The 115,343-nt window shown below is 66.1% G+C and carries 92 protein-coding genes, 2 tRNA genes and 12 pseudogenes (2 of these 106 running past the window's edge); 57 read left to right on the top strand and 49 right to left on the bottom strand.

Translation table 11 applies throughout. From position 1 onward, the window contains the following. Both SHTP_RS04675 and SHTP_RS04680 read left to right on the top strand, forming a co-directional pair. Positions 1–690 carry the 3' portion of a hypothetical protein gene (locus SHTP_RS04675; protein WP_096369921.1) on the top strand. It extends 1,272 nt beyond the left edge of the window, so the window shows 690 of its 1,962 coding nt (coding positions 1,273–1,962); its start codon lies beyond the left edge, outside the window; the stop codon is at positions 688–690. 133 nt (positions 691–823) lie between these two features. Beyond that, positions 824–1,693 carry a class I SAM-dependent methyltransferase gene (locus SHTP_RS04680; protein ID WP_231991708.1) on the top strand — a complete coding sequence of 290 codons (870 nt, stop codon included), beginning with the start codon at positions 824–826 and terminating at the stop codon, positions 1,691–1,693. Positions 1,694–1,713: 20 nt separating this feature from the next. Here the strand turns inward: SHTP_RS04680 and SHTP_RS04685 are convergent. The 7 genes and pseudogenes from SHTP_RS04685 to SHTP_RS04715 form a co-directional block, all read right to left on the bottom strand. After that, positions 1,714–2,762, bottom strand: a pseudogene (locus SHTP_RS04685) (glycosyltransferase family 4 protein); the annotation flags it as partial. Continuing rightward, positions 2,759–4,751: pseudogene (locus SHTP_RS04690) on the bottom strand (glycosyltransferase). The pseudogenes SHTP_RS04690 and SHTP_RS04685, both read right to left, overlap by 4 nt. Further along, positions 4,748–6,223, bottom strand: coding sequence for an oligosaccharide flippase family protein (locus SHTP_RS04695; RefSeq protein WP_096369923.1), 1,476 nt, complete (start codon positions 6,221–6,223; stop codon positions 4,748–4,750). Before SHTP_RS04695 ends, SHTP_RS04690 begins: the two are co-directional and overlap by 4 nt. Positions 6,224–6,237: 14 nt before the next feature. Further along, positions 6,238–7,743, bottom strand: a complete 1,506-nt coding sequence (locus tag SHTP_RS04700; protein WP_096369924.1) for a sugar transferase — start codon at positions 7,741–7,743, stop codon at positions 6,238–6,240. Positions 7,744–7,759: 16 nt separating this feature from the next. Next, positions 7,760–8,626: a WecB/TagA/CpsF family glycosyltransferase gene (locus SHTP_RS04705; protein WP_096369925.1), complete on the bottom strand. Its 867-nt coding sequence runs from the start codon at positions 8,624–8,626 to the stop codon at positions 7,760–7,762. Between the two features lie 188 nt (positions 8,627–8,814). Then, positions 8,815–9,987 (bottom strand): PPE family protein, encoded by a 1,173-nt coding sequence (locus tag SHTP_RS04710; RefSeq protein WP_096369926.1) that lies wholly within the window; start codon positions 9,985–9,987, stop codon positions 8,815–8,817. 316 nt (positions 9,988–10,303) lie between these two features. After that, positions 10,304–10,840 (bottom strand): hypothetical protein, encoded by a 537-nt coding sequence (locus SHTP_RS04715; protein WP_015356994.1) that lies wholly within the window; start codon positions 10,838–10,840, stop codon positions 10,304–10,306. Positions 10,841–10,965: 125 nt separating this feature from the next. Between SHTP_RS04715 and SHTP_RS04720 the strand changes: the two genes are divergently transcribed. After that, positions 10,966–11,745, top strand: a complete 780-nt coding sequence (locus tag SHTP_RS04720) for a bestrophin-like domain (RefSeq protein WP_096369927.1) — start codon at positions 10,966–10,968, stop codon at positions 11,743–11,745. A gap of 114 nt (positions 11,746–11,859) precedes the next feature. Beyond that, complete coding sequence (locus SHTP_RS04725) at positions 11,860–12,111, top strand: hypothetical protein (protein WP_012396050.1); 252 nt, start codon at positions 11,860–11,862, stop codon at positions 12,109–12,111. Positions 12,112–12,146: 35 nt separating this feature from the next. On the opposite strand, the gene SHTP_RS04730 is transcribed toward SHTP_RS04725, so the two are convergent. Further along, a complete protein-coding gene (locus tag SHTP_RS04730) occupies positions 12,147–12,893 on the bottom strand; it encodes a class I SAM-dependent methyltransferase (protein ID WP_096369928.1) in 747 nt (248 codons plus the stop codon). Positions 12,894–13,057: 164 nt separating this feature from the next. On the opposite strand from SHTP_RS04730, the gene SHTP_RS04735 reads away from it, so the two are divergent. The 3 genes from SHTP_RS04735 to SHTP_RS04745 all read left to right on the top strand — a co-directional run bounded on the left by SHTP_RS04735 (position 13,058) and on the right by SHTP_RS04745 (position 15,489). Next, positions 13,058–14,059 (top strand): acetyltransferase Pat, encoded by a 1,002-nt coding sequence (locus SHTP_RS04735; RefSeq protein ID WP_085981874.1) that lies wholly within the window; start codon positions 13,058–13,060, stop codon positions 14,057–14,059. A 71-nt stretch (positions 14,060–14,130) separates the two neighbouring features. Next, on the top strand, positions 14,131–14,808 hold the full coding sequence (locus SHTP_RS04740; protein ID WP_096369929.1) for a DUF5642 family protein: 678 nt from the start codon (positions 14,131–14,133) through the stop codon (positions 14,806–14,808). 27 nt (positions 14,809–14,835) lie between these two features. Further along, a complete protein-coding gene (locus SHTP_RS04745; RefSeq protein ID WP_096369930.1) occupies positions 14,836–15,489 on the top strand; it encodes a DUF5642 family protein in 654 nt (217 codons plus the stop codon). A gap of 25 nt (positions 15,490–15,514) precedes the next feature. Here SHTP_RS04745 and SHTP_RS04750 read toward each other — a convergent pair whose 3' ends face one another. Next, complete coding sequence (locus SHTP_RS04750) at positions 15,515–16,111, bottom strand: alpha-ketoglutarate-dependent dioxygenase AlkB (protein ID WP_197706217.1); 597 nt, start codon at positions 16,109–16,111, stop codon at positions 15,515–15,517. Positions 16,112–16,190: 79 nt separating this feature from the next. On the opposite strand from SHTP_RS04750, the gene arcA reads away from it, so the two are divergent. Beyond that, complete coding sequence (gene arcA, locus SHTP_RS04755; RefSeq protein ID WP_096369931.1) at positions 16,191–17,399, top strand: arginine deiminase; 1,209 nt, start codon at positions 16,191–16,193, stop codon at positions 17,397–17,399. On the opposite strand, the gene SHTP_RS04760 is transcribed toward arcA, so the two are convergent. Further along, the gene (locus tag SHTP_RS04760) at positions 17,396–18,952 is read right to left on the bottom strand and encodes a dolichyl-phosphate-mannose--protein mannosyltransferase (RefSeq protein ID WP_096372322.1); all 1,557 of its coding nucleotides are present in this window, start codon (positions 18,950–18,952) and stop codon (positions 17,396–17,398) included. The genes arcA and SHTP_RS04760 overlap by 4 nt on opposite strands. Before the next feature lie 25 nt (positions 18,953–18,977). On the opposite strand from SHTP_RS04760, the gene rsmI reads away from it, so the two are divergent. Next, the gene (gene rsmI / locus SHTP_RS04765; RefSeq protein WP_020726419.1) at positions 18,978–19,832 is read left to right on the top strand and encodes a 16S rRNA (cytidine(1402)-2'-O)-methyltransferase; all 855 of its coding nucleotides are present in this window, start codon (positions 18,978–18,980) and stop codon (positions 19,830–19,832) included. 7 nt (positions 19,833–19,839) lie between these two features. Here rsmI and SHTP_RS04770 read toward each other — a convergent pair. From SHTP_RS04770 to SHTP_RS04785, 4 genes and pseudogenes are all read right to left on the bottom strand, one after another. Then, positions 19,840–21,210, bottom strand: a pseudogene (locus tag SHTP_RS04770) (hypothetical protein). 106 nt (positions 21,211–21,316) lie between these two features. Beyond that, positions 21,317–22,591: an aminodeoxychorismate synthase component I gene (locus SHTP_RS04775; protein WP_197706218.1), complete on the bottom strand. Its 1,275-nt coding sequence runs from the start codon at positions 22,589–22,591 to the stop codon at positions 21,317–21,319. Between the two features lie 100 nt (positions 22,592–22,691). After that, positions 22,692–23,597, bottom strand: a complete 906-nt coding sequence (locus tag SHTP_RS04780; protein ID WP_096369933.1) for an RNA polymerase sigma-70 factor — start codon at positions 23,595–23,597, stop codon at positions 22,692–22,694. Continuing rightward, positions 23,594–24,778: an NAD(P)/FAD-dependent oxidoreductase gene (locus SHTP_RS04785; RefSeq protein WP_011742189.1), complete on the bottom strand. Its 1,185-nt coding sequence runs from the start codon at positions 24,776–24,778 to the stop codon at positions 23,594–23,596. The genes SHTP_RS04780 and SHTP_RS04785 overlap by 4 nt, the downstream gene beginning before the upstream one ends. A gap of 498 nt (positions 24,779–25,276) precedes the next feature. Here SHTP_RS04785 and SHTP_RS04790 point away from each other — a divergent pair, with 498 nt between their 5' ends. Then, positions 25,277–26,980: a hypothetical protein gene (locus SHTP_RS04790; protein WP_096369934.1), complete on the top strand. Its 1,704-nt coding sequence runs from the start codon at positions 25,277–25,279 to the stop codon at positions 26,978–26,980. 67 nt (positions 26,981–27,047) lie between these two features. On the opposite strand, the gene SHTP_RS04795 is transcribed toward SHTP_RS04790, so the two are convergent. Both SHTP_RS04795 and metG read right to left on the bottom strand, forming a co-directional pair. Further along, the gene (locus tag SHTP_RS04795; protein ID WP_096369935.1) at positions 27,048–27,614 is read right to left on the bottom strand and encodes a serine acetyltransferase; all 567 of its coding nucleotides are present in this window, start codon (positions 27,612–27,614) and stop codon (positions 27,048–27,050) included. Positions 27,615–27,897: 283 nt separating this feature from the next. Next, the gene (metG, locus tag SHTP_RS04800) at positions 27,898–29,454 is read right to left on the bottom strand and encodes a methionine--tRNA ligase (RefSeq protein WP_096369936.1); all 1,557 of its coding nucleotides are present in this window, start codon (positions 29,452–29,454) and stop codon (positions 27,898–27,900) included. 33 nt (positions 29,455–29,487) lie between these two features. Between metG and SHTP_RS04805 the strand changes: the two genes are divergently transcribed. The 5 genes from SHTP_RS04805 to SHTP_RS04835 all read left to right on the top strand — a co-directional run bounded on the left by SHTP_RS04805 (position 29,488) and on the right by SHTP_RS04835 (position 35,584). Further along, the gene (locus SHTP_RS04805; protein WP_096369937.1) at positions 29,488–30,336 is read left to right on the top strand and encodes a TatD family hydrolase; all 849 of its coding nucleotides are present in this window, start codon (positions 29,488–29,490) and stop codon (positions 30,334–30,336) included. 170 nt (positions 30,337–30,506) lie between these two features. After that, positions 30,507–31,634: a resuscitation-promoting factor gene (locus tag SHTP_RS04815; protein ID WP_197706219.1), complete on the top strand. Its 1,128-nt coding sequence runs from the start codon at positions 30,507–30,509 to the stop codon at positions 31,632–31,634. Continuing rightward, a complete protein-coding gene (gene rsmA, locus SHTP_RS04820; RefSeq protein WP_096369940.1) occupies positions 31,631–32,563 on the top strand; it encodes a 16S rRNA (adenine(1518)-N(6)/adenine(1519)-N(6))-dimethyltransferase RsmA in 933 nt (310 codons plus the stop codon). Before SHTP_RS04815 ends, rsmA begins: the two co-directional genes overlap by 4 nt. Before the next feature lie 58 nt (positions 32,564–32,621). Further along, positions 32,622–33,584, top strand: a complete 963-nt coding sequence (locus SHTP_RS04825) for a 4-(cytidine 5'-diphospho)-2-C-methyl-D-erythritol kinase (RefSeq protein ID WP_197706220.1) — start codon at positions 32,622–32,624, stop codon at positions 33,582–33,584. A gap of 365 nt (positions 33,585–33,949) precedes the next feature. Further along, positions 33,950–35,584, top strand: a complete 1,635-nt coding sequence (locus SHTP_RS04835; RefSeq protein WP_096372324.1) for a fatty acyl-AMP ligase — start codon at positions 33,950–33,952, stop codon at positions 35,582–35,584. 87 nt (positions 35,585–35,671) lie between these two features. Here SHTP_RS04835 and SHTP_RS04840 read toward each other — a convergent pair whose 3' ends face one another. Next, positions 35,672–37,183: a PE family protein gene (locus SHTP_RS04840; RefSeq protein WP_157756269.1), complete on the bottom strand. Its 1,512-nt coding sequence runs from the start codon at positions 37,181–37,183 to the stop codon at positions 35,672–35,674. Between SHTP_RS04840 and SHTP_RS04845 the strand changes: the two genes are divergently transcribed. After that, positions 37,137–38,435, top strand: a complete 1,299-nt coding sequence (locus SHTP_RS04845; protein WP_231991709.1) for a DUF302 domain-containing protein — start codon at positions 37,137–37,139, stop codon at positions 38,433–38,435. The genes SHTP_RS04840 and SHTP_RS04845 overlap by 47 nt on opposite strands. Positions 38,436–38,448: 13 nt before the next feature. Here SHTP_RS04845 and pth read toward each other — a convergent pair whose 3' ends face one another. The 8 genes from pth to SHTP_RS04885 form a co-directional block, all read right to left on the bottom strand. Next, positions 38,449–39,024 (bottom strand): aminoacyl-tRNA hydrolase, encoded by a 576-nt coding sequence (pth, locus tag SHTP_RS04850; RefSeq protein WP_096369942.1) that lies wholly within the window; start codon positions 39,022–39,024, stop codon positions 38,449–38,451. A 12-nt stretch (positions 39,025–39,036) separates the two neighbouring features. Further along, the gene (locus tag SHTP_RS04855; RefSeq protein ID WP_096369943.1) at positions 39,037–39,681 is read right to left on the bottom strand and encodes a 50S ribosomal protein L25/general stress protein Ctc; all 645 of its coding nucleotides are present in this window, start codon (positions 39,679–39,681) and stop codon (positions 39,037–39,039) included. Positions 39,682–39,910: 229 nt separating this feature from the next. Continuing rightward, positions 39,911–40,792 carry an oxidoreductase gene (locus tag SHTP_RS04860; protein ID WP_096369944.1) on the bottom strand — a complete coding sequence of 294 codons (882 nt, stop codon included), beginning with the start codon at positions 40,790–40,792 and terminating at the stop codon, positions 39,911–39,913. After that, positions 40,792–41,400 carry an LpqN/LpqT family lipoprotein gene (locus tag SHTP_RS04865; protein WP_181005692.1) on the bottom strand — a complete coding sequence of 203 codons (609 nt, stop codon included), beginning with the start codon at positions 41,398–41,400 and terminating at the stop codon, positions 40,792–40,794. The genes SHTP_RS04860 and SHTP_RS04865 overlap by 1 nt, the downstream gene beginning before the upstream one ends. Before the next feature lie 44 nt (positions 41,401–41,444). Beyond that, positions 41,445–41,813 carry an arsenate reductase (glutaredoxin) gene (arsC, locus tag SHTP_RS04870; protein ID WP_020729728.1) on the bottom strand — a complete coding sequence of 123 codons (369 nt, stop codon included), beginning with the start codon at positions 41,811–41,813 and terminating at the stop codon, positions 41,445–41,447. Further along, a complete protein-coding gene (locus SHTP_RS04875) occupies positions 41,814–42,794 on the bottom strand; it encodes a ribose-phosphate diphosphokinase (RefSeq protein ID WP_096369945.1) in 981 nt (326 codons plus the stop codon). A 112-nt stretch (positions 42,795–42,906) separates the two neighbouring features. Then, complete coding sequence (gene glmU, locus SHTP_RS04880) at positions 42,907–44,385, bottom strand: bifunctional UDP-N-acetylglucosamine diphosphorylase/glucosamine-1-phosphate N-acetyltransferase GlmU (RefSeq protein WP_020786173.1); 1,479 nt, start codon at positions 44,383–44,385, stop codon at positions 42,907–42,909. A gap of 111 nt (positions 44,386–44,496) precedes the next feature. Then, a tRNA-Gln gene (locus SHTP_RS04885) sits at positions 44,497–44,568 on the bottom strand. A 293-nt stretch (positions 44,569–44,861) separates the two neighbouring features. Between SHTP_RS04885 and SHTP_RS04890 the strand changes: the two genes are divergently transcribed. From SHTP_RS04890 to SHTP_RS04930, 9 genes are all read left to right on the top strand, one after another. After that, positions 44,862–45,455 carry a TetR/AcrR family transcriptional regulator gene (locus tag SHTP_RS04890; protein ID WP_011742173.1) on the top strand — a complete coding sequence of 198 codons (594 nt, stop codon included), beginning with the start codon at positions 44,862–44,864 and terminating at the stop codon, positions 45,453–45,455. Between the two features lie 66 nt (positions 45,456–45,521). Continuing rightward, positions 45,522–49,190, top strand: a complete 3,669-nt coding sequence (mfd, locus tag SHTP_RS04895) for a transcription-repair coupling factor (protein ID WP_096369946.1) — start codon at positions 45,522–45,524, stop codon at positions 49,188–49,190. Further along, entirely contained in the window at positions 49,187–50,287 is a 1,101-nt protein-coding gene (locus tag SHTP_RS04900; protein WP_096369947.1) for a nucleoside triphosphate pyrophosphohydrolase, read from the top strand. Before mfd ends, SHTP_RS04900 begins: the two co-directional genes overlap by 4 nt. A 354-nt stretch (positions 50,288–50,641) precedes the next feature. Continuing rightward, positions 50,642–51,373 (top strand): lytic transglycosylase domain-containing protein, encoded by a 732-nt coding sequence (locus SHTP_RS04905; RefSeq protein WP_096369948.1) that lies wholly within the window; start codon positions 50,642–50,644, stop codon positions 51,371–51,373. Between the two features lie 80 nt (positions 51,374–51,453). Further along, entirely contained in the window at positions 51,454–52,740 is a 1,287-nt protein-coding gene (gene eno / locus SHTP_RS04910) for a phosphopyruvate hydratase (RefSeq protein ID WP_011742169.1), read from the top strand. Positions 52,741–52,773: 33 nt separating this feature from the next. Then, a complete protein-coding gene (locus SHTP_RS04915; protein WP_096369950.1) occupies positions 52,774–53,475 on the top strand; it encodes an FtsB family cell division protein in 702 nt (233 codons plus the stop codon). After that, positions 53,468–53,959, top strand: coding sequence for a DUF501 domain-containing protein (locus SHTP_RS04920; protein WP_011742167.1), 492 nt, complete (start codon positions 53,468–53,470; stop codon positions 53,957–53,959). The genes SHTP_RS04915 and SHTP_RS04920 overlap by 8 nt, the downstream gene beginning before the upstream one ends. 19 nt (positions 53,960–53,978) lie before the next feature. After that, positions 53,979–54,926 (top strand): Ppx/GppA phosphatase family protein, encoded by a 948-nt coding sequence (locus tag SHTP_RS04925; RefSeq protein ID WP_096369951.1) that lies wholly within the window; start codon positions 53,979–53,981, stop codon positions 54,924–54,926. Positions 54,927–55,028: 102 nt separating this feature from the next. Then, on the top strand, positions 55,029–55,322 hold the full coding sequence (locus SHTP_RS04930) for a hypothetical protein (protein WP_011742165.1): 294 nt from the start codon (positions 55,029–55,031) through the stop codon (positions 55,320–55,322). A gap of 86 nt (positions 55,323–55,408) precedes the next feature. Here the strand turns inward: SHTP_RS04930 and SHTP_RS04935 are convergent, their stop codons facing one another. The 7 genes from SHTP_RS04935 to SHTP_RS04965 form a co-directional block, all read right to left on the bottom strand. Further along, positions 55,409–56,107, bottom strand: a complete 699-nt coding sequence (locus SHTP_RS04935; RefSeq protein ID WP_041299584.1) for an aspartate/glutamate racemase family protein — start codon at positions 56,105–56,107, stop codon at positions 55,409–55,411. 79 nt (positions 56,108–56,186) lie between these two features. Further along, positions 56,187–57,731, bottom strand: a complete 1,545-nt coding sequence (locus SHTP_RS04940) for a sensor histidine kinase (protein ID WP_036426315.1) — start codon at positions 57,729–57,731, stop codon at positions 56,187–56,189. 7 nt (positions 57,732–57,738) lie between these two features. Beyond that, positions 57,739–58,503, bottom strand: coding sequence for a response regulator transcription factor (locus SHTP_RS04945; protein WP_420866647.1), 765 nt, complete (start codon positions 58,501–58,503; stop codon positions 57,739–57,741). 269 nt (positions 58,504–58,772) lie between these two features. Further along, positions 58,773–59,057 carry a WXG100 family type VII secretion target gene (locus SHTP_RS04950; RefSeq protein WP_011740938.1) on the bottom strand — a complete coding sequence of 95 codons (285 nt, stop codon included), beginning with the start codon at positions 59,055–59,057 and terminating at the stop codon, positions 58,773–58,775. A gap of 38 nt (positions 59,058–59,095) precedes the next feature. After that, positions 59,096–59,392 carry a type VII secretion system effector EsxM gene (gene esxM, locus SHTP_RS04955; protein ID WP_011742160.1) on the bottom strand — a complete coding sequence of 99 codons (297 nt, stop codon included), beginning with the start codon at positions 59,390–59,392 and terminating at the stop codon, positions 59,096–59,098. 147 nt (positions 59,393–59,539) lie between these two features. Beyond that, a complete protein-coding gene (locus SHTP_RS04960; RefSeq protein WP_020726391.1) occupies positions 59,540–60,712 on the bottom strand; it encodes a PPE family protein in 1,173 nt (390 codons plus the stop codon). Between the two features lie 69 nt (positions 60,713–60,781). Next, the gene (locus tag SHTP_RS04965; RefSeq protein WP_096369953.1) at positions 60,782–61,606 is read right to left on the bottom strand and encodes a PPE family protein, SVP subgroup; all 825 of its coding nucleotides are present in this window, start codon (positions 61,604–61,606) and stop codon (positions 60,782–60,784) included. Between the two features lie 357 nt (positions 61,607–61,963). Between SHTP_RS04965 and SHTP_RS04970 the strand changes: the two genes are divergently transcribed. Together SHTP_RS04970 and SHTP_RS04975 are read left to right on the top strand one after the other, a co-directional pair. After that, positions 61,964–62,037, top strand: a tRNA-Leu gene (locus SHTP_RS04970). Between the two features lie 160 nt (positions 62,038–62,197). Then, on the top strand, positions 62,198–63,730 hold the full coding sequence (locus SHTP_RS04975; RefSeq protein WP_096369954.1) for an adenylate/guanylate cyclase domain-containing protein: 1,533 nt from the start codon (positions 62,198–62,200) through the stop codon (positions 63,728–63,730). A 138-nt stretch (positions 63,731–63,868) separates the two neighbouring features. Here SHTP_RS04975 and SHTP_RS04980 read toward each other — a convergent pair whose 3' ends face one another. Further along, positions 63,869–64,573 carry a hypothetical protein gene (locus SHTP_RS04980; protein WP_096369955.1) on the bottom strand — a complete coding sequence of 235 codons (705 nt, stop codon included), beginning with the start codon at positions 64,571–64,573 and terminating at the stop codon, positions 63,869–63,871. A 165-nt stretch (positions 64,574–64,738) separates the two neighbouring features. After that, complete coding sequence (locus SHTP_RS04985; RefSeq protein ID WP_096369956.1) at positions 64,739–65,377, bottom strand: hypothetical protein; 639 nt, start codon at positions 65,375–65,377, stop codon at positions 64,739–64,741. 84 nt (positions 65,378–65,461) lie between these two features. Between SHTP_RS04985 and SHTP_RS28475 the strand changes: the two genes are divergently transcribed. After that, entirely contained in the window at positions 65,462–65,842 is a 381-nt protein-coding gene (locus SHTP_RS28475) for a hypothetical protein (protein ID WP_015356953.1), read from the top strand. Between the two features lie 174 nt (positions 65,843–66,016). Here SHTP_RS28475 and SHTP_RS04995 read toward each other — a convergent pair. The 3 genes and pseudogenes from SHTP_RS04995 to SHTP_RS05005 all read right to left on the bottom strand — a co-directional run. After that, positions 66,017–66,247, bottom strand: a pseudogene (locus SHTP_RS04995) (IS1380 family transposase); the annotation flags it as partial. 249 nt (positions 66,248–66,496) lie between these two features. After that, positions 66,497–66,904, bottom strand: a complete 408-nt coding sequence (locus SHTP_RS28480; protein WP_231395655.1) for a hypothetical protein — start codon at positions 66,902–66,904, stop codon at positions 66,497–66,499. Positions 66,905–67,004: 100 nt separating this feature from the next. Further along, positions 67,005–68,207, bottom strand: a complete 1,203-nt coding sequence (locus SHTP_RS05005) for an ISAs1-like element IS2404/ISMul1 family transposase (RefSeq protein WP_420872937.1) — start codon at positions 68,205–68,207, stop codon at positions 67,005–67,007. Between the two features lie 493 nt (positions 68,208–68,700). Here SHTP_RS05005 and SHTP_RS05010 point away from each other — a divergent pair, with 493 nt between their 5' ends. From SHTP_RS05010 to SHTP_RS05045, 10 genes and pseudogenes are all read left to right on the top strand, one after another. After that, a complete protein-coding gene (locus SHTP_RS05010; protein ID WP_231991284.1) occupies positions 68,701–69,804 on the top strand; it encodes a DUF3419 family protein in 1,104 nt (367 codons plus the stop codon). Between the two features lie 48 nt (positions 69,805–69,852). After that, the gene (locus tag SHTP_RS05015; RefSeq protein ID WP_086085663.1) at positions 69,853–70,551 is read left to right on the top strand and encodes an iron-containing redox enzyme family protein; all 699 of its coding nucleotides are present in this window, start codon (positions 69,853–69,855) and stop codon (positions 70,549–70,551) included. Between the two features lie 7 nt (positions 70,552–70,558). Then, on the top strand, positions 70,559–70,876 hold the full coding sequence (locus SHTP_RS28485; protein WP_231991285.1) for a GNAT family N-acetyltransferase: 318 nt from the start codon (positions 70,559–70,561) through the stop codon (positions 70,874–70,876). A 68-nt stretch (positions 70,877–70,944) separates the two neighbouring features. Next, positions 70,945–71,523, top strand: coding sequence for a hypothetical protein (locus SHTP_RS28490; protein WP_231991286.1), 579 nt, complete (start codon positions 70,945–70,947; stop codon positions 71,521–71,523). A 33-nt stretch (positions 71,524–71,556) separates the two neighbouring features. Beyond that, on the top strand, positions 71,557–72,927 hold the full coding sequence (locus tag SHTP_RS05025) for a cytochrome P450 (protein ID WP_096369959.1): 1,371 nt from the start codon (positions 71,557–71,559) through the stop codon (positions 72,925–72,927). A gap of 286 nt (positions 72,928–73,213) precedes the next feature. After that, a pseudogene (locus SHTP_RS28495) lies at positions 73,214–73,381 on the top strand (hypothetical protein); the annotation flags it as partial. Positions 73,382–73,483: 102 nt separating this feature from the next. Next, a pseudogene (locus tag SHTP_RS05030) lies at positions 73,484–74,335 on the top strand (MMPL family transporter); the annotation flags it as partial. A gap of 142 nt (positions 74,336–74,477) precedes the next feature. Then, positions 74,478–75,680, top strand: coding sequence for an ISAs1-like element IS2404/ISMul1 family transposase (locus tag SHTP_RS05035; protein ID WP_420872938.1), 1,203 nt, complete (start codon positions 74,478–74,480; stop codon positions 75,678–75,680). Between the two features lie 20 nt (positions 75,681–75,700). Next, positions 75,701–77,611: pseudogene (locus tag SHTP_RS05040) on the top strand (MMPL/RND family transporter); the annotation flags it as partial. A gap of 431 nt (positions 77,612–78,042) precedes the next feature. Then, positions 78,043–78,921, top strand: coding sequence for an alpha/beta fold hydrolase (locus SHTP_RS05045; RefSeq protein WP_096369961.1), 879 nt, complete (start codon positions 78,043–78,045; stop codon positions 78,919–78,921). A 1-nt stretch (position 78,922) separates the two neighbouring features. On the opposite strand, the gene SHTP_RS05050 is transcribed toward SHTP_RS05045, so the two are convergent. Further along, entirely contained in the window at positions 78,923–80,479 is a 1,557-nt protein-coding gene (locus tag SHTP_RS05050) for a GMC family oxidoreductase (protein ID WP_096369962.1), read from the bottom strand. A gap of 337 nt (positions 80,480–80,816) precedes the next feature. Here SHTP_RS05050 and SHTP_RS05060 point away from each other — a divergent pair, with 337 nt between their 5' ends. Then, positions 80,817–81,824 (top strand): AraC-like ligand-binding domain-containing protein, encoded by a 1,008-nt coding sequence (locus SHTP_RS05060; protein WP_420866648.1) that lies wholly within the window; start codon positions 80,817–80,819, stop codon positions 81,822–81,824. 61 nt (positions 81,825–81,885) lie between these two features. Continuing rightward, complete coding sequence (locus SHTP_RS05065) at positions 81,886–82,629, top strand: class I SAM-dependent methyltransferase (RefSeq protein WP_096369965.1); 744 nt, start codon at positions 81,886–81,888, stop codon at positions 82,627–82,629. Positions 82,630–82,707: 78 nt separating this feature from the next. On the opposite strand, the gene SHTP_RS05070 is transcribed toward SHTP_RS05065, so the two are convergent. The 6 genes and pseudogenes from SHTP_RS05070 to SHTP_RS05095 form a co-directional block, all read right to left on the bottom strand. Further along, entirely contained in the window at positions 82,708–83,424 is a 717-nt protein-coding gene (locus SHTP_RS05070) for a C39 family peptidase (protein ID WP_096369966.1), read from the bottom strand. Between the two features lie 165 nt (positions 83,425–83,589). Further along, positions 83,590–84,399, bottom strand: a complete 810-nt coding sequence (locus SHTP_RS05075; RefSeq protein ID WP_231991786.1) for an IclR family transcriptional regulator — start codon at positions 84,397–84,399, stop codon at positions 83,590–83,592. A gap of 32 nt (positions 84,400–84,431) precedes the next feature. Then, positions 84,432–85,580 carry an aromatic ring-hydroxylating oxygenase subunit alpha gene (locus SHTP_RS05080; protein WP_096369967.1) on the bottom strand — a complete coding sequence of 383 codons (1,149 nt, stop codon included), beginning with the start codon at positions 85,578–85,580 and terminating at the stop codon, positions 84,432–84,434. Further along, positions 85,577–86,719: an N-methyl-L-tryptophan oxidase gene (solA, locus tag SHTP_RS05085; protein WP_096369968.1), complete on the bottom strand. Its 1,143-nt coding sequence runs from the start codon at positions 86,717–86,719 to the stop codon at positions 85,577–85,579. The genes SHTP_RS05080 and solA overlap by 4 nt, the downstream gene beginning before the upstream one ends. Before the next feature lie 6 nt (positions 86,720–86,725). Further along, a pseudogene (locus SHTP_RS05090) lies at positions 86,726–89,171 on the bottom strand (GcvT family protein). A 236-nt stretch (positions 89,172–89,407) separates the two neighbouring features. Beyond that, complete coding sequence (locus tag SHTP_RS05095) at positions 89,408–90,211, bottom strand: ubiquinone biosynthesis protein COQ4 (RefSeq protein WP_231991287.1); 804 nt, start codon at positions 90,209–90,211, stop codon at positions 89,408–89,410. A 28-nt stretch (positions 90,212–90,239) separates the two neighbouring features. Between SHTP_RS05095 and SHTP_RS05100 the strand changes: the two genes are divergently transcribed. The 3 genes and pseudogenes from SHTP_RS05100 (at position 90,240) to SHTP_RS05110 (ending at position 93,402) form a co-directional block, all read left to right on the top strand. Next, on the top strand, positions 90,240–90,896 hold the full coding sequence (locus SHTP_RS05100; RefSeq protein ID WP_231991288.1) for a TetR/AcrR family transcriptional regulator: 657 nt from the start codon (positions 90,240–90,242) through the stop codon (positions 90,894–90,896). 77 nt (positions 90,897–90,973) lie between these two features. Continuing rightward, a pseudogene (locus tag SHTP_RS05105) lies at positions 90,974–91,756 on the top strand (hypothetical protein). A 59-nt stretch (positions 91,757–91,815) separates the two neighbouring features. Further along, positions 91,816–93,402 carry an esterase-like activity of phytase family protein gene (locus tag SHTP_RS05110; protein ID WP_420866686.1) on the top strand — a complete coding sequence of 529 codons (1,587 nt, stop codon included), beginning with the start codon at positions 91,816–91,818 and terminating at the stop codon, positions 93,400–93,402. Positions 93,403–93,421: 19 nt separating this feature from the next. On the opposite strand, the gene SHTP_RS05115 is transcribed toward SHTP_RS05110, so the two are convergent. After that, the gene (locus SHTP_RS05115; RefSeq protein WP_231991290.1) at positions 93,422–93,934 is read right to left on the bottom strand and encodes a nitroreductase family deazaflavin-dependent oxidoreductase; all 513 of its coding nucleotides are present in this window, start codon (positions 93,932–93,934) and stop codon (positions 93,422–93,424) included. A 153-nt stretch (positions 93,935–94,087) separates the two neighbouring features. Here SHTP_RS05115 and SHTP_RS05120 point away from each other — a divergent pair, with 153 nt between their 5' ends. From SHTP_RS05120 to SHTP_RS05175, 12 genes and pseudogenes are all read left to right on the top strand, one after another. Further along, complete coding sequence (locus SHTP_RS05120) at positions 94,088–94,861, top strand: DUF427 domain-containing protein (protein ID WP_172900631.1); 774 nt, start codon at positions 94,088–94,090, stop codon at positions 94,859–94,861. Between the two features lie 394 nt (positions 94,862–95,255). Next, positions 95,256–96,455 carry a YncE family protein gene (locus SHTP_RS05125; RefSeq protein ID WP_096372328.1) on the top strand — a complete coding sequence of 400 codons (1,200 nt, stop codon included), beginning with the start codon at positions 95,256–95,258 and terminating at the stop codon, positions 96,453–96,455. A gap of 121 nt (positions 96,456–96,576) precedes the next feature. After that, positions 96,577–98,208 (top strand): fatty acid--CoA ligase, encoded by a 1,632-nt coding sequence (locus SHTP_RS05130; RefSeq protein WP_015356932.1) that lies wholly within the window; start codon positions 96,577–96,579, stop codon positions 98,206–98,208. Positions 98,209–98,315: 107 nt separating this feature from the next. Continuing rightward, positions 98,316–99,374: pseudogene (locus SHTP_RS05135) on the top strand (NAD(P)H-dependent amine dehydrogenase family protein). Positions 99,375–99,707: 333 nt separating this feature from the next. After that, on the top strand, positions 99,708–100,910 hold the full coding sequence (locus SHTP_RS05140; RefSeq protein WP_420872939.1) for an ISAs1-like element IS2404/ISMul1 family transposase: 1,203 nt from the start codon (positions 99,708–99,710) through the stop codon (positions 100,908–100,910). An 18-nt stretch (positions 100,911–100,928) separates the two neighbouring features. Continuing rightward, positions 100,929–102,413, top strand: a pseudogene (locus SHTP_RS05145) (arylsulfatase); the annotation flags it as partial. After that, positions 102,414–103,310, top strand: coding sequence for an HAD family hydrolase (locus SHTP_RS05150; RefSeq protein ID WP_096369974.1), 897 nt, complete (start codon positions 102,414–102,416; stop codon positions 103,308–103,310). Further along, a complete protein-coding gene (locus SHTP_RS05155; protein WP_231991291.1) occupies positions 103,303–104,307 on the top strand; it encodes a formylglycine-generating enzyme family protein in 1,005 nt (334 codons plus the stop codon). The genes SHTP_RS05150 and SHTP_RS05155 overlap by 8 nt, the downstream gene beginning before the upstream one ends. Before the next feature lie 437 nt (positions 104,308–104,744). Further along, entirely contained in the window at positions 104,745–107,222 is a 2,478-nt protein-coding gene (locus SHTP_RS29670; RefSeq protein ID WP_096369975.1) for a PE family protein, read from the top strand. A gap of 148 nt (positions 107,223–107,370) precedes the next feature. Further along, complete coding sequence (locus SHTP_RS05165; protein ID WP_096369976.1) at positions 107,371–107,844, top strand: SRPBCC family protein; 474 nt, start codon at positions 107,371–107,373, stop codon at positions 107,842–107,844. A gap of 32 nt (positions 107,845–107,876) precedes the next feature. After that, positions 107,877–108,749 carry a class II glutamine amidotransferase gene (locus SHTP_RS05170; RefSeq protein ID WP_096369977.1) on the top strand — a complete coding sequence of 291 codons (873 nt, stop codon included), beginning with the start codon at positions 107,877–107,879 and terminating at the stop codon, positions 108,747–108,749. Between the two features lie 23 nt (positions 108,750–108,772). Continuing rightward, positions 108,773–109,642, top strand: a complete 870-nt coding sequence (locus SHTP_RS05175; RefSeq protein ID WP_020786220.1) for a patatin-like phospholipase family protein — start codon at positions 108,773–108,775, stop codon at positions 109,640–109,642. Here SHTP_RS05175 and SHTP_RS05180 read toward each other — a convergent pair whose 3' ends face one another. Both SHTP_RS05180 and SHTP_RS05185 read right to left on the bottom strand, forming a co-directional pair. Beyond that, on the bottom strand, positions 109,643–110,707 hold the full coding sequence (locus tag SHTP_RS05180) for a patatin family protein (protein ID WP_012395960.1): 1,065 nt from the start codon (positions 110,705–110,707) through the stop codon (positions 109,643–109,645). Between the two features lie 102 nt (positions 110,708–110,809). Beyond that, positions 110,810–111,277 (bottom strand): lipoprotein LpqV, encoded by a 468-nt coding sequence (locus SHTP_RS05185; protein WP_172900504.1) that lies wholly within the window; start codon positions 111,275–111,277, stop codon positions 110,810–110,812. A gap of 124 nt (positions 111,278–111,401) precedes the next feature. On the opposite strand from SHTP_RS05185, the gene SHTP_RS05190 reads away from it, so the two are divergent. After that, positions 111,402–111,977: a cysteine dioxygenase gene (locus tag SHTP_RS05190; protein WP_096369978.1), complete on the top strand. Its 576-nt coding sequence runs from the start codon at positions 111,402–111,404 to the stop codon at positions 111,975–111,977. Beyond that, the gene (locus tag SHTP_RS05195; protein WP_096369979.1) at positions 111,977–112,360 is read left to right on the top strand and encodes a rhodanese-like domain-containing protein; all 384 of its coding nucleotides are present in this window, start codon (positions 111,977–111,979) and stop codon (positions 112,358–112,360) included. The genes SHTP_RS05190 and SHTP_RS05195 overlap by 1 nt, the downstream gene beginning before the upstream one ends. Before the next feature lie 32 nt (positions 112,361–112,392). Here the strand turns inward: SHTP_RS05195 and SHTP_RS05200 are convergent, their stop codons facing one another. Then, a complete protein-coding gene (locus tag SHTP_RS05200; RefSeq protein ID WP_096369980.1) occupies positions 112,393–114,858 on the bottom strand; it encodes a PE family protein in 2,466 nt (821 codons plus the stop codon). 219 nt (positions 114,859–115,077) lie between these two features. Continuing rightward, a pseudogene (locus tag SHTP_RS05205) lies at positions 115,078–115,343 on the bottom strand (PE family protein); it runs 1,492 nt beyond the window's last position.

Here is a 115,343-nt window from a genome sequence, read left to right on the forward strand (position 1 = left end):
GTGCAGAGCAGCCCGGCGGCGCCACCGGTGCCCGACGGACTGCGATCGGTGCCCCAAGCGCTGATGCCGCAGATCCAGGTGGGCATCGAAGAGCACTCCTTTGACGACACCGCTCGCGCCGTCAGGATTGTGGTTGGTCTGCAGCGAACCAGTTCGGTGCCGCTGCAGACCACCGTGACCAGCGTGCAGCAAGCGATCGATTCGTCGAAGTCGGCGATATTGATTGCGGCCGACGGATGGAACCACGCCGATATCGTGCTTCCGGTCTCGGCCGGACCCGGCGGGCCGATCACCATCAACGGGGTCAAGTCGGACGGCAAACCGGCCACCTTGACCCTGGACCCCGCACTGCGATTTGCTTCTCTGCAAACGGTTTTCCAGCACGGCCGGTCGCTGCTGGTGGCGACGTCCAATGGCGCCCCCGAACAGCTCGACGGGCTTCTCGGGTGGCTCGATGGCGACAGCGCCCGCTGGCCCGGGATCAGGGGCGTGGCGCTGGTGGCCATGCCCGGGCAAGACCCGGTTGTGGTGGAACGTCCGAACGCGGGTTCGGTGGACGACGCGACATCCGAGCAGCGTTCCGGCTCGGGATGGATTTGGTGGTTTGGTGGCGCCTGGCTTGTTGCGGCCGTCGTCGGCGCCGGGGTGATCCTGTTCCGTAGCCGGCGCGGCCCCCTGCGGTGCAGATAGCCCGGATAGCCCAGATAGCTCAGATAGCCCGGATAGCAAGGGAATAGCTTTTGTGGAACCGCGGGGCGACAAGTTAATCGCGCGCTACAAGCAAACGTACGGCATTGCGGCCGAGGCGGATATCACCGAACTCATGATCCTGGAGCATTGGAACTTGGAGAAGCGGCTCACGCGCGAGCTGCTGCAATCGGATCCCGAAACCCGATGGGAAACGTTCGACCGGTGCTACACGCGTCTATACACCGAGTTGACGTGGCTCAACGAGTTCTCCGACACCGCATCATCAGCATCTGCACAAGAGCGATTCGGAAGATGGCTGGAACTCATCGGGCCACCGCCGCAGTCGATATACGAAATCGGTTCGGGCAAAGCCGGTCTCATCTCGTTCCTGGCCCTCAACGGCTATGACTGCAAGGCCACGGAGATCACCCGCGAACGTGGACCCGCGCTGCTCTCGGACTCGCACGAGAACCTGTCCTGGGGAGTATCCGACGGAGTCCATCTGGATCGGTTCGAGCCCGCGCAGACCTACGATGTGGTGGTCTCGGATCAGGTGATCGAGCACCTACATCCCGATGACCTGCAGACCCACCTGCACAGCGTCCATCGCATATTGAAGACGGGTGGGCGCTACATATTCAACACGCCCAGTAAATACACCGGGCCGCACGACGTCTCGCGCGTGTTCAAACGCGCTGAGCCGGAGGGAATGCACCTCAAAGAATATGACTGCCGCGAAATCGTTGAGGTCACGAAGCGGGCCGGCTTCAGCGCGGTGCGCTACGGATTTGTGCCTCGAAGGTTCCGGCTTCTGCTCGTCGCTGTGGGGGCAAGGAAGTTCGCCGAACCCGAGCGGGTGGGAGTCCTGTTTCTGCGGATGGTGCTATTCGTGGAGAAGGTGTTGTGCGGGTTGCGCGCCCACTGGCTGCGCCGTCTTTGTGCAAACATGCTCTGCAAGCTGGGTGTTTTCTCGGGCACCATTTCGGTGGTGGCCGAGAAATGAGATCGCGGCCCGCTCGAGGGCCGCCGGGTGGCCACTTCCTCGATGACGGCCAGCAACGCTTGCGCGGCCCGGTCGACGGCGAAGCGCTGCTGGTAGTAGCGCGCCGCGGTGGCACCGTGGCGCGCCGCGGTGAGCGGCTCGGCGAGCGTGTCGAAGGCGGCGGCGAGGCCGCGGACATCGTCGATGCCGACTGGCGGGCAGCCGGGCGGCTGGTATTCGGGCAGGCCGCCGGCGTTCGACACGATGGGTGTGACGTCCAGCTGCATTGAAAGCACCTGTACGCCGCTTTGCGACGCGCGACGGTAGTGGGCAACCGAGGCCTTCGCGGCGGCCAGGGTCGCGACAACGTCGCAGTAGCGGTAGTCGCCGGGCAGCCAGCGGGTGTGCTCGGGCAGGGCGCGGGCATCGAATGGTCCACCGATGAGCAGCAGATCGTCGCCGCGCCAGCCGTTTCCGCCGACATGGCGTTGCCAAGCCTCGAGACCACATCGGCGTTCTTGTAGGGGTGCAGCCGGCCGATCATGACGAAGTCGTGACGGTCCTCGGGTCCCACGAGTGGCGGAACCAGTGTGGGGTCCAGGTCACTGGTGAGGGGCACCACGTGCACCGGCGTGTCGGCGACATCACGGCGCGTGGCGACCGCTCCGGCGACATAGTCGCTGTAGGTGATGGTTGCCGCCGAACGGGCGCCCCAGCGGTCGAATATCGCCCTTTCGTAGGCGCGCCGGTGTTCGGCCGTGTCGTGCGGGCGGTCGTCGTGCACCAGCTGAATGCGTGGAGCCGGCCCGGCCAGTGCGATCCAGCGCGGATCGCGAACCAACTCGGCGATCACCACGTGCGGGCGGTACCCGCGCACTCGGCGCCCGGCCGCGACGCCCGCGGGCCAGCTGGCGGCCGCACGCAACCGCGGATCAAGCACTACCTCGTAGTCGCGGGCCGCGTCCGACTCGGGATGTTGGTCGGTGGTCACCAGCAATACGTCGATCCCGCGGCTGCGCAGCGCCTCCGCCTGGATTCGTGCCAGCGGCCGCATCCACGGTGAAAGCCAAAGCAGACGAAGCGAGTTCATAGCACCGCGTGGATGGCGTCCAGGTAGGCGTCGGTCATCGCGGCCACCGTGTAGTGCTTGCGCATGCGCGCGAAACCGCGTTGTCCGACGGCGGGCAGCCCGCCGGGGTCAGCCAGGATCTGGGCCAGCCGCTCTTGCCAGGCCGACACCGTCACCGGCTCGACGACAAAGCCCGCCACGCCGAAATCCAGCATCTCCGGGACGGGGCAAATCGCGGACGCCGCGACCGGTACCGCCCGTGCCATCGCTTCGAGAATTACCAGTGGGAACGCCTCTGAGCGGCTGCGGTACGCAGAGCAGGTCGGCATCGGCAAGAGCCGGCCCGGGCCCGGGTGACCAGCCGCGCCAATGGACGCGATCACGCAGCCGTTCGGGAGTGTGGGCCTGCAACCGCTCGCGGTCCGGTCCGTCACCGAAAATGGAAAGAGTCCAAGGTAGTTCGGTAATCCCGCTGAGCGCTTCGATCAGCAGATGCGGGTTCTTGTGCTCGACGATGCGCGAAAGCATGACCAGATGCGGCGGTGCGCCGGCCGGCCTGCTGCGACCGGCCGGGCGGTCGGTCACCGCGACGCCGTTGGGTGCGACGAACCGTGGTCCGCCAAGGCGATGGTAGGGGGTCAACATGTCCCAATGGCGTTGTGCCAGCACGATGAAACCGTCCGCACGGCGCATCGCGGCGGTCAGCGGCCGGGAATAGATGGGCCCATCCTCGAGTGGCGGGATGTGGGCCGCGACCAGCCAGCGCCGCCGGCGGCCGGCCGCGCGCCACAGCGTGGCGAAGCCGGTCTCGGTGTTGGTGTCACCGCTGATCAGCGCGGCCGGACCCGGCCCAACGTCGACGATCGGTGCCCACCAGGGTTGGCGCACCACGCGGACGGTGTCCGGGATCTCCTTGATCAGCGGGCCGAACCGCTGCACGCACACGATGGTGACGGGGTAGCCGCGGCGGTCCAATTCCGCTGCCAGCAATGCCTTTTGCCGCTCGGCGCCGCCGTAGACCAATCGGTTGGTGGCGATCACGATCGCCGGGCGGCGCTTGCCGGCATCCGTATTGCGGATCGCGCGGCGCTGGGCCCGGCGCAGCCGCTGCAGCACCTTGGTGGTGGCCAAGTACGCGTCCGCGTGATGCACGCTGCACTGATGCTCGAGCAGTAGCGCGTCGTTGGCGCGGATCACGTCTCGAGTGCGGCGGCGTTCGCCGGCCGTCACGGTCGGGCCGGTTTCGGCCCCGGTGGGCGGCGCGCCGCCCTGCTGGGCGCCGAGTTCGTCGGCCAGCAGCACCCGCCAGCCCGCCGCGCGGGCACGCGCTTGCCAATCGGCCGGGGCGCCGTGGCTGAAGTACTCCTCGTCGAAGCCGCCGACGGCGTTCCACGCGGCACGGCTGATGGCCAGGCCGGTCGCCTTCAAATAGCCGCTGACGCTTTGTGATTCGCGGGGCCGTTGGGGGTAGAGGGGCGAGATGGGGGTGGCCCGCAGCGAGCTAGACAGTCCGGTCGCTTCGACCACGCCCCGGACCAGTGTCAACCGCTGGGTCGCGATGTCCCATGGCGGCCGATCCGGTGCCGCCTCGTCGCGCACCAGCGGCGAGACCGCTGCCACTCCCGGTTGGCGCAGCAACTGTCTGGTGCGGGTCAACGGCCCCCGCAGCCGGGCATCGGCCTTGAGTAACAGGAGATCGCTATCGCCGGGCGACTGCCGCGCCAACGCGTTGCAGGCCGCGGCGAAGCCGACGTCGGCCGGACCCGAGATCCAGTGCACCGCTGGGTGGCCGGCGGCTAGTTCTTGCCGGCCGGGATATCCCTGAGCATTGTTGTCGTACACGTAGACCGGGAGCCCGGGCAGCTGCTCCGCGACGCTGTGCAGGCAGCTCTGCACCGGGTCGTGGCCGTTCTCGATCACGATCAGGACCGCCAGCGAGCGGTCGGCGGGTAGCGGGGCCGGGTCGCCGACCGGGTGCCGCAGATGCGCGCGGTCCATCTCGTCGGTCATGGCGTGAGCTGCTCGGGCTGCGCATTGGGCCGTAACGAGGCCATAGTCGACCAGGTGAGCGGGCCGATGGCCGCGTTGATCGCCAGATAGGCGACCGCGGCGGCGGCCAGCACGACGATGACGTGGTGACCGGCCAGGGGTAGGACCACCGCGACGCTGGCCGCCGTCGGGACCGATAACCGCAGCAAGAACAGCACCGGTGTGTGGTAGCCGCACTGACGATGCAGCCACCAACTGGCGATCGTCATGTTGAACAACTCGGTACACACCAGCGCGTTCCCGGCTCCCACGGCGCCCAAGCGCCCATCCAGGGCGAGATTGAGGACGATGTTGAGTGTGAGGGTGGCGACCGACAGCCAGAACCAGAACCGCTGACTGTGGCTGGCGAACAGACCCTCGCCGAGGGTGGTAGCGATGAGGCGTAGCCCCACCGCGATGAACAGCAAGGCCAGCGTGGGCGTACCGCGGCTGACGAACGCCTGGCTGCTCAGGAGCCGGATCAGGGGTTGCGCCACCAGCACGCCGACCACGGCGATCGGCACGGCAAGGAAATACATCAGCTCGACGCTGCGGCGGATGAAACCGGCGAATGCCGCCAGGTCGCGGGAATACAGTTCGGTCGCGGTGGAGAGCGTGGACTTGAGGAAGAACACCGACAAGACCAGGGTGTTGAGTGCGATCGAGGAGGCCAACCCGTAAACGCCGACCTCGGAATGGGTGTTCAGCAGGGACAGGATCACCCCGTCCACGCTCCAGTACAGCACGGTGATGACCGTGACGCCCATTGGAAAAAGGCTCTCCCGCAAGAGATCTGCGGCCTCGCGCAGCGCGAGGATGGGGCGCAGCCGGACCCGCTGGGACGCCGCGCGGCTCTGGATCAGCAACTGCAGCGCCGTCTGAATGAGTTGCGGTACCGCGAACCAGATGACATCGGCTCGGCTGGCCACCAGAAAGCTGATCACGCCCAGCGTCGCCAACCGGCCGACGACGTCGGAGACGGCCACGGCGGTGAACCGCACGGTGACCAGGAACACCGGTTCCAGTCGCGTCAGCATCGTCACGATGAGCAGCTGGCACGAGAGCACCACGAGCATGCCTCGCACCTCGTGGTCGTGATACACCAGCAATCCAGATCCCGCCGCCACCAGGGTCAGCGGAATGCAATAGACCAGGGACAGGCCGTTGTAGATCCGGACCAGGCGTTCCAGATCGTCGGGGGATGAGGTGACGCGGCGCACGATGACCCGGCCGATACCGAGATCCACCAGGCTCGCCCACATTCCGATGAACGCCACCGCAATGGTGAGCTGGCCGTAACGGCCGGGCCCGAGATAGCGCGCGGTCAGCATCACCGAGACCACCGAGGCCAGCATCCCGAGTATCCGGCAGATGAGCTGGATCGAGAACGCCTGCGCCAACCGTGCTACCGGCACCGATGGCACAACCGGGCTGGGCGCCGTCGGTTCGGTCATGGTTCGCGGGCCACCTAGTAGGCGCCGCGGCTGGCCAGAACGGCCTTCACGGTTTTGGCGATGATCATGAGATCACCTGTCATCGACCAGTTGTCGACATAGGAAAGATCCAGCCGGACCGATTCTTCCCAGGAAAGTTGGGACCGGCCGCTGACTTGCCATATCCCGGTAACGCCCGGCTTCACCAGCAGCCGCCGCCGGACATCCCCGTCGTAGCTGTCGACTTCTCGACTCAGCGGCGGCCGGGGCCCGACCACGCTCATGTCCCGCTTGACCACGTTGATGAACTGCGGAATCTCATCGACGCTGAATCTGCGAAGGATTCGGCCGATCGGTGTCACCCGCGGATCGTCGCGCATCTTGAACAGAATGCCGCCGGCGCCCTCATTCCGGGAAACCAGGTGGTCGATTTGGCTGTCGGCACCCACCACCATCGTTCGAAGTTTCAACATGGTGAAGGGTTGGCCGTTGATGCCTATGCGTTCGGCGCGGTAGCAGACCGGCCCCTTGCTGGTCAGCTTGATAGCGACGGCGGCGGCGATGAGCAGTGGCGATGCGGCGATCAGAGCTGTCAGTGCGAAGCGGAAGTCGAAGGCCCGCTTCTGAAACCGTTGCGCCCCTGAATACTGCGGCTTTTCGACATGCAGCAGTGGGAAGCCGGCCACGGGGCGCAGGGTCAGTCGGGCCTGCGCGATGTCCATCACCCCCGGCGACACCACCAGGTCCACATCCAGCGTCTCCAGCCGCCAGATCAGGTTCCTGATCGCGTGCACGCCGAACTGCTCGGTCTGGGTCACCACCACCGTGTCCGCGCCGCACTCGTCGATCGCCGCCATCGCGTGCGATTCGTCGCCCAGGATCGGGACTTGGCGGCCTTCGACCTGCAGCACGTCGCCGCGCGGGGACCCGTAGCCCGGTATGCAGACCCCGACCACGGAGTAGCCGTCGCGCGGATTGCGGACCAGTTCCTGGATGAGGCGCGAAACCCCTTGCCGGTCACCGATAGCCAGTGCGATCGTCTGGCATTGGCCCCGAGCGCGTTTGCGGCCGACATACTTGCGCCACCCGTTGCGACTCGCCAGCAATGCGATGGTGCCGACCGGCAGGACGACCGCCAGATAGCCGCGGGCCAGGTCGATCTTGGCGAGCAGGGTGACCATTGCGATGGCCCCGAATGTCCAGAATGATGCGCTGCTGATTCGGCGGTATTCGTCGATTCCCACCCCGATGACGTGCTGTGATCTCGTGTTGAAGATCGCCAGACACGACAGCCACAGCGCCGCGAAGAGAACCGAGAACAGCGTCATAACCGGGCCCGGGTAGCCCGATCTGTTCGGTGAATCGCCGAAGCGCACGTATTGCGCGAGCATGACCGCCGCGAAGACGATCGCCGAGTCGGTGATGCGCAGACGGCGTGAATACTGCAGCCGCCAGCGCCGCACCGTGTCGCGATTGGGCGAGCCCATGGGATCCGGAGTTGCCGGACAATCACCGGTTCGCCCGTGCAGCAACGAGGTCACGCTGGCCCGCTTTCCCTTACGCAGTCGCAGGTTCGGGCTGGGTGGTGTCGCGGACGGAGGCTGGGATGTCGACATGATCACTCGATGGCGGGCCCCCGCAGTAGGTGTGGGGGTAGTAGATCAACTGCGCGCGCGCCGCGCGGAGCAAGGCAATGGGGCCCTGCAACAGATAATGGCGGGCCAACCGGCGGGGCTCGCTGGCCAACCGGTACAGCCATTCCAGGCCGGCCTTCTGCATCCAATTGGGGGCTCGGTTGGTGGCGCCGGCCAGGAAGTCGATGGCACCGCCGCACGGCAGGAAAACCCGGGCCCCGGTCGCGCAGCCGTGCTGGTCGACCCACCGTTCCTGGCGAGGTTTGCCCAAGCTGACGATCAGGATGTCGGTGCGTGCGTTGCGGATAGCGGCCGCCAGGTGTTCTGACGATGATTCGATGTCGTCGGGGGTCGGCGCCCACATGCCCGAAATTGCCAGTGTCGGGTGTCGCGTCGCCAAGGACTCGGCGAGCAGCCGATGGGTCCCGGCGCTGCCGCCAAAAAAGCCGACGCGCTGACCCGAGCGCTCGGCCAACTCCAACAGGCTGGGGAGTAGGTCGGCCCCGGTGATCCGGGGCCATGGCTCGCCCGTGAGCAGCTTGCCCCGCCATGCGATCGGCATGCCGTCGGCCAGCAGCAGCCATTCCAGCCGGCCGCGGGGCGCGGCCGCGATTTTGCGGAAATGGAAGAGGTGGTCGAGATGCACCGAGCCCACCGAGAGGCACCCCTGGGAGGTGGATTGCAGGCGTGACGCGATGATCGACAGCACCTCATCGAACTCGTGGCGCTCGACGATGGTGCCGCTGACGGCCATTCGCACCGCGGACGCAGACCGGATGCCCTGGTTCATGTTCTCGCGCTTCCCGTCTCGCCCGGCAGGGGTGCGGCTATTGCGACCGCGCCCGCGGTGGCATCGAGTGTCACTCGCCGCTCCTTCCGGAACGGGGTGCGGCGACCGGCACCGTGCGATTGCGGTCACCGCGTGCACCATCCCCGACGGAATCCGGGAAGTCAGCCGCCCGCTGCTCATGGCGGGGCTTACGCGTATCCGTCAGAGGGCGGCCGCGACATGATCGTGGGGACCACGCCGTATCGGGGCCCGGGTGATCTGGGCGCGCCGGCCAACGCTCCCCGCGGCGCCGCACCAAGGACTGTTGGCGCCGCGTTGGCGGCGTCGAGCCCGGCGTTGGGTAGCCCGGAAATCGCGCCCCCGTTCAGCGTTGGGATGACGCTGGTCCAGTTGGCCGGTACCGACAACGGGCCCAGTGAGGCGGCGTTGCCCAGGCCGCCCACCACGCCCGATCCCAACGATCCGAGCGCGCTCGCCCCCGAGCTGGCCGCCCCCGCCGCCGCCCCCTGCACGGCCGCGGCAGCTCCGTTCGCCAAGCCCTGTGCGGTCTGTGCCATTCCCAGGATGGACGACATCGCATACAGCGGGGTGCCGGCCGCCATGAAATAGCTCGGCAGGGCGTAGATCGGGGTGGTGCCGAGTTCGGGGAGTAGCGACGACGTCGTCGCGGTAAGCGCGGAGGTGGGTGATGCGAGCCCGCCGAGCATGGTGGGAACCGCGGAAACCATTCCGGCCAGCGATAACTGGTCTGTTCCCGTGACCGCGGCGGCCTGGGCTCCCGAGGCGGCGGTTGCGTGGGTGACCGCGGTGGTTTGGGTGGCCGCCCCAGCCGGATTGACGACCTCCGGCGGCGAGTTCAGCACCGTCAGCGCGCACGCGCTTGCCGAGTTTGCCGCGTAGTCATACATCGCCAACGCGTCTTGCGCCCACATCTCGTTGTATGCGGCCTCGGTGGCCGCGATTGCCGGCGAATTCTGACCGAAGAAGTTGGTGGCGGTCAGTGTTGCCAGCTGGACCCGGTTGGCGGCCACCACCGGTGGTGGCACGGTCATTGCCAGGGCGGTCTCGTAGGCTCCCACGGCCAGCGTGGCCTGGCTGGCGGCCTCGCCGGCCTGGGTGGCCACCATGGACGTCCACGTCACATACGGCCAGAAGGCAGATGCCATGGAGAGCGATGCCGGTCCCAGCCAGCCGCCATTGGTGAGTCCCGAGACCACCGATTGGTAGTAGCCCGCGGCGGTCTGCAATTCGGCGGCCAGGCTCGCCCAGTTCGCCGCGGCCGCCGACAGCGATCCGGGGCCGGGCCCGGTGTAGATCCGCGCGGAGTTGATCTCCGGCGGCAGGGCGCCAAAGTCAATCACTTCATGCCTCAGCTCGTGGCCGCTGGGTGCGATTCGAATCGTGAGGCTGTTAGCAGCGGCGCTGGCGGCGCAGCTGGATTTGTGATGGTCGTGATGGCGTGACCCCCTGCCCATCCCTTCCGACGCGAGGCGGGCGCGGTGTATGATCCAGTCTGGCCGTCGGCGTCCAGGTACGGTCTGTTAGTCACGCCCGTAAATTTCTGCGCTCGGAATATCGGATCAACCAAAAAATTAACTAGTTTTTGCGAAACCCGCTGTGTGTGCTATGTCACCGCCAGGCTGTTCGAGCGGACGGCGCGAGAACGGGTCGGGGCGGTCAAGGCGTTGTCTGCGCGCTGAGCGATAACAAGGCGGGCGCGACCGGCCGGGTCGCATAGGTACGTCCACCGGCCGACACGGTAAGCGCGATGCGCGGGGGTTGATCCTCGACACGTTCGGTGGCCGCCGCGAAGCGGTGTGCGCGGTGCAGCTCGGTGAGGAAGATGGCGCTGGCGCCGGGTGGAATCTCGTGCGGCACTTCGGTACCGCCGATCGGTGGATCGACCGGCACCAATGATGTGCCGCTAGGATCGGCGCGTATCGCCCAGCCGGTTACCAGGCATGGTGTTCGCGCGCTGTTGACCACCTTGACGCCGATGAAAAACGGGCCGGAGTGCAGTTTCTCCGCGGCGGACGCCAAGGATTCGCGGACGTCGCAGCCGGCATCGTTGGTCACCAAACCGTCGGGTGTCAGCAGGCCGACTATCGGCGTCAACCTCGGTCGTGCGCCCCGTAGCAACATCGCCTGCCAGGTAATCGACGCCACCGCCAGTACGGTCGCGACGATGCCGAGGACAAACGCGGCGACTGTCACCGAATGTCCAAGATGTCGAGCATGATGATGAACGCTACTGGTGATCCGCGCATGAAGTCGAAATGCCTGCCTGGGTGTCCACCCTGTGTCGTTCTCGGAGGCCTGCGATGGTGAGTCGTTGGGTAGTGATCAACATCCCGGCATGGCTGCTGCTGGTCGCCTTGGTCATCCTGGTGGCGGGCGGGGCGGTGCTGATCCAGATGATCGTGCGGCGCCGGTTCCCGAAACTAATCCAGGACGCACACAATGATGCCACCCGATTCGCTTACGGCGTAATCGGATTCGTCTACGCCTTCTTTGTGGGATTCATGGTGTCGGCGCTCTGGGGCCAGATCAACAACGAGGATTCTCAGGCCCGCAGCGAGGGGGCGGCGGCGATCCAGCTGGCGCGAGACCTCACCGTTTTCGACACCGCCGACCGCGACCGGATCCGGCTCGCCCTACTCCAGTACGAGCGCGCCGCCGTGGCGGAATGGCCCATCGCCGCAAGCGGATCCGACTACCCGCAGGCGGACTCCACTCTGCAGGATCTCTACGCCGCCTACCAGCAGGTGCAACCGCGCGATGACACCCAAAAGATTTTTCTCGCCGCATCTTTCAGAAACCTGGAAAAGATGTACCAGGCCCGGGTGGAACGGGTGATTCAAGCTCGCACCGACGAGGGGCCGTCCTGGCTGTTGTGGTCGGTCATCCTGTTGACCAGTGGGTTGGTGTTGGGCTGCTCGATCGTCTTCGGCGTCGAACAGCCCCGCATTCACTACACCTTGGTCGCTACCGTGGGGGTCCTGGTGGCGGTGAACCTGTTCTTGCTACTGGAGCTCGGCCATCCGTTCACGGGCGCGTTGGCGACTTCCCCTGAGCCGCTGCGCGACGTCATCCACGTGCTGTCGCCGCCCTCGTCGTAGTCACGACACGGCCCGGGCGCCAAGTCTGATGATGATCCAAAATTCAGCTGAGCATTTGCTAAGACGGTGTTTTGCCGGGCGGCTCAGGATCGCATCGGTCCTAGGGTCGCTGGCATGAGCACGAAGTACTACCTGCAGATGGTGCCCGTTGAATCCGTGGAGCCGGGTTTTTCGCTGGCCGTCGAGCACCGCGGCGACTACCGCTTGTTCCAGGTCGATTGCACCCAGATGTCCCGGCGCACCGGGCAGCCCGTGATGATCAAGCTCACCTCCGAGCGGCCAGGTGGCAGCGATCCCTGGATTCTGGAATACGAGGCCGGCGCCCCGGTGGCGCGGCTGCTCGGTGTTTGCCAGGTCGCCTCGTAGTGCGGGCCGGCCTGGTCCGCCACCGTGCGTCGGGCCTACTTCGGTTTCGCGGCGACCACGAACTGCAGCCCACGTTGGGTCTGCTGGTCGATGTCGACCAGACCGGCTGAGGAGAACAGGTCGACGAAGCTGTCCTGGTCGAACATGGTGAGCCCGATGGCGCCGGTCGCGGCATCGAGCGCATGGCGGATCGGTGCCCGCTGCCCGGAGTAGGTGGTGAGAATCGCGATGCGGCCGCCGGGGCCTAGCACCCGGACCATCTCGCGGGCGATCCGGAACGGCTCGGGCATCAGGTACAGCGCGCCGAAACAGCAAACAGCGTCAAACGTTTCGTCGTCGAACGGCAACATGCGGGCGTCGCCGCGCACGTAACAGGTCTGTGGTCCGCTGTTGTCCAGCACCGCCCGAGTCAACATCGGCTCGGAAATATCGAGCCCCACCGCCAGGCTTCCGGCCGGCAGCTGCTTGACCAACGGGGCGGTGAAATTTCCTGGGCCGCAGGCGACGTCGAGTAGGCGGTGGGCGGTCGACAGATGCAACGCTGCCGCCGCCCGGTGTTGCTCGCCTCGTGTGGTGACGCCGCTGGCGAGGTAGAAGGCCGCCGGACGCCACAACCGCTCGTACACGGTCGCGACGAAGCGACTGTTCATGGCCCGTTGGGCAACCGTGGGAACGGGTGAACTGGTGGATTCACCCAGCACGTCGAGGAAGCCGTGCCGTAGATCGCCGGGCTCGGTGAGCAGGCCGCGGGTCACCTCGCGCGGATCTGGGGTGGCACTCATAGCCGGTGCCCTGGTGTCTGGTCCATCTGCCCATTCTGATGCCGAGTCCGGCCCGACTCGCCGGTGTCGGGCCAAAGGGCGCCGGTGGCGTATTGCCGCGGTGGCACGCAACGCCATAACCTGGGTCGGAGCGGACGGCGAGCCCTGCTTGGCGCTGTGGCGGATTGGACGGTATGGCCGAAGTGACCGGCGCGTGGGTAGGAGAACTCGCGGGCATGGACATCTTTGCCGGATGCGCAGCGCAGGATCTCATGCCCTTGGCGGCCCGCCTTGCGCCGCTGCGGGCGGCGGCCGGGCAGATCCTGATGCGCCAGGGTGAGCAGGCGGTTTCATTCCTGCTCATCTCGTCGGGCAGCGCCGAGGTCATCCACGTTGGCGACGACGGCGTGGTGATCGTCGAGCAGGCGTTGCCAGGCATGATCGTCGGCGAAATCGCGCTGTTGCGTAACGTCCCGCGCACCGCGACCGTCACCACGGTCGAGCCGCTGACCGGCTGGATCGGCGGCACCGACGCCTTTGACCTGATGGTTCACATACCCGGCATCATGGATCGGTTGGTGCGCACCGTCCGCCAGCGATTGGCCGCCTTCATCACCCCGATCCCGGTGCCATTGCGCGATGGCACGCAGCTGATGTTGCGCCCAGTCCTGCCCGGCGACAGTGAACGCACCGTGCACGGGCACGTTCATTTCTCCAGCGAGACGATCTACCGGCGATTCATGTCGGCCCGGGTGCCCGATTTGGCGATGATGCACTACCTATCCGAGGTCGACTACGTGGACCACTTCGTCTGGGTGATGGTCGACGGCAGTGATCCGGTGGCCGACGCACGCTTCATCCGCGACAGCGTCGATCCGGCCGTTGCCGAGATCGCCTTCACCGTCGCCGACGCCTACCAGGGCAAGGGCATCGGCAGCTTTCTGATCGGCGCCCTAGCGGTGGCCGCCCGCGTCGACGGTGTGGCCAGGTTCTCCGCGCGGATGCTCGCCGACAACCTGCCGATGCGAACCATCATGGATCGCCACGGCGCGGTCTGGCAGCGCGAGGACGTCGGGGTCATCACCACGGTCATCGATGTGCCCGGCCCGCGCGATCTGGGCTTCGGGCGCGAGATGGCCGGCCAGATCAGGCGCGTCGCGCGCCAGGTGATCGAGGCGGTGAGCTGATCGGGGGCCGGTGCGGACTCAAGCACCGCCGAACCCCCTGACGGGGCCCACGCGGCGTGATATGAACGGTCATGCGCCCGCTCTGGATCGGTCTGCTGGCCATCCTGCTGGTGGGCTCATGCGCGCGGTCCCCGGCGTCGGTGATCGTGCCGGTGCGATCCTCCCCGGCGGCGCGCTCCGCCGTCATCAACCCGGCCAACATCAAGCGGGTCGCCCGCGAACTGCCGCCCGGCTACGAAGTGGGCAGTGATGTCCCCGAAGGCGCGCCACCGCGCGCGCTCTGGCATCTGGGGGCCGGTGCGACCGCCACGCCGGCGCGATGCGCGACGCTTGCCGATCCGGGCGATGGGCGCGACCAGTTCGCCCAGGGGGTGTCCGGTTCGGGCGCTGGCGGCATCGTCAATGCGGTGGTGGTTTCGGTGCCGTCGGGCCCGGTGATCGTGGACGACAGCGTGGTCGCTGAGTGTGCGCAATGGACCATGTCCGACGGGAGCACCCGGGCCAACGTCGAGCTGGTCGAAGCTCCCCGCATCGAGGGCGCCCGAACGCTGGGCATGGTTGCCAGGGTTCGGACACCGGTGGAAGCCGGCACCGAAATCGACTCGCAGACATACACGTTCACCGCCTATCTGGGCGACTACTATGCGTTCACCGCAGTGACCACCGACCCGGGTTCGGTGCTGCCGCCGCTGCCGCCGCAGTTCGCCGCGGATCTGCTGGTCAAAACGGTGGCAATGTTACGAAGCTGACTTTTCGCGTTGGGTAGGGTAGCCACGATGTCGAAGGTGGCGCTGGCGCTCGGATTGGTGTGCTTGCTTGTCGGGTGTTCGCACGGAGCCGCGCCTTCGATGACCGCCGACATCTCCCGAGTTACGGAACTCAAATCGAGTTTCGGACCGGACTTCAAAGTCAGCGAGATCCCGCCCCGGGCTATCGATCCGCAGTTCTTTGCCGCCCGCAAATTGCCCGACGGACTGACCTTCGATCCGGCCATCTGCGCGACAGCGGCCGTGGGGCCACCGCTGCCACCCGGTTTGCAGGGCAATATGGCCGCTGTCACCGCCGAAGGCAATGGCAATCGATTCGTCGTCATCGCGGTGGAGACCTCGCAGATCCTGCCGACCAATGACCCGGGTAAGGAGTGCGCCAAGATCGCTTTCTCCGGTGCCGGGGTACGCGGCGGCATTGAGGTGGTCGAAGCCCCGCACATCGAGGGGGTGCACACACTCGGTGTGCATCGCGTGCTTCAGGCCCTGGTGGACGGATCGGCGCACACCGGCGAGCTTTACGATTTCTCCGCGCAATTCGGTGACTATCAGCTCAACGTCATCGCCAATCCGCTCGTCGTCCCGGGCCAGAACGTGGCGCCGGTAGACACCCACCGCGCCCGCGACCTACTCGTCAAAGCGGTGCAAGCGGTGCGTCGTTGAGGTTGTTGAGGTTTCGCCGGCGCCGCTAGCACACGCCGCGCGGCCGAAACTGGATGCTGACCCGCGGGCCCGCCGGGGTTGATGTCTTGGGTACCGAATGCTCCCAGGTGCGCTGACATGATCCGCCCATCACCAGCAGATCCCCATGCGCCAGTGGAAGCCGCAACGACGCTCCGCCGCCGCGCGGGCGCAGCGCGAAGATGCGGGTGGCGCCAAGGCTGACGATCGCGACCATGGTGTCCTCGGTGCTGCTGCGGCCGATCGTGTCGCCGTGCCAGGCGACGCTGTCGGAACCGTCTCGATAGCAACACAGTCCGACGGTGGTGAAGGGCTCGCCCAGTTCGCCACCGTAGATGTCGTTGAGCCGCCGCCGCATCCGGGCGAGCTCGGGGTGCGGCGGCTCTTCGATCATCAGGTCATGAAAACTGACCAGCCGGGGCACCTCCACCACCCGGTCATACATCTGGCGCCGCTCGGATCGCCAAGGAACGCGCGATATCAACGCCTCCAGCAGGTCATCGCCGGCTCTGAGCCAGTTCGCGCGGATATCGATGAAGGCGCCGTCGCCGAGTTGTCTTCGCTCGTTGTGCTCGAATAGCGAGCCCTGTACCGCGAACGCCACGGCACCGAGCTTATCGCACATCAGTTCGATGGCGACGTACGGCGCGACCGGTGAAGCCGGCACCGCTACGGTTTGAGTTGTGGTTGATGAGTTGGGCTCCAATTCCGAAGTGGGAACGCTGAAGGTCGTCATCCTGCACCGCCCGGGAACCGAATTGCGCAGGCTCACCCCGCGCAACAGCGACCAGCTGCTCTTTGATGGGCTGCCGTGGGTATCGCGGGCGCAGGAGGAGCATGACCAATTCGCCGAGCTGCTGCGCTCTCGTGGTGTGGAAGTGCTGTTGCTTTCCGAGCTACTGACCGAGGCGCTGCACAGCGGCGCCGCCCGCATGCAGGGGGTCGCGGCCGCCGTGGATTCGCGTCGGCTTGGAATACCCTTGGCGCAAGAGCTTTCCGCTTACCTGCGTGGTCTGGACCCGGTTCGGCTGTCGCATGTCCTGACCGCCGGGATGACGTTCAACGAGCTTCCGGTCGATGCCCGCACCGACGTGTCGCTGGTGGTTCGGATGCACCACGACGCGGACTTTGTCATCGAGCCCCTGCCGAATCTGCTGTTCACCCGCGACTCGTCGATATGGATCGGGCCGCGGTTTGTCATCCCGTCGCTGGCGATGCGGGCGCGCGTACGCGAGGCGTCGCTGACCGACATCATCTACGCCCATCACCCGCGCTTCACCGGAATACGCCGCGCCTACGAGTCGCGCACCGCTCCCGTCGAGGGCGGTGACGTGCTGCTACTGGCTCCCGGCGTGGTTGCCGTCGGGGTGGGGGAGCGAACCACGCCGGCCGGTGCGGAAGCATTGGCGCGGAGCCTTTTTGATGACGACCTCGCCCACACGGTGCTGGCCGTGCCGATCGCTCAGCGGCGTGCCCAAATGCATTTGGATACTGTGTGCACGATGGTCGACGTCGACAAGGTGGTGATGTACGCGAACGTCGTCGATGAGCTCACGGCCTTCACCATCGAGCGCCAGCCCGATGGCGTCACCATCAGCGATGCGGCTCCGTTCGTGGAGGCGGCCGCCCGTGCGATGGGCATCGAAAAGCTGCAGGTCATCGGGACCGGTATCGATCCCGTTGTCGCCGAACGTGAGCAGTGGGACGACGGAAACAACACACTGGCGTTGGCGCCGGGTGTCGTCGTCGCCTACGAGCGCAATGCCCAGACCAACGCGCGCCTCGAGGCGGCGGGCATCGAAGTGCTCGCCATCGGCGGATCCGAGTTGGGTACCGGCCGGGGCGGGCCGCGGTGCATGTCATGCCCGGTCGCCCGAGACCCCTTGCCCTAGCGCCAGCTGGGGAGCCACATCTGCATGTCCCAGGTCTGCTGTGAGATCGGCAGGCCGGTGAGCACCGGAAACAACCACGCGAAGTTTGTCGCCACCAACGCGATGTAGCAGCAGACGAAGATCAGCCCCAAGGTGTGCCGCTCCTTGCCCTGGCCGGGCTGGTGGAGGATGTCACCGAGAATCAACGCGATGGCCATCACCAAAAATGGGGCCATGGTCGCCGCATAGAAGAAGTACATCTGTCGATCGATGTCGGCGAACCAGGGCAACCACCCGGCGCAGTAGCCAACCAGGACGACCGCGTAACGCCAGTCCCGGCGCACAAACATTCGCCACGCCGCGTAGAGCAACACCGGCACGGCCAGCCACCACATTGCGGGCGTGCCGACCAGCATCTCGGCCTTGACACAGGACTGTGGACCGCAGCCGGGAACGTTCTGCTGATCGATGGCATAAAGCACCGGGCGCAACGACATCGGCCAGCTCCACGGCTTGGACTCCCATGGGTGGTGATTGCCGGCGGAATTCGTCAGGGTGGCGTGGAAGTGAAACGCCTTGGCGGTGTAGTACCAGAGCGACCGAATGGCGTCGGGCAGCGGAACCACGCTATCGGGACCGATGGTCAGGCCCACCTGGTGGCGGTCAATCGCAGTCTCCGACGCGAACCACCCCGCATAGGAGGCCAGGTAGACCCCGAACGGGATGAGTGCCAGCGCATATCCGGTGGGGATGAGGTCGCGACGCAACATTCCCAGCCATGGCCGGGGCACCCGATACTGACGCCGCGCCGCCACGTCGAACGCCAGCGACATGGCGCCGAAGAACGCGATGAAATACAGACCAGACCACTTGGTGGCGAAGGCCAGGCCCAGCAGCACCCCGGCACCGAAGCGCCACCACCGCACCCCCAGCCGCGGGCCCCAGGCCGTCTCGCCGATACGTCCCTGCAGCATGGCGACGTGCATGCGCGCCCGCACCTGATCGCGATCGACGATGAGCGCGCCGAAGGCGGCCACCACGAAAAACGTCAGGAAGCTGTCGAGCAGCGCGGTGCGGGCGGCCACGAAGCTGACACCGTCACAGATGAGCAGTAGTCCGGCAATGGCTCCGACCAGGGTTGACCGGGTGATGCGGCGCACTATCCGCACCACCAGCGCCACCATGACCACGCCCAGCAGCGCGCCGCTGAATCGCCACCCCAATCCGGTGTACCCGAACAGGGCCTCACCGATCGCAATCATCTGTTTGCCGACGGGAGGATGAACGACCAGGCCGAACCCCGGGTTGTCTTCGATGCCGTGGTTGTTGAGCACCTGCCAGGCTTGCGGTGCGTAGTGTTTCTCGTCGAAGATCGGCGTGCCGGCATCGGTCGGCGAACCCAGGTTCAGGAACCGGGTCACCGCGGCGAGCAGCGTGATTACGCCGGTCACCACCCAGCCGCGCAACCGGTCGACCGGCCCGAAATCCGCGATCGGCACCAGCGGTCCGGGACTGACAACGGGTACCGCGCGTTCCCCGGCGACGACGGAGGTTTCTTGAGGCGGTGCGGTCATCGGTGTCGATCGTAGGCTGTCGGTCATGACCGTTGGTCGTCTGCTGCTCGGGGCAACCCCATTGGGCCAGCCCTCGGATGCGTCCGCGCGCCTGATCGATGCGCTCACCAGTGCCGATGTGGTGGCGGCCGAGGACACGCGCCGCGTGCGAACCCTGGCCAAGGCGCTCGACATCTCGATTGGCGGCCGCGTGGTCAGCCTGTTCGATCGGGTTGAGGCCTTGCGGGTGGGCGCCCTGGTCGAGGCGATTGAAGCCGGCGCGACGGTGTTGGTGGTCAGCGACGCCGGAATGCCGATCATCAACGACCCCGGCTATCGATTGGTGGCGGCGTGTATCGAGGCCGGGATCTCGGTGACTTGCCTGCCCGGGCCGTCCGCGGTAACGACGGCACTGGTGGTATCCGGTTTGGCGTCGGACAAGTTCTGCTTCGAGGGGTTTGCGCCACGCAAGAGCGGGGCGCGCCGGGCCTGGCTGGCCTCGCTGGCCGAAGAGCCGCGCACCTGCGTGTTCTTCGAGTCACCGCGCAGGCTGGCGGCGTGCCTGCGCGATGCCGTCGAGCAGCTCGGGGGTTCGCGCCCCGCCGCGGTCTGCCGGGAACTGACGAAGGTGCACGAGGAGGTGCGACGCGGATCGCTCGGCGAACTTGCCGACTGGGCGGCCGACGGCGTGCTCGGCGAAATCACCGTGGTACTGGCCGGTGCTGCCCCGTTGCACGTCGACCTGCAGTCGCTGGTGGCGGAGGTGGAGAACCTCGTCGCGGGCGGCATTCGGGTCAAAGACGCCTGCAGTGAGGTGGCTACGGGGCACCAGGGCATCCGTACGCGCGAACTCTACGATGCGGTCCAGCTGGCGCGCCGCGAAACGGATGCGGCGCCGTAGCTGCCGATCAGTTGGGTGTGCAGGTGCTCCCGATGGGGCCGATTGTCGGCGTACACAGGCGCGGGGGCGAGATCTTCGGAGGCGAGATCTTCGGAGGGGCCGGTGCCGGCAGCGCCGGCAGCTGTGGCAGCTGTGGCGGCGCCGGTGGACCGCCCAATGACGGTAGACCGACCTTGGGCGCGGGCAAACCGGCCGGCAGGGCGGGTAGGCCCGCGGCCGGGAGCGCGGGTAGGCCCGCGGCCGGCAGGGCGGGGAGGCCCGCGGCCGGCAGGGCCGGCAGACCGCCCGCTGCCAGGGCCGGCAGACCGCCCGCTGCCAGTGCCGGCAGCGCCGCTGCCAGCATCGTCGGATCGCCCCCGGGCAGAATGGCCTGAAGGTTTGGCAGGCCGCCCGGCAGCTGCGGCAGTCCGCCCGTCACCATCGCCATCACATCGGTGGCCGACATGCCCGGCAGCGCGGCCTGAAGCATGGGCAGCATGGAGGCCAGCTGCGGCGCTCCGCCCATCACGGCCACCGCCAGCAGGTCGGTGGTTGACACGCTCGCCAGACCCGGCAAGGCATTGGCCGCCTCGGTCAGCAGAGTTGCTGGAGACACTCCCGACAGGGCGGGCAGGCTAAGACCCGGTATTCCGCCCATTGACGCCAGCGTGACCAGACCTGCGGGGGTCAGGCCGGGCAAGGCGGCCAGGCCCGGCGCGGCCAAGGTGGGCAGCAGCGATGATGCCGTCGCCGTGGAGGGCAGCAGCATATTGGTCACGGAGCTGATCGGTACGCTGAGGTCCGGCAGGATTCCTGCCGAGCGCAGGGTGTTGTAGGCGAGCATGACGTAGGTGACTGCCAGTGCGCCGGAAGTCACGGCGCTCGTCACTGAGCCGGTGATGCCCAGCACCGAGCCGACCACGTTCGGCACCGAGGGCACACCGATCGTGGGGAAACCAACCGTCGGAACACCCACGCTGGGAAGACCGACACCGGGGATGCCAACGCCGGGAATGCCGACGTCAGGGACGCCGGCAGGGCGCGGCAACGCGGTCAGGGCCGAGCCGCCCGCGTCCAGGCCGCCCGGTAGGCCCGATCCGCCGGGAATGCGAGCTGCTGCAGGGACCGCGGGTGGCTGCTCCAAGCCCGGCAGCATGGCCTGCGGTGCCTCGGCGGGGGTTATCTCCGCCGGTCCGGCGGGCTGTGCTGCCTCTCCGGGCGGCTTCGGTATCAGGACCGATGCCAGCCGGTCGCATTGCTACCCCGCGGTGCATGTCCCCTGGTTAGGCGCGTGCATCGGCCCGGACATGGTCAGTGGCGAAACCGCCACCGTCCCGCCCACCATGGCCGCGGCGGCAACGCCAACGACACCGACTCTCATGAAGGTCCCCTCTCGCATTCGACCGCGGCGCGCACACGGGTCGATCCTTAGGAGCTTAGGCGTCAGCGGCCCATTGCGTGGGCGTTGGCCGAAATTCGTTGGTTATCGGGGCCCGGTTTGCTGACTAGCCCACCCTGGTGGCGGTTGTGGGCGCCGGCAAGCCAACGACGGGCGCGGCCTTATGCAGGCATTCTTCCCATTCGGTGCCGGGATCGGAGTCGGCGGTGATGCCGCCTCCCACGCCCAGTACCGCGTTGCCTATCGTGTCGAATTCCACGGTGCGGATGGCGACGTTGAGCTCGCAACCGGCGATTGGAGAGGCCAAACCAACTGTGCCGCAGTAAATTCCACGACGGCGCTGTTCCCATTGCGAAATCAATTGGCGGGCACGGAGTTTGGGTGTTCCGGTGACCGAGGCGGGTGGGAAGGTGGCGTCCAGGAGCGCCGAGGTCGGCAACTCGACCGGGACCTGGGCCGACACCGTGGACACCAGGTGCCACACCCCAGGGGCGCGCCGCACCACCAGCAGTTCGGGCACCGTCACGGTGCCGGTAATCGCAACCCGGCCAAGGTCGTTGCGGACCAAGTCCACGATCATGATGTTTTCGGCCACCTCTTTGGGCGATGCCCGCAACGCCGACGGCCAGGCGTCCAGGGGCAGGGTCCCCTTGATCGGGCTGGATGTCACCGTGTCGCCGCGACGCTGCAGGAAAAGCTCGGGGGACAGCGATGCGATCGTGCCCCAATCGCCGGCGACATAGGCGGCCCGGGCCGGGGAAGTGCGCGCGACTCCGTCGATGAAGAAATCCAGTGGGTCCCCGGCCACCGTTCCGGTGAACTGGGTGCATACGCACGCCTGGTAGACCTCGCCGGCCGCGATCGCATCCAAGCAGGCCAGCACGCCTTCGCGGTGTGCGTGCCGGTCGGCCGTTCCCCAGTCGATCAGGCAGGTCGCCGCCGGGCGGGCGGATAGCCCCGGGGTTGCTGATAGCGCGTTGCCCAGCCAGTCCGGCATGGGCGCACCGGACAGGTTTTCGTACCACCACTGCCCGTCGCGGTCCCGGCGCAGCACGCTGTCGGTCCAGCCGCCGGCCGCTTCCGGGATTCGGCCACCGTGTCCGTCGGCGCCAGGGTCTGGATAGGACAGATAGCCCACCCAGCCGCCACCGACCGCGCCCGGCACCGACGCCGCCGCGGTATCGGCGCCGCGCCGGATCGGGAAGGTATCTGTGCTGGTCACCGGCCGCACCGACACACTGGGGGCGATGACTGCCAGCGCGCCGAACCATTCGCCAGTGAGGGCGGCCGGCGGCGGCAGATCCAGTTGCCGGGTGGCATGGCCGACGGCGCGCAGCACCTGGGGGGCGCTGCCAAGATCGCCGAGCCGGTCGATTAACACCGCTTTAGCTTGACAGAACGATGGGTTTTCGCACGCCACGAGTCCAGCCCGGCGACGGCAGGCGGTGCGGCGGTGCCGGTGAGCGGCCGGGCCGCGACGCCTAGCCGCGGCTGATTTCGTGGGCCCGCGCCACCGCCGTCAGCTTGTCCGGATTACGCATCACATAGAAATTGGTGATCTTGTCGCCGACGATTTCCAGCGTGATCACTCCCTCCAACTGCCCGCCGAGATAGAACAGGACCGCGGGAGCAATGTTGCACGTCACCAGCTCGACCTGCAGTTCGGTTGCTGCTTTGCGGATGAGCCCGGTGATGGCCCTGGCCACCCGTTCGGCGCCGACCACCGGCTTGCGGGCCGCAGACACCTTGCCGCCACTGTCGGCCAGCCAGGTCGCATCCGGTGCCAGCATCGCCATCAACGCTTCCACGTCGCCGCTGGCAGCGGTCTGCAGAAACTGGGCGGTGAGCTGCGCATTGCGTTGCGGGTCGACATCGCCGTACTTCTTGCGCCGCGCCTGGATGTGCGCGCGGGCCCGGTGAGCGACCTGGCGCACCGTCGGAGCGGGCTTTCCCACCGCGTCGGCGATCTCCTCATAGTCGAATCCGAACACCTCGCGCAGTACGAACACCGCGCGCTCGTCGGGGGTCAGGGTCTCCAGCAGGACCAGCATGGCCATCGACACCGATTCCGCGAGTACCAGATCAGCCGACGGGTCGCTCTCGTCGAGTAGCAGCGGCTCGGGGAGCCACGGCCCCACGTACTCCTCGCGGCGGCGAGCGCCGGCCCGCAATGCGTTAAGCGACTGGCGAGTTACCAGTTGGGCCAGGTAGGACTTGGTGTCGCGGACGGCCGACAAGTCGACCGCCGCCCACCGCAAATAGCTCTCCTGCAGCACGTCGTCGGATTCGGTTGCTGAGCCCAGGATTTCGTACGCAATGGTGAACAACAGCGGGCGCAGCAGGGTGAACCGTTCGGCATGCTCGTCACTGTGCGACGGTGGTGTCATGGGAGCACAACCGGTTGCTCGGCCGACGGTTGGACGGGTCGGCTGCCGCCCTTCAGCCAGAAGTACGAGCCGGGTTTGGCGGCCTCGCGCCGCAGCGCCCACAGGGTGCCCTTGCAGATGGCTTCCTTGACTGCCGCGCCGGCACGGCCGCCGATGATCACGTTCACCGGGGTGTCGTCGGTGTGCGCGAGTTGAATCGTGCCGTAGCTGCGGCCCACGCTGATGCATTGTCCGACGAACGCCTGGTTCAGCGCGACGGGTTGATCTCCAGCGATCCGGCTCAGCACCGTGTTTGCCGCCTGGGCCCCCAGCGGCCCGGCGGCTTGGCAGCTCATCCGCAAGGGCTGGCCCGACGGCGCGACGGCGTCGCCGGCGGCAACGATGCGGTCATCGCTGACGCTGGTCAGCGTCTCATCGGTGAGCAATCGGCCCAGATCGTCGGTGCGGAGCCCGCTGCGGGCGGCCAGATCCGGGACACCGAATCCCGCCGTCCACACGGTGGCGGCGCTGGCGAGCACCGTGTCATCGGCCAGCACCACCGCATTCCACCGGACTTCGCTGACGGCCGCCGATTCCAGCACGTTCACCCCGAGTTTGCCCAGTTGCCTGGCCACCGAGCGGCGGCCGCGGTTGCTCAATGACGGCCCCAGCCTGCCGCCGCAGACCAACGTGACGCGGCGGCCACGCTCGGCAAGCTCGGCCGCGGCCTCGATGCCGGTCAATCCGCCGCCGACCACGGTGATGGCGGCGTCGGCGGGCAGATCGGCCATCGCGTGCCGCAGCCGTGTCGCGCCGTCGAGGTCGGCCACCGAAAATGCGAACTCGGCGGCGCCTGCCACGGCGGGCATCGCCGCGGTGCTGCCGACGGCGTAGATCAGGTAGTCGTAGCCCAGCTCGGATCCCGATGTCAGTAGCAACCGGTGTTCATCGGCGTCGATCCGGTCGACGGCGTCGACCACCAGGTGAATGCCGTCGCCGAGCATCGAGTCGTAGTCGACGGTGGCGGTGCCGCTGCCCGCGGCCAACTGGTGCAACCGAATCCGCTCGACAAAGACAGGACGCGGGTTCACCACGGTGATCTCCAGGTCCGCACGCGACCTCAAGTGGTTGGCGGCCATGATTCCGGCGTAGCCGCCGCCGATCACGACGACATGGTTGCGGTCCTCGGTCATCTCGCTCATCTGCTGCCTCCGTGTTGTTGCCGTTGTTGCGGACTCTTGGGGAACGCAACGGACTTGTGCCCTCAAGACACCGCAGACCGGCCTGCCGTGACAGTAAGGGCCCCGATTGTGAGCTGTCTCACTTTCGGCACGCCCGGTCCCACGGCCGGGCCTGCTTGCGCCAACCACCTCCGGTTAGCTGACCGGGCGCATCGTCACCGCATTGGGCCGTCGCGCGCCGGCTCGGCGGCCCGGCTGGACCGGGGCGTGCGTGTTAGGCTCGCTTAACTAGAATCGAGCCGTGACTTTCCCGGTAGACCCGGCGGAAAACCAGGCGAACTGGGGTTTATCAATGCGCACTGGCGTGCATTCGAAAATCTGGGCTCGAACAGGCCGCTCGTCAACTGAAGGTAGTCAGCAACGCGTTGGCGGCGTTGTTATCCGCTCGTTGGATGCCGATGCTGTTGCTCGCCGACCGCGAGGCGTCGATGCTCGGCGCGATCTGGCTCGAATGTGAGAATGGTTCGGACAATTAAGAAACACACATCGATCGTTGTTGCGTGCGTGGTTCTTCTACTGGGCGGGGCACTCGACGGCTGCAGCAGAAGCCACGAAAACAACAGCCCACTGGCCGCGATAGTCAGTCCCGCGATTCCGGCAGCTTCCCAGGAGCTCCCCAACCCGCTGCGCGGCCAGTACGAAGACCTCTTGGAACCGCTGTTCCCGCAACGCGATCCCGCCCAGCAGCGGTACCCGGCTTGGCCGGCGTCGTTCGACGCCAGCTTGCGTCTCCCGTGGCGCCAGCTGCAGCCGGTGGATCCGGCCACGCTGGGGCCCAACCCTCCCGATGAACTCAAGTACGACTTCGGCCTGATCGACGACGCGCTGAGCAAGCTGGCCGATCGTCGCATGCGCTTGACCCTGCGCATCTACGCCTACAACTCCTGCTGCAACGACTCCTACCCGAACAACACCAACATCGCCGTGCCCGACTGGTTGCGCGCGATTCCGGGAACCACCACCAGCTATCCGGGGCCGGCCCACGGCGTGGGTGCCGGAGTGACGCAGGTGGTGCCGAACTTCAACGATCCCACTTATCTGCGCAGCTTCGGCGAGTTGCTGGCAGCGCTGGGCCGCCGCTACGACGGCGACGAACGGCTCAGCGTGTTCGAGTTCTCCGGATACGGAGACTTCAGCGAAAACCACATCGCCTATCTGCGTGACTCGCTAGGTGCGCCCGGTCCGGCCCCCGATGCCAGCGCCGCCGCCCTTGGTTACTACAGCCAGTTCCGCGACCAGAACATCACCACCGATTCCATTCGGCAGCTGGTCGGGGCGAACGTCAGCGCCTTCCCCCGAACCCAATTGGTGACCAGTCCGGCCAACCCGGAGATCGTTCGCGAACTTCTTGCTGACGACGTCACCAAGAAGCTTTCCGCGCCGGTCGGTATCCGGTCGGACTGCCTTGGGGTCTATGCGCCAATGCCGGCCTGGGCGGACGGCAATGGCGCTCACTACGTGCAGACCCAAGATCCCGTGGTCGGGCAGCTGCGGCAACGACTGGCCACGGCGCCGGTGATCACCGAATGGCGCCAATTGCCCGAGGGCACCACGCGGCAGGCCTACTACGAGAAGGGCCTGCGCGACGTCATGAGATACCACGTCTCGATGACATCGAGCATCAACTTCCCCGACGAGGACTCGCGCTCACCGATGGATCCCAAGCTGTACTTGCTGTGGGCCCAGGCCAATGCGACCGCGGGATATCGCTATTCGGTCGAAGCCAAACCCGGATCCCAAGGGATGGACGGCAAGGCGGCGACCATCTCGGTGGTCTGGACCAACTCCGGCTCCGCCGCTGCGACCGAGAAATGGGTACCCGGCTTCCGGTTGGTGGACTTCACCGGACAGACGATTCGCACGCTGCCATCGAGCGTGGACCTCAAATCTCTGGTTCCCGAGGCGCCCGGCGATCGCAATGCCATTGCGCCGATACCGGCGTCGGCAACCGAGACGGTACGTATCGATCTGACTGGCCTGCCGGCCGGTCACTACACGCTACGGGCTGCGATCGATTGGCAACAGCACAAACCGAATGGTTCGCACCTGGTGGACTATCCGCCCATGCTGCTGGCTCGGGACGGCCGCGACGATTCCGGCTTTTACGCCATTGCAGCACTCGATGTGCCCCGCGACGCGCAGACCTCGGTCAGCGATCAATGACACCGTAGGTTTGTTGACGTTGTGCTGAACGAGTTTCCTGTGCCGGTCGGCGATCTGGGTGCCGGACCTAGGAGCCCGGCCTCTGGGGGCGCAGGCCGCCCGGACGACGGTCCCTGACGACTCGGGCGGGAATGCCGGCGACCTCGACATCGTCAGGTACCGGCTTGATGACGACCGCGCTCGCGTAGATGACCACACGGCTGCCGACATCGGCGCCGAGCACCGCGGCTCCGACCGAGATGAAAACGTCATCGCCGATCGTCGGGTATTCGCCGGCGCGTCCTTCACCTATTGTCACGCCATGGTGGATTCGGCAATTCGAGCCGACTTTGGCGTTGCAGTTCACGACAATCGAGCCGATATGGGCGATCGAGAGGCCCGGGCCGAATACGTTGCGCGGGATGTCGAAGCCGAGGCGTTCGCCGAGGAACTTGGTTCGTAGCCGAAGATACCCGGCAAGGAGTCGGCCGGCCGGCGTCCGAGCCGAATTCGTCCAACACTCGGACTTGCGTAGCAAACGCTGAAAATGCGTGGGGCGCTGCAAGATCCGGTGCCGGAGTCGCCAGCGATTCAGGCCGTAGGCGTGTAGATCCGCGGCCAGGTATGACTCCAGGTCCTTGCGATTCTCGATCACTGCGGAAACATCCTATTGGTCCGCTTGATGCCGGGATCTAGCCTGGCGCCTGGCCGTTCGCTCTGCGAGCCCGGGAGTCTGGACAAATCCGGAGTCTTGGCGTTGAAACCCCCTGCTCACCTTGAAAGCATGCCCGGCAAAACCGTTGCGCGGGAAGCGTCCTTGGCGCCACGGCGTCGACCGGCCAAGCCGAAAGTGCGGCAGTGGGGTGGGCTCCCAAAAGTGGTTCGCTCAACCGCACTACTGCCGCAGCGGTACAGGCGATCGGCCGCGCTGGTAACGCTTACCCGGTTTCGGAAGGCGGCGGCTGGTAGCGCGGGAATACACCGGCGGGCGACGGCATCGCGGTGCCCGGGACCAGGCGGGCGCCGATGGCGTTGAACGACCGCTGATCTGGCCGCTGGCCCAGCAGGTCCAACAACTTGACGGCCGACTCCGGCATGACCGGCGCAACCAGTAGCGCCGCGATGCGCACGGCCTCACATGTGGTGTAGAGCGTCGTGCGGAACCGGGCTTGGTCGGTCTCGGACCCGCTCTTGCGCAGCACCCACGGCTGCTGGTCGGAAAAGTATTTGTTCGCATGGCCGAGCATCAGCCAAATCGCTTCCAGAGCAAGGTGCATCGACTGATTGTCGAAGTGTTCGCGCACCCGTTCCAGCAGCCCGTCGGCGATCGCCAGCAGCTCCCTGTCGGCGGCGGAGAATTCGCCGGGCTCGGGTACCGCCCCGCCCAGGTTCTTGGCGATCATCGACAACGACCGCTGGGCCAGGTTTCCCAGCTCGTTGGCCAGATCGGTGTTGATCCGGTTGATGATGGCTTCTTCGCTGTAGCTGCCGTCCTGCCCGAATGGGACCTCGCGCAGTAAGAAGTAGCGAACCTGGTCCACTCCATACGTTTCGATCAGGCCCATCGGGTCGATGGTGTTGCCCAGCGACTTGCTCATCTTTTCGCCGCGGTTGTGCAAGAACCCGTGCGCGAAAACCCGGCGCGGCAGCTCGATGCCGGCCGACATCAAGAATGCCGGCCAGTAGACGGCGTGGAACCGGATGATGTCCTTGCCGATCATGTGCAGATCAGCCGGCCAGTAGCGCAGGAAGGCCTCCGAGCCGGTATCCGGGTAGCCGGCCCCGGTCAGATAGTTGGTCAGCGCGTCGACCCACACGTACATGACGTGGTCGGGATGTCCGGGTACCGGAACGCCCCAGTTGAACGACGTGCGGGAGACCGATAGGTCTTTGAGCCCACCGGAGACGAAGCTGACCACCTCGCTGCGCCGCACCTCGGGCGCGATGAAATCCGGGTTGGCTTCGTAGTGCGCCAGCAGTTTGTCGGCGTAGGCCGACAGCCGGAAGAAGTAGGTCTGCTCCTCGGTCCAGGTCACCGGGGTTCCGGTTTCGGTGGCTATCCGGGTGCCGTCGACAACTTGGGTCTCCGACTCGACGAAGAACCTTTCATCGCGCACCGAGTACCAGCCGGAATAGCTGTCCAGATAGATGTCGCCGGCAGCATCCATGCGCCGCCAGATCTCCTGGGAGGCCTCGTAGTGGTCGGAATCGGTGGTGCGAATGAACCGGTCGAAGGAGATGTTCAACGCTTCCTGCATGCGCTGGAACACATCCGAATTGCGCCGGGCCAGCTGCGCGGTCGGGATGTCCGCGGCCGCGGCGGCTTGCGCCACCTTCAGCCCGTGCTCGTCGGTCCCGGTCAAGAAGCGGACGTCGAAGCCGTCGAGCCGCTTGAACCGGGCAATCGCGTCGGTGGCGATGTATTCGTATGCATGACCCACGTGCGGTGCGGCGTTGGGATACGCGATCGCAGTGGTGACGTAATAGGGCTTCATCTCAGAACCCACCTTATTGGTTAGTCCTATTGTGTGCGCGTGAGCTCCAACCGCGCCGTCAAACGAGAAGCACCGCCCGCCCCGCAGCCCCTGGCACCGTTGATCGACGCGCATACCCATCTCGATGCCTGCGGCGCCGCCGATGCCGCGGGAGTGATCGCCATCGTCGACCGTGCCGCGGCGGTCGGGGTGGAGGCGGTGGTGACCATCGCTGACGATCTGGAATCGGCGCTATGGGTGACCCGTGCGGCCGAGTGGGATCCGCGGGTCTACGCCGCGGTGGCGCTGCACCCGACCCGGACCGACGCGCTGACCGAGGCCGCGCGCCGTGAAATCGAAGAACTGGTAGCTCATCGGCGGGTAGTGGCGGTGGGGGAGACCGGTATGGACATGTATTGGCCGGGCCGACTGGAAGGATGTGCGGACCCCGACGTGCAGCGGGAGGCTTTTGCCTGGCACATCGACCTGGCCAAGCGGACCGGCAAGCCGCTGATGATCCACAACCGGCAGGCCGATCGCGAGGTGCTCGACGTGCTGCGCGCCGAGGGCGCTCCCGACACCGTGATCTTCCACTGCTTCTCGTCGGACGCTGCGATGGCTCGCGAGTGTGTGGCGGCCGGATGGTTGCTGAGCCTGTCCGGGACGGTGAGCTTCCGCAACGCCCGCGAGCTGCGCGAAGCGGTCCCGCTGATACCGCTGGACCAGCTTCTGGTCGAAACCGATGCACCTTTTTTGACCCCGCACCCCTACCGCGGTGCAGCGAACGAACCGTATTGCCTGCCCTACACCGTTCGGGCGCTCGCTGAGCTGCTCAATGGTAGTGCTGAGGAATTGGCCCAGGTAACGGCCAGCAATGCTCGGCGAGTGTATGGACTAGGCTAGGCCTACAGACGATTCCCGGTCCGCGGTTGTAACACCCCGCCGCCGGAGTTGCTCAACATTGGACGGTTCGTTACCGTCTTGTTATCGAACAGGTGGGCCTCTGGGCCCATTTTGTCATTTTCAGCTGAAAAGGTCGTTGGGTTGTTGCTGAGGTCGGGGATAGACGGACGTTGAATCTGATTACGAAACTTCATCAAACTGAATCGCCCATGTTGCGCGCTGTGGTTGGCGCTCTGCTGGTGGGACTGGCCCTGGCCGGCGGCTACGCAGTTTCTGCGTCCAAGACCGTGACATTGACCGTCGATGGAACCGCGATGCGGGTGACGACGATGAAGTCGCGGGTGATCGACATCGTTCAGGAGAACGGCTACTCCGTCGGAGGCGGTGACGACCTGTATCCGGCCGCCGAAGTGGCGGTGCACAACGCGGAGACCATCGTGCTGCGGCGCAGCCGCCCGCTGGAGATCTCGCTGGACGGCCACCAGGTCAAGAAGGTGTGGACCACGGCCTCCACCGTGGATGAGGCGCTGGCCCAACTCGCGATGACCGACACGGCTCCGGCCACGGCCTCTCGTGGCAGCCGGGTGCCGCTGGCGGGGATGGCATTGCCCGTCGTCAGCGCCAAGAACGTGCAGATCAACGACGGCGGTGTGGTGCGCAGCGTGCACTTGCCGGCCGCCAACGTCGCGGCGTTGCTGAGCGCGGCCGGCGCCCCGTTGCAGGGCAACGACCAGGTGGCGCCCAGTGCGGCGACTCCGATCGTCGACGGCATGCAGATCGAGGTGACGCGTAACCGCATCGAGCGGGTCACCGAGCGGGTGGAGCTGCCCCCGCCGGCGCGGCGCATCGAGGACCCCGAGATGAATATCAGCCGGGAAGTGGTGGAGGACCCGGGTGCGCCGGGAACCCAGGACGTGACCTTCGCGGTCGCCGAGGTCAACGGCGTGGTGACCGGCAAGCTGCCGGTCGCCAACGTGGTGATCACTCCGGCGCGCGAAGCGGTGGTCCGGGTGGGCACCAAGCCGGGCACCGAAGTGCCCGTGGTGATCGACGGATCCGTCTGGGATGCCATCGCGGGTTGTGAGGCCGGCGGCAACTGGGCGATCAACACCGGGAACGGCTACTACGGCGGCGTGCAGTTCGATCAGGGCACCTGGGTGGCTAACGGCGGGCTGCGGTACGCCGAGCGGGCTGACCTGGCCACCCGCGAAGAACAGATCGCGGTGGCCGAGGTGACCCGCCAACGGCAGGGCTGGGGCGCCTGGCCCGTGTGTAGTGGGCGAGCGGGGGCACACTGACCATCCGGCTGCTCGGGCGTACCGAGATCCGGCGGCTGGCCAAAGAACTCGATATCCGGCCACGCAAATCCCTTGGACAGAACTTCGTCCACGACGCCAACACCGTGCGCAAGGTCGTTGCTGTCTCCGGTATCACCCGGTCTGACCAGGTGCTCGAAGTTGGTCCCGGGCTGGGCTCGCTGACGCTGGCCCTGCTGGAGCGCGGCGCCGCCGTGACGGCCGTCGAGATCGACCCGGTGCTTGCGGCTCGGCTACCCCAAACCGTGGCCGAGCACTCCGATAGCGAGATCGGGCGCTTGACCGTCGTCCATCATGACATCTTGACGCTGCGCAGGCAGGACGTGGCCGACCAGCCGACCGCGGTGGTCGCCAATCTGCCCTACAACGTCGCGGTTCCCGCGTTGCTGCATCTACTCGCCGAGTTCCCGTCCATCCGGGTCGTGACCGTGATGGTCCAGGCTGAGGTCGCCGAACGGCTTGCCGCCGAACCAGGTGGCAAGGAATACGGCGTGCCCAGCGTCAAAGTCGGCTTCTACGGACGGGTGCGCCGCTGCGGCATGGTGTCGCCCACGGTGTTCTGGCCGATCCCGCGCGTCTACTCCGGCTTGGTCCGCATCGACCGCCACGAGACCACGCCCTGGCCCACCGACGAGAACTTCCGCCGGCAGGTGTTCGAATTGGTGGACATCGCCTTCGCACAACGGCGCAAGACATCGCGAAACGCGTTCCTGGAGTGGGCGGGCTCGGGCAACGAATCGGCCAATCGGTTGCTCGCGGCCAGTATCGACCCAGCTCGTCGTGGTGAGACGCTGTCCATCGAGGACTTCGTGCGATTGCTCACCCGCTCTGCCGACACCTCCGGTGGGCCGCCCGACGCCGGTGTGGCAGGCGATGAGGGGCAGTTGCCGGGGCCGGTTTCGGCGACCTGATCGGTGGTGGACGCACGCCGGTAGGTGTGTTCGCAGGTTGCAGCGATAGTCTGCTGCGGTGTCGAGGACGTCGGACGGAAACACCGCTGAGTTGTGGGTGCCTACCGGGTCGGCGACCGTAAGGGTCCCCGGCAAGGTCAACCTGTACCTGGCGGTCGGCGATCGCCGCGATGACGGCTATCACGAGTTGACCACGGTGTTTCACGCGGTCTCCCTGGTCGACGAGGTGACGGTGCGCAACGCCGACCTGCTGTCGCTGGAGGTCGTCGGCGAGGGCGCCGACAAACTGCCCACCGACAAACGCAACCTCGCCTGGCAGGCGGCCGAGCTGATGGCCGAACACGTCGGCCGCGCACCGGACGTGTCGATCTTCATCGACAAGTCGATTCCGGTGGCCGGCGGCATGGCCGGGGGCAGCGCCGACGCGGCCGCGGTACTGGTGGCGATGAATTCGCTGTGGGAGCTCAACCTGCCCCGGCGTGACCTGCGCATGCTGGCCGCGCAGCTGGGCAGTGATGTGCCCTTTGCGCTGCACGGCGGTACCGCGCTGGGCACGGGCCGCGGCGAGGAACTGGCGACGGTCTTGTCCCGGAATACCTTCCACTGGGTGCTGGCGTTCGCACGCAGTGGCCTGTCCACCCCGGCGGTGTTCACCGAGCTGGACCGGCTCAGGGACGTGGGGAGTCCACCTCGGCTCGCCGAGCCCGGGCCGGTGCTGGCGGCTCTGGCGGCCGGCGATCCCGAGCAGCTGGCGCCCCTGCTGGGTAACGAGATGCAGGCCGCCGCGGTGAGCCTGGACCCGGCGCTGCGCCGGGCGCTGCGTGCCGGGGTGGAGGCCGGCGCCCTCGCCGGCATCGTCTCGGGCTCCGGTCCGACGTGTGCCTTCCTGTGCCGCACGGCCGAGTCCGCGCTGGATGTCAGCGCGCAGCTGTCGGGAGCGGGCGTCTGTCGTACCGTTCGAATCGCCACCGGACCGGTGCCGGGAGTCCGGGTGGTGCCGACGCCGGGAACCCCGGAGTAGCCGGGCACGATAGTTCGCAGAGCACCGTCTGAGAAGCGGATTGTGAAATCTGCCTCAATACGCGTGAGGGTTTGGCAGTTCTTTAAGAACTGCTTAAGATAATCCGCGGTGACGAGTAGTGATGAGCAAGATGGCGCGAGATTTTTGTCCGCCCAGCGCAGCGCTGGGCGGACGCCTAGTCACCGCCGGCTCGGCTCGCCGAGCCTTGCCCTTGCCCATCACGCGACCCGGTATCGGGTCGAGGATTCATCACTGATTCGAGACCTAACCGCTCCCCAATTGTGTGCGCGCGCCTGTCGCAATGTGACATCAAGCAGGCGGAACATGAAAACCCGGACCCTGGGGCCCGAACCGAGGAGGTTGCTTTGAGCAGGTTTACCGAAAAGATGTTCCGCAACGCTCGCGAGACCACCAAGGGCATGGTGACCGGTGAGCCGCACACCCCGGTTCGGCACACCTGGGGCGAGGTGCACGAGCGGGCCCGTCAGATCGCCGGAGGGCTTGCCGCCGCGGGCGTCGGCCCCGGCGACGCGGTCGGCGTGCTGGCCGGAGCCCCGGTGGAGATCGCTCCCACCGCCCAAGGGCTGTGGATCCGCGGCGCCAGCCTGACCATGCTGCACCAGCCCACCCCGCGCACCGACCTGGCGCTGTGGGCCGAGGACACCACGACCGTCGTCGACATGATCGAGGCCAAGGCCGTCGTCATCTCCGACCCGTTCATGGCCGCGGCTCCGGTGCTCGAGGAGCGCGGCATCAGGGTGCTCACCTTCGAGCAGCTGCTGGCATCCGAGCCCATCGACCCCGTCGAAGTCGGCGAAGACGAGCTGGCGCTGATGCAGCTGACATCGGGATCCACGGGTTCGCCCAAAGCCGTGCAGATCACCCACCGCAACCTGTTCGCAAACCTCGAGGCGATGTACATCAGCGCCGAGTACGACGCGGAAACCGACGTGATGGTCAGCTGGCTGCCGCTGTTCCATGACATGGGCATGATCGGGTTCCTGACCGTGCCGATGTACTTCGCCGGTGAGCTGGTCAAGGTCACCCCGATGGACTTCATGCGGGACACGCTGCTGTGGGCCAAGCTGATCGACAAGTACAAGGGCACGATGACGGCCGCCCCCAACTTCGCCTACTCGCTGTTCGCCAAGCGGCTGCGCAAACAAGCCAAGCCGGGCCAGTTCGACCTGTCCAGTCTGCGTTTCGCGCTCTCCGGTGCCGAGCCGGTAGAGCCGTCCGATGTCGAAGACCTGTGTGAAGCCGGCGCACCGTTCGGTCTGCGGCCGCAGGCGATCCTGCCGGCCTACGGGATGGCCGAAATCACCCTCGCGGTGGCCTTCTCCGAGTGCGGCGCCGGTCTGGTGGTCGACGAGGTTGACGCCGACCTGATTGCTGCGTTGCGGCGGGCGGTTCCTGCCGCCAAGGGCAACACCCGCCGGCTGGCCTCGCTGGGCCCGCTATTGCAGGGCATCGAGGCCCGCATCGTCGATGCGGACGGCAACGTGTTGCCCTCCCGGGGTGTCGGAGTGATCGAGTTGCGCGGCGAGTCCGTCACGCCCGGTTACCTCACCATGGGCGGATTCATCCCGGCTCAGGACCAGCTCGGCTGGTATGAGACCGGCGACCTGGGCTACCAGATGGAAAACGGCCACGTCGTCGTGTGCGGGCGGGTCAAGGACGTCATCATCATGGCGGGTCGCAACATCTATCCCACCGACATCGAACGGGCCGCGGGCCGCGTCGAAGGGGTGCGTCCGGGTTGCGCGGTAGCGGTGCGCCTCGACGCCGGGCACTCGCGCGAGACCTTCGCCGTGGCCGTCGAGTCGAATGCCTTCGAGGATCCCGCCGAAGTGCGCCGCATCGAGCACCAGGTGGCCCATGAGGTGGTCGCCGAGGTCGACGTGCGTCCGCGCAATGTTGTGGTGCTGGGTCCGGGCACCATCCCGAAGACCCCGTCGGGCAAGCTGCGTCGGTCCAACTCACTGACTCTGGTCACGTAGCCGCCGCGAAGAGACGGATAAAGGCAAGAAACAGGTAGAGGCCCCCGCCGCTGGCGGGGGCCTCTACCTGTTGCGCGCGCAGCCAGGTCAGCCGGATGCGCCGGGTTGCCCGGACGCACCGGTAGCACCGGTTACGCCGTCGCCACCAACCCCTCCGGTCCTGCCCCCTCCACCAGCACCCGTACCCCCGGTGCCGCCAACCCCGCCGGTGCCGCCGGTGCCGCCGGTGCCGCCGGCACCGCCCGCCCCCGCGGTGCCCCCGGCACCCGCGGCCCCGGACTGACCAAACAGGCCCCCGGCGCCCCCGGCGCCGCCGTTGCCGCCGTTGCCGCCGTTGCCGCCGGTGCCGCCGTTGCCGCCGGCACCGCCGACCCCCGGCCTGGTCACGGAACTGGTGTTATCGCCGCCATGGCCGCCGGTGCCGCCGGTAAGGCCCATCGCGCCGGGGCCGCCATCGAGGCCGTCGCCGCCGGCACCGCCGGCCCCGCCGACCCCGAACAGCAGCCCACCCCGACCACCGGCACCGCCATCGCCGCCGTGGCCGCCGGCGCCGCCTGGGGCACCGATGCCGCCGGTGCCGCCGATGCCGCCGCCGCCAGCTTGGTTAGGGGAGGTGCTGATGCCGCCGGTGCCGCCGGTGCCGCCCGGGGCGCCGACGCCCCCGGTACCGCCGGTGCCGCCGGCGGCTGCGGCGACGCTGCTGGCGCCACCGGTGCCGCCCGTGCCCCCTTGTTGGCCGGGGTTGTCGTCGGCACCAGCTCCACCGGTCTGGGCTGCGGGGCCGCTGAGGCCATCGGTGCCGCTCGCGGCCTGAAGGTAGGGCGCGGAGGGGTTGGTACCGGCCGCGCCGACAGAGCCGAGACCCCCGTGTCCGCCGGCGCCGCCGGTACCCAACAGGTAGGCGTCGCCGCCGGCGCCGCCACTACCACCGGGTTGGCCATTGCCGAACACGTAGGCGTCTCCGCCGTTGCCGCCGGCTCCACCATTGCCAAACAGCAGCCCGCCGTTGCCGCCGTTGCCGCCGGTTGGCCCGGGCCCACCGGGGATGCCGGGACCGCCGTTACCGCCGCTACCGCCGTTGCCCAACAGCCCAGCGCTCCCGCCGCCACCGCCGGCCTGGCCCGCCCCGCCGTTGCCGCCGTTCCCGCCGTTGCCGTAGAGCCACCCGCCGGCACCGCCGGCCTGGCCCGGTCCGCCGTCGGCCCCGTTGCCGATGAGCGGGCGCCCGGTGAGCGCGAGAGAGGGCGCGTTGACCGCGGACAACACGTTCTGCTCGACGGCGCTGAACGCGGCCTGCGTCTGTTGCAGGGGTGCGGCGCTGGCGGCCTCCGCGCCCGCATATGAGCTGCCGGCCGCTGCCAGGGCGTTTTCGAACTGCTGGTGAAGCCCCGAGGCCTGAGCCGCCACCGCCTGATATGTCTGACCATAGGTGCCGAACAACGTCGCGACCGCCGCCGATACCTCATCGCCCGCGGCCGCCACCACGGATGTGGTCTGGGCCGCCGCTGCCGTGGTGGCCGCGTTGATGGCCGACCCAATTCGGGCCGTGTCCGTGGCCGCCGCGGACAATGCTTCGGGCGTTACGAGCACAAACGACATGGCGATTCCCTCTCTTGTACAGAGCCGCATTGTGGAGACCCGTCGGACTGCCGCCCCGGGCGACATCGTCGGTACCACAAGGGCATCCGGCCCCTACTGGCGCGCGCGCTTATGCTGGCGCGTTGGCTGCTGCCAGGACATGCACGCCTGGCCGACTGATCACGGTGTTCTCTGGGCAGCGAAGCAATGGTGGAATGTTCTTGCCAAAGTGACCGCTGCCACGGCTTTGCTAGCCGAACAGCCGGCCCCATCGCGGTGTCGAAGGGAGCAGTACCTGATGTTTCGCGGATCACGATCCCTAGCGGCGCGAGTCGCCGCACGCCTTTCTGTCGTTGCCGTTGTCGTGGCCTTTTCCGTGACCGGCTGTAGCGGCGGCAACAAGATCGCTACCGAATCGCCCAGCGCTTCGGTGACCACCGGTGCAGCAAACGGGCAGCGAACCGTTTCGACGACCTACATCACCTACACCTCGAGCCAGCCGTTCGAAGCCACCGCCGATGCGCTGCGCGCCGCCGCCGCCGACAACGGGATGCTCATCGTCGGTGACATCAACCAGGATGCTGAGCTGGCGGCCAACGGCCTGCGGTTGCCGGGCGCGCATAGCTTTTTTGTTGGTAACCCGCAGATCGGTAAGACGTTTTTCGATGCGACTCAAGCGATCGGCACGGTGGTTCCGGTACGGGTGCACGTCTGGGTGGATGGCGATGGCCCGGCGCATATCAGCTACATCGACCCGGCGCCGGAGTTCACCGCCGTCGATCCGGGCCTGGCCGACGCCGGTCAGAAGATCTCGCAAGCAATCCGCACCATCGCCGCGGCCGCGGCCGCGGGCGGCGGCACACCTCAGGAAACCAAGGTGGAGACCAGGTTCGTCACGGTCGACACATCGACCGCTTTCGAGGCGAGCATTGATGCGTTGCACTCGGCGGCCGACCAGAACGGGATGGTGATTCTCGGTGATGTGAATCAAGCGTCCAGGCTGGAAGCGATCGGAATGCAGCTACAGCGTTCATACAGCTTCTTCGTGGGTGATCCACAGATCGGCAAGACGCTGTTCGGTACCACTCAAGCGATCGGTGCGGTGGTTCCGGTGCGGGTCCATGTTTGGGCGGACGCCCGCGGTCCGGCGCACATCAGCTACTTCGATCCAGCTCCGCTGCTCACCGCCATCGACCCCGGTCGCGCCGAGGTGGGACAGCAGCTATCGCAGGCCATCCACGCCATCGCCGAAGACGCGGCGGCCAAGCGCTAAACCCACACCGGCCTCACCAGGCGTGGACCCGGTTTTGGGCCGGCTCCAGGCCCATTTCGACGAGCAACTCGGTGGCGTCAGCGGCCTGTTCGCAGATCGTGGGTACTTCCGGACGCTCCGGTGAGCTGAAATTCTCCAGCACGAATGTGGCCGGATCCTTGCGGCCGGGCGGGCGGCCAATGCCGATGCGCACCCGCTGGAAGTCCTTGGTGCCCAGCGCCGCGGCCACCGAGCGCAATCCGTTGTGCCCGCCTTCGCCGCCCCCGAATTTGAGCCTGATGCGGCCGAAATCGAGGTCGAGCTCGTCGTGAATGACGATGAGGTCCGCCGGTGGCACCGAGTAAAACTTCGCCAGAGGTGCCACCTGGCGGCCCGACTCGTTCATGTAGCAGCGCGGTTTGGCCAGGACCACCGAGCGCTGCGCCAATCGACCCGTCAGCACTTCGGCGCCGGAGCGTTTGTGCACCTTGAACTTTGCGCCCAGCCTGGCAGCAAGGAGGTCGGCAACCATGAACCCGAGGTTGTGCCGGGTACGGGCGTAGTTTTCCCCCGGGTTGCCCAGGCCGACGACCAATAACGGCTCGGCCATACTGCGAACCGCTTACTCGGACTCGGCTTCGGCTTGACCGCCCTCGTCCTCGGCTGCCGCGGACTCGGCGCTTTCTTCGCCACCCGCTTGCTCGAGGTCCTCGGCGGTCGGTGCGGTCACCACGTTGACGACCAGCATCTCGGGGTCGGAAATCAGACCGACGCCGGCAGGCAGCTCGATCTGCCCCGCGGTGAACTGGGTGCCAGGCTCCGCGCCTTCGATCGACACCGTCAGCTGCTCGGGAATCGACATGGCCTCGGCCTCGATTTCGATGGTGTTGGCCTCCTGGGTAACCAGGGTGCCGGGCGCGGCGTCGCCTTCGACGGCAACCGAGACCTCGACGACGACCTTCTCGCCGCGGCGCACCACCACCAAGTCGGCGTGCTGGATGGTGCGGCGGATCGGGTGGATGTCCAGCGCCGTGGTCAGCGCCAGCTGCTCCTCGCCCGCGATGTCGAGGGTGAGCACCGCATTGGTGCCGGAGTTTCGAAGGACCGCCGCGTAGTCGTGGGCGGGTAGCTCCAAGTGCTGCGGCTCGGCGCCGTGGCCGTACATCACGGCCGGAACCTTGCCCTCACGGCGGGCTCGCCGGGAGGCCCCCTTGCCGGTCTCGGTGCGTACGGTAACCACTAGTTGGTTGACTGCAGCTTTGGCCATTGTGTCGCTCCTCTGGGCTTGGTGCCTGGTTCATGGCACGGGCGAGGATCGCGACAACCGTCGGCCTCCGTCGATAACGGTGCTCTGATCGGCACATACCCGTCAGCCACCCTCGCCGTGACACCCGGCAAGGTTAGCGCATCCGCACCTCGGAGTGGAAATTCGCGGCGGGCGGGGGTGCCCGCCGGCTACCCCAGCGACTGGTGGGGCTGGGCCGGTGTGGTGGCGCTCAGAACGGAAATTCGGCCCCCGTGAGCTGCTCGGACAGCTCCAACAGCGCGGCGGCCGTGACTGCGTTCTTGGCGCGCCGGCTGCGGCCCACCGATCGGGTGGGACCGACGTAGCCGAATCTGGGCCCGACATAGGTGTTGCCCGGCAGATCCTGAGAGGCGGCGTACAAAGTCTGGCGGGCCCCGAAATTGGCGTCGGTGGCGATCAGCCTGGTGCCGAACGACACGACCGCATCGCCGAGCTTGCGGCCCGAGGCCCCCTGCAGGTTGGTGTGGGAGAACCCCGGATGGGCGGCCAGCGCACGCAGCGGCGAGCCGGCCGCGTCCAGGCGCTTTTGCAGCTCGCTGGTGAACAGCAGGTTGGCGAGTTTGGACTGGCCGTAGGCCAGCCAGGGGGAGTACCGCCGGGACTGGTAGTTCAGGTCGGCCAAGTTGATCCGGCCCGTCCAGTGCGCCATGGACGACACCGTGACCACCCGGTCGGTGAGTTTGGGCAGCAACAGGTTGGTGAGCGCGAAATGGCCGAGGTGGTTGGTGCCGATCTGGCTCTCGAAGCCGTCCGCGGTCAGCGAGTAGGGCGTGGCCATGATGCCGGCGTTGTTGATCAGCAGGTCGGACTTGTCGACGCCGGCCGCGAATTCGCGAACCGATGACAGATCTTGCAGATCGAGGCGGCGGACCTCGACCGGGCCGGCATTGGGGCCGGTCATCTGTTGTGCGGCGGCCTCGCCCTTGCTCGTGTTGCGCACGGCCAGGATGACCCTGGCGCCATGGCGGGCCAGCTCGCGCGCGGTGACGGCGCCCAGCCCGCTGTTTGCGCCGGTCACGATGACCGTGCGCCCGGTGAACGACGGTAGATCCGCGGCGGTCCAGTAGGCCATCACTTCACCGCAACCACGAATCCGTTGATGATCGACTCGATGTCGGATGCGCTGCCGGCGGCCTGACTGGCCAGGCTGGTGATGGTCAGTTGGACCAGATACCGCTGGTTGTCCGGCGGCGGCCCGGTGGGAATGACGATCCGATTCCAGCTGTGCATGCGGGCACCCTCGAGGTCGTAGCTGCCCTGCATCATCGACGAGGGAAAACCGTGAAAGTCTGCCGATGAGGCGTCCAGCTGTTTGAAGTTCTCGAACAGTTGCGCGTCGTCGTTGCCGCGCCTGGCGACGTCGGCGGGGTCGAAGTTCCCGCGCAGCAAGAACACGACCAGTCTGGCCGTGGGGTAGTGGCCGCCCTTGGAGATGATCACCGTTTCCGGGTTGATCTTCGGGCCCTCGTAGGGGGACCAGCCCGGTGGTGTCGGGATCGACACGGTAAGGCCTTTGAGGTCGCTCGGCGCGATCTGCTTTCCGCTGACCCCGATGCTTTCCAGGTACTGCGACAGCGGCACGGGCGGGGCGGTGGTGGCGGTGGTGCTGGTTGTTGCGCTCGTGGTCCAGATGGATTTGTAGTCAGGGGGCTCGGGTGTGCTGCAGGCAACCGCCGGCATCGTGACCGCGAGTGAAACGACGGCCGCTGCGATCCGGCGAGCTGTCACAGGATCTCGCGAACGGCCTCGACCGGCCGAGCCAGCCGGGTGCCCTTCGGGGTGACCACAAACGGCCGTTCGATGAGCACGGGGTGCTCGGCCATCGCGTCGAGCAGTTGCGCATCGGTCGCGTCGGCGAGGTTCAGCTCCTCGTACAGCCGGTCGCGTTTGCGCACGGCGGTGCGCACCTCGATGCCGGCATCGCCGATCATGCGCACCAACTCGTCCCGCGTCGGTGGTGTCTTCAGATACTGGACGACGGTCGGCTCCAGGCCCTGCTCACGCAGCAATTCCAGGGTCTTGCGCGACGTGCTGCACTTGGGATTGTGGTAGATGACGGCCTCGGGTGTGGTCCCCGCGGTTCCGGCGGCCATCTACGCGTCTCCGTCGAATAGTCCTGTGACTGAGCCGTTTTCGAATACGGCGCGGATGGTGCTGGCCAGCAGCGGAGCGATGGACAAGACCGTGAGCTGCGGAAAGCGCTTGGCCTCGGTAATCGGGAGGGTGTTGGTGACGATCACCTCGCGGGCACCGCATGCGGCCAGCCGCTCGGCGGCGGGGTCAGACAACACACCGTGGGTCGCCGCGATGATCACGTCGCCGGCGCCGTCGTTGCGCAGCAACTGCACCGCACCCGCAATCGTGCCGCCGGTGTCAATCATGTCGTCGATCAGCACGCAGGTCCGGCCGGCGACGTCGCCCACCACGCGGTTGGAGACCACCTGGTTGGGCATTCGCGGGTCGCGGGTCTTGTGGATGAAGGCCAGCGGAACGCCGCCCAGCGCGTCGGCCCATTTCTCGGCGATGCGCACCCGGCCCGAGTCGGGGGAGACCACGACCATGTTGTTGTCGGAGTAGTTGTCCCTGATGTAGCCGGTCAGCAGGTTCTGCCCGCGCATGTGGTCGACGGGTCCGTCGAAGAAGCCCTGGATCTGATCGGTGTGCAGGTCGACGGTCACGATTCGGTCGGCACCGGCGGTCTTGAGTAGATCGGCCATCAGCCGCGCCGAGATCGGTTCGCGGCCGCGGTGCTTCTTGTCCTGCCGGGCATAGGGGTAGAACGGCATGACCGCGGTGATCCGCTTGGCGCTGCCGCGCTTGAGCGCGTCGATCATGATCAGCTGTTCCATCAGCCAGGTGTTCACCGGTGCCGGGCAGGACTGCAGAACAAAGGCGTCACATCCACGCACCGACTCCTGGAAGCGCACGAAGATCTCGCCGTTGGCAAACTCACGCGCGGTCTGCGCGGTCACGTGAACGTCGAGTTCTTTGGCCACCTGTTCGGCCAGCTCCGGATGGGCGCGCCCGCTGAAGAGCATCAGGTTCTTGCGGTTATCGGTCCAGTCGTGGCTCAACGCGCTGTCCTCGCCGTTTCGGGATCAAAAGTGGGATCTGAATGGGAAATTGAACGCCTCATCGTACGTAGCGAAGGGCCTGCACATGTCGCCGGGTAGCCGAGAAGCGAATTCACGGTGTCTGATCGGCGTCGGGCGGCGGTGTGGATTGTTCGGCCGAGGCCTTGCGGGCGGCCTCAGCGGACGGGGTTCCCGGACGCTTCTGCTGCACCCAGTCTTCGATATTGCGCTGCGGCCCGCCGGACACCGCGAGCGCGCCCGGTGGAACATCGTCGCGGATCACGGTGCCGGCCCCGGTGTATGCGCCGTCGCCGACATTCACCGGTGCCACGAACCTGGTGCCGGCCCCGCTGCGCACGTGCGAGCCGATGGTGGCGCGGTTCTTGGTCATGCCGTCGTAGTTGACGAACACGCTGCCCGCACCGATGTTGCTGTCGTCGCCGATGTCGGCGTCGCCGACGTAGGTCAGGTGCGGCACCTTGGTGCCGGCGCCAATGGTCGAGTTCTTGGTCTCCACGAAGGCGCCCAGCTTGCCGCCGGTGCCCAGCACCGTGCCGGGCCGCAAGTAGGTGAAGGGGCCGACCGCGGCCGCTGCGCCGATCGATGACGAGCTGCCGTGGGTGCGTACCACCGAGGCGTTGTCCCCGACGGTGACGTCGGTCAGCGTCGTGTCGGGCCCGATTTCGCAGCGGTCGCCGATCTGGGTATGGCCCAGCAACTGGGTCCCCGGCTGGATAACGGTGTCGCGTCCGATCGCCACGTCCACGTCGATCCAGGTGGTTGCCGGGTCGATCACGGTGACGCCGGCCATCTGGTGGGCGGCCACTATCCGGCGGTTCAGCTCGGCGCCCAGCTGGGCCAGCTGGACCCGATCGTTGACGCCGGCCACCAGCGCGCTGTCGTCGATGTGGCGGGCGCTGACGGTTTGCCCGTCGCGGCGCAGGATGGCGATGACATCGGGCAGGTAGAGCTCCTGCTGGGCGTTGTCCGAGCTCAGCCTGCTCAACGCGGATTGCAGTGCGGTGATTTCGAAGGCGTAGACGCCGGCGTTGACCTCGCGGATTTCGCGCTGTGAGGGCGTCGCATCGGTCTGCTCGACAATGGCCATCACGGCGTTGTCCTGGGTGCGCAGGATGCGGCCGTAGCCGTGCGGGTCGCTCAACGTGGTGGTCAGCACCGTGACGGCGGACGACGTCGCGCTGTGGGTCTCGATCAGGTCGGCCAGCGTTTCGGCGTCCAACAGCGGGGTGTCGCCCGCGGTGACGACCACGATGCCGGAGTAGTCGGCGGGAAGCGCCGACAGGCCGCAGCGCACCGCGTCCCCGGTGCCCAGCGGCCGATCCTGCAACGTCACGTTGATGGTGCGACCGAGGGATTCGGCCAGCTCGTCGACCAGCGGGGAGATACGTTCGTGGCAGTGGCCGAGCACCACCACCAGGTGCTGCGGTGCGAGCTTGGCCATCGCGTGCAGTGAGTGGGACAGCATGCTGCGCCCGGCCAGGGTGTGCAGCACCTTGGGGGTGTCTGATCGCATCCGGGTGCCAGCCCCAGCCGCCAAGACCACGACTGCAGTGTCACCACGAAACGTCATCGACTCTCCTTTATTGGCTTTTTCTCACGCAAGCTAGGGGTCGGCGTGATGACACGCCCTCCAGGGTGTCATTTCACGTGGAGGTGGGCTAGATGGTGCCACCCAAACAAGCTCCGTCGCCAGGACTCGAACCTGAACTATCTGAACCAAAATCAGAGGTGCTGCCGATTACACCACGACGGACTGCCGGTCGACGGCGAGCATTTCGCCCGCTCGCCACTATGAAACTCTAACGGGTGGGTGGGCCGATTCCCGAGCCCGCCATATCCCGCCGACATCGTCGGCGCCCCATCCACGGTGCAATCCGGGCGCCCAGCGTGCGTGTGGGGCGCGAATATCGCCACCGAAGCGCACTGGAGACACAGTCGGCGCCCGGCCCACACGCTGGGCGCCGCGGGCCGGAAAACAGATACCCTGTTGGCGTGGCAGGGCCGGAGAAAATGCCGGAAAAAGAGGCAAAGGCGCCGCGCGCCCGGATGACGGGCAGCGAACGCCGGCATCAGCTGATCGGCATCGCGCGATCGTTGTTCGCCGAACGCGGCTACGACGGGACCTCGATCGAGGAGATCGCCCAGCGTGCCAACGTCTCCAAGCCGGTGGTCTACGAGCATTTTGGCGGCAAAGAGGGCCTGTACGCGGTGGTGGTCGACCGCGAAATGTCGGCCCTGCTGGACGGCATCACCTCGTCGTTGACCAACAACCGATCGCGAGTGCGCGTCGAGCGGGTCGCCCTGGCGTTGCTCACCTATGTCGAAGAACGCACCGACGGCTTTCGCATCATGATCCGCGACTCACCGGCGTCGATCAGCTCCGGAACCTATTCCAGCCTGCTCAACGACGCCGTCAGCCAGGTCAGCTCGATCTTGGCCGGCGACTTCGCCCGCAGGGGTCTGGACTCCGAGCTGGCCCCGCTGTATGCCCAGGCCTTGGTGGGTTCGGTGTCGATGACCGCGCAGTGGTGGCTCGACGCCCGCGAACCCAAAAAGGAAGTCGTCGCCGCGCACCTGGTCAACCTGGTCTGGAATGGGCTGACCCACTTGGAAGCCGATCCGCAGCTGCAAGACGAGTAGTCCGATCCGCCCATCGGCCGCCGGGCTCGATATCGAGAAACGACCGCGCCCTAGAATGGCCGCATCATGACCGCACCGGGGGCTGCTAGCCCAGATACCCCGATCGCGGGGCTCGTCGACTTGGCGCTTACCGCGCCGACTTTCCAGCAACTCATCGCGCGTGCCTCCGATCGCCCTGATGAATTGACGTTGGTCGGCCCGGCCAGCGCGCGCTCCTTCGTCGCCAGCGCACTGGCCCAACAGGGACCGCTGCTCGTGGTCACCGCCACCGGGCGTGAGGCCGACGACGTAACCGCGGAACTGCGGGGAGTCTTCGGCGAAGCCGTGGCGTTGTTCCCGTCCTGGGAGACCCTTCCGCACGAGCGGCTCTCACCCGGTGTCGACACGGTCGGCGCCCGGCTGCTGCTGCTGCGCCGGCTGGCTCATCCCGACGACACCCGGCTGGGCCCGCCGTTGCGCGTGGTGGTGACCGCGGTGCGCTCGCTGTTGCAGCCGATGACGCCGCAACTGGGCCGGCAGGAACCGGTCAGTCTGAGTGTCGGACAAGAAATCGGATTCGATGAAGTCATCGCCCGGCTGGTCGAGCTGGCCTACACCCGGGTCGACATGGTGGGCCGGCGGGGCGAGTTCGCCGTCCGCGGGGGCATTCTGGACCTCTTCGCGCCGACCGCCGAGCACCCGGTGCGGGTCGAATTCTGGGGCGACGAGATCACCGAAATGCGCATGTTCTCGGTCGCCGACCAGCGCTCCATTCCCGAGATCGAGGTCAGCACGCTGGTCGCGGTGGCCTGCCGGGAGCTGCTTCTGACTGAAGACGTACGGGCGCGAGCCGCGGCGCTGGCCGCCCAGCACCCGGCTTCGGAGAACACCGTGACCGGCAGCGTCATCGACATGCTGGCCAAACTGGCCGAGGGCATCCCAACCGATGGGATGGAAGCGCTGCTGCCGGTGTTGCGCCCCGATGACCATGCACTGTTGACCGATCAGCTTGCCGAGGGCACTCCGGTGCTGGTGTGCGACCCGGAGAAGGTGCGCACCCGGGCCGCCGATTTGATCAAGACGGGCCGCGAGTTCCTCGAGGCCTCATGGTCGGTCGCGGCGATGGGAACCGACGCGCCCGTCGACGTCGAAGCCCTGGGTGGGTCCGGCTTTGCCGAGCTGGAGCAGGTGCAGACCGCGGCGAGCAGTTCCGGGCACCCGTGGTGGACGTTGAGCCAGCTGTCCGAGGAATCGGCGACGGAGCTGGAGGTCCGCGCGGCGCCCTCGGCTCGTGGGCACCAGAAGGATATCGACGACATCTTTGCGATGCTGCGCGCGCACGTCTCGACCGGCGGGCACGCGGTGATGGTGGAGCCCGGGACCGGCACCGCCCATCGCATGGTGGAGCGGCTGGCCGAATCCGACATTCCCGCCGCCATGCTGGAACCCGGCGCCGCACCCAAGTTGGGCGTGGTGGGCGTGCTCAAGGGGCCGCTGCGCGACGGCGTCATCGTCCCCGGCGCCAACTTGGTCGTGGTCACCGAGACGAATCTGACCGGCAACCGGGCCACGGCGGTCGAGGGCAAGCGCCTGGCGGCCAAGCGGCGAAACACCGCCGATCCACTGGCCCTGACGGCCGGCGATCTGGTGGTGCACGATCAGCACGGCATCGGCCGGTTCGTGGAGATGGTCGAGCGCACCGTCGGGGGTGCCCGGCGCGAGTACCTGGTGCTCGAATACGCCTCCGCCAAGCGGGGCGGTGGTTCCGACAAGCTGTATGTCCCGATGGATTCGCTGGACCAGTTGTCGCGATATGTCGGTGGGCAGGCGCCAGCACTGAGCCGGCTCGGCGGCAGTGACTGGACCAACACCAAGACCAAGGCGCGCAAGGCGGTGCGGGAAATCGCCGGCGAACTGGTGGCGCTCTACGCCAAGCGGCAGGCCAGCCCCGGGCATGCGTTCGCCCCTGACACACCGTGGCAGGCCGAGATGGAGGACGCGTTCGGTTTCACCGAAACCGTCGACCAGCTCACCGCGATCACCGAGGTCAAGGGCGACATGGAAAAGTCCATCCCGATGGACCGGGTGATCTGCGGTGATGTCGGCTACGGCAAGACCGAAATCGCGGTGCGGGCGGCGTTCAAGGCCGTTCAGGACGGCAAACAGGTTGCCGTGCTGGTGCCCACCACGCTGTTGGCCGACCAGCATCTGCAAACCTTCACCGACCGGATGGCCGGGTTCCCGGTCACGGTCAAGGGTCTGTCCCGCTTCACCGACCCCGCCGAGTCACGCACGGTGATCGAGGGCATGGCCGACGGATCGGTCGACGTGGTGATCGGCACGCACCGGCTGCTGCAGACCGGCGTGCGCTGGAAAGACCTGGGCTTGGTCGTGGTCGACGAGGAACAGCGGTTCGGTGTCGAGCACAAGGAGCACATCAAGTCGTTGCGCAGCCACGTCGACGTCTTGACGATGAGCGCCACCCCCATTCCGCGCACGCTGGAGATGAGCCTGGCCGGTATTCGGGAGATGTCGACCATCCTGACGCCCCCCGAGGAGCGCTACCCGGTGCTGACCTACGTGGGACCCCATGACGACAAGCAGGTCGCCGCGGCGCTGCGGCGCGAGCTGCTGCGCGACGGGCAGGCGTTCTATGTGCACAACCGGGTCAGTTCCATCGACGACACCGCCGCGCGGATTCGCAAACTCGTGCCCGAGGCGCGGGTGGTCGTCGCGCATGGGCAGATGCCCGAGGATCTGCTGGAACGCACCGTCCAGGGATTCTGGCAGCGTGAATTCGACATCTTGGTCTGCACCACGATCGTGGAGACCGGCTTGGACATCTCCAACGCCAACACGCTGATCGTCGAACGGGCCGACACCTTCGGGTTGTCTCAGCTGCACCAGCTGCGCGGCCGAGTGGGCCGTAGCCGTGAGCGCGGTTACGCCTACTTCTTGTACCCGCCGCAGGCGCCGCTGACCGAGACCGCCTACGACCGGTTGGCGACCATCGCGCAAAACAACGAGCTTGGCGCGGGCATGGCGGTCGCGCTCAAGGACCTGGAGATCCGCGGCGCGGGCAACGTGCTCGGCGTCGAGCAGTCGGGGCACGTCGCCGGAGTCGGCTTCGACCTCTATGTGCGGTTGGTGGGCGAGGCCGTCGAGGCGTATCGGGCCGCCGCCGACGGCAAGATGGTGACCACTCCCGAGGAGCCCAAGGGTGTGCGGATCGACCTGCCGGTCGACGCCCACCTGCCACCGGACTACATCGGCAGCGATCGCCTGCGGTTGGAGGCCTACCGGCGGCTCGCCACCGCCACCTCCGACAGTGGCGTCGCGGCCGTGGTGGACGAACTCATCGACCGCTACGGGGCTTTGCCGGAGCCGGCACTGCGGCTGGTCGCGGTGGCGCGGTTGCGGCTGCTGTGCCGGGCCTCGGGCATCACCGACGTGTCGGCGCCGTCTTCGGCGACAGTTCGGCTGGCGCCGATGGATCTACCCGATTCCGCCCAGGTGCGGCTCAAGCGGATGTATCCGGGAGGCCACTACCGGGCTACGACGTCCACCGTGCAGGTACCCATCCCGCGTGACGGTGGCGTCGGTGCGCCGCGCATCCGGGATGTGGAATTGGTGCAGATGGTGGCCAATCTGGTGACGGCATTGGCAGGCAAGCCGCAACAAGATATTGGTAGAACCAGTTTGTCCGAAGACGATGCGGGCGCCACCGCGTCGGGTAAGGAGCGGCAAGCGCGATGATTGTCGTCCTGGTCGACCCCCGCCGTCCGTCGCTGGTGCCTGTCGAAGCCATCGAGCTGCTCGGGGGCACCGTGCAATACACTGAGGAGATGCCGATCGCGGTGCCCTGGTCACTGCCCGACGCGCATCCGGTGCACGTGGGCGAGGAGGCGCCGGTGCTGTTGTCGTCCGACCCGAACCACCCCGCGGTGGTGGCGAGGCTGGCGGCAGGGGCCAGGCTGATCGCGGCGCCGGATCGCCGGCGCGGGGAACGCCTGCTCGATGCCGTGGCGATGATGGACAAACTGCGCACCGACGGGCCGTGGGAAAGTGAGCAGACCCACGACTCGTTGCGGCGCTACCTGCTCGAAGAGACCTACGAGCTGCTCGACGCGGTACACAGTGGCAGCGTCGACCAGTTGCGCGAGGAGCTTGGGGACCTGCTGCTTCAGGTGCTTTTCCATGCCCGCATCGCTGAAGATGCGGCATTGCTTCCGTTCACCATCGATGACGTCGCCGACACGCTGATGCGCAAGCTCGGCAACCGGGCACCGGGAGTACTTGCCGGAGAATCGATTTCGCTGCAAGAGCAGATGGCCCAGTGGGAGGAAGGCAAGGCGGCGGAAAAGGCGTGCAATCCACGCGAGTCGGTATTGGACGACGTTCCCACCGGTCAGCCCGCGTTAGCGTTGGCGCAGAAGGTGATTGCGCGGGTCTGCAATGCCGGCCTGCCGGTGCAGCTGATCCCCGCCGAAATCACCTCGATTGCCGTGTCGGCGGATATCGACGCGGAAAACTGCTTGCGCGCCGCGGTTTTGGACTTCTCGGATAACGTCCGCCGCGCCGAGCGGGCGATTGTGGCCGCCCGGCGCGGCGACGCCGTGGCAGAGGAACTCGACATGGCGCCGGTCGGGACGATCACCGAGCAGGAGTGGCTGGTGCACTGGCCGTCTGGCAGCGCGGGGGCCGATGTGGCGCCGGAGCCCGTGGTCGACGAAGAACCGCCGCAAGAACCAGCAGAGCCCGAAGAACAAGTCGAGGCGCCTGCCGAAGGCGAGACCCCCAAAGAATCCCGGGAATCCCGCGGCGGCAGCAAGAAGCGGAAGGGCAGGCGCTAGGACGAGTCGTCCGCGCACTAGCGGGGACTTCGGAGGCGCTTGAGCCGGTTCTCGCCAACTTTGCGGGGACTCAGAGCCGCTCCATATAGAGCCACCTTTATGAGGTTTGCTGAAATAGCTTTTTTCCAGATAGAAGGTAAAAATTTCGCTTGCTGGCCTGATCGTCGGCTAACCAATTCCCGTACCAGGATGCACTCCTGGCCGTGTGCTGGATGAGAACTGCGACGGGGTAACTCTCAAACCCATGGGACGATGATTTAGGTCGTAGCGGCCGCCAAGTCGGAACGTGAGCGCGCGGACGGCGAAGTGGCCCAACGGACGCGTAGAGCGCCAGCAGTAGCCAAAGGGAGGATTGTGTCGCCAAGACGTTGGTTGCGCGCGGCCGCCGTTATTGGCGCGACCGCGATGCTCTTGGCGTCAAGTTGCACCTGGCAGCTCAGCTTGTTCATCCCCGAAGGGGTGCCGCCGCCACCGGGTGATCCGGTGCCGCCGGTGGACACCTACGCCAGCGGTCGGCCCGCCGATCAGCTGTGGGAATGGGCCGAGCAACGCGCCCCGGCGCTGGAGATGCCGGTGATTGCGCTGGAGGCCTACGCCTACGCCGCTCGGGTTGCGGAGGTCGAGAACCCGAAGTGCCATATCGCGTGGACCACGCTGGCGGGCATCGGGCAGGTGGAAAGTCACAACGGCACCTATCGGGGCGCGACCATAGCGCCCAATGGGGACGTGCGGCCTCCCATTCGCGGCGTGCGCCTGGACGGAACCGGCGGCACCCTGCGCATCGTCGATAGCGAGCGTGCCAACCTCGACGGTGACGACGGCGTGGAGCGTGCGATGGGGCCGATGCAGTTCATCTCCGAAACCTGGCGGCTCTACGGGGTGGATGCCAACAATGACGGCATCGTCAGTCCGGACAACATCGACGACGCCGCGCTTTCGGCGGCCGGGTATTTATGCTGGCGCGGTAAAGATCTCGCGACTGCGCGGGGATGGATCACCGCTTTGCGCGCCTACAACAACTCCGGCGTCTACGCTCGGGCGGTGCGCGACTGGGTGACCGCTTACGCGGCGGGCCACCCGCTGTAGAAAGATGGAACGCTGACCCAGGCTTTACGCTAAAGGCTGCCGGGGACCTCAACGAACGCCAGGACACAAAGGAGAACCCAGTGCCGATAATCGAGCAGGTCGGGGCCCGCGAGATCCTCGATTCCCGCGGCAACCCGACCGTCGAGGTCGAGGTGGCTCTGATCGACGGAACCTTTGCCCGGGCCGCGGTGCCGTCGGGCGCGTCGACCGGTGAGCATGAGGCCGTCGAACTGCGCGACGGTGGCGATCGCTACGGCGGCAAGGGCGTCAAGAAGGCAGTGGAAGCCGTGCTCGATGAGATCGGCCCGGCGGTCATCGGACTCAACGCCGACGACCAGCGCTTGGTCGATCAGGCCCTGGTTGATCTCGATGGCACGCCTGACAAGTCCCGGTTGGGGGGCAACTCGATCCTCGGCGTCTCGCTGGCGGTGGCCAAGGCGGCTTCGGAATCGGCCGAACTGCCGCTGTTCCGCTACATCGGCGGGCCCAACGCCCACATCCTTCCGGTGCCGATGATGAACATCCTCAACGGCGGCGCACACGCGGACACGGGCGTGGACATTCAGGAGTTCATGGTGGCCCCGATCGGTGCGCCCAGCTTCAGTGAGGCATTGCGCTGGGGCGCGGAGGTGTACCACGCGCTCAAGGCGGTGCTCAAGAAGGCCGGGCTGTCCACCGGTTTGGGCGACGAGGGTGGTTTTGCTCCCGATGTGGCCAGCACCACCGCGGCACTCGATCTGATCAGCCAGGCCATCGAGGCGGCGGGTTTCAAGCCCGGTGTGGACGTGGCTTTGGCGCTCGACGCGGCCGCCAACGAATTCCACGCCGACGGCAGCTACACCTTCGAGGGCACGCCCCGCACCGCCGCGCAGATGACGGAGTTCTACGCCGGGCTGCTCGGCTCCTATCCGGTGGTCTCCATCGAAGATCCGCTCTACGAGAACGATTGGGACGGGTGGGCCGCACTGACGGCCGAGATCGGTGACCGGGTACAGATCGTCGGCGACGACGTGTTCGTCACCAATCCCGAGCGGCTCGAAGAGGGCATCGACCGGGGCGTGGCCAATGCGCTGCTGGTCAAGGTGAATCAGATCGGGACGCTGACCGAGACGCTCGACGCGGTCGCGCTGGCACACCACAGCGGCTACCGCACGATGATCAGCCACCGCAGCGGTGAGACGGAGGACACCATCATTGCCGACCTGGCGGTGGCCGTCGGCAGCGGCCAGATCAAGACGGGCGCACCCGCCCGCAGCGAGCGTGTGGCCAAGTACAACCAGCTGCTTCGGATCGAAGAGGCTCTCGGTGACGCGGCTCGCTACGCCGGCGATCTGGCCTTCCCCCGATTCGTTGCGGACCCGAAATAGGCCGACGGCCGACGGAAACGTGGCTGAAGCTTCATGGCCGACGCGAAACGTCCCGATCCGAAGCGCCGATCCCCGGCATCGCGCCCGGGTAAAGCCGGCGAGTCGGCGCGCGGGCGTCGCACCACTTCGGTGTCCAGGCCCACACAAGCGGCCAACACCGGGCCGGCCGCCAGTCGCAACACCGCCCGAACGCTGCGTGAACATGTCGTCGAACCCATCAAGCGCTCATTCACCGAATCGGTGGAGCAGCGATCCGACCAACGTTTGGGTTTCACCGCCCGGCGTGCGGCCGTGCTGGCCGCGGTCGTCTGCGTGTTGACCCTGACCATCGCCGGGCCGGTTCGGACCTACTTCGCCCAGCGCACCGAAATGGAGCAATTGTCCGCAACCGAAGCGGCGCTGCGCCGCCAGATCGCCGATCTCGAGCAGCGCAAGGGCCAACTGGCCGACCCGGCCTACATTGCGGCGCAGGCCCGTGAGCGCCTTGGCTTTGTGATGCCGGGGGACATTCCATTTCAGGTCCAGCTGCCGCCCGGGGCGGTGGTGGCCCCGCAACCGGGCACCGATGCCGCCATGCCCACGAAGGGTGACCCTTGGTATACGTCGCTTTGGCACACCATTGCCGACGCGCAGCACCTTCCGCCCGCCGCCGCTGAACCTCCCGCCCCGGAGCCCGAACCTGAGCCCGGACTGCCCGCACCCGTACCGCCCGAGCCGACGGCCCCCGGTGGTTGATCCCGCGGACCTGGAGGCGGTGGCGCGTCAGCTCGGCCGCGAGCCGCGTGGGGTGCTGGAGATCGCCTACCGATGCCCCAACGGCGAACCCGGCGTGGTCAAGACCGCGCCCAGACTGCCCGACGGCACACCGTTTCCCACGCTCTACTACCTGACGCATCCGGAGCTCACGGCGGCCGCCAGCAGGCTCGAGACCACCGGTCTGATGCGCGAGATGACCGAGCGGCTGGGCGACGATCCCGAACTGGCCGCGGCGTATCGGCGGGCGCACGAGTCCTATCTGGCCGAGCGTGACGCGATCGATCCACTGGGAACCAAGGTTTCGGCTGGCGGCATGCCCGATCGGGTCAAGTGCCTGCATGTGTTGATCGCGCATTCGTTGGCCAAGGGGCCCGGGGTTAACCCGTTTGGCGATGAGGCGGTGGCGTTGCTGGCCGCCGAGCCGGGCGCGGCGGCGAACCTGGTGGCGGGACAGTGGCTTTGAAGGGGACGATGGGGACGTGATGAGCCGGGTCGCCGCGATCGACTGCGGTACCAATTCGATTCGGTTGCTCATCGCCGACGCCGGCGGTGGGCAGCTCAATGACGTGCACCGAGAAACGCGGATAGTCAGGTTGGGCCAGGGTGTCGACGCGACCGGTCAGTTTGCGCCGGAAGCGATTGCCCGGACCCGGGCCGCGTTGACTGATTGCGCGGCCCTGCTGAAGGTGCACGGCGTCGAACGGGTACGGATGGTCGCCACGTCGGCCACCCGCGACGCCGCCAACCGGGACAGCTTCTTTGCCATGACCGCCGAGGTGCTCGGTGCGGTGCTGCCCGGCGCGATCGCCGAGGTGATCACCGGGGCCGAAGAGGCGGAGCTGTCGTTTTCCGGCGCGGTCGGCGAACTGGACAGCGCCGGAGCGCCTTTCGTGGTCGTCGATCTCGGCGGCGGATCCGCCGAGATCGTGCTCGGCAAGGCGGGCAACGAAGTCACCGCGAGTTACTCGGCCAACATCGGCTGTGTTCGGCTGACCGAACGCTGCCTGCACTCCGATCCGCCGACGCCCGATGAGGTGGCCGCCGCCCGCCTGGTGGTGCGCGAAGAGCTGGAACCCGCGTTGCGTGCGGTCCCCGTCGAGGAGGCTCGGACTTGGGTCGGCCTGGCCGGAACGATGACCACGTTGTCCGCCCTGGCCCACAACATGACTACCTATGATGCTGCGGCCATTCATCTTTCGCGAGTCGCCGGCGCTGATCTGCACGCGGTGTGTGACCGGCTGATAGCGATGACGCGCGAGCAGCGTGCCGCACTCCCACCGATGCATGAGGGCCGGATCGACGTGATCGGCGGCGGCGCGATCGTGGTCGAAGAACTGGCTCGCGAGTTGCGCAGCCGCGCCGGCATCGACGAGCTGACCGTCAGCGAGCACGACATCCTGGACGGCATCGCCCTGGCGCTCTGCGACTAGGTCACATCTGCCACACCGGTCCCGGCGGGCGAGTGGCACTCTTTTGCCCGCCTCGCAGCGACAAGCTCGGTTGATGTCATACCCGCGTGCGACCGTTCGGCAATGAGCTACCTACTTGCCGGCATCGAGCTTCGATACGTGCTGACTATGCAGTTGTCCCAACACGGGCCAGCGACCATCGCCGAAATGATCGACGCGCTGGACTGGCACCACTTTTCGGTCCGCGGCAGGGCATCCAAGGCGCTGTCAGATGCGTTGCGCTGGGAAATCGGACGCGGCAGGGTGCGCCGACTCGGACGCGGTCGCTATGGACCGGCCGAAATTCCGCGGGGGACCGAACACCGGATCCACCGGCGGGTGCTGGCTTTGCGCGCGGCAGCCAGGCTGTCGCTGTGAGGCGGGCAAAAATTGTGTTGCCTCAAGCGGTGACTCTTGTGGCAGAAGTGGCGTACGCCTGCAGGCGGTAGCCACGTCGGCTCCGGTTATTTCTTTGGCGGGCTTGCGTATTCACCGTGCTTGGCCGTACGCAAACCCAATGTCACGAGTGACTGCACCAGCACCGTGGCGGCGCTGACCCCGTCCACCACGGGAACGCCGATCTCCTCGGAGATCGAGTGGCATATGTCGGCCATTCCCGCGCAGCCCAGCACGATGCTGTCGGAGCGATCCACCTTGATGGCGGTGCGACACGCGTCGGTGACGATCGCGCGCGCCCGTGAGTCCGTCTCGAGGTCGAGCACCGGGATTTCGCAGGCGTGGACGCCCAGGCAGAACCGGTCCATGCCGTAGCGTTCGGCGAGCTCCGCGGCGCGTCCCGTGGTGCGAGCCAGGGTGGTGACCACCGAGAATCCCCGGCCGAGATGGCTGGCGGTATGCATGGCCGCTTCGGCGATCCCAATCACAGGCCCCCGAGCCAGCTCCCGAGCGGCGTCGAGGCCGGGGTCGCCGAAGCAGGCGATCACGTAGCCGTCAGCTCCCGAATGCTCACCTTGCTCGATGGCCTGCAGTAGGCCGGGGACGCTCATGGCCTCGTCGTAGTGACTTTCAATCGACGGCGGACCAATCGGGGAGGTCACCGCCGTGATTTCGGTGCCGGGGCCGGCCACCGCCCGCGCGCAGCGGCCGATCGCGGTGGTCATTGATTCGGTGGTGTTCGGGTTGATCACCCAGATACGGAGCACAGCCAATCTTGCACCAAGGCACCGGATAGGGGTGATGCGCATCCCGGACCTATCGGGGCGAGCCGCCCTAGCTGTGCGTTCAGTAGTCGCTCGGCTGCCTCGGCCGGCCGGGGGCGGATGCATTGAGCGGCGCGTCGATCAGCGGCAGCCTGATCCGGAATACGGTTTGGCCAGCGGCGGATTCGGCGGTCACCGAGCCGTCATGAGCTTTCACGATCGAATTGACGATGGCCAGGCCCAATCCGTGGCCCGGCGCGCTGGATCGCGACTTGCTGGAACGGACAAATCGCTCGAACAAATGAGGCAAGACCTCGGGGTCGATGTCGGGGCCGTCGTTGCTGACCGTCAGCTCGGTGTAGGGACCGTTGGGGTCGTCGGGGTAGTTGGTGATCCCGGTCTTCACCGTGACGCCGGGCGGCGTGTGCACCCAGGCATTGGTGAGCAGGTTGCTGACCAGCTGGTGCAGACGGGCGTGGTCACCGTTGACCCACACCGGTTCGTCGGGCAGGTCCTTGATCCAACGGTGGGTGGGCGCTGCCACGGCGGCGTCGTTCACGGCGTTCATCACCAGGTCGGTCAAGTCGAGGTGTTCGGTCTCCAGGTCCTCGCCTTCACCCAGGCGTGACAGCAGCAACAATTCGTCAACCAGGGAGGCCATCCGCCGCGCTTCTGACTCGATGCGGGCGAGCGCGTATTCGGTAGTCGGCGGTAGGTCCGAGCTGTCCTGGCGGGTGAGTTCGGCATACCCCTGAATGGCCGCAAGCGGGGTGCGCAGCTCATGGCTGGCGTCGGTGATGAATTGCCGCATCCGCAGATCGGAAGCCACCCGATGTTGCAGCGCGCTGTCGACGTTGTCCAGCAACCGGTTCAGCGTGTGCCCCACGATGCCGACTTCGTTGTCGGGGTCGGTGTCCTCGGGGCGAACCCGCACGCTGATCTGGTGGTCGTCGCCGGCGAGTGGCATCGCGGCGACGGTCGCGGCGGTTGCGGCGACCCGCCGCAGCGGGCGCAGGGTAATACCGACCACCCACACGGTCAGGGCCGCCGTGATCACCAGTGCGGTCGCGACAAGCACGCTGGTCGTGATTTGTTTTCGGGTGATGATGCGGTCCGCGATGCTCAGCGAAACCCCGACGATCAGGCGGTCGGATCCGGCGGCGCGGCTGTCGACTTGATAGGAACCCAGGCTGCCCAGCGTTTCGACACGTGACGGTTCGTCGGTCCAGTGTTGGGTCTCGATGGCGTGGATGACATCCGGTGGTGCCGGGCGGGGCGCGTCTTCGGAAAAGACCGCCGAACCGATGACGACACCATCGCGCATCACCGCGATGAGGTTCCCGGGCGTCTGGCCGGTGAACTCGAGCAGGGCTTGGGACACCGGGGGAGTGCCGGTGTGGATCGAGGTGTGTTCGCCGTTGCGGTAGCGGGCATAGGCGTGGCTGAACGCATGCATGGACTCGACGACTTCGGCGTCGTTCATCGCGGTCACGTAGCCGCGTAGGCTGAGCACCGAGACCCCGCCCACCGCGACCAGCACGATCGTCACCACGGCCAGCACGCCAAGCAGCAGCTGCCAGCGCAACGAACGAGGAAGCCAGCGAGGGGTGTTCCGGTGGCCCGTCATTTCGGGCTCATTCCGCTGGTCGTAGCATGTATCCAATCCCGCGGACCGTGTGAATCATCGGCTCTCGGTCCCCGTCGATTTTCTTTCTCAAGTACGAGATGTAGAGGTCGACGATGCTGGTGCGCCCGGCGAAGTCGTAGTTCCAGACCCGGTCGAGGATCTCGGTGCGGCTCAGCGCGCGGCGCGGGTTGCGCATCAGGAATCGAAGTAGCTCGAACTCGGTCGAGGAAAGCGAGATCGGGGTGCCGCCGCGAGTGACTTCCCGGCTGGCTGCGTCGAGCTTGAGGTCACCAACCTTCAGGGACTCGTCGGCGGGCGGCGCCAGATGACTGGAGCGGCGCAACAGTCCGCGCAGCCGCGCCACCAGCTCTTCGAGGCTGAACGGCTTGGTCATGTAGTCGTCGGCGCCGGCCGTCAGTCCGGTGACACGGTCCATCACCGAATCGCGTGCCGTGAGGAACAGCGTGGGTGTGTATGCGTCGGAGTCGCGCACCCGCTGCAGGATCTGCAGGCCGTCGACGTCGGGCAGCATGATGTCGAGGACCAACACGTCAGGACTGATCTTGTCGAACTTGGATATGGCCTCGCGCCCGTTGTGGGCGATCTCGACGTCCCAGCCTTCGTAGTGCAGGGCCATTTTGACCAGATTGGTCAGCGCAGGTTCGTCGTCGACAAGGAGCACCCGAATGGGTGATCCGTCGGCACGGTGAATTCGGGGCAGCTGCCCCAAAATCGCCTGCCGTGGACGTTGAGTGCGCGTGGATCCGGTCATTGCTTTCAATGGTCCTACACACCTCCCGGCGCATATGCAGTCGTCAGGGACCTCATATCAACCTCAAATGTAACCGTGAAGTGCGGCCCCGGCTATGACCGCTTGTTGCTGGGTGCTGTGGTCTGACCGCGCACGATTGAGTTGTTTTGGTCCGCAAGCGATTAGGGGGCAGAGGTCGCTGCCCCGCTATTGGTGCACAGCACGGACCGGCGCAAAGCGCAGTGGCCGCGCACCTTGCGGTGCGCGGCCACTGTTGTCCTGCTCTTGTATCAGGCCCAGCTGGAGCCGACGGCGCTGTCGGTCTGCGCCATGTTGTTGCCGGCGGCCTGAACCTTCTGGCCGTGCGAGTTGGCCTGCTCGTAGATCACCTGGAAGTTGCGACCCAACTGGGTGATGAACTCCTGGCAAGCCACCGAACCGGCGCCACCCCAGAAGTCACCGGCGGCCAGCACATCGCGAACGATGGCCTGGTGCTCGGCCTCCAAGGAGGCGGCCTGCGCGCGGATGAGCGCGCCGTGGGCGTCGACATCGCCGAACTGGTAATTGATGGTCATTGGTTTTGTCCTCCTGAGTCGAAAGTGTCGGGCCGGTACTAGCTGCTGAGGATCTGCTGGGAGGCCTGCTCTTGCTGCTCGTAGTTGTTCGCGTCGCGAACGAGCCCGTCGCGCACCCCGTGCAGCATGTTGACGATGTTGCGGAAAGCGGTGTTCATCTGGCCCATGGTGTCCAGCGAGGTTGCCGAAGCCATACCGCTCCAGCCCGCGCCGGCGATGTTCTGCGAGGACGCCCACATCTTGCGGGCCTCGTCCTCAACCGTCTGGGCGTGCATTTCGAAACGGCCCGCCATGTCCCGCATCGCGTGCGGGTCGGTCATAAAGCGTGTGGCCATGATTCCTGTCTCCTTATGTTGAAGTCCGCATTTGTATGATTTCTAGCACCTGGACAGTTTCGGTGGTAGCCGAATCGCGGATAGATTACGACCCGCCGGTTAATTGCTGGCCTCAAACGAGTGACATGTTCCCCCTTTTTTCCGGCGTCACACGACGACCTGTTTGGGCATGACGATCGGCTTGAAGCCGTAACGCGGTCCCGCATACGCACCGGCGCCCTTGGCGGCTGCGGCCATGCCCGGCACCCCGGCCACTCCGGAAACCGGGGCAGCTTCCTCGGGAACCGTCCAGCCGCTTCCGCCCAGCGCACCGGTGGTCGCAGCTGTCTCCGGAAGGGCACTCGACCAGCTGGTGGGTACGGCCAGCTTGCCGACCAGGGTCGCCTCGCCCAAAGCCGCGCCAACGCCGGTGGGCGTCACCGTGTTCGCCAGCCCTGCGGTGGCGGCAGCCGCACCTTCGGCAGCCTCGATGGCGCCTTCGGCAGCAATTACCGGTGCACCGGTATCGAGAGCGTTTGCCAGGAAAATCGCGGTGGGAATAGTGGCCGTGGTGTACCAAGCCGCGGTGTTAACCGCACCGTTAATGACGTTGGCGACAAACGGAATGCCAAGGAAGTCCTCGATGTCCTGAATGATTCCGCCCAGTCCCGTCGCGTCGATAGCCGACGTTATCGGCGAAGCGAGTCCCATGATGGTGTTGGGTAGGTTGCTCAGCAGGCTGGTGATGCCGTCGGTTGCCGCGGCGGATGCGGCGGCCTGACTAACCGCCGCCGACTGTGCGGCGAGCCCGCCCGGGTTGGTGGTCTGCTGCGGTGTACTCAGCGGCTGCAGGGATCCCGAGGTCGAGGAAGCGGCCGCGTAGCCGTACATCGCCCCGGCGTCCTGCGCCCACATCTCGGCGTAGAGCGCCTCGGTTGCCATGATCGCCGGGGTGTTGATGCCCAGGAAGTTCGTCGCAACCAGTGCCGCCAGCAGCGATCGGTTGGCGGCGACCACCGGCGGCGGCACCGTCATCGCGAACGCTGCCTCGTAGGCGGCCGCCGATGCCGCGGCTTGCGCCCCGGCGTGCATCGCCGCTTCCGAGGTGTAGGTCAACCACGCCAGATACGGCTGAGCGGCGGCGATCATCGCCATCGACGCCGGGCCCATCCAAGACTCGGTGGTCAATCGGGTGATCACCGATTCGTAGGAGGCGGCCGTTGTGCCCAACTCGACGGCTAGGCCATTCCATGCGGCGGAGGCGGCCATCATGGGGCCTGCCCCGGCACCGGCGTACATGCGTGCGGAGTTGATTTCAGGAGGTAAGGCGCCAAAATCCATTGCTGTATCCCTCTTTTAGTGAAAGTTGTGGCGTTTTATCGATGTGGGAGACGTGTTGCCCAATGGCGCCTAGACCGCGGCCGGCTTTGGGATGACGATTGGCTTGACGCCGTAGCGTGGCGCACCAAATCCGGCGCTGTTGCGTGCGGCCGAACCCAACCCGGCCGGCACGCCCATGAACGTTCCCGGGGCGGCCGTCGGCGCGGCGGCTGTCCAGCCGGCGCCGGCCAGCGGGGTCGTGCTCGATACCAAGGTGGCCGATCCGGCCCAGGTCGGGGGCACCGAGAGCATGCCGACCGCGGATGCCCCGCCAATGCCAGCGGCGATGGGCGCACCCAGGGCGGCCTCGGCTCCTCCGAGCTCACTGAGCGCACCCAGCCCGGCTTCTGCTCCCAGGCTGACGTCGGCTTCGGCGGCTTCCTCGGCGGGAAGCAGACCGCCACCCGCCAGACCGATCAGAGTGGATGAGGCCGAGGCCCAGTTCCCAACGCCGATGTTGGTGAGGTTGCCGATGTTGCTCGACCAGGAGTCGGGAATTATCGAGCCGGTGTTTTGGATGAAGCCGCTGATTCCCGAGGTAATGCCGTCCAGAGGTGAAGCGGCCGCTGCGGAGTTGAGGTTTTCGGTTGCGCCGTACGTCCCGGCGCTGGCCCCCAGGGTGTTCACGAACATGTCGTGCATGGCCTGTGCATCCGCGCTGACCTGCTGGTAGTAGGTGCCATACGCGGTGAAGAGTGCGGCCTGCAGTGCCGATACTTCATCGAGGGCGGCCGGAGCGATTACGGTGGTCGGAGCTGCCGCGGCGGCATTTTGCGCCGACATAGAGCTACCGATGGTCCCCAGCTGCGCGGCCGCGGCCGTCAACTCTTCAGGCACTGTTTTAAGGAATGACATCCAATGCTCCTTGCTTATGAGCTCCCCGCCCCTGGCCACCCGAACTGAATCTGTGGGTAGGCATAAGGGCCCCTGTGTGTTGGCGTAACGCTAGCCACCCACGTGTCCACATTCGCGATTGAATGACGTAGGGTGATAGCTCGTTTACGGCTTTTTAACGAAGGCGCCGACAGTTTTTACAAGCTCTTGTCGGCCGACATAGTCGTGTCATCTGGCCTCAGACGGGCGACACAGTAGTCTGGCGCGCGGCGCGCGGATGTTACGCGCATCACGGCTGGGACGCACGTCGGTGTTGGGGGCGATTTCCACAGGGGGGGCGTCTCGAGCCCGGCGGGTACGCGATAGATTCGCCGGCGGGCCCCCATAGCCCAATTGGCAGAGGCAGCGGACTTAAAATCCGTCAAGTGTCGGTTCGAGTCCGACTGGGGGCACAGGCCCGTATGGCCAGTGGCGGCCATTTTTGCGATTGACACTGCGTTGATCAGGATTGCGGCTCGCCTAGGCGCAACGCTGCCTGCCCTTACCCGCTAGCGATGGCTCCGATCGGGCAAATATCCGCAGGTCGGTGGGCGTTGCGTCTACTGTCCCGCTATGGAACGCGTTTGGCAGTGGGCCTGGGATCGGTGCGGGGCAAGATATTCGTGGGCGATTTGTGTAGTCACGTTCGCCGTGGCGCTGCCGGTTTATCTTTTGCTGTCTTTTTGGGTCGTCGCCTTCGAGAACTCGGGTCACTACATTGAGGCGGCGGTGGTCACCGTTGCCGTCGTATCGCTCGGATTGTGGGTGATCTTTCTTCCCAGCGTCGTGCGGCGCCGCCTCCCAGAGAAGTGGGCCGCCGATCATGACGTCGATCGGCTCAGCGCATTGGAAGCGACCTATGTGTACGGCCGGGGTGCGGTGGTCCGGGGGCTGGGCAGCAATGTTGTCTTGGGAGCATTCAACCTGGTCGCTGTCGGCGCCGTCGCCGGAGCAAGTGGGTGGCGGCTGGTTCAGTACGGGATCGTGGGCGCCGCCACCGGGATTGGAATCCAGCTGATCGCTATTCACAGTTTCGTTGAGGCGGCGCTGCGCCCCGTCCGGGTGGCGATCATCGGGGATACGGCGATCGGCGACTCGCTGCCTCGTTCTCGCCCCACTTTCGCGGCGTGGTCGAACCTGTCCGTGTTTGGAGTCGCGTTCAATTTCGCCATTGTGGGCGCCATGTTGGCGGGTCTGATCAGCCAGGCGCATACGGTGCCGCTCGTTTCTCTGGTGATCGGTGCCGGTATGGCGGTTGTCTTTGGAGTGCCGGTCATCGTTGCTCCGTCGTTCTCGCCGTCGATGCAGCCGATTAGGGATCTTGCCGCCGGGACCGAACGTGTCGGGGCCGGTGACTACAGCCGGCGCCTCCCGGTGGTTCAAGACGATGACCTCGGCGCGCTGGCCGCGTCGTTCAACCACATGCAGGCCGGTTTGGTTGAGCGGCAACGACTTCAGGCAGCATTCGGGACGTATGTCGATCCCGGTCTGGCGGCGCGGCTACTGGAGCAAGGCGACGATGTCTTCACCGGTGAGCGCCGCCAGGTCACCGTGATGTTCGTCGATGTGCGTGACTTCACCCTGTTCGCCGAAGCCCACACCGCCGAGGACACCGTCTCGCGCCTCAACGAGTTGTTCGAGATCGTGCCCCCCAACGTCGTGGACGCTGGGGGGCACGTCAACAAGTTCCTCGGTGACGGGGCGGTGGCCGTCTTTGGCGCCCCCAACGACCTTGCGGACCACGCCGATGCCGCTGTCGCCGCCGCTGTTCTGATTCACCGCCGTGTCGTTGAGCGATTCGGCGAGGAGTTTCGCATCGGCATCGGAATCAATACCGGGGTTGTGATCGCCGGAACCATCGGCGGCGGCGGCAAACTCGAGTTCACCCTCATCGGTGACACCGTCAACGTCGCAGCTCGGGTCGAGCAACTGACCAAGGCCACCGGTGACGCGATCCTTCTCACCCAGCAGTGCGTCGATGCGCAGGGGTCACGCCCCGCTGGACTCATCGACCGTGGACTGCATGTGCTGAAAGGAAAATCGGCCGCCATCCAGGTGTTCGGCCTTCACCAAGAGAGCGACATGCGGGCTGACCTCACCCACTAAGCAGCGGGCATATCAGGGTCTGTCGCCTCACCATCGAGGTCCGCCAATTCCGTTACTACAGAACGTATTATCGGCCACGTCGATACGGAAAGCGGATGTGTGCACAAGTCTCCGTAACTCGCACAATCGCACCAACGCTTACGCGCAGGAGCGGTTTGATGTTGCCGCCGGGGCCGACTGACTGCCGATGCCGCGGGGGGTGAGTAGTTCGTCCAGCCCGTACTGGCTCACCAGATCGATTTGCTCCGGCGCGGCTTCGGGCGATGAGCGCCGCTCGGACCGGGGGGCCTGTCCGAGGTAGAGCTCCGTGGCGGCCTTGGCCTGAAACATTCCGATGACGGCCTCGTTGTGTCGGTCCGTGCCGAACTGTGTCAACGCGGTGGTGAGCTTGGCGTCGACGTAATCCAGCGTGTACTCGATCTGGTGCAGCGCTCTCGTCTCCTCGCGGGCATTTTCGCGCTGCGCCTGGGACTTGCGACGATCGGCCAGGAACCGCATGGTGGTGGCGCCGATCGCGGCCGACAGCATCGGGATGAACACCACTATGGACGCCACGCCGAGCGAGCCCTTGAAGGTCAGCGCGGCGACGATGCTCGATGCCAACAACACCGAGAGCAGCGTGAGCAGCAGCGTGGTGGGAGATGCTGCGGCCACCCGATCTCCGGCTCGGCGCACGACTGGGCTGAGCTTGGCCGACACCGTCGCCGCCTGCTGGGCCAGGGTGTGGCCCCACTGTTGTTTCGGGCGCGATGTCGCCGGTGTTGCCGCTGGCGCATCGGCCGCGGGCACCGACTCGGGGCGCGCTTCGTCAGCGGGTGGCGGGGTCTCGGAGGGTTGGGCCATGGGGCCATTGTGGCCTGAGTGGTCTGTGATTCGGGGGAGGTGATCCGGCCCGTCCAGATCTTCTTCCAGCCCCGTCCTGTTGAGCGAACACCACCAGCGCGAAGCTACGGCAGGCTGTCGCAGTGTGAACGCGACGCCAAGTCGGGCAGGGGTGGGTTCGCGCTTTCAGTGTCCGGCCAGAACGTTCTTCACCACCGCGATGGCGGTCGCGAGAATGAGCACCACCAGTCCGTAGACGGTTGCCCGGAGGCGGCCCGCGCCGCCGCGGCGCGCTACCGCGTAGCCGCTGACCGCGATTAACCCGGACAGGCCGAACTCGGCGGCGTGGTACTCCAGATGAGCTGGCAACACGAGGATGGTGACCGACGCCAGGGCGGCGACCACGGCGGCGCCGACCAATTGTGCGCCGGCCGCCTCGATGTCGCGAGCCTGGACTTTGCCGGCCCCGATGAGGCGCGCCGAGATTTTGAAGGCGAAGAAGTGGGCGGCAGCCAGCCCGATGGTGATGCCCCAGATGAGACCGATCAGGTGGTGGCGGGCGGCCTCGGGCAGCGCCAACAGCGCGGCAAGCAGGCAGACGGCCACATACAGGGCCATCGTGTAGCTCTCCTTGCGCAGTTCGGCGGCGTCCTCGCCGCTTTTCGCCCTCGCGGAAGCACCTTCGGCCATGTTGCTCATCGTGACACAACGGCCGACGGTGGTCTGCGCCGAAACAGCCCGGCCCGATGCCCGTCGATCCGCGGGGGCGATACCCGAGGCGGGCAGCGCCAAGCACCCTCTTTCGACGATGACGACACCGCGCATTCCTTTTACCGAATCGAATGGTGCGGGACAGGAGCGGTGAAATCGCGAACGGCCTAGCGGAAATATCGGAGATTCCTACCGAACGTGCCACTTGAGGAGTACATCTTTTTACTACGCGATGTCTACCTGACGCGCGATTTGGTGCCGTGCTTGGAGTGGCTGGCGGTGTGCGAAGTGTTGTCTAACGCGGGCGTGGTTCAGTTTCGGGTGCTGGCAATTACGTGTGTAATGGGGCTTCTCTTCGCGCCAGCAGTAAACGCCGAACCGGGCGTTGCGCCGATCCCGCGACAACCAAGCTCATCGTGTGACCCGAACTACTCCGGTGCCTGCGTCCCGATCGCCAGTGATGTCGACTGCGCTGGCGGTAGCGGAAATGGTCCGGCCTATGTGGAGGGCCCGGTAATTGTCATCGGACGCGACATCTACGGCCTTGATCGAGACGGCAATGGAATTGGGTGCGAATAAAGCCCGTGAACTGGCGGGCCAAGAGTCTGCGTCAGGCAGTTTGGGGAATACGTACTAGCCTCGATTCTTCGTGCCGGCGGGGTTCGGTGGTGTTGGATCATGAAAATCGCTCAGTGATAGCGATTTTGGGTTTGGGGTGTGTTTGACTGCCCCGTGGCGCCCGGGTTGGGCGGGCTTTCCCGGGGCCGGTGGGCAGTCCGCTCCGTCGGCTACCGCCGCGGCCAGTTCGGTGAACACCGCACCCGGGGCATACACTCACGGCCCCTTGTAGGTGTCGGCCAATGCCGCGGTGACCTGCTCAGACAACCCGGTCTGATCGGCGAGCTCGCGCAACAGCCCCATCCCGGAATGCGGCACCACACCATGGCCGTCCGCCGATACTTTCGCCCGCGAGGCGCCTTCCAGTCGAGATGGTTGAACCGTAGAGAAGTCCAATCATTCTCTACAGGACAGGCACTTTCGCGCTTCAACACCCAGATGCATCGGCATCCCGCGAAGAATCGAGGCTAGTGCCTGAAGAGCCGTATTGGCCATGTCCGATCTCATTTCGGCCCCCGGCTGGGCCCCATTGAAGCATTGGCAACATCGGCAATGAAACCGAAATTGGGGCTAGTTGCTGACACTCCTAATACGTTGGTATGACGAAACATTCGGTTAGGTCGATACTTCGACACAGTTCTTCGAAGCGGGGTCATCCCCACGCGGGCGACTAGTACCGTTGCGCCTGGCCTCGACGAACAGTATGCGGCTATAGGCGAAGTTGCTTGCGATGCCAATGATAAGACTCGGTGCGATTGTCACCAGGATATTCGATGTGCCCGCTATCAGGTGGCCGATGACCAGCCAGGATGCCGTGAGCATGGAATTCACCACCGCGGCCATCCAAAAGCCCCGTCGGGGGTTTGCTGGCCAGCGGAATAATCGTTCGAGCGTCAGTGCCAGCACGAGAGTCGCAGACAGGCTGAGTGCCGCTTGGGTCAAGCCGGCGTGCAGGGCGACGATCACGCCGGAGCGATAGTGCGTGACGGCAGCCCAACATCCGTAGCTCATGGCCGCCCACATTGCGAGCAATGCTGGCCGTGCATTGGTCCGTAGCCACCGAAAGTCGGCGCTGTTGCGTATTGGTCTCATCGGAAGTATCCCAGGGCTCCGGCGTTGTTGATTAGCAGGCTTGTGAGCTGGGGAATTGTGGATTGAGGAGGTCTAGGCGGCGGTTGGCGGTCAAAGCGGTGATCCGGCAGGCTTCGGCGATGTTGTCGGCGCCGTTGAGGCGGTGCAGATTGATCGCAGTGTTGCGTAGCGTTGCTAGGACCTGTGCGCCGTTTCCGGTATGTGCCCTTTGACGGTCTTCGTCGAAGGTGACGTCGCGTATCCAGTGCAGGCTGTTCTCGATTCCCCAGTGTTGACGCATCCAGGTCATGATCGCGGTAGGGCGGGCGTGCTCGAACGGCAGGCTGCAGATGGCATAGACCACCTCCACGCTGCGCTGGTCGGTGGCGGTGATCAAGCGTTCACGAGTGATCCGGATGATTTGTTTTGCGTAGGGGAAGCCGATTCCTCGTGCAGCGGTGATGATTTGCAGGGTGCGGGTCTCGACACGGCCGTGGCCGCGGGAGTCGTCGGTAGCGGCTGCGGGCACCTCGGCCCAGGGCGGCGCGGTGATACGCGCAAGTATTTTGGCTTGGTTGGACTTGACGATCATCAGGTAGTGCGACTTCAAGGTGGCGCAGATCAACTTCGCGGTGACGACCTGGGTATGCATCGCATCCACGGTGACCAGCCACCGCAAGCTACCCGGCAGCAGCGTGAGCAGGGCACGTACGCAGGGAATTTCATTGCTTTTCTCGGCGACAGCGAGTTGACCGAGCACCAATCGGGCACGGTGGGCGAACACCGACACGAGATGCGTGGCTGTCGCTTTGGCGCGTAAAGCACCACGCAGCATCTTGCCGTCCAACGCGATCGGCACCAATCCGCTGGGGTCGCTGCTGGCCACGTGTGCAGTGAAGTAACTGCCCATCCTGGCGTTGAGGTCGGCGGGGTCTAGCCGAGACAAAACAGCGCGGAAGGTCTTCTCACTGGGCCGCCGGAACCGGACCCCTAATTGGGCCAACACATCATCGGGAGCGGTGGCCGCCCATGTGGCAAAACCAGCATAGCCGCGCATCCCCGCGGCAGTGGCCAGAACCGCGATCGCCAACAAAGCCATCAGCGAATACCTCCGACCGCGTGGGTCCCTCGGGTCTGGCACCGAGGCCAACACATCGAGAAACTCCGATCCGATGAGCTCGCTGCGCCCACCAGGACTCCAGCGGTCGAACACCTCTGGAACCGACGACACAGGCAATACTGAAACGGTAGGCACGGGCAACTCCAGACCAACGACGAACAGTAACCAACTCGATCGTTCTCCAGATAGCCCGTGCCTACACTCCGGCCCCAATAGCGCGGCACCAAAGATCATCAACCCAGCTCACAAGCCTGCTAATCAACAACGCCGGAGCCCTGGGAAGCATCCGCGTCAACTTATGGCAATGGGAAATCTAAGGGTTCCGATGGCTAGGGGACATCTCTTGTCGCCTAATCGGGGGACAAAAGATCTTCGTGACGGGACAGCGGACGTGCGGATAGCACCCCTACAACGACGCAGCATGCAATCATAGATATGGGTTATTGACCGTTAAAATTTCTTTATGATTCTAAATTTGCACAGCTCAAACCCCTTGTGGTAGACGATATGTTCGAACTCCCCCCTCGGAGTCGAGGTGGTTTGGAGCCGACATGGGTGTTACGTGCTAGCAAGAATTGAGGTTGAGGAATCAATTATTTCTGAGATTGAAGAATTCATCATTTCTGAGGTGGCGGCGCAGCGGCTGGAATTGTTGGCGCAGGCGCACCATTTGTCGGTGGGATTTGCTCAGGTCCGTGAGGACGCGTTGCAGGACGTGTGGCTTGCGTCGCGGCAATACCGGACGCGGGGTAGGCCGTTGCGCGTCGCGTTGATGGCCTCCGGTGGGTGTACCGCCGCTGCCTTGGCGGCGACTGCGGGTGTGGGTTTGCTGCATCTGATCGACGCCAATCCGGCGCAACTGGCGTTGACGCGGCTCAAGTTGCACCTGCTGGAGACGGTCGGTAGCCCAGAGCGGATGTGTTTGCTGGGACACGAGTGGATGCCTGCGTCGGAACGTCACGCCGCATTGGAGCCGGTCTTTGCGGCATTGAACATCGCACCGGACGCAGTGGGCCCGGTACCGGAGGTTGCTACCTGGGGCCCGGATTTCTGCGGTCGCTACGAGTGGCTGTTCGCCGCGTTGCGTCATGAGCTTGCGGACTGGCAATACGAATTGAATGGTGTTCTAGGACTGCGGAATCCGGCAGAGCAGTCGCGAAGGGTTGCTCGTGGCACGGCTCTCGGTGCGGCGTTGGATCGCGCCTTCGATGCGGCCTTCGACCTGGACATCCTGGTGAATTTGTTCGGTGACGGGGCGACGGCCAACCGTGTCGAACCGTTCGCCCGGCACTTCGCCCGCCGGACCCGACACGTGCTCGCGACCCAACCCGCGGCCGACAATCCCTACCTGTGGCAACTATTGGCCGGGCGATACCCCGGCGTCACGGTGCCTTGGCTTGCCCACAAGGCGCCAGTAGTCGACTTACCGGAGATCACATTCACGCAAAACACAATGGACGCGGCCCTCGGAGTCCTGCCGCGCGGCGGGTTCGACATCGTTCACCTGTCGAACATCCTTGATTGGCTCACTCCCGAGGAGGCTCTTATCACGCTGGCGCGTGCTTACCACGCCCTGCGGCCGGGCGGCATTGTCGTTGTGCGCCAGCTGAACTCAACGTTGGATGTGCGCGGCTGCGGCCCGGATTTCCGATGGGATCCGGCTGCGGACGAACTACATAGCCGGGACCGCAGCTTCTTCTATCGAGCCTTGCACGTCGGTGTCAAGCCCTGATCGCTACCGAATCAACTTCTCTTCATCCACCACCCCGATTGGAGCACGATGTCTACTACCGTATGCCTCACCAAGGCCGCGCGTGTCACGAAAAGGGCCGAGCAGATTCTTGACGGCATCGGGATCATGGCTAACCCGTACCTCACCACACTAACCGACGGCAGCATGCCGCTGGAGCGCTTCCGCGCCAGCCAGGAGCAGTTCGGCTTCGCCGTCACCTACTTCGCCCGGCCGATGGCCTCACTGATTTCCCGGATGGATCTACCCGGCCAGCGGCTCGGCATCTTGAGCAACATCGTCGAGGAGCATGGCGACTTCAAACCTCATTTCTTCCACCACGCGACCTTCCGGCAGTTCCTAGCCAGCATCGGCAGCGATGCCGAGCGACTGGACGCCCTGGCGCCAGCCCCCCAGGTGGATGCCTTCAACAGCGTTCTGACCTCCGTCTGCACGATGGAGGACATGGCGGTGGGGATCAGTTGTCTGGGCATCATCGAGCATGCTTTCGCCGGCATCTCGGCAACGATCGGTTCCGCGGTGGTGGAGCGGGGTTGGGTCGCCCAAGACGATCTGGTGCACTACGCGTTGCATGCCGAGATCGACGAGCAACACGCTGAGGACTTCTTCGTCCTCGTCGAGGACACCTGCGACGACTCGCGCACCAGCTGTGCGGTAGACCGCGGCCTGCGACTCGGCGGATACGTGTTTAACCGCCTGTACACCGACCTGTATCAGCTCGGCGGCTGAGCCAGGAGTGACAACCGTCCACATGCTTCAGGGCCCGCCGCCTTCCGGCCTGGCGCGAGCCTTGGAGACTTTCGAGCAGCAGTTCACCTACCCGCTGGGGCCCGGCCGTAGCTTCCGCATCTCCCATGGCGCCGACTACATGCGGTTCTACCGGGCGATGGGCGAGGTGGCCAGGGTGTTCGTGGCCGAGCGCGACGGCCAGGTGATGGGCACAGTGGCGGCTGCAGTGCGACCACTGCGGACCCCCGAGGGGCGCGAGCAGCACAGCGCCTACATCGGGGACTTGAAGATCCTGCCGGCCGAGCAGGGCGGACGGACCATTTGAGGCTTGGCATCGCCTTTCTGAAAGAAGCAAGAAAGCATAGCCACGCCGAGAGCAGAGGGTTCGGCGTGGTGATGGATGGCACCGCCAAAACGCCGTCGGAGTATTCCGGGAGGCTGGGATTTCCCAACGGTACCGAGGTCGGCCACATCAGCGTGCTGCGCATCCCCACCTGCCAAGGCTCCGATGCCACCGCGGCACACACCGCCTACCTGGTGCCCCCGGCAGCGGCCGCGCAGGCCTACCGGCGCTGGACGCAGGGCCACTACGCGGTGCCCGCGGGCGACGCGACGTTACGCTCCGAGCTAACCCCAACCACACTCCTGCTGCCCGACGACTCGGCGTGCGGGCTGCTGGAAGACACCCGCCAGGCCAAACGCTTGCTCACTGAGGACGGTGAGCTGCGCAGCGCGCATCTGTCCGACTTCGCCTACCGCAACCCGGCGTGTGGAGCCGCACTGCTGCAGTCCGCGCTGCCGTTGGCCGCTAAGCATGGCAACCCGGCGCTGTTTGTCGCCGTCCCGGCTTCGGATACCGACGCGTTCCTGGCGCATCTGGACATCCCGCAAACGGTGGTGGCCCCGGCGACGATCTACGGCACGAGGCTGGCCGCCGCGCCGCGATGGACCGTCAACACCGCAGAGATCTGACATCTCTATCACCTGTCAAGAGAGGACATTGCAATGGCGGAAGCCACAACTGACCCGATTCGGCTGCCGCCGGGGCCGAATGCGTCGAAGCTGACTCAGACATTGGTATACGTTTTCGCCAAGGCGCGCGCCCGGACGCGGTTGACCAACCGGTATGGCTCTGGGTACTCCCTCAATCTACCAAAATACGGCCCCACGCTAGTCATCAGCGATCCGGCGATGTTGAAGCAACTTTTCACTTCTGGCAACGATTTAGTCACTCGGCCAACAACTCTCGGCAAGCTGCTGGGGCCGGGCTCGATACTCAGCATGATCGGCGTCGAGCATCGTCAGCGTCGCAAGCTAATGGTGCCACCATTTAACGGTAGGCGCATCGACGCGTACGTCAAGATCGTCGAAGAGGAGTTCCTGCGTGAGGCTCAAACCTGGCCTGAGGAACCAGAATTCGAATCCCTGCAAGCGTTGGTGAATATTACCGGCAGCATAGTCTTGCGCACGATCCTGGGTGCGCACGGGGCGATCTTCGAAGAGCTCCAGTACTTGGGGCCACGGACAATTGTGCTCGCCGCTAGCATGATTGCCTTACCAGAGTGGTTGCGGCGTGATCTTGGCCCCTGGAGTCCATGGGGCAAGATTCAAGCGGCTCGAAGCCGATTTGACGAACTGGTCGCCCAGCTGATCGCTGAAGCACGGGCAGATCCGAACTTTGAGACACGGACCGACATGCTGGCGATGATGCTGCAGGCGCGCTATGACGACGGCTCACCCATCACCGACGCTCACATCAGCGATGAAATGCTGACGATGATCGTGGCCGGACGCGAAACGACGGCCACCACGCTGGCATGGGCCATCGAGCGTTTACGTCGCAGCCCCAGTTTCGTGGCGCAACTCGTCGATGAGATCGACAGCGGCGGAGCCGCGCTGATGCAGGCTACGGTCTGGGAGGTGCAACGTACCCGGCCGGTATTGGATTTCATCGCTCGGCGAGTCGAAACGCAGCTACGACTGGGCCCATGGGTGCTTCCGAAGGGTCATATGATCGTTGGCGATGTTTGGGCTGCTCAACACGCGTCGAGCAGTTTCAAGGACCCAGAACGGTTTGACCCGACCCGTTTCGCCGATGGACCACCAGAGAGCTATGCGTGGATACCTTTCGGCGGCGGCATACATCGGTGTATCGGCGCCGCCTTTGCGAACATGGAGATGACAACCGTCCTGCGAACCCTCCTGCGCAAGTTCGAACTTGTTCCGACCGATGCTCCCGCCGATCCGATCCGTTCTCGCGGTATCACCAACGCGCCGGGCCATGGCGGGCGCATCGTGGTACGCAGCCGTCCGGCTGGTGCCCGCACCGCATATGCGTCTGAGGATGGGCATTCTGCTGTAGCACAATCAGTTTGAAATCCGACCGGGAATTTTCACGCATGATCGACAACTCGATCGCCTGGGTGGAGGGGGCGTTGGTAGCGGGTGACCAGCGTGCGCAGCCGCACGAGCCGCGCCAACTGCGGATTGCGACGGCCGACGAACTCATCGCGGCGATCGCGACTTCGCTTATCAGGGGGGCGCCCGCGATTGGCGTCACGGCGGCTTTTGGAGTGGCGTTGGCCGCGTCGTTGGCTGCCTCAGGTGACAACACCGACGAGCAGATCCGACGTCAGGCCGCGCGCATCGCGTCGGCGCGGCCAACCTGCGCCCGTATATCCGCAAAGAACGGGGCGTGGACGCGAAGTAAACGTCGTCGATCTCTTGGTACTGGCGGAGCGCACACACCGACAACACGTTCCGGCGGTGGAAGAAGGACCTCGCCACTGAGGAGGCGGGCTCAGATCGATGCCTCTGTGAGTGGCAGTAAACGCGCGGTCCGTCGTTGTATTTCGCTGTCGAAGCAACAATGGTCGACTGCACCGCAATCACGTTCTAATAGCGCCTACAAGTACTACCGGGTGAAATCCGCATGACTGTCAATTACGCGAACGACTCCGACACCGAAAGGCCGCTGATCGCGAGGAAGATTCATGCGTTCGCGGTGCCAATCATCTTGGGCTGGCTGGCTATTTGCGTCGCACTCACCGTGTTCGTGCCATCGCTGGAAAAGGTCGAACAACAGCGTGCAGTTTCACTGAGTCCTCAGGACGCGCCGTCCTTCCAAGCGGTCAAGCGCATCGGCCAGGTGTTCCACGAAGGAAATTCCGACAGTTCAGCGATGATCGTGTTGGAGGGCGATCAACCGCTCGACGACGCGGTCCATAAGTATTACGCCGCTTTGTTGCGCAAGTTGAATGCCGATAAAAAGCACGTAGAGCACGTGCAAGACTTCTGGGGCGATCCTCTCACGGCGGCGGGCGCGCAAAGCGACGACGGCAAAGCCGTGACTGTCCAATTGAGTTTGGGGGGCAATCGAGGTGAGTCGCTGGCCAATGAATCCGTCGAAGCCGTCCGCAAGATCGTTGCGGAGACGCCCGCTCCGCCCGGGATAAAAACGTACGTCACGGGGCCATCGGCGCTCATGGTGGATATGCAGCGCAGCGGTGACAAGTCCATGCTGAAAATCACGCTGACGACTGTCACAGTCATTTTTTTCATGTTGCTACTCGTCTATCGTTCGGTCAGCACCGTTATTGCCTTGCTGTCCATGGTCGGCGTTGCATTGACAGCGTCGCGGGGAATTGTCGCCCTCATCGGGCACAGCGGGGGTATCGGACTCACCACGTTTGCGGTCACGTTGCTCACGTCGTTAACAATCGCGGCCGGCACGGACTACGGCATTTTCGACTTTGGCCGGTACCACGAAGCGCGCCTGATCGGCAGGGCTCCGGCGTTGTTGATTAGCAGGCTTGTGAGCTGGGTTGATGATCTTTGGTGCCGCGCTATTGGGGCCGGAGTGTAGGCACGGGCTATCTGGAGAACGATCGAGTTGGTTACTGTTCGTCGTTGGTCTGGAGTTGCCCGTGCCTACCGTTTCAGTATTGCCTGTGTCGTCGGTTCCAGAGGTGTTCGACCGCTGGAGTCCTGGTGAGCGCAGCGAGCTCATCGGATCGGAGTTTCTCGATGTGTTGGCCTCGGTGCCAGACCCGAGGGACCCACGCGGTCGGAGGTATTCGCTGATGGCTTTGTTGGCGATCGCGGTTCTGGCCACTGCCGCGGGGATGCGCGGCTATGCTGGTTTTGCCACATGGGCGGCCACCGCTCCCGATGATGTGTTGGCCCAATTAGGGGTCCGGTTCCGGCGGCCCAGTGAGAAGACCTTCCGTGCTGTTTTGTCTCGGCTAGACCCCGCCGACCTCAACGCCAGGATGGGCAGTTACTTCACTGCACACGTGGCCAGCAGCGACCCCAGTGGATTGGTGCCGATCGCGTTGGACGGCAAGATGCTGCGTGGTGCTTTACGCGCCAAAGCGACAGCCACGCATCTCGTGTCGGTGTTCGCCCACCGTGCCCGATTGGTGCTCGGTCAACTCGCTGTCGCCGAGAAAAGCAATGAAATTCCCTGCGTACGTGCCCTGCTCACGCTGCTGCCGGGTAGCTTGCGGTGGCTGGTCACCGTGGATGCGATGCATACCCAGGTCGTCACCGCGAAGTTGATCTGCGCCACCTTGAAGTCGCACTACCTGATGATCGTCAAGTCCAACCAAGCCAAAATACTTGCGCGTATCACCGCGCTGCCCTGGGCCGAGGTGCCCGCAGCCGCTACCGACGACTCCCGCGGCCACGGCCGTGTCGAGACCCGCACCCTGCAAATCATCACCGCTGCACGAGGAATCGGCTTCCCCTACGCAAAACAAATCATCCGGATCACTCGTGAACGCTTGATCACCGCCACCGACCAGCGCAGCGTGGAGGTGGTCTATGCCATCTGCAGCCTGCCGTTCGAGCACGCCCGCCCTACCGCGATCATGGCCTGGATGCGTCAACACTGGGGAATCGAGAACAGCCTGCACTGGATACGCGACGTCACCTTCGACGAAGACCGTCAAAGGGCACATACCGGAAACGGCGCACAGGTCCTAGCAACGCTACGCAACACCGCGATCAATCTGCACCGCCTCAACGGCGCCGACAACATCGCCGAAGCCTGCCGGATCACCGCTTTGACCGCCAACCGCCGCCTAGACCTCCTCAATCCACAATTCCCCAGCTCACAAGCCTGCTAATCAACAACGCCGGTGCCCTGGGCACTACCCACGTCATTTTGGGCACTGGCTTGACTATCGCCGCCGCGACCCTCTGCCTCCTGTTCGCCCGGCCGCCTTCCTTCCAGACTCTGGCCATCCCCTGCGCGGTGGGGACGCTGGTTACTGTGGCGGTCGCGCTGACGCTGACGCCGGCCGTGCTGGTTGTCGGCAGCCGCTACGGTCTGTTCAACCCCAAACGGCGGCTCGACGTCCGGAGCTGGAGACGAGTCGGCACGGTGGTAGTGCGATGGCCTGTGCCCGTCCTCACCGCAACACTGGCTATTGCCCTCGTCGGACTGCTGGCTCTGCCCGGACTTCGAATCAACTACAACGACCGGATCTATCTACCCGCCGGCATCCCTGCGAACCAGGGGTACGCGGCGGCAGATCGCCATTTCGCCCCGGCCCGGATGAAGCCCGAGATCTTGATGATCGAGGCGGATCACGACATGCGAAACCCGACCGACTTCTTGATTTTGGACAAACTGGCCAAGGGAATCTTCCGCGTTCCCGGAATCTCGCGGGTCCAGGCGATAACCAGGCCCGACGGAACTACACTGGCGAACACGACGATACCGTATTTGATCAGCATGCAGAACGCCATTCAAGTGCCGACGCTCAAATTTCAGCGTGACCGGATGAAGGACATGCTCGCGCAAGCCGAGGAAATGGGCCAAATGGCCGTTGCGATGCGTCGCAGGTACGACGCCATGGCGAAGCTTTCCGACAATACCCACCGAATGGCTAATGACTTCGTCGAGATGGAGCAAATCACCAGTGAGGTGCGCGACCACATCGCCGACTTCGATGACTTCTGGCGGCCAATCCGCAGCTATTTCTACTGGGAAAAGCACTGCTACGACATTCCGATCTGCTGGTCGTTCCGATCGGTATTCGACGCGCTGGATGGTGTGGACGAGATAGACGAGAAAATCGGCGCGCTCGTGAGTGACGTCCAGACCCTGGACGCGCTGCTACCCCAGATGCTCGCGACGTTCCCGCCGATGATCGAGACCATCGAAAGCACGCGCACCATGATGCTGACCAAGCACAGCACCATGGTGGGCATTTTCGACCAGATGGATGAGATGAGCGAAAATGCGAACGCCATGGGCAAGGCGTTCGACACCGCCAAGAACGATGACTCTTTCTATTTGCCGCCGGAGATTTTCCAAAACAAGCGTTTTCAGCGCGCAATGGACTCGTTTCTGTCGGCGGACGGACACGCGGCCCGCTTCATCATTTTGCACCGAGGCGACCCCCAGACGCCCGACGGCATGGCAAGCGTTAATGCGGTCCGGACGGCGGCGGAAGAGTCGCTCAAGGGGACCCCATTGGAGGACGCCAAGATATATCTGACTGGCGCGGCAGCTGTGGTCAAAGATATCGGCGAGGGCGCCGGCTGGGACCTTCTGATTGTGGGAATTTCGGCCATGTGCCTGATTTTTATCAGCGTGCTGATCCTCACCCGCGCCCTTATTGCTGCCGCTGTGATCGTGGGGACGGTAGTGCTGTCGCTGGGCGCTTCCTTTGGGCTATCCGTGCTGCTATGGCAGCATATTCTCGGCGTTCCCTTGCACTACATGGTGCTGACGATGTCTGTTATCGCCCTCTTGGCGGTGGGATCTGACTACAACCTGCTGTTGGTGGCCCGGTTCAAACAGGAATTGGGCGCCGGACTGAATACCGGAATCATCCGCTCGATGGGCGGTACCGGAAAGGTCGTGACGAACGCGGGCCTGGTATTTGCCGTCACCATGGCATCGATGGTCGTCAGCGACTTGCGAGTTATCGGCCAGGTGGGAACTACGATTGCCCTGGGCCTGCTGTTCGATACCTTGATTGTCCGGTCGTTCATGACGCCCGCAGTAGCCGCGCAGTTGGGCCGCTGGTTCTGGTGGCCGATGCGAACAGGCGCCATACGCTAGATGGCTAGATCCGGCGAAGCCGGATTTTTGAGTCAAGTTGTGTGGCGTGGGTCAGGTTCGCTGGTGTTCGATTTGGAGGGTGCGTCATTCCATCTGCGTAGGTCCGGGGTGGTCCATCAGCGGACCGCTGTTGGGGCGGACAGAAGGAGTGTCTTGTGACCAAGACCATGCAGGCGCCAGCCGGGGACAAGACGGCGGTGCGGCGGTTGGCCGAGACGTTCACAGCCGAGACGCTGGACTCGTCGATCAACCTGACGTAGGTCACTTTTCCGGTTCGGGTTTGTCGCGGGGCTTGGACCTGCTGTTTTCCGATCGTTGAGGCTAGAGCAAGCTCAGTGCGGCCGTGTGCAAGCATCCGCCGTCGTTTTCGGCCACCATGGTGTGGTGGAGCTATCGGTACGCGGGGCGGCGCCATGACTCGGGCGCAGGTCGCGCGCCTGCTCGAACAGCACCGGGCATCGGGGCGCCGATTCACCGCGGCCGGCATCGAGTCCTTCGTCTTGGATAGCGGCGCCCGAGACGCACCGCCGGTGATCTGCGTGCACGGCGTGCCAGCGTCGTCATTCCTCTACCGCAAGGTCGTGGCGGCCCTGGCCCAGCGTGGTCTGCGGGGGATTGCGATCGATCTGCCCGGTCTCGGCCTTGCCGAACGCCCCGGCGACGCCGACTACACCTGGAGCGGTCTGGGACGTTGGCTGGGCGCGGCGATCGATGCGCTGGGTATCGGCCGCTTTCACCTGGTCGTCCACGACATCGGTGGACCGATCGGATTCGACGTCGCCAACGCGGCACCCGATCGTGTGCTGTCGATGACGCTGCTCAACACCATCATCGCGGTGGAGCGCTTTCACCGCCCCTGGCCGATGGAGCCGTTCGCTCATCGAGCGGTCGGCGAAATGTGGCTTGCCTTGTTGCGCGTTCCGGGTGCGTTCGAGTCGATAATGCGTCTGGTGGGCGTGAGCAGTCGGGTCCCGAGCGCCGAGATCGCTTGTTGGAAGCCGCTTTTGTTCGGGGATGACGGAGGCCGGGCATTCCTCGAGATCATGCGGGGCTTCGAACTGACACCAGAAAAACAGCACAGCTACATCGCGGCGGTCCAGGACACGCGCTATCCGGTGCAAATCGTATGGGGTGTTCGAGACACGATGCTGAGTTGGCGCCGCTACGGCGCCGAGGCCCGGCAGCTGGTCGGGACGCAGCGGGTGACCACGCTACCGGCCAAGCACTTTCTTCAAGAGGATTTTCCAGAGGAGATCGCGGCCGCGGTTCAGCGGCTCGCCCAGTCGAGCTGAATCACAGGCCATAGTCTGCTTTGACGATCTCCGCGGCACGCTCACCGATCACGACGCAAGGAGCCATGGTGTTGCCGGTGGTGATCCGCGGCATGATCAAACTATCGGCGACCCGAAGATTTTCCATTCCATGGACTTTCAACTTGGCGTCAACCACCGACATGTCGTCTCGCCCCATCTTGGCGGTGCCGGACTGATGCCAATAGGTCGAAGCGCCATCGCGAATGAAACGTTCGAGCTCGGCACCCGCGAAACCGCCCGGCATCACCTCGCGCTTCACGAAGGGGCGAAGTGGTGCCGTATTTCCGATCTCGCGGCAGAGTTGCAACCCGGCCGCGGCGGCCTTCATATCGTCAGGGTGGGCGAGCATCTCGGCCTCGATCAGCACAGGGTCGCCGGGGTGCGGCCCGCTGAGCCGCACCCGACCGCGACTTTGTGGTCTGACCACGCCGACACACATGGTCCAGCCGTGTGCCGGCAGCCCGTAGCGTGCTGCGTTCTCCGGGCTGGACAACGGAAACTCCGCGACACAGATCTGTAGGTCCGGGGTGGCCAGCGTCGGGTGGCTCTTCCAGAAGACCGTGACCTCCGCCCCGTTGTTGCGCGGTGCCAGCGCCTCATGCGATTCCCATACACAGTCAATCCGAGGGTGATCCTGATAGTTGTGTCCCACTCCGCGAAGATGCGTGATGACCGGAATGCCGAAGCCGCGCAGTTCATTTGCATCCCCGATGCCAGACTGCATGAGCACTTTGGGGGTGTTGATGGCGCCGAGTGAGACGACCACCTCTTGGGTGGCGGAGACGGTGCGGATCGCGTTGGCATGTGAGAACTGCACGCCGGTGACACGACTCCCGCTGAACGTCAGCCGCCGGACCGTCGCACCGGTAAGGACGGTGAGGTTGCGTTGTTGCAGGTGGGGGTGCACATAGCTGCGGAACACCGACTCGCGGAGTCCATTTCGCAGTTGCAGGTCCAATAGCGATGCGCCGCCCGGTCCCTCCATCATGATGCCGTTGTTGCTGTCATACACGGGAATCCCGATTGCGCCCGCACCATCGACGACGGCCGTGGCAATCGGATTGGGGTCGGGCGCGGTTTGGGCGAACACCGGGCCTCCGACTCCCCGCCGATCGCCGTCGCAGCGGCCGTGCCAGTCTTCGATGCGGCGGTAAATGTCCAGGACCGATTCATAGCCCCAGCTCGGGTCGCCGGCCGCCGCGGCGAAATGGGCCCAGTCGTTGCGGTGACCGCGCGCCCAAGCCATCACGTTGATGCTCGATCCTCCGCCGAGCACCTTGCCCATGGAGAGCGGGATGGATCGTCCGTTCAGGTGGGCGCTCGGAGCCGACGCAAAGCCCCAATCGCGTGCGCTGCCCAGGTTGAGTGGCCATTGGGCGGGATCCATCACCTCCGCAACGTCGTCGGTGCCGCCGGCCTCCAGCAACAGCACGGCGACGTTGCTGTTCTCGGATAGTCGCCGCGCCAGTACCGACCCTGCCGAACCGGATCCGCAGACCACGAAGTCATACCGCGCCGCGATGGGGTCGGAGCACATGTGATTTCTCGATTCTGCATCGGGGCGGTTCGGTATCCGGTGGTCTTTTGGTTTGCGGTCGCGGGGATCAGTGGCGGCGCCGATCACGATGACGCGATGTCTCACCCAGTGTTGGTCGCGCGGGACGGGGCGCGCTTGCACACCGGCGCACGGATCTTGAGCTTGCGCGAATGCTTCGGGTGAACTCGCGGCGCAGCGCCGCTTCGGGCGCCGCGCAGGTACCGTCGAATGAGGTGCTCAGCATCCGTCACGGGGGTGGGCGCCGTACCGCGCGATGACGTCGGCTGAGCAGGTTGCGGCCAAACCCGGGATGGCTCGCCGACGAGTTGGAGGCACCATGGTGAATCCCAGCCGACCCGGCCAGCGCTGTGCCGCCACGTCCGCACGGCGAAACGAACGTTTTGAAGCCTTCCAGCACGCCATCTCCCAGACATTCGTGCCGCTTGCGTTATGCGTCGATGACGTCGGAACTTTTCGTGGCCAGGTGCGCTCGGCGAGTCTGGGCACGGTCCGAGTGTCCGATGTCCGGGTCGGAAGTGACGTGCTGGTGCGCCGCACGGCCAAGCTGATAAACCACAGCGCCCCGGACTACCTCAAGGTCGCGATGCCGCTGAACGGTAAGTGCGTTGTGACCCAGGACGGCCACGAAGAGACGTTGGCTCCGCGAGATTTCGCGGTGTACGACACGACCCGGCCCTACAGCCTGGCTTTCAGCGGTGTCTACCGGGCGCTGGTCGTCATGTTTCCGCGCGACCAGATGCGGCTGTCCTCGGCCGAATTGACGCGATTAACGGCTCGGCGGCTGAACGGGCGCGATGGCTTGGGAGCGTCGGTGTCGGCCTTCCTGACCGAGATGGGCAACCGGCTCGACGATGCGAACACCGCCGGCACCCTCTATCTAGCCGACGCGGTGCTGGACATGCTGGCGGCATCGTTCGCCGCGCAACTCTCCGACGAGACCGGCGGCAATGTGGCTCGAGGTACGCGAGGCCTGGCGCTGCGGATTCGCGCCTTCATCGAAAGTCGGCTCTGTGACCCGGGTCTGGATGTTTCAACGATCGCTGCCGCGCATCATGTTTCGGTGCGGTACCTGCAGAAGCTGTTCGAGTCGCAGGGTCAGACAGTCACCGGCTGGATCCGAGACCGCCGCATCGAACATTGCCGTCGCGACCTGGAAGATCACCGCCTTGCGGAGGTGCCGGTGAGCTCTATCGCCGCGCGTTGGGGGCTGGTCAACGCATCGCATTTCTCCCGCCTCTTCAAGGCCGTTCATGGGTCCTCACCCGCCGAATACCGCGCCCAGGTTTCGCTACGCTCGCCTTCCGCATCCACCGATCGGGGCTAGGTTGGGAGGTAGAGCTGCGCGATAGCGGGATCGGGTTGCTGCTTGGGGAAAGGCGGCCGGTGTGGCAATCGACTACAACCAGGGGCACATCGCCGAGCAGTATCAACAGGCGAAGACGCAGCCTTGGCGAGAACGCATCGAGACCTACTCCTTTCTCAAGCACATCGGTGACGTCAGCGGCAAGAAGGTGCTGGACGTCGCGTGCGGCGAAGGGCATTTCACCCGCTTGTTGCGCCGCGCCGGCGCCGGGCAGGTGGTCGGACTCGACATCTCCGAACGGATGATCGCCCTGGCCCGCGCGCAGGAAAAGCAGCAGCCGTTGGGCATCGACTACGTCGTGGCGGACGCCCGTTCGACCGTTGCGCAACAGGATTACGACGTGGTTGTGAGTGCGTGGCTGCTGGTGTACGCGCAAAACCGGGCGGAGCTCGCGCAGATGTGTCGCGGCCTGGCGTGCCGGGTCAAGCCGGGCGGCCGGTTCGTCACCGTGAACACCAATCCGGGGGTGTATTCGTTTCGGCCTGACTACCGTAAGTATGGATTCGAGCTGCAACTGGCCGATCACGTCTGCGACGGCGCGCCGATCGACATCACGGTCAATCTCGCCGATTCCAGACTGCGAGTCCGGAACTACTACCTGCCGATCGAGGCCTATGCTCGCGCGTTCCGGCACGCCGGTTTCCACGACTTCGCCGTCCACATTCCCGATCTGGAGCCTGCGCCCGAAGCGGGTGAGGAGGGCGACTACTGGGACTACCTACTCGACAATCCTTTCCTGGTCATCATGGACTGCGTCAAAGACTGACGTGCGCCGCGACGGTGCCGTCAGAGCTGCTGGAGCTAAATCGATTTCGGTTTGGCGAGATCCTGTCACGACCACGTTCTAGTTGTCGTTGACCGTTACCACCATCTGGTAGTCGCTGGCCTGCCAGGCCTGCATGAAGGTGTCGATCGGCACCTGCTTGTCGGCGCCCGACGGATAGGCGGGGTCGTTGAGGTGCACGACGCCGGTGCGGGTGTCCACGCCGGTGATGACCAGGGAGTGGTCCGGGGCGCTGTGGTCGCCGTCCGGGTTGTCCCAGATGGTTTCGACGTTGACGGTGGCGATCACCTTGTGGCCATCGCCGAGGTAGCGCTCGATCGCCGAAAGTCCGGTGGGAACACCGGTTTGCTCTTCGGTGGAGGCATTGGTGATGGCATCCTTGATGCCGAACTGGGCCAGCAGGACCACCACATCGCTGGGGTCGGTGCCCCAGGTTTGGGTGGGGGTGGGGCGGATGTAGATCGACCCGGGATGCATCGAACTCGGCGTGCTTTCGGCCAGGCGAACGATCTGCTCCTCGGACGGCAGCTTTCCAGTTACTTCGCCGACCACGTCGGCGACCGACATCAGCACGCGGTTGTCGGGCAGGTGCTGCATCTGCCAGTACTGAGCGGCCGTGTCTGGGTGGCCGTACAGCGCGCCGGTGGATTCGGTCTGGGGAGCGGGGCTGGCCAGCGCGGGGGCGGCGAACGCCCCGGCCGCGGCGGCGCCGATGAAGGCCGCCGCGGTGGCGGTACGCGCTGCGGTGGCGACTCGGTTCATGAAGGTCTTCGACACGATGAGCTCCTTTCCTCGTGGGCTTCTCGTCGGCCGCCTCGGCGGCGCGGTGGGTTCCGTGAGAAAAAGATCCACCCGGGGCCTTCCGGGATTCATGAAGAAACCTTGGAAGCCGCGAAAGCCCTGGAAGCTACCTGTCACCGCCCGTGAGCGGCGGCCTCGGTGTCAGGAGATGCGGTCCGTCCAGCCCAGCCCTCGACTCACCGCGTCAGCCGCGGCGATGGTCGGTTGGGCGACCTCTTCGAAGTCGGCGGCCGGTAGCCGGTAGGCCGGTCCGGAGACGCTCAGCGCCGCGGCAACCCGTCCGGTGCTGTCGTAGACCGGCGCGGCGACCGCATTGAGGCCGATTTCGAGCTCCTCACGTGCGCTGGCCCAGCCGGCCGCGCGGGTGGCCGCGAGTTGGGCCTCCAACGCATCGATGGTGACGATGGTGTTCTCGGTGAAGCTGTCCAATGTCGCGCCGACCCGGTGGCGTACCTCATCTGCCTCCAGACCGGCCAGCAACACCTTGCCGGACGAGGTGGCGTGCACTGGGCAGCTCTGGCCCACCCAGGTTTGCAGTGCGATTTCGGCGCTGCTTACCGCCTCGACGATGTTGACGGCGCGGTTTTCGTCGAGGATTGCCAGGTTGGCCGTTTCACCCAAGTCCGCCGCCAGCTTGTCGCACGCGTCCTGGCTCAGCTTCACCAGGTCCGAGTGACCGCTGCGGGCGCGGGCCAGTCGCGACACCCCGATTCCGAGCTGGTACTTGCCGCGATCGGAGAGCTGTTCGACGTAGCCGCGTGCTTCCAGCGCGGTGATCAGCCGCGACGCGGTTGATTTGTGTACCCCGAGCTCATCGGCGACCTCGGTCACCCCCGCTTTGCCCATGTCCGCCAACAGTTCGAGCACCAGCAGGGCACGGTCGACCGATTGAACGGCGGGGGCAGGGTCTGACTCGGAGGCACCGCCGTCGTTGCCTGTCCCCATGATCATCGACGATATACCGCTGCTCACGGGCACCTCGGTTACCCCGACACCGCGGGGATGCCGATGCGTGCGACCACCCACTGATGGAATTCGGCGATGTGGTGCTCGGCGGGAACCAGCACACCGCCGGTGCGGTAGGCGCGTGACGACATCGCGGGCTGGGTCCGCTGGCAGGCGTCGAAGTCCTGCTCGTTGACGCGATGGAACAGTTCAACCGAGTGCGCAATGTCGCCGCCCGCGGCCACCTCGGGGGCATAAAGCCAGTCACATTCGACGATGGTTCGGTCGGCGGCGATCGGGAACATCCGGTGGATGATCGCGTGATCGGGGACCAGGTTGATGAACACCGTCGGTTTGACGGTGATGGCGAAGTAGCGTCGGTCCTGCTCCGGCCTGATTCCGGGTAGGGCGGTGAAGCCTGCCCGGCCGTCCACGGTGAAACCTGCTACCGCCGAGCCGAATTCGGCGCCGCGTCCCACCGATCGCTGAGCCGCCTGGCCGCGTGCGAATTCCGGTATCACTCTGGTCAGCTCGGGGTGGATAGTGGCGCAGTGGTAGCACTCCATGAAGTTCTCGACGATCAACTTCCAGTTCGCCGCGACGTCGTAGCTGACACGCCGCCCGACCTGCAACGCCTCGATCCGGTACGTGTCTATGGCGCTCACGTCGCCGAGTCGCGCCGTGACCGACCCGACGACGTCGTCTTCGAACGACGGCGGATCCTCGGCCAGGCAGACCCACGCATAGCCCAGCCACTCCCGCAATGCCACCGCGACCAGGCCATAGCGGTGCCGGTCGATGCTCGCTCCGTCGGTGTCGGTCAGTTCCGCGATATTGGGGGCGGCGATCAGGGTGCCGTCCAATCCGTAGGTCCAGGAGTGATAGGGGCAGCGCAGATTCCGGTGCACCTGTCCCTCGGGCTCGGTGCACAGCAGCGCACCTCGATGCCGGCAGATGTTGAGAAAGGCGCGCAGCCGTCGATCCCGCCCCCGCACCAGCAGCACGCTTTCGCGTCCCACCTGTACGGCCTTGAATTGCCCTGGCTCGTTCAGGTCGGCCGCGCGCACGACGCAAAACCACATGCTTTCGAACACGTGCTGTTGCTCGGCGGCAAACACGGCGGCACTGGTGTAGTAGGCCCCGCCCAGGGTGGGCAGCAAAGCCGAGGGTTGCCGGACAGCGGTCATACGGTCACCAGCCTCTGTGGGTCGAACAGCGAAATCGGTTGGCTGGTAGCGCCCTCGGTCACCAGGTCGGCAAGAATCTCGCCGACAACCGGCACGAACTTGAAGCCGTGCCCGGAGAATCCACAGGCCACGGTCACCGCAGGACAGTACGGATGTCGTGCGATGGCGAAATGCTGATCGGGTGTGTTGGAGTACATGCAGGTCGCCGCTTGCAGGCAGGTGCCGGCGAGCGCCGGCAATAATTCGCCGACCCGGGTGATCATCTCGTGGATCTCCTGCGGCCCAACCACCCGGTCGATGGTGTCCGGGGTGCAGGCGATCCCTTTGCGGAAGAACGCGACCTTGACCCCGCCGCGTGGTCCGTCGATGGCGGGGAAGCCGTAAATCTGTGCGCCGGAATCATTCTCGGCGATGAAGATCGGGTGATCCCGGAACCCGGCCGTGCCGCCAACCGGGTCCAGCCAGTACATCACCTGGCGTTGCACCGTGATCGGAATGCCCAATTGGCTCAGCAGCTCCGGTGCCCAGGCGCCGGGGCAGACCACCAGCTGTTCGGCGGTGTAGGTGCCGCGGCCGGTGGTGACCCGCACGCCGCTGGTGGTCGTGGTCCAGTTCAGCACCGGCTCCTCGAATTGCAGTGTTGCCCCCGATCGCTTTGCCAGCTCCAGGTGTGCACGCACCGTCAGTTCAGGGCGAGCCAAACCCGCCTTGGCTTCGTAGAGCGCGATGTCTGTGGGCTGCGGGGTGAAATTCGGGAAGCGGGCCGCGATCTGCGGGGCGTCGAGCACCTCGTGCGGCAGATTCCACTCGCGGCTGGCCCGCAGGCTGCCGGCTACGGTCGCGCAGTCCGGCGGTCCGATGAACAGGCCGCCGGTGAGTCGGTAGATGTCGCTCTGGGCATCGATGGCCAGCCTCTCCCACAGCTCATAGGACCGCAGCAGCAGTGGCACGTAACCGGGATCCTCGAAGTAGGACTGGCGGATGATCCGGGAGCCGCCGTGGCTGGATCCCTTATTGTGGGCCGGTTGATGACGCTCCAGGCCGAGCACTCGGCGGCCCCGGGCGGCCAGATGATAGGCGGCCGCGCTTCCCATGCCGCCCAGTCCGATCACAATCACGTCGTAACCCGTTGTCGCCATGACGAGTTACCTCCGTATCCGGGTGGACTCTGGATCGACCGCCGGTTGCTGGTGGACGCTCGCCGGGTAGCGCCGGCCGCGGTGGTCGACGGTGACGGTGTCACCAATCGACGATTCGGCCGGCAGCCAGGTGTAGGCGATGGTGCGGCCAATCGTGGGCGAATACCCGGCACTGGTCACGAATCCAATGCAGACATCGCCGGCAAACACCGGCTCCTTGCCCAGTGCCGCCGCGGCGGGATCGTCGAAGACAATGCACTGCAGTACCTTTCGCGCAGCGGCGTCCACCAGCGCGGCCTTGCCGATGAAGTCTTTGGACATCCGAACCGCGAAGCCCAGGCCGGCCTCATCCGGGCGGTGCTCGGCGGTCATGTCGGTGCCCCACGCGCGGTAGCCCTTCTCCATGCGCAGGCTGTTGAACGCGATGCGTCCGGCGGCAATGGCCTGGTGGCCGGCGCCAGCCGCCCACAACAGGTCCCACAGGGCGCCGCCGTAGCTGGCTTCGGTATAGATCTCCCAGCCCAGCTCGCCGACATAAGACACCCGCAGCATGGTTACCGGGATGGGCTCCAGATAGGTCTGCAGCAACCGGAAGTATGGGAACGCTTGGTGTGACAGATCGTCTCGGCACAACGGCTGCACGAGGTCCCGCGCGGCCGGCCCCCACACCCCGATGCAGCAGGTGCCTCCGGTGATATCGCGCAGCGTGACGCTGCCGTCTTGGGGCAGATGACGACTCAGCCAGTCGAAGTCCTGGGGCCCATTGGCGCCGACCTGAAAACGGGTCGTGCCGAGTCGGGCGACGGTGAGATCGCTGCGGACGCCGCCCGTCTCATCGAGCATCAAGGTGTAGGTGACCGATCCGACGCCCTTGTCGATGTCGTTGGTAGTCAGCCGCTGCAGCAGGTCGACCGCACCGGCACCGCTGACTTCGTAGCGGGTCAGCGGTGTCATGTCGTAGAGGGCGACGCGTTCACGCGTCCACTGCGCCTCGGCGATCGCGATGGGCGACCAGTAGCGTGCCGCCCAGTCGTCACGCTCGGGAAACGCCACATTGCGGCCGGCGAGCTCCCGAACCAGCTCGGCATTGGCTTGAAACCATGCGGGTCGCTCCCAGCCACCGCCCTCGTAGAAGTAGGCGCCCAGTTCGCGCTGGCGGTGGTGGAATGGGCTGGTGCGCAGGCCGCGCAGCGCGCTGCGGTACTGGTGGGGATGAACGATGTCGTAGACCTCGACGAAGGCCTGCTCGCAGGTCTCGTCGATGAATCGTGGGCTGCGCGCAAAGTCCTCGAACCGGTACAGGTCGCATTCGTGCACGTCGATCGACGGGGTGCCGTCGACGATCCACTCCGCGACCGCTTTGGCCACCCCGGCCGAATGGGTCACCCACACCGCCTCGGCAACCCAGAACCCGCCCAACTCCCGGTGCTCGCCGAGCAGCGAATACCCGTCGGGCGTGAACGAGAAGATGCCGTTGAAGCCCTCGTCAACCTTGGTGTCCCCGAGCGCAGGCAGCAGTCGCACGCAGTCACGCCAGGCCGGTTCGAAGTCCTCCTCGGTGAAAGGGAGCATCGAGGGCATCGGTTCACCGGCGGTGTCGGCCAGCAACGTGGACATGTCCACGGGCATCGGCTGGTGCCCGTAGGAGCCGATGCCAAGGCGGTCGACGTGTTCGCGAAAATAAAGGCCGGCGTCTTGGTGGCGCAGGATCGGCAGGCTCGCCGGGGCGTCTTCGGTGTTGCGCCCGACCAGCGGTGCGACCTGGCCGGTCTTGGCGTACTGGTGCGCCATCGGCACCAGCGGCAGCACCAGGCCCACCTGTTTGGCCAGCTGTGCGCCCCAGAATCCCGCCGCGCAGACCACGATGTCGGCCTCGATGACACCGCGACTCGTGTGGACTCCGGTGACCCGGCCGTTGTGATCGGCCACCTGCTGCACCTCGGTCTCGGCCAGGAAGACCGCGCCCCGCGCGATCGCCCGCCGAGCTTGCGCTTCGACCGCGCGTACCGCCGAGGCCAGGCCGTCGCTCGGGGTGTGAAAGCCGCCCAGGATTCCCGCGCGGTCCAACAGTGGGTGCAGCTCGACGCACTGGTCCGGGCCGACCAGCCGCCCCGGCACTCCCCAGGCCTGCGCCCAACCCGCCTTGCGATGCAGGTCCGCCCAGCGCTCGGCGGTGGTGGCGACCTCGAGCCCGCCCACCCGGTTGAACACCGCCCCATCGCGATGGTGCAGTCCGGAGAATTTGTCCACGGTGTAGCGAGCGAATGCGCTCATGGTTTTCGACGGGTTGGTCGCAAACACCAGGCCGGGGGCATGCGACGTGGATCCGCCGGTGGTGAACAAGGGCCCGCGGTCGACCACCGTGACATCGATGACCCCCCCGGGCGGTCAGCTCGTCGGCGAGCGAAGCCCCAACGATGCCGGCACCCACGATGACGATCTTCGGTCCCATAACGCCACCCACTTGCACTGTGTTCCGTAATGCGGAACAAGTTTTGTAATGCGCAACATGGTGAGGTCTGGCGCGGCCGCTGTCAAGCGGACACGAAGGGACCCGGAAACGGCGCGGGCGGGGCCGCGGCATTGGCTGGCCCCAGCCGTCTCCGGGTTGTCCAAAAAATGCTGGTGAGCAGGGGCTTGCACCCCGGTGCGGCTAGCGGAGGCTTACCGGTTGGGGTTGCGAATCGATCAATGGCGCGCGGCGCCGACCGCCGCGGTCTGATAGTCCCAGGGATCGAAGGGGGCGGAGGCGGTGCCGGTAGGTGGCTGCCATCTGGTGAAGAAGTGGACGGCCGGATGTGCGCTCTCCGATGCCGCGATGCCCAGCGCCGCGCGGACCTCGGCCAGCGGTCGGTCCAGGAGCTCTTCGTACGGGGCCGCCATCAGGTTCTGCGCGGCCCGCCCGCGTGCTACCGCCTGGCGCCAGAACTCGCGTTTGCGCCGCCATGAGCCGCCGCGTACCACCGCGCACGCGATGAATCCGAAAATCGCTGTGGCTCGGCACTTTCCAAGCTGGCCGTGATGCAGGCCCAGGTTGCCGATCTCGCCGCCCAGGTCGGGTCCGTAGCCGCCCAGCACGTGGAACATGTCATGCAAGACGGTGCCCCGCTTGATCATGTAGCCGAAGTCGGGGTCCCAGCCATTGCGTTCGATGACCGGCTCGATGACGTCGCGGGCATCGAATACCCCCGCATCGAGGCGGTGTTGACGCAGGAAATCGCGATAGGCGGCGCCGAGTGAGCCCGGCGGCAACGTAGCCAGGTAGTCGTCGTCACCGAGTCGCGCCATCAGGTCGGGCTTTGTCTCGAGCAGCCGGCGTCCCTGCGGGAGTCGGGCGCGTTTGTCGAACTCGCGCTGCAGGGTCGGGTAGCCGAAGGCGATCACGGCTTCGAATACCTGGTCGTGATTGAACCGAAGGCCGAACACGTGGCCCAGTGCGCGAACACCGGTCCGCATCTGCCCGTACCGTGCCGTTGTGGACGGGATAGCCATCTACCAAATAATAGACATACTGTAATCGATGTCAACTAAAATTCCAGCCGGAGCATCCGGCGTGCGGCGACGCGGCCGGCCCGCGGGGGGCGGCAATACCCCGGAGCAGGCGCGTCGTCTGCTGGTGCAAACGGCCGAGCGTTGCTTTGCCGAAAATGGTCTGGATATGACCATGGCGGAGGTTGCCAAGCGGGCGGGCGTCTCACGCGCTGTGCTCTATCGGCATTTCGGTGGGCGTGATGAGTTGGTGGTCGCGGTTGCGGTTCAGGTGATGGATCGCTATGTCGCACGAGTGGTTGATGACCTGATGCCCACGGACGACGTTGCCGCCCTGATCACCGAGTCATTGGTTTTTGTGACCACGGTGGTCAGTCGTGATCCCCTGCTCGAGTTGCTGTCCATGGGAGCCGAGCACGGCGTCGCCAGTTTGCTGGCCAACTCCCCGGTGTTGTGTGGGAAGGTGGCCGGCCTCTACGAGCAGGTGTTCGTCCTATTCCGGGACCGGTTGCGAGTGGGCTTGGAGCCCGGTGATGTCGGGCGATACGTCCTCGGGGTAGCGCTTTCGCTGCTGATGAACGTGATACCGGGGTCGGATGACCCTGCGACGGTCCGTCGCTATGTCCGGACCTTCGTGCTGCCGGCGATTGTCGCGTCCCCGCCCGACGCGGTGTGGGTGTTTGTCTGAGCCGCCGGTAACTTCCCCGTGTCGCGCGCGGCGGCGCACCGCGGTGGTGCGCTCGTGCGGCCATACACTGGGCCATCGTGGGTATGCTCTTCGGGTTTTCGCCGTGGCTGGTCTACTGGGTGTTGGTCGGCAATGTCCCTTTCGAGACGGCGGTCGCGGTCGCACTGTTGATTGCCCTGGCGGTGCTGGCGGTAGGGCGCTCCGCTCAAAGGCCCGGTCGCACCGTCGAAATATGTTCTGTCGCAACATTTTCGGTGCTGACCGTGCTGACATTCGCACTCAGCGAGGCGTTTCTGGCGCGATGGATCGTGGCGGTGAGTAACTTCGGCATCTTCCTGGTCGCTGTTCTCGGATTGCTGATGGGCAAACCGCTTGTGCGCGAATACGCGGCCGCCGAATTGCCCTCCGACGTGGTCAACACCGAGTTGTTCAAGCGAATGACGATGATCCTGACCTGGATCTGGGTTGCCGCGTTCGCCGGTATGACGCTCTCATCACTGGTTCCGCCGGTCGTGGAAAGTGACGCCACCATCCTTGACACCAAGACCCCGGTGTCGTTCATGTGCTAATGGGTCATTCCGGTGTCGCTGCTGGGTTTGGCGGCGCTGGCTTCTCAGTTGCTGCCCACCCGGATGCTTGCCGGCATCGACGACGTTGTCCGGGAGACCTCGTTCGTCGCTTACGACGAAGCGACCATCGACGAGCTGTACTACCTTGCCCAAGAACACGCCAACCGGGAAGTCGGTCCGGGTAAGGAGGCCTACAACGTGAAGGTCGGCGGGATGGGGACACCCCTGACCGGCGACGAGGCGCGCAAATCCTGGCCCTCAACCTATAAAGTGCGTGACAAGCGGCGCTAGCGCCTGCTTCCGTACACCCGCACTACAACTTTTCCTGCTAAATCATGCGTATGGCATTTATGGCGAGACGATGGGTAGCGACGGTTGGGTTGTCGATTGCGCTGACAGCCTGCTCGTCGAGCACCTCAGATCCCACCGCCGCGTACGCGGGCAACATGGACTTGAGTACCGCAACCGGCACAGCGTTGGCGATCTCACCGGGCCGGATGTTGGCGGCCACCCACGGCGTGACACCGGTGGCGTTCGGCAAACCCGCGCACGGCCGCATCGCCTACGGCGAAAACGGTGCCATGATCTACACCCCCGACCCGGGCTTCACCGGTACCGATGAACTCGCCGTCACGGTCAGCCACGCGGTCAAGCTCTTCGCCGAGGACCAACTGCCGCTGGCCACCGTCGGCGGCGTCGCGATCAAGGCCAGCGCACACGGATCGGGAATCGCCGCGGTGCCGGGCAGTGCTGATGAAATCTATGGCATCACCGACCGCGGTCCCAACGTCGACGGGCGTACCCCGAATGAAAAGGTGCTCCCGGTACCCGAATTCCATCCGCACATCGCCAAGCTCAAACTCGCCGATGGCGTGGCAACGGTGGAGCGAATCATCACGCTGCACGGTCCGGCCGGACGTCCGATGCTCGGACTGGTGTCCCCGCAGGCGAATACCGGGGAGGCCTTGGTAGACCTCAACGCAACGCCGCTGCCGCCTTCCGATTACGGCGTGGACCCCGAGGGTCTGGTCGCCATGTACGACGGCAGCTTCTGGGTATCCGACGAGTACGGTCCCTACCTCATCCACTTCGACGACAACGGCAAAGAGCTGGAACGCTTTTCACCGTTTGACGGGACGCTGCCCCGGGAGCTGTCACTGCGCAGCCCCAACCGCGGCATCGAGGGTCTAACCATCACCCCGGACGGCTCCACGCTGGTGGGGATCATGCAGTCGGCCATCCAGACGCCCGAGCTGGCCGGCCCGGCCAAGTCGGTCCCGATCGTGCGCATCGTGACCGTCAACCTCATTGACCCCAGAAACGTCCACGAATACCTGTATCCGCTGGACAATCCCCAGCAGACGAAGGTCGCTGTCTCCGATATCACCGCGCTGAGCGCCACCACGTTCCTGGTCGACGAGCGCGACAACGAGCCGGCGCCCAAGGGAAACAAGAAGATCTACCTGGTGGATACCGCCGACGCCACCGACGTCGGACCCCGCTCGACGGTGCCCGGTGCGGTGTATCAGGCGGACGCCGGCGGCTTGCTCATCGACGGTGTTCCGATCGAAACCGCGGTGGGCGTCAGCACCGACGCCGACGCCGTCGCCAAGCTCAAGGCCGCCGGCATCACGGTGGCGTCCAAGACCCTCAAACTCGATCTCGGAGCCCTGGTGCGCACGCTGAGTCCCAACGGTGACTTCTTCGGGCACGACAAGATCGAAGGCCTGATCAGCCCGGACGGCGGCAAGACGCTGATCATGGCAAATGACAGCGATTTCGGGCTGGCCGGGTTGGCCTCGGACACGCCGCCCATGCGGCTCGAGCCCAAGATGTTGCCCAACGGCTCCCAAGACAATGGCGAGATTCTCATCGTCGACACGACCCAGCTGCCGGCGAAAACCGAATCGGTGACGGTCTCCATCAGGGTCGGTTGAGCGCGGTGGACCGGAGCGCTCAGCCCGCCACCGGGCGAAGGCGAAAAACCCGGATCTCGCGGGGCGCGCAGCTGCTGCGATAACCCTCGTAGCCGGCGTAGAAGTCCGTGGCGCTGGCCCACGCCGCCGCGCGCGCATCGCCGGTGAGCAGTTCGGCCCGGTACGGCCCGGGCGGCCCTTTGAACTGCACCGTGCACTCGGGGTGTGCCAGCAAGTTGGCACTCCACGCGGGATGGTTGGGACGCCCGTAGTTGGACCCGATGGCCAACAGTCCGTCGGAGTCCTCGATCAACGCCAGGGGATGCACCCGGGGCTGGCCGGACTTGGTGCCCGTCGAGGTGAGCAGGCCTACTTTGTTCAAGCCCCCGAAGCTCAGCCGGCCGCCGGTCCGTGGGATCAGCGCCTTGTCGATGGGTGGGGCAACGCGGAGCATGACGACGTAGCCCACCCGGGTCATCAGGACGCGCTCCAGCAGCGCCTCATCGAGTCGCAACCGTCGCCCGCGCCGCGGGCTGTACCTGCGAAACGCCACGAGTAGCACAGTAATCGATCGGAGCGGAGCCCACATTGGGGTTTGTGGGGGTTCGCGGCGGTTATGGCGTCGTAGGTTGAATGGGTCGGATGCGTCGAGTCCTCCGCAGGCAAGGAGCGTTGCGATGATCAAGGACAACTCATGACAAGCGACATGGGAGACCGCGACTATCCCCAGATGGCGGCCGCCCGCGGACGGATCCAGCCAGCGCCGCGCCGGGTGCGCGGCTATCTAGGCCACGAACTGGTCTTCGACACCACACAGGCTCGCTACGTGTGGAAAGTGCCGTACTACCCCGCGTACTACGTGCCATTGGCCGACGTCCGAGCGGAGTTCCTCAGGGACGAGAACCATGCGCAGCGGGTCCAGTTGGGTGCCTCGCATCTGTACTCCGTCGTCGGCTCCGGGGCGACGCAGACCCATCCGTCGGCCGCGCGGGTGTTCGACGCCGACGGTGCGAGTCCGGTAGCGGGCACCGTGCGGTTCGACTGGGACGTGCTGCGGTGGTTCGAGGAAGACGAACAGATCTATGGCCATCCGCGCAATCCCTACTCGCGCGTCGACGCGCTGCGCTCGCAACGACATGTCCGGGTCGAACTCGACGGTGTCGTGCTTGCCGATACCGGCGCTCCCGTGCTGCTGTTCGAGACCGGACTGCCCACCAGGTACTACATCGATCCAACCGACGTCGCCTTCGAGCATCTGGAACCGAGCGCGACCCAGACGTTGTGCCCCTACAAGGGGACGACCACCGGCTATTGGTCGGTGCGGGTGGGCGACAGCGTGCATCCGGACCTGGCGTGGACCTACCACTACCCGTTGCCCGCCGTCGCCGCAATCGCCGGGTTGGTGGCGTTTTACAACGAAAAACTTGACATTAGCGTCGACGGTGTCAACCTATCCCGGCCCCGTACGCACTTTGGCTAGGTTTGAGCATAAACACGGTGTGAGATTTGCCTCTCCCGGTGTTGGAATATAAGAGATTCTTATTTGACGTCCGCGACCAGGGCATTTGGACTGTTGGCGACACGTGCCAAAAGGGCAGATCAAGCTATTCTTGGACGTTTGCTGCGAATTCCCTGTGTAAATGATTCAGAATTGCATTCTGAGCGCCGGCTGAGGCGGCCGAGTGACATAGGTAACAGCAATAAAATTGAAATCTATTTACCCAGAATTAAGGAGCTAGACTCGGGCGAAAGCAGTCGATCAGCGCCTTTTTGGTGCTGAAATCCGGTTTGGATCGGGCGGCGAGGATCGCACAGGGTTGTCGCGATATGCGGCGCCCGCATGGAGTTTTCAAAACAGCAAAGGCGGTGCCAACGTGAGCGACGTGAACGGCCAGCAGACCGGCTGGAATGATCGCGATGGCGGGGATGTCCAGGTCTTCGAGTTGGGTACCGCACCCGATTTCCCGACCTCCGTCGAGATTGCGGTGGCCAACGGGCCCATCGGTGACATCGGCATCAGTCCCGACGGCAGTCGCCTGATGGTGACCAACTACGGCGACAACAGCGTGTCGGTGATCGACACCGACACCTGCCGGGTGGTGGAGACCATCACCGGCCTCGATGAGGCTTTCGCGGTCACCGCGGGCGGCCCAGCCGCCAACCGCGCCTACGTGAGCACCGTTTCGACGGCGTATGACGCCATTGCCGTCATCGATGTCGCTACCAACGCCGTCGTCTCCACCCACCCGCTGGCGCTCAGCGTCAGTGACCTGGCGGCCAGCTCGGATGGAAAGTACGTCTACGCCGGCCGTAACGGCGCTCGCGGTGCCGACATCGCTGTTCTTGACACCGCAACGGGCCGCGTCGATGTGGTCGACATCGCTACCAAGCCTGGCCTCACCACCGAATGTGTCCGCGTCAGCGCCGACGGCAACCGCGTTTACGTCGGCGCCAACGGACCGTCCGGCGGTCAGCTCATCGTCGTGGCAACGCATGCGGAGTCCGAACTCAATCCGGTCCGGGGCGGACGCGCACGCTCGCGGGGCAGGAATGGCCAGGGCGTGGCCGGATCTGTCGTGCAGCAGTTCCCGCGCGATCTGCGCATCATCGACACGATTGAGATCGGCTCTTCGGTTCGTGATGTCGTGATCAGCCCCGACGGCACCACCGCCTACGTCGCCAGTTGCGGCGCCGACTTCGGCGCGGTGATCGACGTTGTCGACACCCGCACCCGCAAGATCACCGGCACCCGCAAGATCGAGGAGATCGGCGGTCTGATCACCCGGCTTTCCATCGGCGGCAACGGCGAGCGTGCCTACCTGGTGAGCGAGGACCGTGTCACCGTGCTCAGCGCGCGCTCGCAGGATGTCATCGGCACCGTCCGGGTCAACCAGCCGTCCGCCGCGATCGAAAGCCCGGGCGGCGACCGCCTGTACGTCGCTGACTATTCCGGAACGGTCACCATGACGTTGGTTGATCTGGGCGTGTCAGCCATCGACAACGCCCTGTGCCAGGGTCTGTCGGCCGATTGGGTCATGCCTGAGCTGCTGCAGTTCGAGGCGGCGCTGGCCTAGCGCCCCCTACTGGACGCGGTTCTGCGGGGGAGCCCGTTTCTTATGGTGGTGCTCGGCGATAGCATTCGCCGGAGGCCGACACGAGGCGGTGCTGCGCCGGGACCCGTAAGGCGGTACATCGATGTACAGCACGATGCAGGATTTTCCTCTGACGATCACCGCGATCATGCGCCACGGCTGTGGCGTTCACGGGTCGCGGCAGGTGATCACCGCGACCGGTGACGCCTACCGTCAGACCACCTATCGCGAAGTTGGACAGCGTGCCGCCCAACTGGCAAACGCGCTGCGCGGACTGGGCATTTCCGGTGACCAACGGGTGGCCACGTTCATGTGGAACAACGCCGAACACCTGGTGACCTACCTGGCGGTGCCGTCGATGGGGGCGGTACTGCACACCCTCAATATCCGACTGTTCGCCGAGCAGATCGCCTACGTCGCCAACGAGGCCGAAGACCAGGTGGTCCTGGTCGACCTGTCCTTGACCAACCTGCTGGCTCCAGTGCTGCCCAACCTCGACACCGTGCACACGGTGATCGCGGTCGGGGAGGGGGACACCGCGGCGCTGGAAGAGTCGGGCAAGACCGTGCTGCGCTACGACGAGCTGCTCGACGGCCAATCGACCGAGTTCGATTGGCCGCACATCGACGAGAACTCCGCCGCCGCCATGTGTTACACCAGCGGTACCACCGGACACCCGAAAGGTGTTGTATACAGCCATCGTTCAAGCTTTTTGCACTCGATGGCGACCTGTACCGCAAACGGTATCGGCGTGGGATCCAGCGATCGGGTGCTGCCGATCGTGCCGATGTTTCATGCCAACGCCTGGGGGCTGCCCTACGCCGCACTGATGGCCGGCGCGGATCTGGTGCTACCCGACCGCCATCTCGACGCCAGGTCGCTGGTCCACATGGTGGAGAACCTGCGCCCCACCCGGGCCGGCGCGGTGCCGACCATCTGGAACGACGTCATGCACTACCTGGAGAAAAATCCCGGCCACGACGTGTCCTCGTTGGGGCTGGTGGCCTGCGGTGGCTCGGCGGTTCCGGAATCGCTGATGCGGACGTTCGAAGAAAAGTACGGCGTCCAAATCCGGCAGTTGTGGGGGATGACGGAAACGTCGCCGTTGGCCACCATGGCCTGGCCGCCGCCGGGAACCCCGCCGGATCGGCACTGGGCGATCCGGTCCACGCAGGGCCAGCCGGTGTGCGGCGTGGAAACCAGGATCGTCGACGACAACGGCGAGGCGCTGCCCAACGACGGCCAGGCCGTGGGTGAGGTAGAGGTCCGCGGCCCGTGGATCACCGGCGCCTACTACCTGGGCTATGACCAGTCCAAGTTCGATTCCGGCTGGCTGCGCACCGGCGATGTCGGGCGCATCGATGAGCTGGGCTTCATCACGTTGACCGACCGGGCCAAGGATGTCATCAAGTCCGGCGGGGAATGGATCTCCTCGGTGGAGTTGGAGAACTGTCTGATCGCTCATCCCGATGTGGTCGAGGCCGCGGTGGTGGGCGTCCCCGACGAGCGCTGGCAGGAGCGGCCGCTGGCCGTCGTGGTTCGCCGCGAGGGGGCCACGGTCAGCGCCGCGGAGTTGCGAAAGTTCCTTGCGGACCGGGTTGTTCGATGGTGGCTGCCCGAACGGTGGGCATTTGCCGATCAGGTTCCGCGCACCAGTGTGGGTAAGTACGACAAGAAGACCATCAGGGCCGGTTATGCGGAGGGCGTCTACCAGGTCACCGAGGTGCACAACTGAGCGCGAGCAGACACAGACTCGCATAGCCTCGGCGCCAATCGTGCGATTCTGTGTCTGCTCGCCAGAGGCAGCGAGCCAGCGCAACGAAGCGCGAGGAAGGTGGGGTCATGGGCCTGCGAGTCGTGCAGTGGGCAACCGGGTCGGTCGGTGTTGCCGCAATCAAAGGTGTTCTCGAGCATCCCGAACTCGAACTCGTCGGCTGCTGGGTGTACTCGGAGGCCAAGAGCGGCGTCGACGTCGGTGAGATCATCGGGACGCCGCCGTTGGGCGTGATCACGACCAACAGCGTCGACGAGATTCTCGCACTCGACGCCGACGCGGTGATCTATGCGCCGCTGATGCCCAGCGTCGATGTGGTTGCGGCTCTGCTGCATTCGGGCAAGAACGTGGTCACGCCGCTGGGCTGGTTCTACCCGACCGAAAAGGAAGCTGCCCCACTCGAAGTCGCTGCGCAGTCCGGCAACGTCACGTTGCACGGTGCCGGCATCGGCCCGGGCGCGGCCACCGAACTGTTCCCGCTGTTGCTGTCGGTGATGTCCACCGGCGCGACTTTCGTTCGCTCCGAGGAGTTTTCCGACTTACGCACCTACGGTGCGCCGGACGTGCTGCGCTATGTGATGGGTTTCGGGGGCAGCCCGGACAGTGCGCTGACCGGGCCGATGCAAAAGCTGCTCGACGGCGGCTTCATGCAGTCGGTCCGGCTCTGCGTGGACCGCCTCGGCTTTGCCGCCGACCCGCAGATCCGCACCTCGCAAGAGGTGGCGGTGGCAACCGCGCCGATCGAATCGCCGATCGGAGTGATCGAGCCGGGCCAGGTGGCGGGGCGCCGCTTCCACTGGGAGGCCGTGGTTGGCGACACGGCGGTCGTCGAGATCACCGTGAACTGGCTGATGGGTGAGGAAAACCTAGACCCTCCACGGTCTTTCGGCCCCGCCGGGGAGCGCTACGAGATCGAGGTGCGCGGACATCCCGACGCCTTTGTCACCATCAAGGGGTAGCAGCCCGACAGTGTGGCCGCGGGTTTGCAGAGCAACCCGGGAATCGTCGCCACGGCGGCGCACTGCGTTAACGCCGTCCCGGCGACCTGCGCGGCACCGGCGGGCATCCAAAGCTTCTTCGACTTGCCGCTGATCACCGGCCGGGCCGCACCCGAGCTGTCTGGCTGATCGGTCGCCGCGGGGGGCGCTCGTCGGCCTCGGGCATGACGGGTGAGCCGACCCGTGTCGACACGCCCGCGAGGGGTGCCATTGCGCCACGGATTTACGTAGGCTGCGATTCATGGCCAACGGAAAACCCAACATCCTTGTCATTTGGGGCGACGACATCGGCATCACCAATCTCAGCTGCTACAGCGACCAGGGCTCCGGCGTTGTTGATTAGCAGGCTTGTGAGCTGGGTTGATGATCTTTGGTGCCGCGCTATTGGGGCCGGAGTGTAGGCACGGGCTATCTGGAGAACGATCGAGTTGGTTACTGTTCGTCGTTGGTCTGGAGTTGCCCGTGCCTACCGTTTCAGTATTGCCTGTGTCGTCGGTTCCAGAGGTGTTCGACCGCTGGAGTCCTGGTGTGCGCAGCGAGCTCATCGGATCGGAGTTTCTCGATGTGTTGGCCTCGGTGCCAGACCCGAGGGACCCGCGCGGTCGGAGGTATTCGCTGATGGCTTTGTTGGCGATCGCGGTTCTGGCCACTGCCGCGGGGATGCGCGGCTATGCTGGTTTTGCCACATGGGCGCCCACCGCTCCCGATGATGTGTTGGCCCAATTAGGGGTCCGGTTCCGGCGGCCCAGTGAGAAGACCTTCCGCGCTGTTTTGTCTCGGCTAGACCCCGCCGACCTCAACGCCAGGATGGGCAGTTACTTCACTGCACACGTGGCCAGCAGCGATCCCAGTGGATTGGTGCCGATCGCGTTGGACGGCAAGATGCTGCGTGGTGCTTTACGCGCCAAAGCGACAGCCACGCATCTCGTGTCGGTGTTCGCCCACCGTGCCCGATTGGTGCTCGGTCAACTCGCTGTCGCCGAGAAAAGCAATGAAATTCCCTGCGTACGTGCCCTGCTCACGCTGCTGCCGGGTAGCTTGCGGTGGCTGGTCACCGTGGATGCGATGCATACCCAGGTCGTCACCGCGAAGTTGATCTGCGCCACCTTGAAGTCGCACTATCTGATGATCGTCAAGTCCAACCAAGCCAAAATACTTGCGCGTATCACCGCGCTGCCCTGGGCCGAGGTGCCCGCAGCCGCTACCGACGACTCCCGCGGCCACGGCCGTGTCGAGACCCGCACCCTGCAAATCATCACCGCTGCACGAGGAATCGGCTTCCCCTACGCAAAACAAATCATCCGGATCACTCGTGAACGCTTGATCACCGCCATCGACCAGCGCAGCGTGGAGGTGGTCTATGCCATCTGCAGCCTGCCGTTCGAGCACGCCCGCCCTACCGCGATCATGGCCTGGATGCGTCAACACTGGGGAATCGAGAACAGCCTGCACTGGATGCGCGACGTCACCTTCGACGAAGACCGTCAAAGGGCACATACCGGAAACGGCGCACAGGTCCTAGCAACGCTACGCAACACCGCGATCAATCTGCACCGCCTCAACGGCGCCGACAACATCGCCGAAGCCTGCCGGATCACCGCTTTGACCGCCAACCGCCGCCTAGACCTCCTCAATCCACAATTCCCCAGCTCACAAGCCTGCTAATCAACAACGCCGGAGCCCTGCTACAGCGACGGTTTGATGGGATATCGCACGCCGCACATCGATCGGATCGCCAACGAAGGCATGCGGTTCACCGACGCCTACGGGGAGCAGAGCTGCACCGCAGGCCGTGCGGCGTTTATCAGTGGGCAGAGCGTGTACCGCACCGGCATGAGCAAGGTTGGAATGCCGGGCTCCGACATCGGCTGGTCGGGCCAGGACCCAACCATCGCCGACCTGCTCAAACCACTTGGCTATGCCACCGGGCAGTTCGGCAAGAATCACCTCGGCGACCGCAACAAGCACCTGCCGACCGTGCACGGGTTCGACGAATTCTTCGGAAACCTCTACCACCTCAATGCCGAGGAAGAGCCAGAGCTGCCGGACTATCCCAAAAGCGATCGATTTCCGGTGCTAGCCGAGTTGAACCGGCCGCGCGGCGTTCTCCGGTGTTGGGCCACCGAGGAGGTTTCCGACGAGCCCGACGACCCGAAATACGGGCCGGTGGGCAAGCAACGCATCGTGGACACCGGCCCGCTGACCAAACAGCGCATGGAGACCATCGATGACGAAACCACCGAGGCCTGTGTGGATTTCATCAAACGGCAGGACGCGGCGGACACGCCGTTCTTTGTGTGGATGAACATGACCCACATGCACCTGCGCACTCACACCAAGCCGGAAAGCGTGGGCCAGGCCGGGGTGTGGCAGTCGCCCTACCACGACACCATGATCGACCACGACCGAAACGTCGGTCAGCTCCTTGATGCTCTGGACGAACTGGGCATCGCGCAGGACACCATCGTCATCTACAGCACCGACAACGGCCCACACGCCAACACCTGGCCCGACGGCGCAACAACCCCCTTCCGCAGTGAGAAGAACACCAACTGGGAAGGCGCATTCCGCATTCCGGAGATGATTCGCTGGCCGGGCAAGATCTCCGCGGGCGTGGTCTCCAACGAGATCATCCAGCATCACGACTGGTTGCCCACCTTCTTGGCGGCCGCCGGCGAGCCCGACATCATCGAAAAGTTGAAGAAGGGCCACAAGATCAGCGTCAGGGGAGACGACAAGGAGTTCAAGGTCCACCTCGATGCCTTCAACCTGCTGCCGTATCTGACCGGTGAGGTCGAAGAGAGTCCGCGCCAGGGGTTCATTTACTTCTCCGACGACTGCGATGTACTGGGTATCCGTTTCCACAACTGGAAGATCGTCTTCCAAGAACAGCGCTGCCAGGGGACGCTGCAGGTCTGGGCCGAACCATTCGTTCCGCTGCGGGTGCCCAAGATCTTCAATCTTCGCACCGATCCTTTTGAGCGGGCTGACATTACATCCAACACCTACTACGACTGGTTCCTCGACCACGATTTCATCGCCTTCTACGGCACCGCGATATGCACGCAATTCCTCGAGACATTCAAGGAGTTTCCGCCGCGGCATCCACCGGCCAGCTTCACGATCGATCAGGCCGTGGAGAAGCTGCAGGCGATCGTAAAGGACTAGATGCTCGTGCATTGGAACGACGGCCCCACCAAGGCGGCGATCGTCGATTTTGTCGATCAGACCGTCGCTGAGGTGGAGCCCGAGGCACGTATCGCGGTGTTCGACAACGACGGGACACTGTGGTGTGAGAAGCCGATGTATATCCAGCTGGACTTCCTGGTCCGCCGGTTCGCCGAGCAGGTTGCGGCTGACCCGTCGTTGCGGGAGCGCCAGCCCTACAAGGCGGTGTACGAGGATGACCTGCGCTGGATCGGTGACGCCGTCACCAAGTATTACCAAGGTGATGACACCGACCTGAAACCTCTTGTTGGGGCAATACTTTCCGCGCATGAGGCGATTACTGTCGAGGAACACGCCAGCCGGGTGCGGGCATTCTTCGCCGAGGCGACACACCCGACTCTGGGCCGTCCCTATCGGGAATGCGGGTACCTGCCGATGGTGGAGTTATTGCAGTACCTGGCCGGCAACGGATTCACCAACTACATCGTCTCCGGAGGTGGCCGGGACTTCATGCGCCCGATCACCGGTGCGCTCTACGACATTCCGCCGGAGCGGGTGGTGGGCAGCTCAGTGGGGCTGATCTATCGCGACGGCAGCCTGTTCACCACCGCGCAGCCGGAATTCCTCGACGACGGTCCGATGAAACCGGTGCGGTTATGGAGCCGAATCGGGCGCCGTCCGATTTTCGCTGCCGGCAACTCCAACGGGGATATCGAAATGCTCGAATTTGCCGACACACCTGGCGGATCCGCGCTGCGGCTGCTGGTTCGCCACGATGACACGGAGCGCGAATTCGATTACACCGCAGGGGCCGAACGGGCACTCGACCAGGCCGCCGCGTCGGGCTGGGTGGTGTCCAGCATCAAAAATGACTGGGCGACCGTCTTCGGTGACTGACGATCTGATCCGGATCCCCGCCCAGACCGCTGTGCTGGGGTCCGAGGCGCACTACCCCGAGGAGAGCCCGCTGCGACAGGTCGACGTCAACGCCTTCCGGATCCAAGCGCACCAGGTGACCAATACTCAATTCGCCGAATTCGTCGACGCCACAGGTTATCTCACCGTCGCCGAGCGACCGCTGGACCCGGCGGACTATCCGGGCGCGCCGCCGGAGAACCTGCAACCGGGCTCCATGGTGTTCACCCGCACCGCTGGCCCCGTCGACCTGCGCCACCTCAGCTTGTGGTGGACGTGGACTCCCGGCGCCTCTTGGCGCCATCCCGCGGGCCCGCATTCGTCGATCGCCAAACGGGCCGATCATCCGGTGGTGCACGTCGCCTACGAGGACGCGCACGCCTACGCCGGATGGGCGGGGCTGGCGCTGCCCAGCGAGGCCGAATGGGAAGTCGCCGCCCGCGGCGGGCTGACCGGTGCGGCCTATACCTGGGGTGAAGAATCGGAGCGGCCGGGGCAGCGGTTGGCGAACTTCTGGCATGGCGACTTCCCGTGGCGACCCGAACCCGGCTACGGGCGCACCAGCCCGGTGGGCAGTTTCGAGCCCAACGGCTATGGCCTATTCGATATGGCCGGCAACGTCTGGGAATGGACCGTGGACTGGTACATCGACACCCCCTCGGCCCGGCCCGCCGCCGAGGCCGATAGCTATGACCCCCAACAACCCCAGTTCCGGGTGCCGCGCAAGGTCGTCAAGGGCGGCTCGTTCCTGTGTGCCGACAGCTATTGCCGTCGCTACCGGCCGGCCGCTCGCCGCCCACAGCCGATCGATACGGGCATGAGCCACATTGGATTTCGCTGCGTAGGACGCGACTGGGCGACACCGTCTTTTGGGAATGGCGGCCAGTCGCGGGTTGGAAATGGCAAGAATCCGGCTCTGAAAGTGAAAATGATGCCTGCAAAGTGGCGGCAGAAGGAATGGCCGCCCCGGTTGGCGTAGGCTGGAATTCGGGCACAAAGATGACAATGCGACTTTGCCGCTTTGTGGGCCGGGGCGAGGCGCTGCCGCCGAGGTGCAACGATGCTGCTGCTCGGGTGAATCCCGTCGTCGCGCTACAAATATGACCACGCTACGGTGGCGGCTTAGCGGGCTGGTTTCGCAACGTGATGGTGATGGGGTGTGCCTTGCGCTGCAGCGACCTACCGGGGTGAACAATTCGCCGAAAACTGAATTCCTAATTAATCCGAAAATGAATTCCGGGAGGCTTGACACTGCCTTTGAATTCCGGTGTAGTTGGAGGGAAAAGACGCGATTTTAAAACGTCGCTTTCAGGCGTTTTGTGATTGCAATTGCCGTTGTTGCAGAGCATCGCCCGTACGGCACCTGCCGCACCACAGGACCCATGTCGCAGGCATGGGCCGTTTGGAGGTTCACCGATGTCGTACGTATTCGCCGCGCACGAGCTGATGGCGGTGGCCGCCGGGGAGTTGAACGACATCGGGGCGCTGGTCGGGTCGGCCAACACGGCGGCGGCGGCGGCTTCGACAACCGATCTGATGGCGGCAGCGGGAGATGAGGTGTCGCTGGCCATCGCGCGGGTTTTCGGTGCTTACGGCCGCGACTACCAGGCGTTCGGCGTGCAGGCGGCGGAATTTCACGAGCGGTTTGTCCAGGCATTGCGTGCGGGAGCGGGCGCCTACGGCGCCGCCGAGGCCGCCGGTGCGTCATCGTTGCAGTCCTTGGAAACAGATCTGCTGGGTCTGATCAACGCGCCCCCCATGGCGTTGTTCGGGCGGGCACTGATCGGCAACGGCGCCAACGGTGCGGCGGGGACCGGGGCGGCCGGCGGGGACGGGGGGATCCTGATCGGCAATGGCGGCAATGGCGGGTCGGGTGCGGTCGGCGGTACGGGCGGGGCCGGGGGTTCGGCGGGGCTGTTCGGTAGCGGTGGTGCCGGTGCAGCCGGTGGTGCGGGGGCGGCCGGTGGCGTGGGCGGCAACGGCGGGGCCGGCGGTAGCGGCGGGTGGTTGTTCGGTGCGGGCGGGGTGGGCGGCGCCGGTGGTGTCGGTGGTGCCGGTGGGGGCGCTGGGGGGATCGGCGGCAACGGTGGCAGCTCAACGCGCTGGTGGTTTGGGCCCGGGGCCGGTGGTGCGGGCGGCGAGGGTGGCACCGGCGTGGGCTTCGGTACGGACGGTGGCGCTGGCGGAGCCGGCGGTGTCGGCGGGGCCAACAACTCCTTGTTCGGTGGGGTCGGTGGAAGGGGTGGCGCCGGCGGATGCGGCGGCACCGGTGACACCGGCGCCGCCGGTGAGATGGGTTTCACCGGCGGTGTTGGTGGGCTCGGCGGTGCCGGTGGAGCTCATCACTTCCTGCTCGGCGCGGGCGGAGCCGGTGGGGATGGCGGCACCGGCGGGGCCGGTGGTGTCGGCGGCGCGGGTGGGAATAGCGCTGGTGGGGACGGCGGTCTGGGTGGTGACGGGGGCGCATCGGGGGCTGGTGGTGCGGCCGGTTTGCTGGGCACGGCCGGTCACGCGGGGGCCGGCGGTGGCGGTGGCGTCGGGGGTAGCGGTGGGGTCGGGGACGTCGATTCGACGGGCAGCGGCGTCGGCTATGTCGGAGGCGACGGAGGTACCGGCGGCATCGGCGGCGGCGCCGACGGGGTAGGTGGCTCCGCTGGAGCGGGCGGTGCCGGCGGCACGGGCGGTGCCGGTGGTGCTGGCGTAGCTGGCACCGACTCGGCTACCCCCACCGACGGTGGCAAGGGTGGCGATGGCGGCGGCGGCGGCCAGGGCGGCGCCGGCGGTGCTGGTATCGGCGGTGTGGGCGGCGGCCAAGGCGGCAACGGTGGCACTGGCGGTGTCGGCGGAGTGGGCGGGGCGGGCGGGCAGAACACCGGCACCGGCGGCGACGGCGCCGACGGCGGGGCCGGGGGCACCGGCGGACACGCGGGTGCTGCTGGCGCCGGAACCGACGGCGGCGCGGCGGGCGGCAACGGACTTGGTGGTGCGGGCGGACAAGGCGGCGCCGATGGTGACGGCAACGTCGGCAGTATCGGCAAGGTGGGCAGCCCCACTGAACCGGCCATCGCGGCCCAGCAGGGTGGCACCGGCGGCGACGGCGGCGCCGGCGGCAACGGTGGCGATGGCTTCCTCGGTGTCGGCGGGGGTGCCGGTGGCACCGGCGGGGCCGGTGGTGGCGGCGGAACGGGCGGTGCCGGTGCTGACGATGGAGATTCCGGCACCGGGGGTGTCGGCGCCCAAGGCGGCACCGGCGGCAAGGGCGGTGTCGGCGGGGTCGGTGGTGACGGCGGCGGGGTCGGCGGTACCGGGGGAGCTGGTGGTGCCGCCGGCACGGGCGGGGCCGGCGGCAATGTGGGCGATGGTGGTGCGGCGGGTGGCGGCGGCAAGGGCGGCATCGGCGGCGAAGGCGGCGGTGGCGGCGAAGGCGGGAGTGCCGTGGGTAGCGGCGGTGTCGGCGGAGCCGGCGGCGCGGCCGGTACAGGCGGGGCCGGTGGCGCGTCTGGCCCGGGCGGCATCGGCGGCGGCGGTGGGCACGGCGGCAGCGCCGGCACCGGTGGCCAGGGCGGCATCGGAGGCACCGGCGGGGGCACCGGTGGCGTCGGCGGCCAGAGCGGTGCCGGTGGTGACGGTGGGCACGGCGGTGAAGGCGGCTTCTTCGGCACCGGCGGCGGCAACGGCGGCAACGGCAGCACCGGGGGAACTGGCGGTGTCGGTGGCACCGGTGGTGACGGCGGCAACGGTGGGGAAGGCGCCGGGGACGGCGGATCCAACGGGGGTGGTGGCGGCGGCGGCCAGGGCGGTGGCGGCGGCGCCCCCAGCGCCTCCGGCGGCATCCCAGGTGAGCACGGGGCCGAAGGCAAGGCCGGCGGCTCCGGCGCCAGCAGCGCGCTGTAGCCAGGCAGGGACAGCGGCGCCGCGGGATCGGCGGTGCAGCGCCGCCCTGCGTAGAGCCGGAAGTTCATCGATCACGTCACGGCCGACCCGACGCAGCGAAGGGGGGCAGGGGCAAGCCGGCCAATCGGGCCGGTGACCCCGACTACCAATGGCAACACCTATCGTCGTCGAGCAATCGCTGGTCATCCCGGTCCGCGGCGACCAAGCGTTCCGCGGCACGCTGCCGGCGCCGCTGCCGGAAGTCTTCAACCACTGGTATGGGCCCATCCCACCGATCAAAGAGGTCCGCGACCAAACCGGTGATTGGGACGCCGCGGGCCAGACACGCAAACTTTTCATGGTCGGCGGCGGCAGTGTGCACGAGGAGTTGACCAGCCTCGACTCGCCCCGATCATTCGGCTACCGGCTCTCCGACATCAAAGGCCCGATGGCGTTGCTGGTCGGCCAGGTGGTGGGTGCATGGATCTTCACTCCGGCGGACGGCGGTACCGAGATCACCTGGCGCTGGACCATTCATCCGAAGTCTGCGTTGGCCGCGCCGGCGCTACCGGTGTTCGGGATGTTGTGGAAGGGCTACGCCCGTCGGGCGCTACGTAACCTGTCCGCGCTGCTGACGCGCTGAGCACGCGTCTAGCTCCAGCTACCGTCGACGTCATGTGCCGACTCTTTGGCCTGCACGCGGGACGGGACTGCGTCACCGCCACGTTTTGGTTGCTCAACGCCCCGGATAGCCTTGCCGCCCAAAGCAAGCGAAACCCCGACGGGACGGGTCTGGGCGTGTTCGACGACCGGGGCCGGCCCGAACTGCACAAGCAGCCGATAGCGGCGTGGCAGGACGCCGACTTTGCCGCCGAGGCGCACGAGATGACGGGCACGACCTTCATCGCTCACGTGCGCTATGCCACCGCCGGATCGCACTCGGTGGTCAACACCCACCCGTTTCTGCAGGACGGCCGGATCTTCGCGCACAACGGGACGATGGGGGATCTCGAATTGCTCGACACCCGGTTGCGGGAGGTGGGCACCGCCGGTCTGGTGCAGGGGCAGACCGACTCCGGGCGGGTTTTCGCGCTGATCACGGCCGCGATCCGCACCCATGACGGCGGCGTGTCCGCCGGTCTGCTCGACGCGATGGGGTGGCTGGCCGCCAACGTGCCGATCTATGCGGTCAATGTCTTGCTCAGCACCGCCACCGGGATGTGGGCGCTGCGTTACCCGGAGTCGCACAACCTCTACATCCTGGACCGGCGTAATGGTGCGGCGGCCTCCAGGCGCGAGTTCCACTTGCGCACCAAGCGGATTCGCGCGCGTTCCGAGCACCTGCGCACCCGGCCGTCGGTGGTGTTCGCCAGCCAGCCGATGGACGACGACCCGCGCTGGCGCCTGCTGGACCCGGGGGAGTTGGTACACGTCGACGTCGACCTGCGGATCACCCGAAGCCTGGCGCTGCCCGACCCACCCCGGCATCGGCTGCGGCTCGCCGACTTGGGTCCGGAGGTCCAAGAGGCGCTGCACCCGCCGGCCTGACTGGGCTGGCAGACTGACTGGGCGTGGCACCCAAACGCGCACTGGTATTGGCTGGCGGAGGACTGGCGGGAATCGCCTGGGAGACAGGTGTTCTGCTCGGCATCGCCGACGAGTCGCCGGCGGCGGCACGGTTGCTGTTGGATTCGGACGTGCTGGTGGGTACCTCGGCCGGTTCGGCGGTGGCCGCGCAGATCAGCAGCGGCACCAGCCTCGATGCGCTGTTCGACCGGCAGATCGCCGAGCAGTCGGCCGAGCTTGATCCGGGCGTCGACATCGACGTCATCACTGAACTTTTCCTGGACGCCCTGCGCGAGCCGCGAATCCCCGGCGTCGACAAGATACGGCTGCGACTGCAGCGAATCGGGGCGGTGGCGCTGGCCACCGAAACCGTGTCCGAGTCCGTTCGCCGCGAGGTGATCGCTGCGCGTCTGCCCTGCCACGATTGGCCGGACCGCGCGCTGCGGGTCACCGCGATCGATGTGTCCACCGGCGAGCTGGTGGCATTCGATCGTGACTCCGGGGTCGAACTCGTCGATGCGGTGGCGGCCAGTTGCGCGGTCCCGGGGGCGTGGCCGCCGGTGACCATTGCGGGCCGGCGCTACATGGATGGCGGGGTGGCCAGTCTGGTCAACCTCGGTGTGGCCGACGATTGCGGTGTGGCGGTGGTGTTGGTGCCCACGGGGGCCGACGCGCCGTCGCCGTTCGGCGGCGGGTCCGCCGCGGAGGTGGCGGAATTCGCCGGGACGTCGCTGGGCGTCTTTGCTGACGACGACTCGCTGGCCGCCTTCGGGGCCAATCCGCTGGATCCGTGTTGCCGCAAGGCTTCGGCGCTGGCCGGGCGGGCGCAGGGCCGGCGCGAGGCGTCCGCCGTCGCGGCGTTTTTGGGGCTGTGATCAGCCCTCGATGGCCGGCGTCGCGGGTTGGTCCGCGGACTCGAGTGCGTCCAGGGCGCGGTTAGCCAGCGCCCGGCCCACCGCGATCACCTCGCTTGCCCGATGAAATTCCAGGCTGCGGCAGGTCGAGCGCGGCACCTCGATCAACAGATCGGCGGGGTAGGCCGCCAGCGTATGGCGCGCCAGTGCGGACTGGGCGATGTCGATGGTCCGGTTCATCACCTCAAAACTGCCCATTTTGGGCAGTCCGGGTGTGTAGCCGCCGTCATCGCGCTCCGGCACGGGGGCCTCGATCTGGGCGTCTTCCGGCCAGGAGTCCTGGTCCGGGGACCCGGCGCCGAAGCGGTTCAGCACCGCCCGCGTCGGCCGGTCCAGCAGCGACCGGGCGGCCGTGGCGTCGAATATCGAGGAGGTGGTGCGCACCATGCGGTTCAACCACTCGGTGGTGACACCGGGCTCGCTTTCTCGGCTGGGGCCGCTTTCGCTGCCGTTGAGGCTCACCGCGATGGTCAGGTCGGCGTTGACTCCGGCGATCGGTGCCATGGGCAGCGGATCCAGGATGCCGCCGTCGGCGAGCAAACGGCCGTCGACCTCATGGGGGGCGATGATTCCCGGGATGGCGATGGAAGCGCGAATGGCTTCGTCGAGCGGGCCGCGCTGAAACCAGACCGATTTGCCCGCCAGAATGTCGGTCGCCACCGCCGTGTAGGGGACCGGCAGTTGTTCGATGGTGACCGGTCCGAGGATGTCGCGTACGGCGTCCAGAATCTTCTCGGCTCGCAGCACCCCCGCCGCGGTGATCGACGGATCGAGCAGCCGCAGAATGGTGCGCTGATTCAGGGACTTGGCCCAGTCGCTGAACTCCCCGAGGCGCCCGGCCGCCTGCAGTCCGCCGACCACGGCGCCCATCGACGAACCGGCGATCCCGGCGATCTCATAGCCCCGCTCGCGCAACGCCTCGATCACCCCGATGTGCGCATAGCCGCGCGCGCCGCCGCTGCCGAGCGCCAAGGCCACCCGGGTCGACGATGATCCGTGCGTGCGCACGGCGATTGGCCCGGTCATCCCTTCATTCTGCGCGGCCTACCCGAGGGGATCGAATCGGACGGGAGTTTCGTGCATCGCTGATCGCAATTGCGCAGCGCTTCGAATCGGCGGTAGCGGCCGCTATCCGCATTCGTTGTTGGCGGCCGCCGCCGCCGCGACGATCACCGCCGCCTGGCGCAGCAGGCTCAGATCCGCCCACCGCATATTCCAGGTGCCGGCAACGCCGGATTCGGATGCCTGAACCATGGCCAGGTAGGGCTCGATCCGCGGCTGCTCGGTGGCTGGTTGGGCGTCCATCCACACCTTCGCGGCATGGCAGGCCTGGAAATATTCCTCTTCGGTCGACTCTGCGGGGACGTCGACGCGAGTCGTCACGCCGGTCGGTGAGACGCCGACGGCGCCGGGCGCCAGCGAACTAACCGGCGGTGCGGTGGTCTTGGCGGACGGCCCGGATGACGTGGTGGCCGTGCCGTTGCTGGCATCGGTGGAGCAGCCCGCGAGGGCCGAGACGCCCGCCGCGACGATGAGTGGTGCGCACACCTCCCAGCACTGGTGGCGCGGTCGGGAAAAGAGACGGTGTGGGCGCATGGTGCCAATTTATGCAACACTGTGCGGCGTGATGAAGTGCCTCGGATGTTTGGAGTGTTGTCGGCCCTGACGTGCCGCCGCTTGCCCGATCCACTTCACACTCTGGAGAACTCCTTCCGTGGCCATGCCTCTTCGCCAGTCCTCTGTCACGTCTTCTCGCCCCCAGACCGTCACGTCCCCGGCACCGGGACCCACGCGGCTTCGGGTGCCCGACCTGTTGCACGCGACCGACCAGGTCGCCGATGACGTGCTCAGCGGTCGCTGCGATCACCTTTTGCCGGAGGGGGGCGTGCCCGACGACGGGCGCTGGTTCACCCGCGTCCATGGCGACGACGAACTCGACGTTTGGCTGATCAGCTGGGTGCCCGGTCACGCGACGAAATTGCACGACCATGGCGGCTCGCTCGGGGCGCTGACCGTGCTGTCCGGATCGCTCAATGAATTTCGGTGGGACGGCACGCGGTTACGCCGCCGCCGCCTTGACGCCGGGGATCAGGCCGGATTCCCGCTGGGCTGGGTGCACGACGTGGTCTGGGCGCCGCGCCCGGCCGCCGAGCCGATCGCGGCGCCGCTGCCGCCCACCCTGAGCGTGCACGCGTATTCGCCGCCGCTGACGGCCATGTCTTACTACGAAGTCACCGACCGCAATACGTTGCGCCGCAAGCGCACCGAATTGACCGACCACCCCGAGAAGCACTGATGAGCCGAATCGACCGGATACTCGACGACGCCCGCAACCGCTATCCGCGGCTGCCCGCCGACCAGGTGCCGGACGCGCTGCGCCGCGGTGCGGTGCTGGTCGACATCCGGCCGCAGGCCCAGCGCGCCCGGGAGGGCGAGGTGCCCGCGGCGTTGGTGATCGAACGCGACGTCTTGGAATGGCGCTGCGATCCCACCAGCGACGCGCGGTTGCCGCAGGCGGTCGATGACGATGTCGAGTGGGTGATCCTGTGTTCGGAGGGGTACACCTCGAGCCTCGCGGCGGCGGCACTGCTGGACCTCGGGTTGCACCGGTCAACTGACGTGGTGGGTGGCTATCACGCGCTGGTGGCCGCCGGGGTGCTGACCGCGCTGAGCGGCTAGGAGCCTGCGGGGTCTAATGCGGTCGTGGTCGGTTACGACGCCCCGCTGAGCCCGTCGACACCGATCAGCCCGCCGGTTCCGCCGGTTCCGGGGGTGCCCTTGGCGGTGCCGGTTCCGCCGTTGCCGCCGTTGCCGCCGGTGCCGATCAGCACGGCGTTGCCGCCAACTCCGCCGGATCCGCCGGTGCTGCCTCCGAGCGGGTCGGTTTGGCCGCCGGCGCCGCCTGCCCCGCCGGCGCCCAGCAGCTGACCGCCGGTGCCGCCGGCCCCGCCGGTGCCGCCGGCCCCGCCGGTGCCGCCAGTGCCACCGATGGTGATTCCGCCGGCGCCGCCGGCACCGCCGGTGCCGCCGCTGCCGGTATTGCCGTATCCGCCGAATCCGCCGGCTCCGGCGCTGGAGAACAGCAGCCCGGCGTTGCCGCCCCGGCCGCCGGTCCCGCCGGCCCCGGGGCCGAATCCGCCGTCGCCGCCGGCGCCGCCGCTGCCGAACAGCAGCCCGGCATTGCCGCCGGCGCCGCCGACTCCGGCAGTTCCATCAACCGCGCCCCCGAATAGCGCGGGTCCTGCGGCCCCGCCTGACCCGCCGGCCCCGCCGGGGCCGCCGAGGAGTCCGGCGTTGCCGCCGACCCCGCCGCCTCCGCCGGACCCGCCGGATCCTCCGAACCCAATCCCACCTTGGCCGCCGGCGCCGCCGTCGCCGCCGCCAGCGCCGACGAGGCCGCTGAGCAGGCCGCCAGCCCCTCCGGCCCCGCCGGCCCCGCCACCGCCCCCATCGCCGAAGGTGGGCACGCCGACGAACACGCCGAGTCCGGCCGGTCCGCCGGTTCCGCCGGCCCCGCCGGTTCCACCGCCGCCGAACAGCCCACCGGCCCCGCCCGCGCCGGCGGAGCCGCCGGCACCCCCGTTGCCCGGGGTGATGGCGCCGCCGTACCCGCCGGCGCCGCCCCCACCGCCGATCCCGCCGCTGCCTGAGAGCCACCCGCCTGCGCCGCCGGTGCCGCCGGCGCCGCCGGTGCCGCCGGTGATTTCATCGGTTCCACCCCATCCACCGGCACCGCCGGTGCCGCCGGTGCCCATCAGGCCGGCGGCCCCGCCATCGCCGCCGTCGAGGCCGGTGCCACCGGATCCGCCGGCGCCGCCGTCGCCGAGTAGCCATTCGCCGGGTGTTCCGTCGGTTCCGCTACCAGCGTCCCCGGGGGTGCCGTTGCCGATCAGCGGGCGTCCGGTCGCGGCCTGGATGGGTGCGTTGATCGCATTGAGGGCCTGTTGTTGCAGGGTGTGAATTGGTGAGGTGCTGGTCGGGGCGTTGAAGCCGTCCAGCCCCAGCAGCAGCCCGCTGGTCCCGCCGATACCGTTGCCGCCCGGAGTCGGGCCGGCCCCGCCGATACCGCCGTTGCCGCCGTTGCCGATCAACACCCCGCTACCGGCGGCACCACCTGCCCCGCCGGTGCCGCCGCCATTGCCGCCGGCGCCGCCGGCACCGCCGTTGGAGAACAGCAACCCCGCGCTACCGCCATCGCCGCCGATCCCACCTACGCCCTGACCGCTGGTGCCGCCGGTGCCGCCGACGCCGCCATCACCGAACAGCAGGCCCGCGTTGCCGCCGGCGCCGCCGGCTCCCCCGCCCGCATTACCGCTACCCCCGGTGCCGCCGGAGCCGCCGGCCCCGGCCAGCGGCCCGCCATCGCCGACGGCGGGGCCGGCGCCGCCGTGGCCTCCATCGGCGCCGACGAACCCGGACAGCAGCCCGGCCGCCCCGCCTTGGCCGCCGGCCCCGCCGCTGGCGGTAGCGCTAGTGCTGGCCCCGCCGGCCCCGCCGAGCCCGCCGCCGCCCAACAACCCGCCGGCACCACCGGCGCCGCCGGCACCACCGTTGGCGACGGTCGAGGCCCCGCCGGCCCCGCCGACTCCGGCGTTGCCCGAGAGCCAGCCGCCGGCCCCGCCGGCACCACCGGGACCCCCGTTGGCGGATGTAGAGCTGCCGCCGGCGCCGCCGGCACCCCCGGAATCCAACAGGCCCGCGGCCCCGCCGGCGCCGCCGTTTAGCCCGGGTGCGCCGGATCCGCCGGCGCCGTCGTCACCGAGTAGCCAGCCGCCCGGGGCTCCATCGGCCCCCGTCCCGGGGGTCCCGTTGGCGCCGTTGCCGATCAGCGGGCGCCCGGTCAACGACTGAACCGGTGCGTTGATCGCGGCCAGCAGACCCGCCAGCGGTGAGGCGCTGGCGGCCTCGGCCTGGGTGTAGGCGCTCGCGCCGGCGCTCAGCGCCTGCACGAACTGGGCATGAAACGTCTCGGCTTGTACGCTGAGGGTTTGATAGCTCTGGCCGTGGGCGGAAAACACCGCCGCGATGGCCGCGGAGACCTCATCTCCAGCGGCGGCCAGCACCCCTGTCGTCTGAGCGGCCGCGGCCGTGGTGGCGGTGCTCAGTGTCGAGCCCACCCCGGCCAGCTCCGATGCCGCACCGGCCACCAGGTCCGGCACTGCGATCACATACGACATGGGAGACCTCCCAACCGCGTCGACCGACTACCCGACCGGCGCTCGCCAACACCTGTGCTGGGCAAAGTCGACCACAATGGCAATGAGGAACGCGGTGTTTCCACCGAATTGGTCAGCACGAATCGTGACGGTCGTGGGGGATTACATCGGCCCGTTGGTGTATGGAGCCGCCCGAGCTCGGCGCCGCATCCAGGTTGCGGCGCGTACCGCCGCGCGGCCTCAGGACAAGCCGTTGAGCCCGTCCACGCCGAGCAGCCCGCCGGCCCCGCCGGATCCCGGGTCGCCCTTGGCGGTGCCCGGTCCGCCGTTGCCGCCGTTGCCGCCCGCCCCGATCAGTACCGCGTCGCCGCCAACCCCGCCTGATCCTCCAGCGCCACCTGCGGCCAGCTCGGCCTCACCGCCCGCGCCGCCGGCGCCGCCGTCGCCCAATAACTGGCCGCTGGTACCACCGGCCCCACCGGCGCCCGCGTCGCCGTTGACGTTGA

The sequence above is a fragment of the Mycobacterium ulcerans subsp. shinshuense genome, from assembly GCF_002355775.1.
Taxonomy (GTDB): Bacteria; Actinomycetota; Actinomycetes; order Mycobacteriales; family Mycobacteriaceae; genus Mycobacterium; species Mycobacterium marinum.

What these genes read in the sequence shown, in the direction of transcription:
- SHTP_RS04680 (WP_231991708.1), top strand. Translation starts at nt 824, where the DNA reads ATGATCCTGGAGCATTGGAACTTGGAGAAGCGGCTCACGCGCGAGCTG.
- SHTP_RS04695 (WP_096369923.1), bottom strand. Translation starts at nt 6,223, where the DNA reads ATGACCGAACCGACGGCGCCCAGCCCGGTTGTGCCATCGGTGCCGGTA.
- SHTP_RS04705 (WP_096369925.1), bottom strand. Translation starts at nt 8,626, where the DNA reads ATGAACCAGGGCATCCGGTCTGCGTCCGCGGTGCGAATGGCCGTCAGC.
- SHTP_RS04725 (WP_012396050.1), top strand. Translation starts at nt 11,860, where the DNA reads ATGAGCACGAAGTACTACCTGCAGATGGTGCCCGTTGAATCCGTGGAG.
- SHTP_RS04730 (WP_096369928.1), bottom strand. Translation starts at nt 12,893, where the DNA reads ATGAGTGCCACCCCAGATCCGCGCGAGGTGACCCGCGGCCTGCTCACC.
- SHTP_RS04740 (WP_096369929.1), top strand. Translation starts at nt 14,131, where the DNA reads ATGCGCCCGCTCTGGATCGGTCTGCTGGCCATCCTGCTGGTGGGCTCA.
- SHTP_RS04745 (WP_096369930.1), top strand. Translation starts at nt 14,836, where the DNA reads ATGTCGAAGGTGGCGCTGGCGCTCGGATTGGTGTGCTTGCTTGTCGGG.
- SHTP_RS04760 (WP_096372322.1), bottom strand. Translation starts at nt 18,952, where the DNA reads ATGACCGCACCGCCTCAAGAAACCTCCGTCGTCGCCGGGGAACGCGCG.
- rsmI (WP_020726419.1), top strand. Translation starts at nt 18,978, where the DNA reads ATGACCGTTGGTCGTCTGCTGCTCGGGGCAACCCCATTGGGCCAGCCC.
- SHTP_RS04780 (WP_096369933.1), bottom strand. Translation starts at nt 23,597, where the DNA reads ATGACACCACCGTCGCACAGTGACGAGCATGCCGAACGGTTCACCCTG.
- SHTP_RS04785 (WP_011742189.1), bottom strand. Translation starts at nt 24,778, where the DNA reads ATGAGCGAGATGACCGAGGACCGCAACCATGTCGTCGTGATCGGCGGC.
- SHTP_RS04790 (WP_096369934.1), top strand. Translation starts at nt 25,277, where the DNA reads ATGGTTCGGACAATTAAGAAACACACATCGATCGTTGTTGCGTGCGTG.
- metG (WP_096369936.1), bottom strand. Translation starts at nt 29,454, where the DNA reads ATGAAGCCCTATTACGTCACCACTGCGATCGCGTATCCCAACGCCGCA.
- SHTP_RS04840 (WP_157756269.1), bottom strand. Translation starts at nt 37,183, where the DNA reads ATGTCGTTTGTGCTCGTAACGCCCGAAGCATTGTCCGCGGCGGCCACG.
- pth (WP_096369942.1), bottom strand. Translation starts at nt 39,024, where the DNA reads ATGGCCGAGCCGTTATTGGTCGTCGGCCTGGGCAACCCGGGGGAAAAC.
- SHTP_RS04855 (WP_096369943.1), bottom strand. Translation starts at nt 39,681, where the DNA reads ATGGCCAAAGCTGCAGTCAACCAACTAGTGGTTACCGTACGCACCGAG.
- SHTP_RS04860 (WP_096369944.1), bottom strand. Translation starts at nt 40,792, where the DNA reads ATGGCCTACTGGACCGCCGCGGATCTACCGTCGTTCACCGGGCGCACG.
- SHTP_RS04865 (WP_181005692.1), bottom strand. Translation starts at nt 41,400, where the DNA reads ATGCCGGCGGTTGCCTGCAGCACACCCGAGCCCCCTGACTACAAATCC.
- arsC (WP_020729728.1), bottom strand. Translation starts at nt 41,813, where the DNA reads ATGGCCGCCGGAACCGCGGGGACCACACCCGAGGCCGTCATCTACCAC.
- glmU (WP_020786173.1), bottom strand. Translation starts at nt 44,385, where the DNA reads ATGACGTTTCGTGGTGACACTGCAGTCGTGGTCTTGGCGGCTGGGGCT.
- SHTP_RS04890 (WP_011742173.1), top strand. Translation starts at nt 44,862, where the DNA reads ATGACGGGCAGCGAACGCCGGCATCAGCTGATCGGCATCGCGCGATCG.
- mfd (WP_096369946.1), top strand. Translation starts at nt 45,522, where the DNA reads ATGACCGCACCGGGGGCTGCTAGCCCAGATACCCCGATCGCGGGGCTC.
- SHTP_RS04900 (WP_096369947.1), top strand. Translation starts at nt 49,187, where the DNA reads ATGATTGTCGTCCTGGTCGACCCCCGCCGTCCGTCGCTGGTGCCTGTC.
- SHTP_RS04915 (WP_096369950.1), top strand. Translation starts at nt 52,774, where the DNA reads ATGGCCGACGCGAAACGTCCCGATCCGAAGCGCCGATCCCCGGCATCG.
- SHTP_RS04925 (WP_096369951.1), top strand. Translation starts at nt 53,979, where the DNA reads ATGAGCCGGGTCGCCGCGATCGACTGCGGTACCAATTCGATTCGGTTG.
- SHTP_RS04930 (WP_011742165.1), top strand. Translation starts at nt 55,029, where the DNA reads ATGAGCTACCTACTTGCCGGCATCGAGCTTCGATACGTGCTGACTATG.
- SHTP_RS04940 (WP_036426315.1), bottom strand. Translation starts at nt 57,731, where the DNA reads ATGACGGGCCACCGGAACACCCCTCGCTGGCTTCCTCGTTCGTTGCGC.
- SHTP_RS04945 (WP_420866647.1), bottom strand. Translation starts at nt 58,503, where the DNA reads ATGACCGGATCCACGCGCACTCAACGTCCACGGCAGGCGATTTTGGGG.
- SHTP_RS04950 (WP_011740938.1), bottom strand. Translation starts at nt 59,057, where the DNA reads ATGACCATCAATTACCAGTTCGGCGATGTCGACGCCCACGGCGCGCTC.
- esxM (WP_011742160.1), bottom strand. Translation starts at nt 59,392, where the DNA reads ATGGCCACACGCTTTATGACCGACCCGCACGCGATGCGGGACATGGCG.
- SHTP_RS04960 (WP_020726391.1), bottom strand. Translation starts at nt 60,712, where the DNA reads ATGGATTTTGGCGCCTTACCTCCTGAAATCAACTCCGCACGCATGTAC.
- SHTP_RS04965 (WP_096369953.1), bottom strand. Translation starts at nt 61,606, where the DNA reads ATGTCATTCCTTAAAACAGTGCCTGAAGAGTTGACGGCCGCGGCCGCG.
- SHTP_RS04975 (WP_096369954.1), top strand. Translation starts at nt 62,198, where the DNA reads ATGGAACGCGTTTGGCAGTGGGCCTGGGATCGGTGCGGGGCAAGATAT.
- SHTP_RS04980 (WP_096369955.1), bottom strand. Translation starts at nt 64,573, where the DNA reads ATGGCCCAACCCTCCGAGACCCCGCCACCCGCTGACGAAGCGCGCCCC.
- SHTP_RS04985 (WP_096369956.1), bottom strand. Translation starts at nt 65,377, where the DNA reads ATGCGCGGTGTCGTCATCGTCGAAAGAGGGTGCTTGGCGCTGCCCGCC.
- SHTP_RS28480 (WP_231395655.1), bottom strand. Translation starts at nt 66,904, where the DNA reads ATGTGGGCGGCCATGAGCTACGGATGTTGGGCTGCCGTCACGCACTAT.
- SHTP_RS05015 (WP_086085663.1), top strand. Translation starts at nt 69,853, where the DNA reads ATGTCTACTACCGTATGCCTCACCAAGGCCGCGCGTGTCACGAAAAGG.
- SHTP_RS05025 (WP_096369959.1), top strand. Translation starts at nt 71,557, where the DNA reads ATGGCGGAAGCCACAACTGACCCGATTCGGCTGCCGCCGGGGCCGAAT.
- SHTP_RS05045 (WP_096369961.1), top strand. Translation starts at nt 78,043, where the DNA reads ATGACTCGGGCGCAGGTCGCGCGCCTGCTCGAACAGCACCGGGCATCG.
- SHTP_RS05050 (WP_096369962.1), bottom strand. Translation starts at nt 80,479, where the DNA reads ATGTGCTCCGACCCCATCGCGGCGCGGTATGACTTCGTGGTCTGCGGA.
- SHTP_RS05060 (WP_420866648.1), top strand. Translation starts at nt 80,817, where the DNA reads ATGGTGAATCCCAGCCGACCCGGCCAGCGCTGTGCCGCCACGTCCGCA.
- SHTP_RS05075 (WP_231991786.1), bottom strand. Translation starts at nt 84,399, where the DNA reads ATGATCATGGGGACAGGCAACGACGGCGGTGCCTCCGAGTCAGACCCT.
- SHTP_RS05080 (WP_096369967.1), bottom strand. Translation starts at nt 85,580, where the DNA reads ATGACCGCTGTCCGGCAACCCTCGGCTTTGCTGCCCACCCTGGGCGGG.
- solA (WP_096369968.1), bottom strand. Translation starts at nt 86,719, where the DNA reads ATGGCGACAACGGGTTACGACGTGATTGTGATCGGACTGGGCGGCATG.
- SHTP_RS05095 (WP_231991287.1), bottom strand. Translation starts at nt 90,211, where the DNA reads ATGGCTATCCCGTCCACAACGGCACGGTACGGGCAGATGCGGACCGGT.
- SHTP_RS05100 (WP_231991288.1), top strand. Translation starts at nt 90,240, where the DNA reads ATGTCAACTAAAATTCCAGCCGGAGCATCCGGCGTGCGGCGACGCGGC.
- SHTP_RS05110 (WP_420866686.1), top strand. Translation starts at nt 91,816, where the DNA reads ATGGCGAGACGATGGGTAGCGACGGTTGGGTTGTCGATTGCGCTGACA.
- SHTP_RS05120 (WP_172900631.1), top strand. Translation starts at nt 94,088, where the DNA reads ATGGGAGACCGCGACTATCCCCAGATGGCGGCCGCCCGCGGACGGATC.
- SHTP_RS05130 (WP_015356932.1), top strand. Translation starts at nt 96,577, where the DNA reads ATGTACAGCACGATGCAGGATTTTCCTCTGACGATCACCGCGATCATG.
- SHTP_RS05150 (WP_096369974.1), top strand. Translation starts at nt 102,414, where the DNA reads ATGCTCGTGCATTGGAACGACGGCCCCACCAAGGCGGCGATCGTCGAT.
- SHTP_RS29670 (WP_096369975.1), top strand. Translation starts at nt 104,745, where the DNA reads ATGTCGTACGTATTCGCCGCGCACGAGCTGATGGCGGTGGCCGCCGGG.
- SHTP_RS05165 (WP_096369976.1), top strand. Translation starts at nt 107,371, where the DNA reads ATGGCAACACCTATCGTCGTCGAGCAATCGCTGGTCATCCCGGTCCGC.
- SHTP_RS05170 (WP_096369977.1), top strand. Translation starts at nt 107,877, where the DNA reads ATGTGCCGACTCTTTGGCCTGCACGCGGGACGGGACTGCGTCACCGCC.
- SHTP_RS05180 (WP_012395960.1), bottom strand. Translation starts at nt 110,707, where the DNA reads ATGACCGGGCCAATCGCCGTGCGCACGCACGGATCATCGTCGACCCGG.
- SHTP_RS05185 (WP_172900504.1), bottom strand. Translation starts at nt 111,277, where the DNA reads ATGCGCCCACACCGTCTCTTTTCCCGACCGCGCCACCAGTGCTGGGAG.
- SHTP_RS05190 (WP_096369978.1), top strand. Translation starts at nt 111,402, where the DNA reads ATGCCTCTTCGCCAGTCCTCTGTCACGTCTTCTCGCCCCCAGACCGTC.
- SHTP_RS05195 (WP_096369979.1), top strand. Translation starts at nt 111,977, where the DNA reads ATGAGCCGAATCGACCGGATACTCGACGACGCCCGCAACCGCTATCCG.
- SHTP_RS05200 (WP_096369980.1), bottom strand. Translation starts at nt 114,858, where the DNA reads ATGTCGTATGTGATCGCAGTGCCGGACCTGGTGGCCGGTGCGGCATCG.